Origin of the sequence: Streptomyces sp. NPDC048106, from assembly GCF_040706415.1 — a bacterium.
Lineage (GTDB): Bacteria > Actinomycetota > Actinomycetes > Streptomycetales > Streptomycetaceae > Streptomyces.
On the sequence record NZ_JBEZND010000041.1, the window covers coordinates 1 to 82,829 of the forward strand.

Below are 82,829 nucleotides of genomic sequence, written 5' to 3' on the forward strand. Positions count from 1 at the left end.
TCCGAAAGGGCGGCGGAGTCGTGCTGCTGGACGGCACGCTGATTCGCACCCGACGGCGCACGGGGATGGAGAACCGGAAGAACTACTCCGGCAAGTACAAGTGCCACGGCCTGCTCGTGATCGCACTCACCGACGACCGGGGACGACTGCTGTGGGTCTCGGCGGCCCGGCCCGGACGGACCTCGGAGATCACCGCCTGCCGACACGACCAGCTCACCGCCAAGCTGCGGGCGGCGGGTCTCGGCGCCATCGCCGACCTGGGGTTCGTCGGCCTCGAGGACAGCGGCCCCGACGCCGACCCGGCGGTGATCACCGGCTACAAGGCCAGCCGGAACCACCCACTGACGCGAGGTCAGAAGCTGTCCAACAAGGCCCTCTCCGCCGTTCGGGCGCCCGTCGAACACGGCTTCGCCCACCTGAAGAACTGGCGCGTCCTCGGCAAGGTCCGCACCGATCCGGGATGGGCGACTGCCCTGGTCAGGGCCCTTCTGGTCCTCACGAACCGCGAAGTAGCCCGGTGACCGACGATCTTCACCGAAGTCATCCGCCCTCAACCAGCACAAGCACCCCGAACCCCACGCACCCCAGACCCGTGACCAGCAACTTCACGATGCACACCGCTCACTGGTCGGAGAACCAGCCAAGTGCCAAGCTCGACGGTGACCCTGGCACCAGTCGCTGGCACCAACAGTGGCGTACGAGGCCGGACGAGGGCGGTGCCCAGCGGTCATCATGAGCCCGAGCCAGGATTCACCTGGCCACCAGGAAGGCCGTGATCGACCTGAGAGGGATGAGGCAGATCTCGAAGTCGGGATCCGGCACAGGCGCCGTCCTCCCTGATGGACGGCGCCCGCCAGCTTGCCTCGGTTACGGAGACTCCGCCGACCTTGGCGGGCACGGTGGCCAAACTCAGCCAGCATCCGTCGGGTCTGTTTCTGTTGCTGTGCCACGGCCTACGGTCAACGACCAATGCACGGCTGAGGACGCCTCGACGGACACTTCTCCACTGCGCTCCACCCCGGACAACGCCAGCTCGTTGGAGACGGTGCTGGGCTGGTCAGCACCACACTCCAGGGGGAAGGAGACGCCTGCGGGCCGCACCGTCACCTTGATCTTCCCCTCGCCCTGACAGCTCGCCGCGATGATGAGGGCGTCACCTTTCTCACCCTTGCTGTAGGGAAAGACGGCGTTCCCTGTGGTCACCTTCTGGCGGCCGGCGAGTGATGCCCCAGGAGCCAACTCCGGCGGCTTCAACAGTGAAGGCTGCGTGGTGCCGGGCACGCTGCCGTTCGTTGCCGGGCTCGGCGTCGCGGAGTCCTCAGGCCGCGTGGACCGCCTGGCGTCCGAATGATCCGTCGCGCACGCGGCGACGGACAGAAGTGCAGCAGCACACGCGATCCTCGCTACCACACGGATTCGGCAAGACATATCAGCTCTCCAAGACAGCCGAGCCGACGCGATGCGGCATGTGGATGATGACCCTGCGCTTGCCGTCCGGCCAGCACTTATCGAGATCATGCCAACACTCCTGGGGGAACAACTGCCTTCATGACCTTTCTGAGCAAAAGCTGAGCTCGTGCTGTGACCGCCCAGGTTCACCGGGTTGGAGCGGTGTCTCCCGTGCGCCGAGCGGGCACTCAGACGCTCAGGAACGCTCGCGCGAGGAACCGTCGCGGCGCGCTGATGGGTCGCCGGTGGTCAGATGAGCCTTGTCGTCGAGAGAGAACCAGCCTGCGTCGCTCCCGGTCGATCTCCGTGACGACGACCGTGACCTCGTCGCCGACTTGGACGGCATCTGACGGACTCTCCACGGGCGTCGATGTGAGCCCTCGTAGGTGGACCAGTTCCTCGATCCCGTCGGTGACCTCGACGAAGACGCCGAACGGGACCAGCTTGGTGACCCGTCCGTGCAGCTTCTGCCCCACCGCGGTGCGGTCGGCGAACGTTTGGAAAGGGTCTGGCTGTGTCGCCCGCAAGGACAGTCTGGCCTCCAGGTTTCATGGCCCCGGACTCCCAGCTCTGCTCTCAGGGGCAAAGTAGCTACGAGTGATTCTCAGGCCGTAGGCCGCCGAGGGTGTTGACGCGGTTCGCGTACTCGCGGCGGGCCTTGCGCTGTGCCGGGATCGCCGCGGTGTTGTCGAGCGGCTGGCAGCGGTCGAGGAGCTGGCGGTGGACCTCCGGTGTGGTGCTGACCCGCAGGGTGTAGCCCTGGCCGCGCCGTACGGTCACGCCCTGGTCGAGCGCGGCGCGCTCGGCGGACTCTGGGCCGGCCGTGCGGAGGAAGTCGGCGACCTTGCCCGGCATGTCGAGGACGACCGGCAGCTCCGGGGCCGGGATGTCCTCCTCGATGGCGGTGTGGTCGGGCATGAGGTCGGCGACGGCCGTGCGGATCGCGCCGCGGCTGACGCCATGGTCGCGTGCGAGGGCTGCGATGGAGCGGCCCTCCAAGTACGCGGTACGCACGGCGTCGGTCCTCTCGGCCGCCACGGCGGGGCGGCGTCCGCCCTTGTTGCCCTTCGCCTCGGCAGCCCGGAGACCGTCGTACGTCAGCTCGCGCTGGAGATCGCGCTGGAGTTCGCCGGCGGCTGCGAGGGTCTACACCATGAACTTCACGGTGGACAGCAGTTCGCCGGTGCGGGGGTGGCGGGCGGTGAGGTCCATGGCGGAGAACGAGCCGTCGTGGATGCGCAGGGCGAGGCGGTCGCGGTGGAGGACGTCGAGCACGTCGAGGATGTGTCCGGTGCCGCGTACGAGGCGGAACATCTCGGAGATGTGGACGGTGTCGCCCGGCCGCGCGTAGGTGAGCAGACGCCGCCCGTGCCGCACCCTCTATCGCCTGCCGGGGCCGGGGAAAGGCCAGGGGCGGAACCTGCTGGAGCAGCAGGGCATTGATGTGTACGAGGCTCGACTGAAGGAGGAGCAGGGCGAGCATCGAGGTTTCGGCGTGCTCCTTGTCCGGGCCGGTCAGAGCGCCGTCCTTGCCGTAGTGGAGCACGGTGTTCGCGCTGTTCCAGTTCTCCACGACGCCGCGCGGGGTGCGGTCCGAAAACCGTTCGCGATACCAGGGGCTTCGAGCCGAGACTGATGGGTCGATCACATCGAACAGGAAGAGTGGCCAGCGCTGACGTACAACCGTGACACCCTGCCCTTTTCCGACAACCGTGTGCCCCGCGTCACCTACGAGGACATTCGGAACTGGGATGAATTCGACCCTGCCCGCCACCCTTTCGCCTGGGACGAGGACGAGGAAGCCCGTCTCCGCTCGCTGGTCCGCGAGTGGGTGCCGCCCGTGCTCTCCGGCATAGCCGGCGGGTGGCAGAGTGAACGTTGGTGTGAGAGTCAGGTGGACGCGGTCCTCCGGGAGCGATACGGCACCTGGGCCTGGGGATGGAGCTGGTGCTACCGCAACGGTGGGCCCATCGGCAACTGGGTCAGCGGGCCAAGCTCGGTGACGACCCCGGATGAGACCACAGCACGCGTCGTAGCCGCGCTGTTGGAGTGGCGGGAGTGGCTGGAACGGACGGCCCAGCGCTTCGCCGCGCTGGCACCGCCGCCGGACACCTCGCCCGAGGATCGCAGCTGGCACCTCGAACGGGCCTGCGTCCGGCTCGTGACCCACGCGCTGGACTCGTGCGCGGACAACGCCTGGCGCGGCCAGACCTCGATCGTCCTGGGCTGGTTCCTCACCAGCACCGGCATGGACCGAGCCGAAGCCGCGCGAGCGGTGGAGAGCGCGATCGGTGGCCGGTTCAAGAGCTGGGTCTACCCGGAACGGACGCTGATCGAATCCGTCGGCGAGGACCTTGCCATCGGCCTCACCGGCCACGCCCCGTACCAGGACCACCGTGAGAGGGCGGCGCTGGAGGATCTCCATGACCGCTACTGACAGTCTTTCGGTCTGGCTGCGCGTGCGCCGCGAGGTCGACTGGCGATGTGCACCGGCTCTACGCCGGGTCCCGCCCGGCCGCGATGGGTTCCGGTCGTGGTGCGAAGGACCGGTGCGCCGGCGCGACCCGATTCGCGCCGAACGTCTGCTCGCTGCACATGCCCTGGCCAGAGAAGATGCCGCACGCCGCACCCCACTGGACTTCGCCCTGCTTGCCCGTTGGCAACGCGAAGTCCTCGCTGCGTCAGCGACACCGTTCCGGGTGAGCGACGCCTATGCGAAGGCCGGCCGCGAGCGCTACGGCCTGACCCCCCACACGCAGGCCAACTTCGATTCCTCCCTGCGCGAGACGACCGACCCGGACATCCCGCTGGCGGCCCGCGCATACCTCGATGTGGCGTTCTTTCACCCCTTCACCGATGGCAATGCCCGCGCCGCGCTGTTGACCTTGGTCCATGTTCTGGCCCGGGAAGATGTCGTTCTTCCTGAGGTCGGTCCCCTCCAGACCACCCGCTACGCGGATGACCCGGCCGGCGCCGCCGACCTTGCCGTTCTCATCGGAGTGCTCAACCGCCGTCGATGCTGAGGCGTTCGGGCTGAGAGCGCCGACAACATCCCTCAGCTTGAATGAAGTTGCACCATCTGAAGTAGCTGGTCAGGGAGCTGGTGTGGCGTCGAGGTTCGTCAGGACGAGCAGGACTCGCGTGAACTAGCCATGCCCGTGAAGGAATCAGCGTCATGTGGGCATCGTTCATGCCTGCATGACGACCTTCGTTCTAGTTCCCGGCGGCTGGCGCGGCGGCTGGTACTTCTCCGGCTTGGCCGACCGGCTGCGCACCGCCGGGCACCGGGCGCTGACCGTTACCCCTACCGGTGTTGGCGACCGCGCCCACCTGAACTCTGCCAACGTGAATCTCGACACCCACATCGACGACGTGCTCGCCGTGCTCGCTACCGAGGAGGTGAGCGACGCCGTTCTCGTCGGGCACAGCTACGGCGGCATGGTGATCACAGGTGCCGCCGACCGCGCCCCTTCCGGCGTGGTGCGCCGCCTGGTCTACTCCGACGCCTACGTACCCGAGGACGGGCAGTCCTGTTGGGACCTGACCACCGATGCCTACCGCAGCCTGTTCCTGGACGGCGTGGCGGCGGACGGATACGCGGTCCAGCCGCCGTCCGGCAGCGACCCGCGCGTGACCGCACATCCACTGGCCTCTTTCCTCCAGCGGATCCGGCTGGACGCGGCCGGCCTGCGTGACGTCAAGACCCGGGACTACGTGTACCTGTCCGGGTGGGAAGGTACCCCCTTCGCCGCCGTCCGAGACCGGCTGGCCAACGACTCAACCTGGCGCGTCCACACCCTGGACAGCGGCCACGAGGTCTGGAGGGACGCCCCGCAGGAGTTCTTGGAGATCCTTCTGCTGGGCGAATAGACGCGGCGCAGTGCCCGGACGTCCTTATCTGCCGGGTAGTTCATCTGGCAGCGGTGGCGTCAAGGTTCGCCAACCGAGGAGGGCGCACAGGAGGTGAGTGGCGCGGGCGGGCCGGTGCGGAGTTGGGTGGGAATCCTCCAGTTCTTCAGGTGGGCGAAGCCGTGCCCGACCGAGGCGCGTCCGGTGGTGAGGGCGTGGTCGGCGTCCTTCTCGACGGGGGTGAGCTTGCGGGCCCGGGTGGCCTTGAAGCCGGTGATGACCACGGGTGCATCCGCGTTGTCGTCCAGGCCGATGAAGCCTAGGTCGGCCAGGGCGCCGAGGCCGGTGGCACGCAGGTGGGCCAGGATGTGGTCGCGGCGGGCGGCGGTGATGTTGTGGGTGGGGCCGGGGCGGGCGGCCGAGATCCAGGTCATTCGGCCCCGCTCATCGGTCAGGGCGACGACGTGCAGGCCGTGGCGGTGGTCCGCCGTCCCCAGCGCGTCGTCCCGCGCGGCCTCCCAGTCCATCCCCGGACGCAGCCGCCGCAGATCGAACCAGGGTCAGGTGGCCTTCTGGCGCTGGTGGTGCGGCGCGGTCGCCGTGAGCCGCAGTCATGCGACATCCCGAGGGTCCGGTACCGGGCCGTAGTCTTCGCCGTGGTCTTTGGTGAGCGCGGCCAGCGGTTCGGGGTCGTAGTAGGCCTCGGCGGTGTGCTGCCAGGCGATGAGCAACTGGGCGACGGACGCGCTGTTGCCGAGTGAGTCGGCGGCACGCATGGTGTCGACCAGTTCGACGGCGAAGGCGTGGAGATCGGGCTCCGGCGCGGCACCCTGCTGACGCGGCGACGCACGCAGCCCGCACTCGTGGCTCTCGGGCACTCGACCTGGGAGCCACCTCGCTCGACCGCTCCCGTTCCGGCACCCGGGCTGGGACCCGGCGGGCACCACGTGTGAGACTCAGGGCATGATCCGTACCGCGACCCCCGCCGACATCCCCGTCATCCACCACCTGATTCGGGAGCTCGCCGAGTACGAAAAGGCACTCGACGAGGCCAGGGCGACGAAGGAACAGCTCACCGAGGCCCTGTTCGGCGAGCGCCCGGCCGCCTACGCACACGTGGCCGAGGACGCCGACGGCGAGGTCGTGGGCTTCGCGCTGTGGTTCCTCAACTTCTCCACCTGGCGGGGCGTACACGGCATCTACCTGGAGGACCTGTACGTCCGGCCCGAGGCCCGCGGTGGCGGCCACGGCAAGGCCCTGCTGACGGAACTCGCCCGCGTCTGTGTCGCACGCGGCTACGAGCGCCTGGAATGGTCGGTCCTGAACTGGAACCGCCCCGCGATCGACTTCTACGAGGCACTGGGCGCCCGCCCCCAGGACGAGTGGTCGGTGTACCGGCTCACGGACGAAGCGCTGAACGCACTGGGAGACCAGGGCGGCCGGCCGTAGCCGAGTCCCTTCGGCCGGAACTCGTGAGTAGGTGCCCACGCCCGTGCCAGTGACACGTCGAAGAGTGGCGTCCATCGAAAGAACAGTTGTGGCGTGCAGCCCGGATCACCGCCATACGTCTGTGGCACGATCTGGCAAAACCCAAACTTCAGGAGATGGGTACCCGACGCAAAAGAAGGTGGCCCGCCAGAAATCGGACCCGAATCACCTCTTGCTCCTGGATGAGCAGATCAGAAAAAGCCGGGGTTTCCATTATCATCAGCCGGAAGGGGAATCGCGGAGAGGCTACCGAGCTCCTGGATAAATTGAAGAAGGGGCCTGACATCCAGAGCAGTCAGCCCCTCATCCATAGCTACGAACCAGGAATTGGGGATGACGCGACGATCGGTATGTCGATCGCCAGCACCCAGGATATTCTGTCGGATAAGGAAATCTGGCCAATTTACCAACTGAACTTCCGGCGATATAACGTGGTGGTCGAACTCCGTCGGATTGAAAAGCCAGGCGAGTCGACCGGTGAATCGGACAGTATTCTGCGAGAGATGGCTTTCGTGATCGACAAACAACTCAAGAGTTGATCGACATTTCTACGTGGTCGCCGCGGGGCCCACTACACCATCCCGGGCAAGGCTGATCAGGCACGCAACCGCCAGAAGCTCGGCTCCCGTGGCGGCCGACCGCCACGCTTCTGCCCGCCCCGCTCCCGCGAACGCCACGCGATCGAAATGTGGCATCAACCGCCTCAAGAGAAACCCCGCTGCCCCCACGCGCCACGACAAGCTCGCTGTCCGCTACGAGGCGTCCGGGCCGGTCACGCCCGTCAGCGACTGGATGTGACCAGCACCGTCGCAACGGCCCTCAGACGACGTCGAACTCGTTGCCCTCGGGGTCTTGCATGGCCGCGGCGTAGAGCCCCATGTCCGGCTCGCCCTTGATCCTCAGCAGGGTGGCGCCGGCCTCGACTAGCTGGTCCACCGCGGCCCTGACCCGCCGCGCGCGGACGTCCAGCGGGACGTCACGGCCGCCACCGACCTTGAGGTCGAAGTGCCACCGGTTCTTGGCGGTCTTCGGTTCCGGAACCTGCTGGAACCACACGCGCGGTCCACGACCCACCGGATCGACGATCGACTCCGGAATGTCGCCGGCCCCGGTCGGCAACTCCTTCGCGGGCACCCCCATGGCCTCCCAGTAGGCACGCCACGTGGCATGCCCGTCCGGCGCGGGCTCGGGCACGTAGCCCAGGGCCTGGGCCCAGAACGCCACCATTCTCTGCGGATCGGAGCAATCGATCGTCAGCTGCACTGTCATCTCCACGCCCGGAGCTTCCCAGACAGGTCTGACAGACGATCCACTTTCGATGCATGGCCTGGGCGTCGCGGGGGTGTAGCGGCTGGCGGTCGGCACCCGCCGGTGCGCCTGATCATCGCCGATGAGCAGGCGCGTGCCTGCCACGAGTGCGGGGTGTTCGCCACGCGGGTGAACGGCTCCGCGACGACTCGGCCCCGCGATCTGCCCTACGGCGAGAGCGCACTGGAGTTCCGCTGGCGCAAGCGCCGTTGGAGGCCGGGAGCCCGGTCACGTCCAGCAAGGCCGTGAGGATGAGTCTGCTGCATGGCGATGTCCGGCAGGGCGGGAACCGATTGGCGGCCTGGCCTGTCGTTCCTGCTGCCGATCCGGCCTTTCACTCATAGCTCGGCCTGGTTCCAACGCATCATGTTTTGAAACAGCTCGGCCTGCTCGATCGCGTCGTCCAAAGCGTTGTGCGTATGAGGCCGCGAAGAGAGCAGATGCCGCGGCATCGAGCGCTTCGTTGATTCAATGATCGGCGATGCGGATTTGGCCGCGTAAAAAGTCTTGAGATCCAGACACCGGGAATGCCCAAACGGGGAACCATCAGCGGCGAACTGCATGAAGTACCAGTACATCCACATCCAGTCATAGCCCAGGGGGTAGGCTAGGAAAACTGGAGCGGCAGCCAGTTCATCGGAGACAGTTGCGAGCCAGGCAGCCACAGCATCCATGGCGAGGGTGGGCTCCTGCCCCTCTCGCGCCAGTCGATCCCGATCCAGACCACTGACTGCCAGGGCTTCCGGATCGTATGCGTCACTGATCGGTTTCAGCTCGGCATAGAACGTGCGGTCAACCGGGTCGAGCGTCTGGAACGCGGTGCCGTCGTGAACACCCGCGACTGCCAGACCGAAGCTTGACATCGAGAACGGGCCTGGCACAGGGCCGTCGGCCTCCACGTCAGCCGAAACGTAGAATTCCGCTTTGGTCATTTCCGCTGCTCACTGAAAAGTCTGTGTCGGGGACTGGGCGGTTACCGTCATGCCGGCTGCAGCAGCGGCATCCAGAATATTCCGGCGCAAGGCTTCAGCTTCATCCGAAGGTAGCGAATCCCGCTCGTAGGTGAGCGCAATCATCCAGTCATCGTCGGCGTAACGCCAGAGCGTCAGCTTCACATGACCCTCTTGTTTAGATCTCAACTCTCGCTCGCCGAATTCCTCATCCCAGTCATCATCAAGGCGACCACGCTGGCTCAGCCCCACCTGCTCCCGAAACCTCGAGAGCTGCCCCCCGAGGTGGCCTTTCATCCGGATCCGCAGCTGGTCATTCATTGTCATCGCCTCCCGGGCGGTTGATGATCCAATCGTTCTCACGGAAATGCGTGGAGATTCCACTACCTACGTTCGTCCTATCCAGAGGTCCGGCCGAAAGGAACAACGCTGGCGCGACTTCGCGGCCGAGTTCTCCCTCCCACTGAGTCTTCCAGTCCTGCAGTGCAGGGAATGCCTGTGCGGCAACCTCCTTGTTCACGAAATCGTATTTCGGGTGAATGAGGCTCGGGCTCCGCGTTCCAGGGTCAGTAGCGTCCCATATCTCCTTGGCCTTGTCGACCATGGCGTCAGAGGATAGCTGGACATCATAGTCACTCGGCGGCTCTGGCGTGCCGTTGCCGTCCACCACTCCGAGTATATGCTTGGCGTCGAAGGGAATTCGGGCGGGCCGTTCGGATTCCGCTCTATCACCCATCCATTGCTCCAGCCTGGCTCGCGCTTCAGGCTGTTCGGCCAGGCTCTGATCAGTGGGAAAGTCTTTGTGGGGTCCGGAAAAGAATTGCGCCGACGAGCCCTGCAGTCGAATATCTACCTGCTCTGGATCAATTCCGTCCGTCGCCAGCGCTTCCTTAAGGCTTCCTGTGAATTCCTTGAATTGTTCGGGCGTCATGCCCAGCGGCGCCTCGAACCGCCGCCAGGCTTCCACCTGATTGCCGGAAAGGCCCAGGAACCTCAGGTCTTCGTCCCGTATCTCATAGCCGGTGTCATCGCACGGCCAGCCCCGTAGGCGGTCGCCTGATTCGAGCTTTTCGATCGGAACGCGCCCTGTTTCATCGATAAGTCCGTCGACCTGCGCCTCGCGCATTCTGGCATCCATGGAGTCGACGGACTCTGCCCTCGCTCCCTGCGGAGCCGGTTCCTGGTCGACATCACCAGATTCTGAAGCGCCAGCGGGACTGTCCGGGCCGTGATCTCCTTCCATGGCTTGGCCGAGATCGTCGGCCCAGGAATCGAAGGCCGCGCCGGCGGCCGCCTCGTCCAGGGCATTCGCCGTTTGACCGACGATGTCTGCGCCGACCCCGACCACGGCGACGGCAAGCTCGCCCACACCTTTGGCCACTGCGGCCATGGCCTCTGCCGCTTCATCGGGCGGTGATGCCTGTTCGTCCGTTCCCTCGCCCACGGGCCCTTCGTCAGTGCCTTGGCGTAGTGCGTCGGACTGCTCGGGCATGTCCGACCGCTCGGGCGAAGCGGCTTCGTCCAGTGCCGCCTGCGCAGCGTCGTCCTTCTCTGGGCGCTCGGACTCGTCCGGCGCCTCGGACGGGTCTTCCGTCGGGTCGTCGGGCGGGCCGTCCCCCGGCGCCCGGGTGTCCCTTTCTGAACCTGGTTCGGGCTCCTGTTCGGGCTCTTCCTCGGCCCTTGGGTCAGGTTCGCGTTCGAATGCGTCTTCCGGTGCGGGTACGGGTGTGACTTCGGGTGCGGGTACGGGTATGACTTCCGGTTCCCGGTCGGCTTCAGGTTCCGGCTTGGCTTCCGTGTCCGGTTCGGCTTCCTCCTCGGGCTCGGGCTCCGGCTCCGGGTCCGGCTCCGGCTCCGGCTCCGGCTCCGGGTCCGGCTCCGGCTCCGGCTCCGGCTCCGGCTCCGGCTCCGGCTGAGGCTCGGGCTCGGGCTCGGGCTCGGGCTCGGGCTCGGGCTGAGGCTCCGGCTCCGGCTCCGGGTCTGATTCCGGCTCCGGCTCGGGCTCGGGCTCGGGCTGAGGCTCCGGCTCCGGCTCCGGGTCTGATTCCGGCTCCGGCTCCGGCTCCGGGTCTGATTCCGGCTCCGGCTCCGGCTCGGGCTCGGGCTGAGGCTCCGGGTCCGGGTCTGATTCCGGGTTTGGTTCGGGCTCAGGTTCGAAGGAGTCCGACACGGGTTCTTCGGGAGTGGTGTCCTCCTGGGTGGACGGAGTTTCGGAGGGGTCGTCGAACGCCGCGGCGGTGGGGCGGTCGGGGCCGTCCGGGGGGCCCTGTCCCTCCGACGACGTCTCGGTCTCGGGCTGTTCGGTCTGCGCCTGGGGCTCCTGCATGCCGACGTTGCCGTCCGTCGGCTGCTCGGAGGTGGGGGTGGGGATGCCGCCTGCTTCCGGTTCAGGTTCAGCTTCGGGTTGGGGTTCGGGTTCGGGTTGGGGTTCGGGTTCGGGTTCCGGGTTCTCGGCGTCCGGGTCCTCTTGGAAAGTGTCCTGGGACCCGGTGTCTTCGGCCCCCGCCTCGTCCGGTTCGTCCCCGTCCCGGTACGCGTCGGTCGGCGGCGGTGGGGGCGGTGGAGGGGGCGGAGCGTCGAACGTGCCGCTGAGCTCGCTCATGAACGGGTCTCCCTCCCATCGGCGCACACCATGGCGACACGCACCGCCGTCTCGGCGACCACCGCGCTCAACAGCGGACCGTCCGCACAAGCCAGTTCGAAGGCCCGTGTGACGTGCTCTCTCGTCACGCCACCCGTCACCGCCGCCACCGCGTCGCGCAGGCCACTGCGGTCCACGTCGCCGACCCGGGCGTGAAGCTTCTCCGGTCCGTAGCCGGGGAGGGCGTGGACCTGGAGGCGGTGATCCTCGCCCGAGGTCCCGGTCAGGACCAGACCTCGGGCCGCCCATTGAGCCGCGTGTTCGGGGTAGCTGTGCGGGCCGTCCGGATTCGCCTTGCGCGCTCGCGCGATGGCCGCGATCACGTCCCGGAAGCGGTAGTTGGCGTACGTGTAGCGGCGCCGGTCCCCGGTCGGCGGGTCCGTACCGCGCAGGGCGCAGGACAGCACCGCGTGCAGCCGCTCCGCGAAGTCCGCCGGGTCGACCTCGCCCCGCATCAGGGACTCGCGTGCGCCGACGGCCCGTTCGACCGCGTACACCAGGGTGCACTCCAGGTCACGTTCGGACAGGGCGCTCAGCGAGGAACGGACCACCTCGCTCCGGGGGCGGCCATGCCCATCGCCTGGGCCATCGCGGCCACTTCGGCCCAGATCAGGTGGAGCGGCACCACGGAGCGGTGGTGGGAGTCGTTCATCGTGCGCAAGGTGCACGGCTCGCGACGGCAGGAGGCCCCGCAGAGCGGGCTGCGACTGGTGAGCAGGGGTGGCGCCGTCGACGTGCCCTGCGTGCTCTCGTCGTGTTCACCGTGCGGGATCGCCGTCAGCACCGGCCGGTCCATACCGTCGGCGGCCACCGCGGCGCGTCCCGGCTGCAGGGCGACGACGTTCTCGCTCTGCTCCGGCTGGAGGTTCATGGTGGCGCCCACGGACCGGCGGTCGTCCTCCGCGGGAAGCCTGTGCATGATCTTCAGCGCGCTGTTCTTGATCACGTCGGGCAGGATCTTGCTGGGTATCTGTTCCACGATGACGACGCCCTCGCCGTACGCGCGGATCTCGGCGAGGAGGGAGGCGAAGAGTTCGACGGCCGCGGCCGCGGGACCGTCCTCGACGTTCTTGAGCAGCCGGTGCGCCTCCTCCACCACCAGGACGTGGCGCAGGGGTACGCCTCCCGACCCGTGATGGACCCTCAGGTGCTCAACGAGTCGGATCAGTACGGAGCCGATGAGGAAGGCCTTGTCCTGGTCGTTCGTGATCGATTCCAGTTCGAGGACCACGTTGCCGGCCAACAGGCCCGCGATGTCCAGCGGATGGCCGCCCTCGAAGAACCGGCCCGGCGCGCCCTCCCGCAGCGAACCCATGCGGACGTCGACGAATCCTCGGACGTCCGCGGTGACTTCCCTGCCGTATCCGATCATCTCCACGACCTGCTGGGCGGTCGATTGGAGATCGCCCAGAGTGGGGTAGACCGCCGCACGAGGCTTGTCCGGCTCGTCGAGCAGGTATTTCGGCTTGTGGGCCGGGCGCGGCTCGCCGGTGACCAGGTCCCACCCTGCTGCCGTATAACACTGGGACAGGGCCCGGGCCAACACCTGCGGGAACGGCTCGTGACCCTCGAACGCCGCCAGGAAGAGGGCCCGTACGAGGTCCACGTGGCTCTGGAGCGGGAATCCGGGTTCCGGCTCCAGCGGGTTGAGCGAAGCAGGCGGGACGTCCACGTCCCCGGGCCGGATCACGGTGACCCGGCGCGCCGCCTCTGTTCCGCCCGCCGAGGCGAGGCGTCCGGCCATGCGCGCGTACTCGGCCTTCGCCGGCTCGACCGCCAGCCAGGGGACCGGCCGCTCGTGCGTGGCCAGAGCGGTGAGCAGGCTCCGCACTGTCTGGGACTTGCCCGACCCGGTGGCCCCGCAGACGAAGGCGTGCCGGTTCAGGGTCGAGCGCGACACGTGCAGCCGGCCCGCGGCGGACAGTGATTCGTCCAGGATGTCACCGATCAGGAAACCATCGGCGGCCGCGGCCTCGCCAGGGTCGTCGGCGGTGACGTCGAAGCGGTTCGGGGCGACCGTACGGATGCCGGGCAGTTCGCGCTCCGGCGGCCTGGCGAGCGCCGCGACCAGTTCCGCGGTGGCGATGAAAGGAGTGGCTCCCGGCAGTCCGGGTCCGGTGGTGGCGGGAGTGGACACGGCCAGCGCGTCCGCCAGGGACAAGGGACGCCGGGCGGGTACGAGAACGTACGGCAGTTCGTCCAGGTCACCCGCACCGCACAGCAGCGCCGCCGAGGCGAATGCGGACTCGGGCCGCTCGGCCCCGACCAGTACGCGCACGTTCCACACCCCGGTGGTGAGCGCCCGCGTCAGCTCACGATAACGGTCCTCGACCCGTTCTGCCGCCACACGGTCGGCCTCGGAGTTCTCCCGCTGGCGCAGCCGGGGCAGCTGCACGGCCAGCGCGGCACGCTCCCGCTCCAGCCGCTCGTACGGGACGGGCTCGGCCAGCACCAGCCAGGCGAAGGCTTCCGGGAGGTGGGCCACGGCGTCGTCGAAGGAGCCGCGGCGCTCCGTCGGCAGGGCGCGCCCGTCCTCGCCCATCCGCAAGGCGTCGTGGGATCCGAGGCAGGGCAGCCAGCACGGCATCCGCTCCAGCAGCGTGGCAGCCTCACCCGCCGGGATGCCGCGGGCGGTCGCCCCCGGCGGATAGCTCAGGGGATGCTCGCCTTCCGCGCGCGGCTTCTGCCCGGCGGGCGGGAAGTACGGGGCTCCGCCCACGAGGAAGTGCATCGGCTGGTGGGGGGCCGGGCGGACCCACGCCGCGGCGAACCCCACCGGGGACCCTTCGTGCGGGTTCTCTGCCCTGAGGTGGCCGAGTACGGCGTGGGCCGCCGTCACGGCGGCGGTGAGCTGCGCGGCGGTACGGTCCTCGGCGCGCGGGTCCTCCGGGCGACGGGGCACGGTGAGCAGTCGGTGGAATCGGTACGCGGCGAGCCCCGCGGATCGGGGCGGGGCGCCGAGCTCCTCGGTCACGTCAGGCTCGAGCGCGGTCGGGTCGCCACCCGGGGCAGGAAGTTGATCCCCGGATTGCAGTCCCCGAACACGACACGGCGGCCGCCCGGGCCGGCCTCGACGAGAACCAGTCCGGTCACCGGAAGGGCCTGGAGCTGTGTGGGCTCGATGGTGAACTCGTAGACGCGGGTCAGGTTTTCGCCGGTCGTCGTCGAGCGGGCGGTCGAGGTGTTCGTCGAGTCCTGCCAGCTCCGGGACAGCGAGGTGGAATAGGAGCGCGAACTTCCCCAGCTGCTACCGGACGTCCAGCCCCCGCCCCGGTTGAAGCCCTCGGTGTCCGACATGCCTCGCTGGTAGCCGTAGCTGGTGCCGCTCCCCTCGGTGAGGGTCTCCCCGACCTGCCGGGTCATCTGGTTCACGAGGAACTTGTGTTCCTGCCCGATGAATTGAGCGGCCGCCTTGGCCTCCTCGCCGTTACCCATGCGCATGAAAACCGTCGCGCTGTCGGATCCGCCGGCGACCTGGACGGCAGCCTCCCGCAGGTGTTCCAGGAGGAAGACCAGCCGCACTCCCGCGGCACGTGCCTGGCGCGCCATGGTTTCGAGGGCTTCCCGACCCAGGTGGTCCGCCCCGGCGACGACGAGCATGCCCGAGCCGGGGGTGACGGCGCGCTTGCGCAGGGTGTGGAGCAGTTGGAAGAAGACGAAGCGGTCCGTCAGGTCCTTGCGGCGCTGGACCAGGTCCTCGGTGGTGATGACGGTCATGCCGCCGGGCCGCCACCAGCCCGACGCGAGGGCGCCAGGGCTGGCCGCCGCCTCCGCCTTCGTGAGCAGCTCCGTCTGGGCCCGCACGTAGCGGAGCTCGTTCTGGACGCGTTCTCCCTGGCCCAGCAAGTCGACCGCCTGGGTGATCGAGTCCACCTCGGACAGGCTGAGCGCGCCCGGCCCCTTGGTGTCCACGTCGTACACGCGGAGCAGGACGCGCAGTCCGGCGGCGAGGCGGGCGAAGGTCACCGGGCCTTCCAACAGATCCGCCACGGTCTGGACCACGTCCACGTCGATGGTGTGGAGGTCGATGTCCGCGCCGGGCGGGCGCATGGACCCCAGCGCTTCGGCCAAGGCCTCAGCCAGTTCCTCGGAGGTGAACTCCTCGCGCAGGTCCTGACCGAGCAGGGCCCCCGGCATGGGTACGTGAGTTACGGCGATCCCGCGCCGGGCGGCGAGGCTGGCCAGTTCCAGGGCCACCGCCTGCTGACTGAGGTCGAAGACCACCACCGACTGGCCGCCGCCGAGGAGCGGACCGCCGAGCGTGGCGAGCAGACTCGCCCAGCCGTTGCCCGTGCCGCCGAAGACGTCGATCCTGCTGGGCTTGGAGGTGAGCGAGATCGGGAACCAGATGTCCAGCGTCTCGTTGTGCCGAAGGTGCTCAGCGTTGTGGGCGGCGAGCCCGCGCTGCCAGGCGTTCGTGCGCGCCTCGTAATCACTCCGGGCCTTCTCCCTCGCGGAGGCCAGCCTGCGTTCGGCGGCCCGCAGCCTGGCCTGGGGCGAGGTCATGGCAAAGGCGACGATGACGAGTATGACGACGAGGATCGCGACCTGCGCCCCGCCGACCGCGAGCGCCACGACGCCCACAACCAGCGTCGCGCAGCCGGAGCCAGCGGTCTTCTTGCCGTCCATGGCCCGCTCCTGGGCGGAGCGCACCTCGGCGTCGGAAGGGTCCGTGTACACGGGCGGGTTGCCGGCATCGCGGTGTGCCGGGGGCGCGGGAGGCTGGACGAACTCCCAGCCCCAGCGCTCATCCCCGGAGAAGACGCGCAGCGCCAACTCCGCGCCTGCTGCGTCCTCCTCCCTGCCTCCCGGCCCGCCCTCTTCCCCGAGCTCAATTCCACCTTCGGCAGCGCTCATCACAACCCCCGTTGAATGTCGGAGTATCGTGCCCGCCGCGGGGGTGCCTGTCAGCGCTCGGATCCGGGGTCGAGCGCTGTTTGACTCAAACCGAGCCGCAAATGGCGGCCCAACCTGAGGTCGAGGCCGGTGCGGCCCTGGCTGATCAGGTAGTCGGACAGGCGCATGGGGAAGACGAAGCAGCATCGCCCTGCGCGCCGATACTCTCCGTCCCGCCCACCGGGTCACCCGGCAGCTCACCCTCGACGCCGACGACGACGAACCCCTTGCGATCCTCACCGAGCAGCGGCTGTCCCAAGCCGGTACACCGGCCTCGCCCTTTACCAGATCCTCGACACCATCCAGGACCTGCTGAACTGCTGGGCCGGCACCTGCACCACCTGCCATCGGCCGTTGCCCCCGCTGTGGACCAGACACCAACCAACGAGATCCCCAACGACCTAACGGAGTACTACTAGAAGATGCCCTTGTAGCCCTGCCAGCCGGTGGCGATCTTCACGCGCGCCCCGAACGATCCCTTGCCGTCGCCGCTGTTGCGGTACAGATTGCCCGTCGTGTCCCGCTCGACGAGGTCGCTCTTCCCGTCGCCGTTGATGTCTCCGACGCCGACGATGACGTTGTACGACGCGCCCCAGTTCGAGAAGACCCTCACGCGGTCCTTCAACAGGCCCGTCCCCGTGCCGTTGTAGCGGTACAGGGTGCCGGCCTTGTCCCGGGCCAGCACATCGCCGTAGCCGTCGCCGTCGAGGTCTCCTGCGCCCACGATCTTCGTGTAGCCGGTCCAGGCCGTACGGATCTTCTTGCCCGCCGCGAGCGAGCCGTCGCTCCGCGCGGCGAACAGGTAGATGTCACCGGTGGACTTCTTGCGGGCGAGCAGGTCGGGGCGGCTGTCGCCGGTCAGGTCACCCGGTGCGGTGAGATTGTCATAAGCGTTCCAGCCGGTGCCGAGCGAGGTGTAGGGCGTGCTCGTCTTGAGGGCGCCGCACCCCGGGCGGTAGCCGCGCAGTTCCCCGCTGCCGAGCCGGACCAGCACGTTGTTGCACTGGTCGTCGCCGGTCCCGAACGGCACCGCTACGGCGGAGGTCGGCCAACCGCCGGCGGAGGTCTTGCCGGAGAAGGTGCCCGTGCCCGTGCTCTGCTGGAATGTGAAGGCGCCGGCGGAGTTGAGGGTGAGCAGATCGCCGCCGCGGTCGCGGGCCACGAAGTCGTGGTACGCCGCCTGGCCGCCGGTGATCTTCACCGAACCGGACTTCGTCACCTCCGGTCCCTGCCCGTCCGTGGGCCAGGCGGTGAGGGTCCAGGCGTAGGTGGCGTCCGGGGCGCCGACGCCCGTCACGCCGGTCCAGCCGTCCCAGCTTGGCGTGATCTGCCCGCGCGCCTCGCCGCCCGTGAGCGTACGCACCGTCTTCCCGGTCGTCCGGTTCTTGATCGTGAGCTGCCAGGAACCGACGGGCTTGGAGATCCACCAGCGGGGCTTCCACGCGGGTCCGTCCAACGCGACGTATGCGCTCGCCGGCACCGACGAGTCCGTCACGCCGAGCGCCCCGGTGGCGATGCCCGTGGGGACGACGTGCACGTTCTCGTCCGCGTCGACGTACGCGACGTGACCGCCGTACGCGTCGACCGTCCAATCCATACCGGCAGTCGTACCGCGCGCCGTGCCCAGTACGTGGGTCACCGGCGTCGTGGACGTGACGTCCGTGAGGGTGACCTGCCGGTCGGCGCCGACCCGTACGACGAAGCCGTCGCCGAGCAGCCCCGGCGCCGAGCCGGTGGGCAGAGCGCGCACCTTCCCGTCGGCCAGGCTCACCAGGATGGCGGTGTCCCCGCCGGCGCCGCACTCCACGTACACGTACCGGCCCGTGGCCTGCACGGACGACGGGGTGCACGAGGTGCCCACGGACAGCGTCCGGCTCACCGTGCCGGTACGTACGTCGGTGGCCGTGATCTTGCCCGCCCCCGCCGACTGCCACAGGGTGGCGCCCCACAGCACCCCCGGCGCGGCCGAGACGGTGCGCACCACGGCACCCGAGTCGAGGTCGCGCACCACGGTCGCGGTGGCGGTGCGATAGGCGACGTAACGTCCGGAGACACTCTCGATGGTCAGGTCGGTCAGGCCCGTGGCGATCGTTGTGCCCGGGGTCGGATGCGTCTCGTCGACGAGACGCAGGACGGCCTTCCCCTCGACCACGGCCGGATAGAGCACGCGACCGTCGCCGGTCGGATACAGAGGACAGCCGCTCGCGCCGCACAAGTCGGCGGTGCCGAGGTTCTCCTTCTTCACGACCGCGGGTGTGCCGGACGCCACCAGCTGCCGCTCGTGATAGGCCGTCAGGTTGTCGGTGTAGGTGTCCGCGGTGTCGAGGCGGCCCTGGAAGAGGGCGAGCGAGCTGGTGCGCGAGGGTACCCAGGGGATGTCCAGCACCGCGCTGCGCCGCAGGTCGCCGTCAGGGGATTCGGAGAAGCGGTGCACCCCGTGTTCGCCGTTCAGTTCACCGCTCACGAGGAGATCGCCGTCCGGGCCGGGGACGAAGTTGGCGGAGGCCTCCCCGCCGTGGTCCAAGGGCTTGGTCACGGCCCCGTCGGACGACACGACGGAGACGGTCAGGTTCGCGTCCGTGGTCATTCGTAGGACCCGGGAGCCGACAAGACGAAACACGCTGCTGTTCGGTGCGGACGGGTTCGGCACGCTCCACGGCGTGGCCTGCGGGTCGTCGCGCGACACGATCCGCTCGGCGCCGGCCGAGGAGTCGTACCAGGCGACGGCCTGAGGGGTGATCTGCAGGCTCATCATGTAGCTCTGGGGCACGGGCAGCACGCTCATCCGGGCTGTCGACAGGTCCACCAGGCCGACGCCGTCACCGGTGGCCGACCGGTAGCGCACGACGACACCGTTTCCGTCACCGGCGTCCGGGAGATAAGACACTCCGCAGATCGCGCCACTGGGCACGTCCGTCACCGGGCGGTCGTTGAGCGAGCCGTCCGACGTGAGACGGAAGAGATGGCACTCGCCGTTCGCGACGCCGAGGACGGTGTCGCCCTGCACGGAACGGAGGCTGAAGCCCTCCGGCAGCTGGAGGGTGCGCCTCGCGCCGTCGGCCGGGTCGATCAGCACGACGCCGTTCGTGCCGGTCTGATAGGCGATCGTGTCGGCGTGGGTGTCGAAGATCCGTCCCGCACTGCCGTCCGCCGGGATATCCGGTGTCATCGACTCGCCGGTCGCGTAGTCGGTCCACCGCCATCCCCGGCCGTATGTGTGGTGCAGGAATCCGGTCTGCCCCGCGGAGTAGAGGTACTCGGGCAGGACCGACTTGCCGTACGGCGCCATCACCACCTCGTCGGCCGCCGGCACCGGCTCGGCCGACGCCGCAGGACTCATCGTCCCCACGACAGCCGCGGTCGCCACGACGGCGAACCCCACGCGGCGCGATATCGGATGGGAACATGACAAATCTTGACCGGTCAAAACGGCCCCTCCCCGAGAGTGTGAAAGGGAAGCGCACCCGTCCGACTCCCCAGCCCCGGTGCCGCGATCCCCTGAGTCGGCTGATCTTACAGCCCCATCTCAGGGCGAGCGGCAAAGCGCCGACGCCAACAGGGCCGCTCCCGGCCGAGGGGAAGGCCGGCGATCTCCGCCGGCCGGCGTTCGTCCGCCGGTACCGGCTCGACCGGGCCGTCCCGGGACTGACGCCGAACTGACCGACCAGACCGTGGCCGCCTACGTCGCCAAGTACGCAACCAAGTCAGCCGATGCCTCCGACACCTTGCCCGCACCCTGTTCTGCCGCCCCTGCCAGGGGACGCGGCACCACCCTCCTGGCCCGCGGCACCCCGCTCCCCTGCGCCACGTGCGACGGAACCGGACAGGCCCGGCCCCTGCCCCCGTCTCGGCGTCTCCCGGCACGCGCGGCGGATGATCCGCGCCTGCTGGGAGCTGGGCAGGCTGCCGGATTTCGCCGCCCTCAAGCTCTGGGAGTGGGCACACATGCCCGGCTTCCGGGGCCACTTCTCCACCAAGTCCCGCTCCTGCTCGACCACCCTCGGTGTGCTGCGCGGAGCACGCCGCGCCTGGCGCACCGCACGCTGGTCTGCCCAAGCCCGACCCGGACACCGCCCTCGTCACCGGGCACTGGGCCCACCCCGGCACCGGCTACAGCCCCGGCGCCGCACTCCTCCCCGCCGCCGTCTGGCACCGCAGAGAACTCGCATGGCAGTTCATCGCAGAAGAGGGCTGCGGATGACCACGCATGCCCCCGCCGCGCCCCACCAGAGACCGAGCACACCTTCATCCGCACCCACCTCGAACAGGAAGCTGCCTGACGCCCACGCCTCGCGACACTCCCGCCCCCGCCACGGCGGCGATCTGCCCAAGGCCGTCGACGCGGCCCTGGCGAAGGTCAGCGGCACCGCGACCTCCGCCGACCTCGAACACAACCACGGCACCCCTGCCTGGCACATCGACGTGACGGACTCCAAGGGCAAGAACCACGAGGTCACGGTCGACGCGACCACCGGCAAGGTCACCGCCACGAAGACCGACCAGAACAACGACCACGACTCCAACCACTAGCCGGATGCCGTCCGGCGTCCGTCAGCGGCGCCCTCACGAACGCGCCGCCCGGACAGCCACCTCCTCACGCTCCTCGCATGCACCAGCAGGCCGTATATGAGGCCGGCGGTGACGAAGGCGAGGGCGGCGGCGCCGAGCGCTGAAGAGCAGGGCAGTGGCCACGGTGGTGTGACGGGAGAGAACAGAGAAGCCCGTCTCCTGGACGACGGCGGTGGCCAACAGCACCGACAGCGCCCCGGCCCCGCCGGTCACGACCACCGGCCGCCACGTACCGGGGAGGTTTGGCTGAGAGCGACATATTTGTGCGCCTCTGGGACTGGCTCGCCGCTACCCTCGGGCCCTCGTACGGCACGCAGGTGGAGGAGAGCCGTGAGGTATTCGGTCAACGTGGACGTGGCACTACGCCGTGGCGAGCAGTGGCTGCTGATCGTACGCGGACTGGGCGAGGAGCACGCGGCGGGGGCGCTGTCCCTGGTTGGCGGGACGGTTGACGCGGAGACACCCGGCGGGGACGTGCTCATCGACACCGCCCGCCGGGAGGTCCTGGAGGAGATCGGCGTGGAGCTGGACGGCGTCCGGCTCTCCTACGCGGAGAGCACCTTCTTCTCCGCGGAAACCGGCAGCCCGGTCATCAATGTGGTGCTCGCCGGTGAACTCCCCGACGGAGCGGAGCCAGTGATCGCATCTCCGGAGGAGGTGGCGGACATCCGCTGGGAGTCGCTGCCCGCCCTGGAGCTGGACGCCGAGTGTCCGCCGTGGACGCTGCGCAGCGTGCAGCAGGCCAAGGCGGCACTCGACGGGGTGAACGCGGCCGCTTAGGGCACGCAGTCCACCCCGTTCACGCGGGGCAGGATCTGAAGGTCGACACCGACCTCCACCAGCTCCGGGTGCTACGAGGGTGACGCGCAGATGCTCGAACCAGTTGCTTCGACCGATCCGAATCGCCAGCTCATCCGTCCGAACGGTGATCGATGGTTACGCGACAGCGTTGAAAGGCATCGAAACCAGCGATCCGGAAGAGACACGCATAGCCATGCCGAAGTGTGGTGATGAAACCTTCGCGACCAGCTACACCATCACCGACCAACCACTCGACGGCTGGAACGGCGATCACGTCGAGATCCGGGCCCGGGTGGGAGCGGTCTACATCGACATGGACTACGGCCCGATCGGCGACGGCCCCTACAGGCTCGCCTTCCTGCAGCGGGCCCAGGAACTCATGTAACTCGTCTGTGATCGGGCTGCCGCTTCCCAGAGCCTGCCCTGAACGCCTCCAGTACCTCGCATGGGCCAAGAACCGGTTCGGGGCGTTGCCGGGCCGGCGCGGTGCTCGCTCCGGGGGTCCGATGGCCCTCTGCCGCCTCATCACGAAGCGGCGGCCGATGGTCTGGTGAAGCAGCAGAGCGGGCGGCGCGCGTGGCAGATGGTCGCCGCGTCGACATGAGGAAGTGAAGATCACCGACGGTGCTCCGTGACAACAAGCCTGCCTATGTGACACCTATCGTGCTTCGGCTCAGGGGATTCGGGCTCGCGGGCTGTTCGGGGCACGGCTCTCCCATGCGTCTCCGAGCCGCCGGAGTCATCGTCCTCCTTTACGCACAGCCCGTGAGCCGTATCGTCCGGCTCAGCGTCGACGACGTGATCCGCGACGGCGACCCCGTGCTTCTACGGCTCGACGAGCCAGCCTCGCCCGTTCCTGCACCGGTCGCCGCGCTGCTGCTGGAGCACATCGCAAACCGCGAAGACCGGGCGGGCAAGCCGTTTCGCCCCGACCACCTGTCTGCGTTCTTGAACGATGTCGGGGGCCCGGCCGCCGCTGCCTCCGCCGTGCTGCCATCCGACAGCGACTCCTCGAACTGCCGGGCCCCGTCGTTGAGGACGCCCTCGGCTACCACTACAAGACCACCAGCCGCCTCATCAGAGAGACAGGCGGGTTATGGAGCCAATACTCCCCAGGAGATCACGCAAGGTCACCAACAGGCTGGCTTCCTCGATGACCGGCGACAGCCGATCAGAGCCTGTGAACAAACCTCGTCGGCAAGCAGCGGCGCCAGGGGCAGAACACCGGCCCGACCAGGCTCGACGATCACTACAGTCCAGGCTCATGACGACGGTTACAACGCGCACGATCGAATACGCGGCCGACGGCCTGACGATGATCGGGCACCTCGCGCTCCCGGCCGGTGTCGACCGCCGGCCCGCGGTCCTGGTCGGGCCGGAGGGGATGGGGCTCAGCGACGTCGAGCGCCGCCGGGCCGATGCACTCGCCGAACTGGGATACGTGGCCCTGGCCTTCGATCTCCACGGCGGACGCTACTTGGGCAACCCTGAGGAGATGCTGGCCCGTTGCATGCCGCTGCTCGCCGACCCCGACCGGATGCGAGGCATCGGCCACGCGGCGCTCGACGTGCTCCGCGCAGAGCCGCGGACCGACCCCGACCGGATCGCCGCCGTCGGCTACGGCACCGGAGGCGTGATCGCGCTGGAACTCGGGCGCGACGGCGTCAACCTGCGTGCGATCGCGACAATCAACGGACTGGCCACGGGCCGACCAGACGAGACGGCGCGCATTCACTGCCCGGTGTGGGCCGGGGTCGGGTCGGAAGACCCGATCATGCCGCCCGCGCAACGGGACGCATTCACCGCCGAGATGCAGGCTGCGGGCGTTGACTGGCGCCTCGTGGTCTACGGCGGTGCCTTGCACGCCTTCCATCACCCACCGGTCGACCACGTCGTGCTCCCCGGCGTCGGCTACCACCCGCAGCACGCGCAGCGAGCTTGGCGGGACGTCGTCGACCTGCTCGCCGAGCGCCTGCCCATAACGGAGTGATCTGGTCGGCAACCACTATCCCGGACCGCAGACCAATCCGGTCGACCGGGGATTTTCGGCAACCCGCGAGCGTGCGTGCCGGACGCCGCTGCGCGCGCAGATGATCGACGCGTCGCCGGGGCGCGGTGAAGTCGTAGCCGGCGAAGACAGGCTGTTCACGGCAGCCAGGACAGATGCGCTTCCGGATCGGCCACGCACTGCCTTGGAAAGAGAGCCGGCACGCGACGCACACGTGGTGTTGGAGGGCGCCGTTGAACGCGTGGTGGCACATGGCCCGACGGGGTCCGCATCGTCCGCGGGGGCCCCAACCGGACTCCTGGTCCTCGATCGTCCCCCGGTTTCAGGCGACCTCCATCGGACGACCTGCTGGTACCGCTCATGTGCCCAGACGCGCGGACACTTCTGATGCCAGATGCCCCGGAGTTCTCCGGGGCATCTGCTGGTGGACTCGACGGTACGTTGTGCGGTCAGCCCACGGTGTTGACTGTGTAGTCGCCGAGGAGATCAGTGTCGACGTCGATGGCGGTGGAACCGGCGTTGTACAGGTCGATCTCACCGTCCGTGCCCACCTTGACCAGCGCGGCGCCGGCGGCGGGGTGTCCGCTGGTGTAGTCGGCCGTGTGCACGTCCGGTCGGGTGGTGCCGTCGGCGTAGGCGACCAGGTAGCCGCTGCCGGTCGGCGAGGGCACCGTGAGATTGACGTCGACCGCGCTCACTCCGTTCGCCGGTACCCCGTGGGCGCCGGTGACTTTGAGTTTGAGCGTGGCGTGAGCGCCGAGCTTGGCGATCTTCCCGCCGGTCCCCGTACGGGTGTTGAGGATCCGTACCGGGCTGACCGGCTGGAACGTCGTCCCGGTCGCGGTGGGGCCGTACCAGCCGACCACGTCCGCGATGAGGTGCGCCGAGGACTTGCTGTTGTTGCGCAGTATGACCTTGCCGTTGATCAGCGAGGCCATGGGGACGACGATTTGGGCGGAGGCGGTCTGTCCCGTGACCCAGTACGGGCCGCTCACACCGGAGTTGACGGTGCTGTCGGGGGATACGGTGAGGCTGCCGGAGCCCTTGGTGGTGGTCGCCACCACGTCGAGTACCACGGCGTCGGCGCCGGCCGGGACGCCGTGGGCGCCTGAGACGGTCAGGGTGACCGAGCGACCGCCGGCGACTACACCGGTGTGGCCGCCGGTGCCGCTGCGGGTGTCGAGCAGGCGGACCGGTGTGGCGGGATGGTAGGTACGGCCGAACTGCGCGTGCGACTGGAGGCCGAGCGTGGCGACGTTGACGGTCACCGGGCCGGAGCTGCTGTTGTAGAGGTCGATCGCACCGGTGGGAGCAACCTTCACCGTCGCCTCGTTGCTGACTGTCCGGCCGGCTCCGAAACTGACGGTCGAGGTGCCCGGCCGGGTGGTGCCGTCGGTGTAGAGAGTGAGGGTGCCGCTCGCCTTGGCACCGCTGGTGACGATCCGCAGGCGCGCCGCGTCGACGCCGTCGGAGTCGGCGTGCACGGTGGCCGCGGAGAGCTTCAGCACCCCGTGGGCGGGGATCGTCCTCTCGGCGTCGTATTGAGCAGCGACGGGCAGGAAGGCGTCTGCGGCGTGCACGGTCACCCTGGCGGTGGTGGTGCGGCCGAGCAGGTCGGTCTGCGTCAGTGTGGCGGTGTACGAGCCCGCTGCCGGATACTGGTGCTCGATCTTCTGGGGGCCGTCGGCCAGGTTCTCCTGGTCGCCGTCACCGAACGTCAGGACCCGGTAGGCGACTTCCCAGGCGTTCGCCGGTTGCGGAACGGTGAACAGCGCGTCCCCGGCGTCGACCTCCCCGTCGGCAGTGGTGACCAGGGAGCCGGACAGCGAGGTGGCCGGCGCCGCGGTCGTACCCGCGTCGACGGCCGGGGACCGGACGGTGCGGCTCGACCCGTCGACGTCGGTCACCGTGACGGCCGGGCCATACACGCCCGGCGTGGTGTAGGTGTGCGTGATCGGCGCGCCCGGTGCCTGGGTGACCGGAGCGCTGCCGTCACCGAAGTCGACCGAGTACGTCGCGATGGGCTTGCCCCACGAAGTGGTGGCGTCGTCGGTCTTCACCGAGGTGACGAACGGCGCGACGCCCCTCGACGGCGACGGCATGTCGTCGCTGGGGACGGTGATGGAGTCTTGCCGTTCGATGGCGCCTCGGTCGGGGCGGGCCGTCGGGCTGGTGCCGCTGTCGGCGACGAGCGGATCGTCCACGAGCGGGGCGCCATCGACGTCGGTGGTCAGCTCGCCCGGTGCGTGGGCATCGGCGGAGTCGATGAGCGCCGAGTGCTCGGGCGGCGCAGTGGTGGAGGGCAGGTTGAGCCCGTCGATGTCGTGCGCGCCCTGGCCGGTCGCGTCGTGCAGCGACACGGCGGTGGTGTAGGGGGCGTCGGCCCACGCGTACTCGGGGCGCGGCCGGACGGAGGTACCGGAACCGTTCGCCGCCGCGTTGTAGTCGCTGGTGACCTGGTCCGCGGATTCGGCGGACACGAAGTAGAGCGGAGCCGTGGGTGCCGGGCAGCTGTCGGTCTGCTTCGCCGGGGCGGAGGCGACCACGTTGTTCTCCACGGTCCCGGAGCTCGCGCCGTCCAGCGAGATTCCGGTGGCGCAGGGAGCGGTGACCGTGTTGCTGGTCACGGCCGCGCCGGAGGTCCCCGTCATCACGATCCCACCTTGCCGCGGGGTGGTCACCACGTTGGTGGTCACGGTGACCTGCGAGGCTCCCGGCTGCGCTCGCACGCCGTATGCGTACCCGTCCGGGATCCAGTTGCGCGACACGGTCACGCCCGAGGAGGCGCCGTCCACGCCGATCGCGGTGCCGGTGCCGCCGGTCGACGGCGCCGGGCGACGGAAGGCCAACCGCTCGAGCGTGATGCCCGTGGAGCCAGTCACCGCTACCGCGTCCGCGCCCGGGTATCCGATCCCCAGCGACTGGATGCGTACGTCGTGCACCGCCTTGAGCGTCAGCGCGGGAGCGGAACCCTTCGGCGTGAGGACCGGCGGCGAGCCGCTGGGGGCGAGGGCGGCGCCGGTGAACGTGATCGGGGCGTCCTCGGTGCCGGATCGGGTCAGGGTCACGGACTCGACGTAGGGCAGATCGTCGGGCGACTCGAGACGAACCGTCTGCCCGGGCAACACCACGTCCGCCGCCGCCTGCACCGTGCAGAAGGGCATGCTCGCCGAGCCCGTTCCCGTGTCGCTGCAGGCTCCGTCGTGATTCACATACAGCGTCCCGGCCGGGCTCGGGTCCGCCGCCGCCTCACCGGTTCCCCAGCAGCTCACCACCCCGGCCACCACGAGAACGGCCACGGACACACTGGATGCGGGGCGAGGTCTTCGCATATGAGCTCCAAGGAGGATCGGCGGTGCGGATGACGGCGCCGGGGGCCTGGTGCGCGGGTCATCGACCCACAACCCGTGTGGCGATGATGTGGTGGGGGCGAGCACCCAGTCGCAAGCACGCTGCAGGTCCCGGACGGTTCCGCTCAGCAGCTACACGTACCCTTCATGATCTCAGCCCCACCCCAAAGGAACAGCCACGATCCGACCTGGCCTTCCCCAAGTCGCCAGCCTTTCCTGGGCAATTGCACGGGCAGCCGAAGACGCGACCGAGCAGCTGGGGCCGTGCACCTCCCGCATGCTGCCGTCCGCTCCCGCCTGCTCACCACCGGGGCGGGGCAGTTCGAGGCCCAAGACCTGAACGTCTTCGAGTCCGAAGCGCACGAGGTGCCGGCGCACGTGTCGCAGAGCGGCTCGGTCCCGCCGTGCTCGCCGGTCGCCACGATGGCCCGGATTCCCATGTTCGTGCCCAGGGCGAACAGGGCCAGGAGTAGGCGTCGTTGCAGGACGGCGCGGTCGATGTTGGGAACCCGAGGGTCCGGCGTCCCGATTCCCGGGTGCGGCCCCTTGGGTTGGTTGTGAACCCGCGCCAGGGGTGCGTCCCGTCCGGAATCGGTCTCACGCTTCGTCGCGGTGCATGAGGTGGCCGTCGGCCAGCCGCCAGTAGCGTTGGTGGTCAGTCAGTTGCCAGGTCTCGTCGGCAGCGATCGCCTGCCTGATCCATTCGTGGAGTTGTGGGAGGGCCTGCGCTCGTAGAACAGCGCGGGTGGCCGCACGTTCAGTGGCGTCGACGGGGTGGATGTCTATGCGGAAGCCGACCATGTCCGGATGGATGCCGCGGCCGTAGTTGCGGCGGTTCGGAGCGGTCCATGCTGCTCCCAGGACGATGGTCCCGCTGTCATGTCCGGTGAGGAACGCCAGGTCCGTGACTCGGGTCATGTAGGGGCCGAGGCATTCGTTGATGTCGGTGGCGGTCAGTGGCCAGGCACGGTGCCGGGGCAGTCTTCGATTTCGTGCGGACATGGCAAGCAGAATGGCAGAACGTCACTGTCGAATCTCAAGCATTTGATCGGCGACCCGCTCCAGCAATGGCCGCGCGGAGTCCGCGTAGGCTCGTGGTATTGGCGGTCTGGTTGTTGATCAGCAGGTGGAGGTTCGCGGTGGTCGGCCACCGGCGGCACCGGTGCTCCAGTCAGTCCAGCAGCAGCTGCAAGGTAGATCGTCTAGGAGCTGTCCGGCCGATCACGGTCGTAGGCGGTCCGGCATGATGCCCGGGTGAGCATCATCGTCGAGTTCTTCGCGGCTCCGGATGACGCGTCAGCGGCTCTGGTTCTTCAGACCGGGCCGCGACGCGCATTTGAGTCGCTCTCCTTCGGCAACTTCGATCCTGAAGAAGCTGTGGTCGAGTGGGAGTGCCTTCTTGCCGGCGGCAGCTTTGAGGACCTTGTCGAAGCCGGTAAGCCTCGTCTCGTTGCTGGTCATGATGATGACGGGTGCGTCGTCTTGGCGGTCTCGCCTCGCCTGTCCGCAGCGCTCGCCGAGGCCGAGTGGTCCGAGTTGAAGGACGTCGCGGTCTCATGGACCGCGCAGCGTGCGGAGGACGGCGAGGTCATCGACACGGAGAACGCCTCCGTGATCCTGGGTGAGCTGGCTGCTCTCGTAAGAAGCGCCCGGCACCAGGGCCAAGGCGTCTACTGCTGGGTCGCGTAGGAATTCACGTTCGGAGCCAGATCGCCACGGACGCTGCGGTGGCGGTGCCGAGGAAGACGTAGCCGCGCTTGTCGTAGCGAGTCGCGACCGCCCGGGACTGTTTCAGACGGTTGATCGCCCGTTCGGCGGTGTTGCGCTTCTTGTGGCGGTCCTCGTCGAACCCAGGTGGCCGTCCGCCGCGTGACCCTTTCCGCAGGCGGGCGGTTTGGCTGTCGGTCTTCTCCGGGATCGCGTGGCGGATCCCCCGCCGTCTCAGGTACTTGCGAACAGGGCCGTTGCTGTATGCCTTGTCGGCAGCGAGGCTGTCCGGTATCTCCGCATCGGCTGCGCGCACTCCGTCGAGTCCTTCATTGCCATCTGACCGGCCGGTGAAGACATCGCCGATATCCTCACCCGCAAAGCTTCGCCGGAACCACCATCGCTCTACCTCCGCCATGTGCCGGATCAAGCCCAGGAGGGTGAGGTTCGACGGCTCTACGGTCGTCCGCGCCAATTGGGTCGGCTCAAGCCCGGCGCATTTGGCCAGCAACGTCTCCCGGTGCCAGTTCAGCCAACCCTCCAACATCTGACGCTCAGTTACGGTACCCAGGTCGCCTAGCTGCTTGGTGCGCTCGACTTGTGGTGCTGTCCATGCCATGGATACACCCTGCACTGCCCTACGGGAGGGATCAAACACACGCTATGGCAGTGCGGTCGGGCTGTCTTTCGTGATTACTGAGCGTAGAGAAATCCGTGATCACATAGCCCCTGGCCGCTCGGATGCCCTCCACCTCCGGGTCACCCTATTGCCGGTCGATCTAAAGGATGTTACACAGGGCCCTGATCAAGCAGCCTGAAGCGGGAGCGGGGCTTGGTGGTCATGCGGCGAGGGCGAGGTTACCCTTAGTACATAGTTGAGTTGGCGGCCGAGACCGACGAGCGAGGGCACCGCCTGGTAGGCCGCAACGACCGCCACTGCCCCGCACCGTGACCACCGCCGCCGGGCTGGTCGAGCTCACCGCGCCGCGGGTGAACGACCGCCGCGTCGACGAGGTCACCGGCGAATGCAAGCGGTTCTCCTCGCTGGAGCACCAGTAGCACCTAACACACTGAGAAGAGGCGCTCCGGCTTCTTGTCAGCCGATGCGGCCGGAGCGTCTCGTGTCCGATCTTCAGTGGCCCATAGGCACTATCGGTTATCGAGGTGCTGGTGGGACGTTCAATGCTGCTTGCGGGCCTGGTAGCGGTTCGCCAGGGCGTGGAAGGACTCCTTGGGTTCCCAGGGCATGTCCGGGTACGTACGCGCGTCCGCGGGGTAGCCGCTGTGCTCGTCGAGGATCTTGACGATGCCGTAGGAGGCGAGGTCGGGGTCCGGTCCGGACAGGCGGTGGGGAGTGCCGTAGCCGGCGAAGCTGAACCAGAAGACGGAGTCGACTCCCTCGTCTTCGAAGACGGACATGAGGTCGTCGAGATAGCGGACCTGCTCGCTCTCGTCACGCACCAGGTGCGGCTTGGGGGTGACACCGTCCGGCTCCATGGCCACGTACCAGCCCGAGCCGCCGTAGTCGCCCGCCCCGTGGAAGGTGCAGCAGCCGACTTCCATGACGGCCACCGGCTTGCCATGGGTGAACTCTTTGCGCAGGTCGTCGCGGTATGTGGCGGCGTTGCGCAGACTCCGGAAGGCATCCAGGCCGACGATGTCGAACGGGCTCCAGTCCACGCCGTCCAGGGGGCACGAGGCGTAGCTGACCGGGCCGGCGAAGAGAGGGCGCACGGTGCGGACGACGTCGCCGAGGAAGGCGTTGACCTTGTCGGGGATGGGCCGGAGTGCGGCCTCGCGATCAGGGCCGGCCAGGACCGGGATGCGCTCGTTGAAGGTTTCGCCGGGCAGGTACCCGCGGGCGAACAGGCTCAGTTCGCAGCCGGTGACAAGGACGACGTCGGCGCCATCAAGGCGGAGGCGTTCGGCCCGCTCGGCGCAGTCGGCGAAGTACGGCAGCATCTGTTCGTTGGTCATCTCGCAGGGGAAAGGCGAGAACCAGACCTCCAGCCCGGCGGCGGCCGCATGCCGCGCGGTGGTCTCGATCCGGTCCGGGTCGCCGCCCGTGATGCGAATCGCGGTGCAGTGCAGATCTTCGGCGATGATCCGCATGTCCCGCGCGACGACATCGGCGTCGAAGACGGGGCGGGAGGTATCGCCGTTGGGAAAGGTGCCGGTGTCGTAGTGGATGCCTTTGCCTCGCATGCCTTGCGCCTCCATAAGAATCCGCGTGTCGCCTACAGCCCGATCGTCAAGCCTCCAGCAGCGTCAGAGTCAAGCCCGGGCGGGTCAGGACCAGCACTTGGCGGTATGTGATGAGACAGCATGCGAGTCACAGGAAGGCTTCGTGGATGTCAGCCCTGCGTTCCCAGCGGATGCGCAAGCGTCGGAAGCCATGGAGCCAGGCGAAGGTGTGCTCGTCCACCGTGAGCGGAGTACCCCGCCAAACAGCACCGGCAGGAATGGCCGCTCCAGGAACGGCCCGGCGTGGCTCTCCTGCCAGTGCGAGCGTGGGGCGCGGGCAGCGTTCCCACGCCCGGAGGCCGGGGCGTCGCGGTAGGCGTCGTAGCGCTCCGACTTCGCGACCAGGCGGACGTACGGCATGGTGCGGTCGAACTCCACGAACGCGCTTCCGCCGTCGGACGGGAGCCCGTCGCGCTTGTGGACGAGTTGGTCGTCCGGGACGGCGACGTACTCGGCGTGGCTGGAGCGTTCCCAGGACCGGCCGAGGACCGGGTCCCCGGGTGCCCAGCCGGTCACCGCCGGCCCGTTCGCGGTGATGGTGCCGGCCAGGTCGCTGTCCTGGCCGGAGGGGAAGGCCGCGGGGAACGCTCCTGGAGGGCCCCATGCGGATCTTGGCCTCGCCCGGGTTGATCCCGGCGCGCCGTACCCGGACCAGGACGTCCCGCGGGCCGAGTGGACGCGCCTCGACGTCCTCCACGCCGAGCACGTCGATGTCTCCGTACCGCTGGAAACGTACGGCTTTCACTCGTGTTCCTCTTCCTCCGGCCGGAAATGGCTGTCGATGAAGGCGGCGACTTGGTCGAGGGCCTGCGCGGCCTCGTCGACGACCGGGGCGAAGCCCTGGAAGACGTGCGGTGCTCCGGGGAAGGTCCGCAGGGTGACCGGGACGTCGGCGTGGGCGGCCCGCGCGGCCAGCCGCAGGGCATCGTCGAGCAGGATCTCCCGGCCTCCGGCCTGGATCAGCAGTGGCGGCAGTCCGTGCAGGTCGGCGTGCAGCGGACTGGCCAGCGGGGTGCGTGGATCCGCCCCGGCGAGGTAGTCGGCGGCCCGGGCCTGAAGGGCCCGCCGGGTGAGCGCCGGATCCGCGTCGGCTCGGGTCGCCATGCTGCCGCCGGACTGGGTGAGGTCCGTCCACGGAGACAGGACGGTGGCGGACGAGGGCTGCGGCAGCCCCGCGTCCCGGATCGCCAGCAGCAGAGCCAGGGCGAGGCCACCGCCGGCCGACTCGCCGACGACCGCGACCGACCCTGCCGGGGTGCCCTCGTCGAGTAGTGCCCGGTAGGCGGCGAGGACATCGTCCACGGCGGCCGGGAAGGGATGTTCGGGGGCGAGTCGGTAGTCGACGGAGAGGGCGGTGGCCACGGTGCGTCTGGCGATCTCGGAGGCCAGGCCGACGCCGGCGGCGGCGGAGCCGAGCGCGTAGGCGCCGCCGTGGAAGTACAGCAGGGTGCCGGCTGTCGGCGCGGTGGCGCCGGCGCGCACCTCGACGGCGGGCACCCCGCCCAGCTCGGTGGTCCGGGTGCGGACGTCGTCGGGCAGCGGCGCGGAGCCGAGCATCTCGTCGAAGATGCGGCGCATCTTCGCCACGTCGCCGCCCAGGTCCAGCGGAGAGTTCAGCAACAGGTCGGAGACGGAGTCCAGCTGACTGCGGGTCATGTCGTCGTTTCCTTTCAGGGAGGAAGGAGAGGAGATGTGGTCGGTCCGGGAACGGGTGCGGGGGCGGTACCGCGCCGCTCATGGCTGCTCCCGCGCTTGGAGAGTTCGCGGGCGGTCGCCCGGCGACGGGATCAACCCTCCGTCGCCTGCGCTTATTTGTCTAATGAATCATTGAAATCTAGATTATGCCGATGGTGCATATTGAACGAGTGGACCTCAACCTGCTGGCCCCACTGGCGGCGCTGCTGGAGGAGCGACATGTCTCGCGCGCCGCTGAAGTCGCCGGGATGAGCCAGCCGGCGATGAGCCGGGCCCTGCAGCGGCTGCGGGACACCCTCGACGACGAACTGCTGGTGCGCACCCCGCGCGGGTACCGGCTCACCCCTCGGGCCGAGCGCGTCCAACGCCAACTGCGGGCGGTCCTGCCGCGACTGGAGAGCCTGTTCGCCCCGGAAGGGTTCGACTCCGCCGAGGCCGCCGAGGTCTTCCGGGTCGCGGGGACCGACTTCACCCAGGTCTTCGCGCCCGCGGTATTCCAGCGTGTCTTCCGCGAGTCGCCGCGCTCCACACTGCACTTCCGCACCTGGCACGACACCATCTACGAAGACCTCGAACGGGGCATCGTCGACCTCGTCTTCTTCGCCTGGTCGGCTCCGGCCCCAGCACTGCGCACCGAACATCTTCTCGACGACCGGTTCGTGTGCGTGCTCTCCGCGGACCACCCGCTGGCCGAGCAGCCGGGAATCGCCCTGCAGGAGTACCTGGGCGGCACCCATGTGATCGTCGGCACCATCGGCGAGCGTCAGACCGCGATCGAGCAACGCCTGGAAGACCTCGGAGAGCACCGCCGGGCCGGACTGACCGTGCCCTACCACTCGCTGGCCCTGCGCTCGGTCCCGGGCACCCGGCTGATCCTCACACTGCCCGCGCGGCTACTCGCGGAGCAGCGCCCGGATCCCGGGATCCGGATCCTGCCCGCTCCTCAGGAGATCCGCCCGCTGGACTACCAGATGGCCTGGCACCCCCGGCTCGACGGTGATCTAGGACAGCGCTGGCTCCGGGACGTCATCCGCGCCGTCACCGCCGAACTGCCGGAGGCGCCCTGGGAGTTGTCCTGAAGACCGGCGGCCAACTCCCCGCGCGCCGTACGGCGAGAATGTCATGGAGGAACTGGTCGAGGCAGGGCCCCTCCCGGCCGCCTCCACCGGCCGCTACCAACTCCGCGACCTGCTCCACCGCGCGGGACTACTCCTCGTACCGGATGCCGTGGCGGGCGGCGATGGCGTTGAGTCTCACCGGGTCGACGCTGCCGTCGGCGCGCTGTACGGCCGGTCCGGCCTCGGCCATGTCCTCCATGTAGCACTCCCAGCCCCCCGGCGAGGACATCTGCAGCAACCGGGGCGGGACTTCGGCGGCGCGGCTCAGTGCGTGCGGCACACCGTGCGGCAGCAGGACGAATGAGCCAGCCGGAACGGTGAAGTCCTGACCGTCGAAATGCACGCCGAGCTCGCCCTCCAGCACATAGATCATCTCGTCGGAGGCGTGGTGGGTGTGGCGGGGGATGTCGCGGACGAGGGTGACCTCCAGCAGGGAGAGGCGGCCCTCGGTGTCCTGGGTATTCGCTTTGACCCGCAAGGTCGGGGGCAGGGTGACACGGCCCGGCCGATGCTCCCCGGGCAACAGCTTGATGAACCGCTCCATCGGCATACTGGTCTTACCCCTTCTGTCCTGGTCGGCGGAAGATGGAGGTCGTGCCGGTCACGCCGCTTTCACCGCAGGGCGTCGTGGATCAGGTGGGCGGCCTGGGCCTGGGTGTCGAAGATCATGGTCGTCTCGGCCACTCGTCCTTCGCGGACGACATGCCATTCGTGCAGCAGCATCGAGGCATGCCCCGCGGGGGTGCGGACGTCGATCTCGTACACGCAGGACACCTCGTCGCCGTCCTCCCACAGGCGCAGGATCCGGAAGTCCTGGATCAACTCCGTCTTGCGCTCGGCTCCGGCGAAGAACTCCGCTTCGGTTCCACCGGTGGTCATCAGGGGCGCGCGGAAGGAGAAGTCCTCGCTCACCGCGGTGCGCGCCCTGGCGATGTCACCGGAGAAGAACGCGGCGAGGAAGTCGGCCACCACCGTTGCGGGGGGCGGCGTCGGTGCGGTTTCCGGGGTTAAGGGCATGGCTCATCTCCATTCGGAGGGCTGGTCAGGCCAGCATCCATCTCTTACAGTGCTGTCAGATATAGTGCGTATCTCTTACACGACTGTCAAGACTGGAGGTCAGGTGACGGGCACGTCGCGTGGTTCGGCGGCAGCAGGCGGGCAGCCGCGCTCACGACGCAGGGCGGACGCCCAGCGCAGCATCGCCGCGGTCCTGGACGCGGCGGAGCGGGTGCTGGTGCAGCGCCCCGAGGCGAGCATGGACGAGATCGCCAGGGCCGCCGGAGTGACGCGGCAAACCGTCTACGCCCACTTCCGCTCCCGCGACGCGCTGCTGAGGGCGCTTCTCGAGCGGTTCACGCAACGCGTCGCGGCCGTTCTTGACGCCGCGGACCTGGAGTGCGGGCCGGCCGCCGACGCGATTGTTCGCTTTCTCGACTGCGCCTGGCAGGCGTCCGCGGCCGAACCCCTGCTGCTGCACATCTCCCAGCAATCCCGAACCGCGCAGGAGGACGACAGCCTGCACCAGCCGATCATCGGCCGGCTGTACGCACTGATCCGGCGCGGACAGGATCACGGGGAATTCGATCCGGAGCTCCCCGCCGCCTGGCTCGCGACCACGACGATCACCCTGGCCCACACCGCGGCGGAGGAAGCACGGGCGGGCCGGATGACCGACGACGAGGCCATCACGGCGCTGCGCCGCACGGTCCCCCGCATGCTCGCCGGTTCCCTGCCGCGAACAGGGTGACCTGCCGCGAACGGAGCGACCTGCCGCGAGGACCGCTTCACGCCCGGATCGCACCGCCTCCGGAAGAAGGCCCGCTCGGGCCCGGGTGCGCCGTACGGTCGTTCCACGGATGGCGACCAGGCAGTGACGCCGGGTCAGGATGAGCAAGAACCTCCCCAAGGAAGTCGAACGGTGGCTGTGCCCGGCTCGTCCGGCCACGCCGGTGCCCTGCCGTCCGTAGTCCGGCCGGGCCGGTACTACTGCTTGTCCGCGGCCTTGAGGTGGGTGTCGAACCAGTCGATGGCGACCGAGGAGGACAGCTCGAACTGCTGGACGTAAGGGGAGAAGTGGTTGCCGTCCATGAAGACGAGCTTCTTCGGCTCCCGGGCGCGCGCGAAGCCGTCGAGGGCGATGTCGGTCGGAGCGACCTCGTCGTCCTTGGCCACGAGCATCAGCAGCGGGGTGGGGGCGATGCGGGAGATCCACTGGCCGGGCTCGTAGGCGCGGGCACGGCGGTTGGACTGGAGGGTGACCTCGTTGGTCCACTTGTCCTCGGGGGCCCAGTTCAAGTAGAAGTCGACCGCGCCCTGCTGGCGGTAGGCAGCCTGGTTGTCGGGGTTTGTGTCCACCAACCTCCGTTAGGACAACCCTCAGCATAGACGCGTACCTGCCTGCGTGACTTCACATCCCGTCACCCCGACAGCCAGAACAACAGATGAGGCACCTAGTGCCGTATCAGTCAACGTTTGCCCCTGTAGTCGGTGGCGCGTTGGCCGGAATCGCTGCGCCGCCGGCGTGACCATGGCAGCCTGGCGGGCGTGGCCGATCGTGCCCGGGCGACGGGAGATCAACCGGCACCGGGCATCATCGTCTCCGGCCCGGCCGCCCGAATTTAACTCGCCGCGTCAGCGGGAGTGCCGATTTAATCCCGCCATGCGCATCACCTCAGAAACCGTCGCTGACGGCATCCGCGAACAGCTCTTCACTATCGGGGACATCCCCGGGGTGCTCTGGACGCCCGCCGAGGGCTCCGGTCCCCGTCCGCTGGTCTTGATCGGGCACGGCGGCGGCCAGCACAAGAAGGGATGGGAGGTCGTCTCCCGAGCCTTCCCCTACGTCACCTCCTGCGGCTTCGCGGTCGCCGCGATCGACGCGCCCGGTACCGGCGACAGGCCGGAGCACCCGGAGATCCGGCGGCTGGTCGCGGTCATCGACGAACGAAAGGCGGCGGGCGAGCCCTTCGGCCCAGAATGGCCCGCCCTCTGCGAAGTCGTGGCGTCACAACTCATACCCGACTGGCAGACCACCCTGGACGCACTCCAGAAACTGGACTCCGTCGGCGAGGGCCAGCCCGTCGGGTATTACGGCCTGTCCGCTGCGGGTGAGACGGGCATCCGCCTCGTCGCGGCCGAACCTCGGATCACGGCTGCGGTCCTCGGTCTCATCGCAAGCGACTGGCTCACCGACACCGCGGCGCGGATCACCGTCCCGGTCGAGTTCGTGCTGCAGTGGGACGATGAAGGGCATCCGCGGGACTCCGTCATGAAGCTGTTCGACGCACTCGGCTCCGCCGAGAAGACCCTGCACGCCAACCCCGGCGGCCACTTTCGAATCCCGTCCTTCGAAATCGACAGCTCGACCCGGTTCTTCGCCCGGCACTTGGGCAGCCCTGGAACCGCGAGCAGCTCCTGACACCACCAGCGCCACGCCGACGTGCGGTCTGCCGCCCAGCGCCGTGCCACTCCCGCCGCGGTCACGCCTACGGCGCGCGATTCCGGCCGACGCGCCGCCGACTACAGGGCAAACGTTGCCTGATACGGCACTAGGAAGCGCGACTTCTCTTGCGAGGGCGGCAAGGGGTGCACCCCGGACCAGCGCCCAGCTCTCCCCCCAATGAGCTACGACGTGGAGTGCGAGATGAGCGACGGGAAAAAGATGGTGGCCGTCTCTGTGGTGGTCGGGGTGTTCCCGGTGGTGATCTACGTCGCGTGGCAACGCGTCGCTGACCAGCGCACACAGCGGCCATGGACAAACCGTCGGCGTCGTTGCACGCTCGTGCCGGTCGTCGAAGACCGCCCGGACAGACCGAAGTGAGGGAGCGTCTCAGGCCCGCAGCCGGGCCACCGCCTCCTCCAGGACCGAGGCCTGCTTGCAGAAGGCGAACCGCACCTGCGTGCGGCCGGTGTCGGGGTCGTCGTAGAAGGCCTGGTTCGGGATTCCCACGACGCCGCGCCGCTGGGCGAGTTCGCGGCAGAAGGCCATCCCGTCCACGACTCCGAGGCGGGCCACGTCGGTGGTGACGAAGTAGGTGCCCTCGGGCCGGAACACGTCGAAGCCGGTGGCGGAGAGGCCGTCGCACAGCAGGTCGCGTCTCCGGCGGTGGTCGTCTTGGAGCGTCGTGTAGTAGTCGTCGGGGAGGGCGAGTGCTTCGGCCACCGCGAACTGGAAGGGACCGCCGCCGGCGAAGGTCAGGTACTGCTTGGCCGTCAGGACAGCGGTGACGTGCTCCGGCGGCGCGGTGACCCAGCCGATCTTCCAGCCGGTGAAGGAGAAGGTCTTGCCCGCCGAGGAGATCGAGACCGTCCGCTCCCGCATGCCGGGGAACGAGGCGAGGGGCAGGTGCTCGGCGTCCAGGGCCAGGTGCTCGTAGACCTCGTCGGTGACGACCAGGAGGTCGCGTTCGACGGCCAGTTCCGCGATCGCGGCGAGTTCCTCCCGGTTCAGCACCATGCCGGTCGGGTTGTGCGGCGAGTTCAGCAGCAGGAGCCGCGTCCTCGGGGTGATGGCGGCACGCAGGGCCGTGAGGTCCGGCCGGAAGGCCGGTGCGCGGAGCATGAGGGGGACGCGGACGGCTCCGGCCATCGCGATGCACGCCGCGTAGGAGTCGTAGAAGGGCTCGAAGGTGATCACTTCGTCGCCGGGTTCCAGCAGGGCGAGCGTCGTGGCCGCGATGGCCTCGGTCGCGCCGGCGGTGATCAGGACCTCGGTGTCCGGATCGCAGGAGAGCCCGTAGAAGCGCTTCTGGTGGTCGGAGACCGCCAGCCGCAGCTCCGGGACGCCCCGGCCGGGCGGGTACTGGTTGCCCCGCCCGTCGCGGATCGCCCGGACCGCCGCCTCGGCGATCGAGTCCGGACCGTCGGTGTCGGGGAAGCCCTGGCCGAGGTTGATCGCCCCGGTGGCGGCGGCCAGGGCCGACATCTCCGCGAAGATCGACGTGCCGGTGCCCTGGAGCCTGCTGTTCAGTAACGGGCGGGGGGGGCGGGCCGGGCGGTCATCGAGCCGCTCACGCGTCGGTCTCGCGGTCCGCCGTGGCGCAGACGGCCCAGGTCCGATGCGGGATCCGGAGTACCTCGCCGGGGAAGGAGTCGCGCAGGACCGTGGTGAGCCGCTCGGTGAACTCCGCGACCTTCTCCGGCGTGAGGCTGGCCCCGACGCCGGCGCTGGCGCGGATCCGGCCGGTCCAGTCCTCGGGCGTGTAAGGGATGTTCAGGTCGAAAGAGAAGGTCTCGATGTCGGTGAAGCCGGCCGAGGCCAGGTCGGTCAGCCAGCGGGGGTAGAGGCCGGTTCCACCGCCCATGGTCCAGGCGGGGTTGAAGGCGGTGATGAGGTCCTCGGTCGCGGCCACCACGTTCCCGGGGAGGGGCAGCCAGTCGAAGTGCGCGATGGTGACCAGACCGCCGGGGCGCAGCAGGCGCCGGATCTCGGCGGTCGCCCTGGGGGCGTCGAACCAGTGCCAGCACTGGCCCGCCGAGACGACGTCGAAGGTGCCGGCCGGCAGACCGGTCGACTCGGCGCTGCCGACGTGGTAGTCGATCTCGACGCCGGCGGCCCGGTCGAGCCGCGCGGCCTGTTCGAGGAGCGGCGCCGCGGGGTCGAGCCCGGTGACCCGGGCTCCGGCGAGGGCGAACAGCCGGGCCAGGCTGCCGGTGCCGGTGCCGAGGTCGAGGATCGTCTGGTCGGGCAGTCCGATGCCGTAGGGCTTCAGCCGGGTGATCAGCTCGGGCGGGAAACCGGCCCGGTGGCGGCTGTAGTCCTCGGCGGTCCGCCCGAAGTCCGGATTGAACCCACGGGTCATGCGTTTCTCCCTGAGAGGTGTGATGGTGTGGCGGGCACGGATCGGCTCAGGCGGGTTGGGGTTCCGATGTCGGTTCCTCCACCTGCCGGGTGCGTTCCGCCCATCGGGCCACCACGGGGGTGGCGAGACCGGCGGCGGCGAGCAGGGCGGCCAAGGCCGCCCAGCCGAGCCAGCCATGACTGACAATCATAAAGGTGGTCACAGCGGGGGTGATCGCGGTCCCGAGCTGCGAGGTCAGGCCGAACAGCCCTTGGTACTGGCCATGGGCGTGCTCCGGCGCGAGCTCGTACGAGAGCGCCCAGGAGCCCGCACTGTAGAGGAGTTCGCCGACGGTGTGCGCCACCACGCCGAGAGCGAGAACGGCCACGGCGGTCACAGGGGACTGTCCGGCGGCGAGTGTGAAGATCACGCAGCAGGCGGCGAGCCAAAGCCCGGAACGCCGCATGGCCCGGGCGCCGCCCCGGACGTCCTCGGCACCCCGGCTGACGGGGATCTGACAGATCACCACCAGCACGGTGTTGATGAGGAGCAGGCCGGCGTAGACCGAGGTGGGAGCCTCGGTGCGCTCCGCGATCCAGATCGGCAGCGCCACGTTGAGGATGCCGGTGTTGGTGATCAGGACGGCGTTGAGGACCCCGATCGCGGCGTAGGGACGGTCGCGCAGCACCGGCCAGCGGGAGCCCGTCGGCGTTCCGGCGACCACCGGCGGGGCGGAGAGCGCGAGCAGGATCAGGCCGGCGGCCACGAACGCGGCGCCGGCGCCCAGGAGTTCGGCGGTGTACGCGGCCTGGGTGTCGCTGCCGAGGGCGGCGCCTCCCGCCAGGGTGCCGACGGAGAAGCCCACGTTGGTCACCGACCGCAGGTAGGCGCGGGTGCGCACCCGGTCGGGGCCGGAGACCACGCCGGCCACCAGGGCCCCGCGCGCGGCGGTGGACCCGGACTCCGCCACGGCGACCAGGCCGGTCGCGATCAGAAAGCCGGTGAAGCCGCCGACCATCGGGTAGGTCCAGAGCGCCGCCCCCTGGAGCACGACGTACCAGGTCGAGGTGGTCCGGGCGCCGATCACGTCCGCGAGGCGGCCCGCGGGGATGCTGGCCACCATGCCCGCCACCGCGGCGACCGTCAGCCCGAGGCCGACCCGGGCGGCCGGGATGCCGACCGAGCGGGTGAAGTAAATGACGGAGACGGTCACCACGATGCCCTGGCCGATGCTCCTGGCCAGCGTGCTCAGGGCCAGTGCCCAGACCGGCCGGGACCACGGCAGCAGCATGTGCAGAATCCGCGCCGATTCTCTCCGAACTTCCATGACGTCCTATTCATCCCGTTCATCAGAAAGGCTGCCGGCATCGGCCGGCAGGGCAGCAGTTGCATGTATGGACTCTGAATATAGAGGCCGCTACGATTTTGCTTCACGGGTGTTTCCGGGGTTTCCGGCGCGCGCTTACGGGGTAGTTATTCTGAGGTTTTCGGAGCCTTTCGCATGTCACTTTCTCTTCCTGTTCTCCACATCGGCTGGATGAGTCGCGCGGTGGCGGCGCTGGTCAGGGCCGAGGTGCCGGTCGCCTGCGCTGTGGCGCCCGGTGACGCCGCCGCGGCGCGTGCGGCGGGCGCCACGGCGGTCGTGGTCCCCGATCCGGCCAGCACCACCGGAGTCCTGGCCGGGCTGGCCCGAAGCGGCCTCGCCGTCAGCGACTTCGCGGCGGTCTGCAGTGGTCTGGAGTTCTGCGTCGAGAACGCGGCGGCCATCTCCGACTTCGGCGGTCTCGGCGCCCCCTCGCTCCAGAGGGTCCTCGGGATGCGGGACAAGTTCGTTCAGAAGCAGGCCGTCCGGCGGGCTGACGTGCGGGCCGCGCACTGCAGCCTGGTGGAGAAGCTCGATGAGCTGGAAACGGCGTCGCTGGAATTCCCGAAGGTGCTCAAGCCGCTGGACGGCGGCGGCGCCCGGCATACATTCTTGATAAGCGACAGGGAAAGCCTCCGGGAGGCCGTCGAAAAGGCACGCCAGGGCGGAAGCGGACCGTGGCTGATCGAAGAGTTCATCCCCGGTACCGAATTCCAGGTGGACGGGCTCGTGCGCGCCGGGGAGATCCGCCTGCTGTCGGTATCCCGCTACATGCAGAACCTGATCGAGGTGCACCGGGGCGGGATCGTGGCACACGTCGTCCTGCCCCCGTCCGGCTTCCCCGACCTCTACGCGGGGATCCGGGATGTGACGGAGCGGGCTCTCAAGGCGCTCGACTACCACGATGGCGTCTTCCACCTTGAGGTCTTCCGGCACGCGGAGGACGGGGGGATCGTGTTCGGTGAGTGCGGGGCACGCGTCGGCGGCGGCAGGACCGACGAGGTGGTCGAGCGCGCCTTCGGCGTCAACCTGCACGACGAGTGGGCGCGCGCGGCACTCGGCCGGCCCTCCTCGGTCTCCGGTGAGCCCGACCACGCACTCGATGCCGTCTTCGGCGGGGTGAACCTGCCGGCCCGCTCCGGTGTCCTCCGGACGGTTCCCTCCGCCGAGGAGGTGCTGGCCCGGCCGGGGGTGGAGTACGTGGAGGTCAGCGCGGCCCCGGGAACCGTGGTGCCGGACGCGACCGCGGCGTCGCACATCCGGGCCGGGGTGGCCGTGGTCTCGGGCGCGGATGTCCGGGAAGTGGAACTGCGCGTGAGCGACCTGACCTCGTGGTTCGCCGGTGCGACCACGGCTGAGCCGAGCGGGCCGGACGCGCGCGGGTGAGTACGGCGCCCACCCCCGGTGCCGGGGTGCCTGGCCGGGAGCCGCGCAGCGGGGCCGCTCACCGTGCCGACTCCTGGACCAGGCGGCCCATGATGGAGGGCAGGACCCCGCCCACCCGCAGGTACTCCACCTCGCGCGCCGTCTCCACCGCTGCGATCGCCTCGAAGACGGTCACCGAGCCGTCCCGGCGGCGCAGCCGGACGGTGACCGGGCCGTGCGGCCGGAGCGCGGACAGTGAGCCGAGGTCCACCTCCTCGGAGCCGTCGAGGCCGTAGCCCTCGCGGCCGCCGCCGTCGGGGAAGAGGAGCGGCAGGACACCCATGCCGACGAGGTTGCTCCGGTGGATCCGCTCGAAGCCCTCCGCCAGCACCGCCCGTACGCCGAGCAGGGCGGTGCCCTTGGCGGCCCAGTCGCGGGCACTGCCGCAGCCGTACTCCCGCCCGGCGACGACCACCGCGGGGATTCCGGCGGCTCGGTACCGTTCGGCCGCCTCGTGGATCGGCACCAGTTCCCCGGTGGGCTGGTGCCTGGTCCAGGGGCCTTCGCGGCCGTCCGCCATGGCGTTGCGCAACCGGGGGTTGCCGAAGGTGCCCCTGAGCATCACGTGGTGGTTGCCCCGGCGGGCGCCGAAGCTGTTGAACTCGGCCTCGGGCACGCCGAGTCCGGCCAGGTAGCGGCCCGCCTCCCCGTCGGGTGCGATCGCACCGACCGGCGAGATGTGGTCGGTCGAGATGCTGTCGCCCAGCACCGCGAGCACCCGGGCGCCGACCAGTTCGTCCGCCGGAAGGCTGGTGCCCTGCCGGTCGATGTACGGCGGTTCGAGGATGTAGCCGGAGTCCTCGGGCCACTCGTAGAGCTCGCCCGTGGGCGCCTCCAGCGCCTGCCAGCGCCCGTCACCGCGGAAGAGGTCCGCGTACACGGTCTCGAAGAGCTCGGGCCCCGAGGCCGCCTGTACGACCGTGGCGACCTCGGTCGGCTCCGGCCAGAGGTCACGCAGATAGACCTGGCGGCCGTCCGGCGCCAGGGCGACCGGCTCCCGGGTCAGATCGCGGTCGACCGTGCCGGCCAGCGCGTAGGCGACCACCAGCCCCGGTGAGGCCAGGTAGGCGGCCCGGACCTGCGGGTGGACACGGCCCTCGAAGTTCCGGTTGCCGCTCAGCACGGCGACACCCGTGATGCCCTCCTCGGTGACGGCGCGCGCGGCCTGCGCGGTGAGCGGTCCGCTCATCCCGTGACAGGTGGTGCAGCCGAACGCCACCACGCCGAAGCCCAACCGCTCCAGCGGTTCGAGCACCCCGGCCCGGTCGAGATAGGCCGGGACGGTGCGACTGCCCGGGGCGAGACTGGTCTTGACCCAGGAGGGCACCGTCAGGCCCAGTTCCACGGCGCGCTTGGCGATCAGACCCGCGGAGATCATCGATCCGGGGTGGGAAGTGTTGGTGCAGCTGGTCAAGGCGGCGATCACCACGGCACCGTCCACCGGCCCCGGTTCGCCCCGCTCCGGGCCCGGGCTCCGCACCCGATCCGCGGGCCGTCGGAAGGTGCGCAGGCTCTCCGGGACGGCGGTCAGCGGCAGCCGCTGGTCGGGCCGGCTCGGCCCGGCCACGCAGGGTTCGGCGGCGGAGAGATCGATCACCAGCTCCTCGGCGTACCGTACGGCCGCCGCGTCGGAGCCGGTGTGGAACAGCCGCTGGGCGCGGCAGTAGCGTTCCACCAGCGCGACCTGCTCCGTGCTGCGCCCGGTGGCCCGCAGGAAGCGCAGGGTCTCCTCGTCCACCGGGAAGAACGCGGTGGTGGCGCCGTAGTCGGGCGCCATGTTGGCCACGGTGGCGCGGTCGGGGACGGACAGGCCGGCCACGCCCTCCCCGGTGAACTCGACGATGGCGCCCACCACGCCGTGGGCGCGCAGCAGTTGGGTGATCGTCAGGACGAGGTCGGTGGCGCTGGTCCCGGGGCGGGGACGGCCGGTCAGCCGGACGCCGATGACCCGGGGCGGGGCCATCAGGACCGGCTCGCCGAGCAGGACGGAGGTCGCCTCGATGCCGCCGACGCCCCACCCGAACACGCCGACGCCGCCCACCATGGGGGTGTGGGAGTCGGTGCCGAGGACGGTGTCGGGCCGGGCCAGGGGCCGGCCGTCGGAGCCGGGGGTGACCTGGACGACCTCGGAGAGCCGCTCCAGGTTGATCTGATGGATGATGCCCTTCCCCGGCGGTACGACCCGCAGCCCGGGGAACGTCTGCTCGGCCCAACGCAGCATCGCGTAGCGCTCGCCGTTGCGGGCGTACTCCAGGTCCGTGTTGACGCGCAGCGCGTCGCGGGTGCCGGCCGCGTCCACCCGGACGGTGTGGTCCACCACGAGGTGCGCAGGCACCACGGGGCTGATCCGCTCCGCGGGCAGGCCGCGCCGGGCCGCCGCCGTGCGCAGCGCCGCGAGGTCGAGCACCACGGGCACGCCGGAGAAGTCCTGGAGGACCACGCGTGAGGGCCGGAACGGCAGGTCACCGGTCGGACTTCCGCCGGCGCCCCACCGGGCGACCGCGGCGACCAGGGCCGCATCGGCCTGCCCGGTGGCGGCCAGGTGGGCCGTGTTCTCCAGCAGGATCCGGGCCGTGTACGGCAGGGCGGCGAGGTCCACGCCGGCCGAGGCGGCGAGTCCGGGCAGCCCGTAGTGGGTCGCGTCGGGTCCGGCACCCGGCAGGGGGCTGCACAGTGGGCTGGAGGGCGGGTTATTCATGGCTGCTGGCTCACGTCTTCTCTCGCTGACGGGCGTGCGGGGGTTGCGAAGCGGTCGTCAGGTGCCGGCCGCGAACCGGTCGGTGGCCGGTTGGGGCTGGTCGGGGGCTGGGGCGGGCGGCTGCGTGAGCGAGTCGAGCAGCGCCGCCTGGTCGAGCTTTCCGTTCGCGGTCCGCGGGAGGGAGTCGAGCCGGCGCACGGTGGGCGGCACCATGTAGTGCGGCAGCACCTCGGCGAGACTCCGCCGGAGCCCGGCCGGCTCGGGGGCCCGCGGGACGCCCCGGTAGAACAGCGCCAGCCGGTCCCAGCCGCCGTCCGGGCCCGGGACGGGGACGACCGCGCACTCCCGCACGCCGGGCAGGCCGAGGGTGACCTGCTCGATCTCGGCGGGCTCCACGCGGTAGCCGGAGATCTTGATCTGCCGGTCCGCGCGGCCGAGGTAGTGCAGTACCCCGTCCGCGTCCCGCCGGCCGAGGTCGCCGGTCCGGTAGAGCACAGTGGCGGCGCCGTCGATGTCCGCGGTGAGGAACTTCTCCGCGGTCGCCTCCGGATTGCCGAGATAGCCGAGGGCCAGGCCCTCGCCGGCGACGCAGATCTCGCCAGGGGCGCCGTCCGGGACGGGATCGCCGCCGTCGAGCAGCAGCACCGAGGTGCCGGGCACCGGGCGGCCGATCGGGATGCCGTCCGCCGCCGTCCAGTCGGCCGGGCGCACCGAGCGGGTGGTGACGAACACGCAGCTCTCCACCGGCCCGTAGCCGTTGACCAGCAGGATCTGCGGGTGCCGTTGCTGGAAGGCGCGCACATGCGGCACGGACAGCCGTTCCCCGCCGGTGAGGACCTGCCGGAGACCCTCGAAGCAGTCGACCTCCTCGTCGACGAGGAGGTTGAACATCGACGCCGTGAGCCACACCGTGTCCATTCGGGAGGACTTGACCAGCTCGCGCAGTTCCCCCGAGAAGAGGTAGTCGTCCTCGACGATCACGCTGGTGCCACCCGTGGTGAGCATGCCCCACAGTTCCAGCGCGAAGGCGTCCCAGGGCACCGGGGCGGCCTGGGCCATCACCCGGCCCCGGCCGAAGTCCGCGAAGGTGCGCCCGTCGAAGAGGCGGGTGGTGGCCCGGTGCGGGGACAGGACCCCCTTGGGCGCGCCCGTCGTCCCCGAGGTGAAGAACACCATGGCGATGTCCTCCGCGCTCACCGTGACGGGGTCCGGCACGGCGCCGGACTCCGCCGCGGCCGACAGCCCTGGTTCCGGCGTCCACAGCGGGACGTCCACCGATGGCTGGGCGCGGTCGGTGACCAGCAGCGGGGCGTCCAGGGCGCGTACCACGGCGCGGACCCGTTCGGACGGCCAGCGGTGGTCCAGGGCGGAGTACCCGGCGCCGCACTTGAGTACGGCCAGCAGCACGGCGACCAGCTTCGGCGAGCGGGGCAAAAGGACGGGCACGAGCTGGCCCGGACCCACCCCGCGTGCCTGGAGGGCCGCCGCGTAGGCGTCAGCCGCCGCATCCAGCTCGGCGTAGCCGAACTGCTGCCCCTTGAACACCAGCGCGACGGCGTCCGGCCGCTGCCACGCCTGCCTGGTGACCGCCTGGTGGATCGTCCGCCGCGCAGGGCCGGGACGGGACACGGCGTCGGCGCGGCCGCTGGAGGGATCGGACATGGTGCCCACTTTCGGAGGAGTCGGATCGGTTCGTCGGCCGGATGTCAGATGGCCAGCCATTCCAGCCAGGCGCCCAGGGTGAGCAGCGGGAACGCGAGCCCGTTGGCGGTGGCGTCGCCCGCGGCGATGCCGTCCAGCAGGCCGCCGAGGGCGTCCGGGCGCAGGCCCGAGGCCTCCAGCCGGTCGAGGTGCCCCGCCAGGTCGGCCCGGACCCGGGCCGCGCGGGGGCCGGTCAGCCAGTCGTCGACGGGGGCCCGGAACGGCTTCTTCACCTCGTTCAGGAAGTGCGGCAGTTCCGCGGCGTACGCCTGCCGCAGAGGCACCTTGGTCTGGCCGTCGCGGACCAGTGCCTCGAACGGCAGGGACGCCGCGAGGGCGGGCAGCCCGCCGTGCAGGAAGGGCGTGCGTCCCTCCACGCCCTGGGCCATCAGCAGGTGGTCGGCCCGTCGCAGCAGCGGTTCGAGGCTGTGCTCGTACTCAAACTCCCGCACGACATCGCCGACGGGGCGGTCCGCGGCGGTCGGCAGCGCGTCGAGCAGGGCGTCGCGGGCCGCATCGTAGGCCGGTGCACCGACCAGCCCGCGGAGCAGTCCGGAACGCTCCCCGGGCAGGTAGAAGTCGGCGGCGCCGGCCGTCGCGGCCAGACCCAGGTAGCTGCGGTATCCGCCGAACACCTCGTCGGCGCCCTCGCCGACCAGCAGGACCACGATCCCGCTCTCCCGGGCCAGCCGGGCCAGCGCCGCGTACATGGGTACGCTGGTGAGCGCGGTCGGCTCGCCCAGTGACCGAACGGCGTCGGGGATGCCGTCGAGCAGGTCGTCCGGCCCGAAGTCGACCGACCGGTGCCGCCAGCTCTGCCAGGAAGTGCCGGGAAGCCGCAGGTCGGCCGGCTCCCGGACGCCGTCGCCGTTGCCACGCGGCAGCACGCTCACCGTGGACAGGTCGCGCACACCGCGCCGGGCCAGCTCGGTCGCGAGCACTGTCGAGTCCAGCCCGCCGCTCAGCGCCAGGCCGAGCGGTCGGTCGGACACCAGGACGCGGTCCACCGCGCGGGCGACGGCGGCGCGGATCCGTTCCGGTCCGGCCGGGGTGTCCGGGCGGGTCGGCGGCGGGCCCTCGGAGCCGGTCGGCAACTGCTGCACCCGGCCCTCCTTGAGCAGCAACCGCGCACCGGGCGCGACCGGTTCGATGCCCTCGAAGAAGGTGCCGCCGTCCACCACCCGGCCGAACAGCAGGAACTGGGTGACGGCCTCCGGCCGGACCGGGGAGGGGCCGAATAGCTCCAGCAGCGCCGGGATCTCCGAGGCCACGGCGGCCCCGTCCCGGTGCCGGCGCAGGTAGAGCGGCTTGATGCCCAGAGGGTCCCGGGTGACCTCGATCGCGCCGTCCTGCGTGCGCCGGAGAAGCGCGTACATCCCGTCCAGGTCGGCGGGCCCGTGCCCGTCCACCCCCTCGGCCTCGTCGAGGCCGCCTGCCGGGACGTCCACCAGGCCCTCGCCCGCCCTGGCGCCCGAACCGACCGCGTACACCTCGCCGTTGAAGGCGAACGCGGTCGCGCCCGCGGGCGTGGTGAACGGCACGGTGGCGGACGGACGGCTGCGCACGCGCAGCCGGCACATGGCGACCGCCGAGCCGCCGTCACCGATGACCCCGTAACCGTCCGGGCCGCGGTGCAGCAGCTTCTCGATGGCCGCGGTGGCGAGGCGGTCGGCGGGCGTGCGACCGGCCCCCGCGGCAGCGGGGGCCAGGCACACACCGACAACTCCGCACACGGTCAGACGCCCAGTCGCGCGGGGCCGGCCTCGGCGGTGTACATCCGGGTCGCCGGGGCCTGGCCGAAGTCGGTCACGGAGACCAGGCGCAGTGCCCGCTCGCCGACCGCCGCGCTCGCCAGCAGGGCCGTGATGTCCTCATGGTCGAAGCGCTGCTCTTTGCCGCGGCCGCGGTACCACCGCAGCAGCAGCTCGGAGTCGATCTCGCCGTGCGGCAGCAGGGAGTCGGTCAGCACGTCCCCGGCCGCGGAGAAGTCGATGACCTTCTTGTCGGCGTCGTAGAAGCGTTCCAGCGAGCCGCGCTCCCGGCCGGTGGCGATCATGCGCTCGTCCATCGGGTAGAGCCCGAGCTTGATCGAGGCACGGATCTGGCCGCCATCGGCGAGCAGGTCGAGCATGCCCTCGATGCCCTTGCGGGCCTCGGTCTCGCTGAACCGGTTCACCAGGCGGTCGTTCAGGACGAAGTCCTGGGTGCCGCGCAGCCGCTCCGGCGCCGGCCGGGTGATGTCGTGCCGCAGTACCTCACAGGAGTCGGCCGGCAGGGCCTCACGCAGGTCGCGGCACATGCGCTCGGAGAAGTCGAGGACGGTGACCACGGCACCGAGCGCGATCAGGGCCTCGACCAGATCCTTGGTGGAGGCGCCCACGACGGTACAGCGCGAGCCGGGCCGGACGCCGGTCGTGAAGAGCGCGATCTCCTCGTCGCTCGGCTTGGCCGTGGTCCGGCCGGACTCCCAGAAGAGGGAACCGATCAGGTCCCACGCGGTCGACTTCTCGTTGACGGTCTGGCTGGTCATGCGTTGCTCCCGAGGGGGTCGAGCAGGCTGGAGTTGTAATCGCCGGCGAGGACGTGGTTGAGGTAGGTCCCGGCGCCACCGACGACGCGGTAGCCGTGGGACACACCGGAGGGGATGAAGACGGAGGCCGGGCTCTGTACCGCGAACACCTTGTTGCCCAGGGTGACTTCGACGGACAGGCCCTCGTAGCCGTCCTCCTCCCCGAGGAAGACGAAGAGGCTGTCGCAGTGGTGGACGTGGGTGTCGACGTGGCCGGGGCCGTAGTCGTCGAGCGTCGGGATGCGCCGCGCGATGCAGTACTGCTCCGCGCCCGGCACGAAGCGGTTGTCGACGAGGACGAAGCGGTCGCCTGGGCCCTTGCGGTGGTAGCGGAGCTCGGTGGCGGAGATGACCTTCGGGTCGACGATCCAGTCGGCCGCGTTGCCCGACACACCCGTCGGCCGGGTGGTGCTGGTGCGCCCGAGCAGCGCGGGCTCCAGCCACTCGTACGATCCGGGCTCGCGCTCGACGGCGGCGACGTGGAGCTTGGCGACGTGGTGGAAGATGTCGCGGCCGACCACGGGCCGGCGGTGGTCAGGCATCGAGCGCGAGTAGGCGCCGACCCGGTGGCTGAGTTCGTTCAGCAGTGTCGCGTCGGCCAGTTGGCGCGTGCCGCGGTACTGCAGGTTGACGGCGAGGGCCGCGTAGTCGGTGATCCCGGCCCGCTCACCCAGGCCGTTGACCGACGTCGAGACCCACGTCGCGCCGGCGTCGACGGCCGCCAGCGCGTTGGCGAGCGCCAGGCCTCGGTCGTCGTGCAGGTGCACCTCGATGTCGGTGCCGGGACAGAGCCGTTGCAGGTTGCCGATCCGCTCGGTGATCTGGTGCGGTTCCATGAGGCCAAGGGTGTCGGCGAAGCAGATCCGTTCGGCCCCGGCCTCGGCGGCGATGAGGTAGGCCTCGACGAGTTCGCCGGAGTCGGTGCGGCTGCTGTCCTCGACCGTGAACCGGACCCGCAGGCCGAGCTTGCGGGCGTGGGAGACGGACTCCTCCACCCGGTCGAAGAGTTCCTTCAGGGTGCGTCCGGGGAGTCGGGAGCGCCGGGTCACCTCGTTCACGCCGAGGAAGATGCCCACCCAGGCGGCGCCGGTCTTGGCGACGGCCTCGATGTCGGTTATGTCCGCACGGGCGTGCGCCAGCACCGGGACGTCGCCGGCCGCCTCCACCACCGCGGAGACCCGCAGCAGTTCGTCGGGGCCGATGGCCGGGTGGCCGCACTCGATGGCGTTGACGCCGGAACGCACCAGCAGCGAGGCGACTTCGACGCTCTGCTCCACGGTGAAACGGCCGTGCGCCGACTGCATGCCCTCACGCAGGGTGCTGTCGATGATGTACGTCACAAGGTCTCCTGCAGATCGTCGGTGTGCCCGGGTCAGGCGGTGCCGAGAGCGGCCAGGTCGCTGAGCGGGAAACTGTCCTTGGCGCGGAACTCCGGGTCCGAGGCGTCTGCGAAGACGACCACCATGCCGCGGCGGTCGTTCGGGGAGGTGTTGGCAGCGCTGCCATGGGCGAAGAAGCGGTCCCACATGACGGCGTCCCCGGGGGACAGCTCGAACTGGACCGGCTCGCGCAGGCCGTCCTCGGCGACGTCGAGGCTGGCGTGCCAGCGGTAGTGCGGCCGGTCGCGGTGCGGGATGTGCCCGTCGGCGTGCGACTCGGGACAGCCGAACAGGCCTCCGTTGGCGGGCAGGACGGGCGTCAGCGCGAACCAGACGCTGAACGCCTTGGGGTAGGTGTACGTCCACAGCGCCTGGTCCTGGTGCAGCGCCACCTCGGTGCCGACCAGGGCGGGCTTGAGGAAGGCGGCGTGGAAGACGACGGCGGCCTGGTCACCGATGACCTGCCGGGCGATCGCGGTGGCACCGGTGCGGTTGAGGACGGGGCCCCAGATCTCCGGGTCGTTCCAGAGCAGGCGGCGGAGCTTGCGCAGTCGGCGGACGCCGTCCGCCTCGTCGTACTCCGCCTCGTACTCGGGCGCCACGTCTTTTGCCGCGTCGAGGGTGTCGAAGAACTCGACGGCCCGGCGGTGGTCGTCGGCGCCGAGCAGGCCAGGTAGCAGATGGTAGCCGTCCCGGCGGTAGGAGGCCATGTCGATGGTGGGCATGTCGATCAGGTTCCTGTCTGCTGGAAGGGTCAGGAGCCGCCGGACCGGAGGACCTCGCGCATGGGCTGGTCCGGGCGGCGTGCGAGTGCCGCGACGGCGGCGAGAAATGCCCTGGCGAACTCGTGGACGTACCTGTCCGGGTACTCGGACCGGTAGTACAGCGCGGTGAACTGCAGGGTGGTGCCGTCCCGGAGGAGCCACATGTGCAGGCCGGGGGAATCGGCGGTCTCCGGCAGGGCCACTGGCTCGACCGTGAGGTCGCCGAGCCGCAGCGACCCGCCCCACAGCTCGTTGAACATGAAATAGATGCCGGGGTCCTTGCGGAATCCGCTGGGCACCTGGGGCCACATCGCGCGGCGGACGTACCAGGCCGGCAGGTCGCCGTGCGCGGTGGCCGCGAGCGCCGTCTCGGTGACGCGGGCGACGAACCGGTCGAAGGGCAGGCCGAGGTCGACGTCGGTGGTCGGGAAGACACCGTTGGCGAACCAGCCGACGGTGTCCTGGAATTCCGGCTCCAGCCGGTTGGCGGAGCTGGTGAGCAGGGTGACCTGGGACCGGCCGGTCTGATGGGCGACGAGGGCCTTCAGCGCCGCGATGGTGACACAGTACGGAGTCGCCCGGAGCTTGCGGCAGACGGCGTCCAGCGCCTCGCCGACCTCACCCGGCACCGCCAGATGCAGGGCGGCCGGATCCGACAGCCCCTGGTTGGGACGGTATCCGGGCAGCCGGATGGCGATCGAGGAAGGATCGTCGCCCAGTTGGGATTTCCAGTATTCCGCGACTTCGTCGATGCGGCCGTGCTCGAAACGGTCCCACTGCCGCGCGGACCAGTCCGCGTAGCTGCCGGAGTCGGTGAGTTCGGCACGGCCGCCGTCGAGCCGGGCCCGGTAGGCGGCGTCGAGGTCCGCGGTGAGGACGTCCAGGGACCAGCCGTCCGCGCCCATGTGGTCGAAGACCAGGGCCAGGTAGGCCTCGTCGGGCGCGGAACGCACCAGGTGCGCCCGGATCAGCGGCCCGGCGTACCGGTCGAAGGGCCGGCGGACCTCGGCGTCGAGGATCCGCAGTGCCTCCCCGGTGCGTTCGCCCTCGGGCAGCCTGCGGACGTCCTCCACGAACAGCTCGGGGAGCGCCTCGGGCATCACGTGCTGGCGTACGGTGCCGTCCTGCACCCGGAACACCGTGCGCAGGGAAGGGTGTTGTGCGGTCAGCGTCTGGAGAGCGCCGTGCAGCGCCGCCAGGTCGAGCGGGCCGCGTAACCGGTAGGCGACGTGGAACTGCAGCGCCGGCGCGTCCGGGTCGTTCAGGCTGGACAGCAGGGCCCACTCCTGGGCCATCGAGGCCCGGCCCTGGTGGGCCGCCGCGGCGGTGGAGCCGCCGCTCGGCGTCCGACCGGCTCTGCGCGCCTCCTCGACGCGGTCCGCGAGCTGGCGGATGGAGTCCGCGGTGAAGACCGATCTGGCTGACACCCGGACCCCGAGTCGCTCGGCGGTCCGCTTGATCACCCGGAAGGCCAGCAGGCTGTTGCCGCCGAGGTCGAAGAAGTTGTCGGTGGCGCCGACGTCCTGGGACTCCAGCACCTCACGGTGGATGCGGAGCAGGACATCGAGGGTGGTGCCGACGGCGGCGGAAGGTTGATGCACAGTCACGTTCAGGTCTCCAGCCCCGGGTCATCCGAATGTGGCCTGATAGAAGTCCGCGAGAATTTCAACCGCGGAATCCCGCAGGAATGACGTGTGACTGCCCTCGGTCAGTACGCAGGAGAATGTCCTGGTCGTTCGACGGGAGAGCATCCTGGTGCGCTCGCCCTCCGGGACGACGGGACTGTCGCGGGCGATCACCGAGAGGACAGGTGTTCCGAGAGAGCTGATGGCATCGATCAGATGGCTGTAATCGTAATGCCATTTAAGGAAACTCCCCTCTGCCCATTCATCGGCCTCGTAGCGCTCCATGCACGGCTCGAAAGCCTGGTCGAGAAGGGCGACACTGGCAATTAAGGAAGGACCCAGGGAAACGGCGAGAACCGCAGCGACCAACGCGCCGTAGGAATGTCCGACCACATGCACCGGGCGGGGCAGGGGGTCGGCGATCCGCTGGACATCGGCGGCGAAGTCCAGCGGTGAATATCCCCAGGCCGGGGCCGGACTGGCGCCGTGTGCACGAAGCGACGGATACACAGCGACCGCACCCGTCGGGCACAGCGCGTCCCCGATGGGCCGCAGTACGGTCTTGTCGTCCCCGAAGCCGTGCAGCAGCAGCATGGAGCCCGGGGCCCCGCGCTCGTCGGCAGTACCGGGCACACGATCGAAGTCGAGTAACCGGACGGATCCGACGGCCGCCAGTTCGGGTGGCGTGGCGGTCGGTGGCGGGTCTTTCCCGGGAAGCCGTGCGTCCGGCGTCATCCGAACTGGGAGACGGGTCGACCGAGGTCGGCGGGGACCGTTCCGGTCGGCCACACGCCGCCGCGGTAGGAGCCGGCCGCGGTCGCTCCGTACAGTGACGCGTATCCCTCGGGCAGGACGGGGCTGCCGGAGAAGGCGAGCCAGAGGCGGAGCAGCAGGCGGCCCTGTCCCCCGCCACCGGTGAACGCGGTCCGGGCGTGCAGGACGCTGAAGTTGTTGATCAGCTGGAGATCGCCCGCCCGTAGTTCCATGTCGAGTGCGACACCGGGGCGCTGGAGGATCTCGTCGACGGCGTCCATCGCGGCCAGCTGGCTCTCGGTGAGCCGGGGCGCACCGGCATGCCGCTGGGAACCGGTGATGAAGCGGCGGACGTAGCGCATCGCGAAGTGGCCGTCCGTCCGGCTGAACACCGGGATGCCGGACCACGGCTGCTCGCCGGGCTGTTCCTCGCCACGCCGGTCGTTCGGGAAGGGCTGGTAGAGCTCGGCGAGCAGTTCCGGACGCTCGGCGAGCAGCAGGTCGTGCACCGTCCTGGAGGACGCGATGCGGCTCAGACCGCCCGCGACGGCGGGGCGGATGCACAGCAGTCCGATCACATCGGTGCGGTCGACGTGGAAGGGGAGTTCGGCCGAGCTCTCGTAGCCGCGTTGGACGGGGCTGGAGATGTCGGCTCCGCGGTCCTCGACCCGGCCCAGGAGGTCGCCCTTGCGGCTCTGCGAGACCGGTCTTCCGAGGAGGAGTCCGAGCAGCCAGTAGGCCATCTCGGTCTCGCGAGGGTCGTCGCCCGCCACCGGGAATCCGGTGACCACCACGCACCCGAGGCCGCCCTCCAGCCGGGAGTGGAGCTCGGCGGCGAACGCGGTGCTGTGCGGCAGATCGGCCGGGCGCGGTGCGCCCAGGTCGGGCCGGCGGTTCGCGGTCACTTCGGCGCGGGCCGCAGCGATCAGTTCGGCCGCTGCTTCGGGAGGGATCGGGACCCGCCAGAGTCCCTCATCCTTCGCGAGATTTTCCCCCAGCCACCCATCGCCCATTGAATGGAGTTTGTCCACTTCTACCTCATTCACTGACGAAAATTATTCATCGCCGGATTTGCATGGTGATTCCGGGTTGGATAATCGACTCAGCTCGTGGCGCCAACGGGGAACGATAGGTCGACCCAATTGAAGCGTCCATATGACGTACATCACTCGCCAGGATGTTTAGCGGTGGGGTGCCACCCCGCGTCGACTCTGTCTTGACCTCGTCAAGTCCGAGATCTAGCGTGGTGGCGGCAAAAAGCGCCTCCCGAGTCCTGGAGAAGTTCCGGCAGGAGCTTTCGCGAGGGTACCGGGGGGTGTCATGCGCTTTGTTCGAGATCCGGGCCGTGGGTGCCCGGCGAACCACTTGCTCTGGATCCGCCCGCCGACTGTCGTCGTATTCAGCCGGCGTTGGGCCCGCGCTGGGCGGTGCCGAAGCGGTGCTCCCGGGCGGCAGGCGACACCTCCGCTCCGTGTCCGTCCCCGGAGCCGTCGTCATGGACGCTGTTCGGCCTCGCCCCGCTCCGTCGGCCAGCGACGCCCGGCCGCCGATACCCCAGGAGGGGCATGTCTCGCCGCTTGTTCACCTCGGAGTCCGTGACCGAGGGACACCCCGACAAGATCGCCGACCAGATCAGCGACGCCATCCTCGACGCACTCCTGCGGGAGGACCCGACGTCCCGGGTCGCCGTGGAGACGCTCATCACCACCGGCCAGGTGCACGTGGTCGGCGAGGTGACCACCAAGGCGTACGTGCCGATAGCCCAGCTCGTCCGTGACAGGATTCTGGAGATCGGCTACGACAGCTCCGAGAAGGGCTTCGACGGCGCCTCCTGCGGCGTCTCGGTTTCCATCGGCTCCCAGTCACCCGACATCGCGCAGGGCGTGGACGGAACCCTGGCCGTCGGTGCGGAGGCGTTGGACAGGCAGGGCGCGGGCGACCAGGGCCTGATGTTCGGTCACGCGACCGAGGAGACACCTGAGTTGATGCCGCTGCCGATCACTCTGGCGCACCGGCTCTCACAGCGGCTCTCCGCGGTGCGTAAGGACGGGACCGTCTCCTGCCTGCGGCCCGACGGGAAGACCCAGGTCACCATCGAGTACGACGGCGACAAGGCCGTCCGCCTGGACACCGTGGTCGTTTCCACCCAGCACGCCGCCGGCATCGACCTGGAGTCGCTGCTCACCCCGGACATCCGCGCCCACGTGGTCGGGCCGGAGCTGAAGCGCCTGGCCGAGGACGGCATCGCCCTGGAGACCGACGGCTACCGCCTGCTGGTCAACCCGACCGGCCGCTTCGAGACCGGCGGCCCGATGGGCGACGCCGGCCTCACCGGCCGCAAGATCATCGTCGACACCTACGGCGGCATGGCCCGCCACGGCGGCGGCGCCTTCTCCGGCAAGGACCCGTCCAAGGTGGACCGCTCGGCCGCGTACGCGATGCGCTGGGTCGCCAAGAACATCGTCGCCGCCGGCCTGGCCCGCCGGGTCGAGGTGCAGGTCGCGTACGCGATCGGCAAAGCCGAGCCGGTCGGCCTGTTCGTCGAGACCTTCGGCACCGAGACCGTCTCCGTCCCGCGCATCCAGAAGGCCGTCACCGAGGTCTTCGACCTGCGCCCGGCCGCCATCATCCGCGATCTGGACCTGCTGCGCCCCATCTACGCTCAGACCGCCGCGTACGGACACTTCGGCCGCGAGCTGCCGGACTTCACCTGGGAACGCACCGACAGGGTCGGGGAGCTGAAGGCGGCCGTCGCGTGAACCGGCCGGAGAACACCCCCGAGGGCCCGTTCCGGTCGTCCATCACCTGGGACGACGGTGCCGTGCTCGCCGTGGACCAGCGCGCGCTGCCCCACGAGTACCGGGTGCTGCGGCTGGAGACGGTCGACCAGCTGATCGACGCCATCCGCTCCCTGTCCGTGCGCGGTGCCCCTGCCATCGGACTGGCCGGGGCGCTCGGTGTGGCCCTGTCGGCCCACCTGAACCGGACGCGGCCCGACGGAGCGGTGGACGAGGCGGCGGTGCGCGCCGACAGCGCCCGGATCGTCGCCGCCCGGCCCACCGCCGTCAACCTCGCCTGGGCTGTGGAACGGGCGCTTCAGCGGCTCGCCGACGGGCCCGAGGCCGTCCTGGCGCAGGCCGTGTCGATGCTGGCCGAGGACGCCGCCGTGAACCGGGCCGCCGTACGGAACGCCGCGGACCTGGTGGCGACCCTCACCCCGGACCGGCCGCTGCGCATCCTCACCCACTGCAACACCGGTCGGCTGGCGACCGCCGCGGTCGGCACCGCCCTCGGCACGATTCTGGAACTCGCCGCCCGCGGACAGGTCGCCAACGTGCTGGTGGATGAGACCCGCCCGCTGTTGCAGGGCGCACGCCTGACCGCGTGGGAACTCGGCGAGGCAGGAGTGCCGTACCAGGTGTGCGTGGACTCGGCCGCAGCCGCCGCGATGTCCCGCGGACTGGTGGACTGTGTGCTGGTGGGCGCGGACCGGATCGCCGCCAACGGCGACACCGCCAACAAGATCGGTACGTACGGCCTGGCCGTGGCGGCCGCCCGGCACGGTATCCCGTTCGTGGTGGTCGCCCCCGAGTCGACCTGGGACCGTCGACTGGCCGCCGGCAGCGGGATCCTGATCGAGGAGAGGGCGGCCGCGGAGGTCACCACCATCGCGGGTTCGCCGACCGCCCCGGCCGGAGCGGCCGTCTTCAACCCGGCCTTCGACGTCACCCCGGCCGAACTGATCACCGCCGTCGTCTCGGAGCGGCAGGTCTTCCGGCCGACGGCCGCGGCCGGCCCGCCGGGGGACGAACTCGGGGAGCGTGTCACCGAGTTGCTCACCTGCTTCCCCGACCACCCGCAGCCGGGGATCCTCTTCTGGGACCTGGCCGGTGTCTACGCGGAACCGGGCCTGCTCGGTCGGATCGCGGACCGGATCGCCGACACCTTCGCCGGGCGGTTCGACCGGATCCTCGGCGTCGAGTCCCGCGGCTTCGTGCTCGGTGCGGCCCTCGCCGTCCGGACCGGCACGCCGCTCGTCCTGGCCCGCAAGCCGGGCAAGCTTCCCGGCCCCGTCCACCAGGCGTCCTACAGCCTTGAGTACGGCGACGACCTGCTGGAACTCCACAAGGGCGCTGTCCTGCCCGGCGAGCGGGTGCTCTGCGTGGACGACGTGCTCGCCACCGGAGGCACTCTCGCGGCCACGGGCCGCCTCGTCACCGACGCGGGCGCCGAGGTGGCAGGGATGGCCGCGGTGGTCGAACTGCTCGGCCTCGGCGGAGCACAGCGGTTGTCCGCCCACAGTCTCTCGACCCTGAGCAAGGTGTCCGCATGACCGTCGACCCCACCGGAACCACGCCCTCGTCCGACGCCGACCGCCGACGCGTGGGCGGCAGCCTCGCCGATCTCTCCCGCGACCTCTACCGACGCGGCTGGATGCCCGGCACCTCCGGGAACATCTCCGCCCGGCTCCCGCACGAACGCCATGCCCTGATCACCGCCAGCGGGCGGGACAAGGGCGAACTGACGGCCGGGGACACGGTCGTGGTGGACGCGGACAGCGGGCGGGACGTCGCCCCGGGAGCGCTGCGGCCGTCCGCCGAGACCTCGATCCACGCCGCCGTCTACCGGACCACCGGCGCCGGAGCCGTCATCCACGTCCACGCGCCGTACGCGACGGCGACGGCCAGTGGTGTCCGGACCGATCGGGTGCGCCCGCTGCGGCTCGAACACTTCGAGTTGCTGAAGGGACTCGCCCTGGCCGACCCCTCCCGGACCGACCTGCCGGTGTTCCCCAACTGGCCGGATGTGGACCGCATCGCCGACGACGTCGCGAGCTACCTGGAACGGACTCCCCAGGCCCCGCCCGGACTGCTCATCGCCCACCACGGAATCACCACCTGGGGGCGTGACCTCGCCGAGGCCCGCAACCGCCTCGAGTGCCTGGAGGCGATCTGCCAGCTCCTGGTCCTCGGTGTCGGGCCGGCCGACCCCATCACCACCAACCAAGCCGAGGTGAAACGATCATGACCCTGCTTCAGGTCATGCCGGAGCACGCGCCGGACGAGGTGCTGCTGCGCACGGGCGACGAACACCGGATCGCGGAGGCGCTGCGGGACCGCGGTGTCGAGTTCCGCCGGTGGGGCCTGCGGGGCGCGCTCACCGGGACGGAGTCCTCCGAGGACGTCCTCGCGCTCTACCGGGCCGAGGTCGACGACCTGTGCGCCCGGGAGGGGCTGCGGGTCGTGGACGTGGCCCAGCTCCTGCCCGAGCCGGGGCCGGAGTGGGAGGAAAAGGCGCGTCAGGCCCGTTCGACCTTCCTGGCGGAGCACCGGCACGCCGAGGACGAGGTGCGCTTCTTCATCCACGGCGCGGGTTGCTTCTACCTCCACGTGGACGGCAAGGTGTACGCGGTCGTCTGCACGGCGGGTGACCTGCTGTCGGTTCCGGCGGGCACCCGTCACTGGTTCGACATGGGCAGCCGCCCGCAGTTCGCCGCCATCCGCTTCTTCAAGGAGAAGGACGGCTGGGTGGGGGACTTCACCGGCGACACCATCGCCACCCGGTTCCCGGACCTCGACGCGCTGCTGTCGGCGGACGCGTGATCACGGCGACCGTACGGGCGGCCGTCCTCGACATCGAGGGCACCACCGGATCCGCCGCGCACGTGTACGACGTGCTGTTCCCGTACGCTCGGGCCCGGTTGGCGGACTGGTTCGCGGGCCACCGCGACGACCCCTGCCATGCCGAACTCCTCGCGGAGATATCGGAGTCGGCGGGAAAGACGGTGGACGAGGCCCAGGCCGTGGCGGCGCTCACGGCATGGGCCGACGCCGACGTCAAGGCCGCCCCGCTCAAGCGGGTCCAAGGGCTGATCTGGGCCGAGGGCTTCAGCGACGGCACCCTCACCGGCCACGTCTACCCGGACGTACCGCCGGCCCTGCGCGCCTGGCACGCGGCCGGTATCGCCTGTTACGTCTATTCCTCGGGTTCGGTGACCGCCCAGCGCAACTGGTTCGGCCGGAGCAACGAGGGCGACCTGTCCGCCCTGCTGCGCGGCCACTTCGACCTGCGCAACGCTGGCTCCAAGACCGAGGCCGCCTCGTACCGGAGCATCAGCCGGGCCATCGGGGTGGAACCCCGCTTCACCGTGTTCCTCAGCGACCGCGTCGGAGAACTCGACGCGGCCGCCGCCGCGGGCTGGCGCACGGTGGCCGTGCGCCGCCCCGAGGATCCGAGCGCGCCGACGGGTGAACACCCGCTGGTGACCGCCCTGGACCAGATCGAGCTGACCGGCCCCCGGCCGACCGGCCCGGGCTCACCCACTCCCGGAGGCGAGGACCCAACATGACCCCAGCACCTGACCGGGTCGCCGAGATCGCGGTGATCGGCGGCAGCGGGTTCTACCAACTGCTCGAAGACGCCGAGGAGATGGCGGTGACCACGCCGTACGGGGAACCCTCGGAGACCGTCTCCGTCGGCACCGTGGCCGGCCGCAGCGTCGCCTTCCTGCCCCGCCACGGCCGCGGCCACTCGCTGCCCCCGCACCGTATCAACTACCGCGCCAACCTCTGGGCCCTGCGCTCGCTAGGCGTCCGTCAGGTGCTCGCCCCCTGCGCGGTCGGCTCGCTGCTGCGCGATCTGGGACCGGGCAGCATCGTGGTGCCGGACCAGTTGGTGGACCGTACTTCCGGGCGCGTCCAGACCTTCTACGAGGAGGGCGCGGTCCACGTCTCCTTCGCCGACCCGTACTGCGTCGATGGCCGGGCCGCGGTGGTCAAGGCGGCCGCCACGACGGGCGACGCCGTCACGGACGGCGGCACCATGGTGGTGATCGAGGGCCCTCGCTTCTCCACCCGCGCGGAGTCCCGGTGGTACACCTCGGCCGGCTGGTCGCTGGTCAACATGACTGGCCATCCCGAAGCGGTGCTGGCGCGCGAACTAGGCCTCTGCTACACCTCGGTGGCCCTGGTGACCGACTTCGACGCCGGGATCGACGCCACCGAGAGCGTCGCCCAGGAAGAGGTGTTCGAGGTCTTCGCCCGGCACACCGAACGCCTGCGCAAACTGGTGCTGGAAGCGGTGGCCGGACTCCCCGCGCAGCGCCGGTGCGCCTGTGCGGGAGCCCTTGCCGGTGTGACACTGCCTTTCGACCTCCCGTAGCCGCTTCGGCCCACCGGGAGACCCCCAACACGCGTGCCCGGCACGCACAGAACGACAGGGAGACAGATGCCGAACTTGAGGACAGCGGAGCTCTGGCGGTCGGTGATACCGGAACCGGGGCCGGTCCGCGGGCTGGCGGTCGCCGCCCTCACCAGCAGGGTCGGCCGCGGCCTCTTCGCCACCGTGCTGCCGCTCTACCTGACCCGGGAGGTCGGCCTGCCGGCCGGGCAGGTCGGCATCGGACTGACACTCGCCTCGCTGGTGGGCCTCACCGTCGGAGTCCCGGCGGGCTACCTGTCCGACGTCTTCGGGCCGCGCGGGCTGCGGGCCGCCGCACGGACCGCCGAGGCGCTGCTGCTCTGCGGCTACGTGCTGCTCGACAGTTTCGCCGCGTTCCTGGTGGTGGCCTGCGCGGTGACGCTCTTCGAATCGGCGGGACTCGCCGCCGAGGGCGCGCTGATCGCCGGATCCGCGGCGCCCGATCAGCGGGTGCGCACCCGCGCCTACCTCCGGTCGGTCAACAACGCCGGCTGGACGCTGGGCGCCGTCATCGCGGGTGGCGCCCTGCTGGCCGACACCGGCCGGGCCTACCAGGTGGTAGTGCTGATCGCCGCCGGGTGCTACCTGGTCTCGGCGGCGGCGACGATGAGGGTGCCGGCTGTCCCCCCGGTGCCCAGGACGAAGGACGGTCCGCGCTGGGTCGTCCTGCGCGACCGCCCCTTTGTCCTGCTCACCATGCTGAACGCCGTCCTCGGCATGAACCTCGGCCTGTTCACGGTGGCCCTGCCGCTGTTCATCACCACCCACACGAAGGTGCCGGTGGCGCTGTACTCGGTGATCGTGCTGATCAACTCGATCGCGGCCACGGTCTTCCAGGTGCGCGCCAGCAAGGGCTCCGACACCGTGCGCGGAGCCGCCACCGCCCAACTGCGCTCCGGAATCCTGTTCGCCGGGTGCTGCGCGCTGTGGGCCCTGGCCGACGGGCAGTCGGTGTGGCTGGCCGCGGCTTTCCTGCTGGCCGGTGCCGGAGTGCACGTGGCGGGGGAGCTGTTCCAGTCGGCCGGCGCCTGGGGCCTGTCCTTCGAACTCGCCCCCGAGCACGCCGTGGGCCAGTACCAGGGGATGTTCGGGGTCGGACGCGACCTCGGTCAGATCCTCACGCCGGTGGTCGCCACCACCGCCATGGTCAGCGGGGGCTGGGTCGGCTGCCTGCTCCTGGGTGCGATGTTCCTGATCGCGGGAGTCGCGGTGCCGCCCGCCGCCCGCTGGGCCGAGAACCGGATGGTGGGCATCACCGGCCCCCAGGAGGCAGCGGTCTGATCGTCCGCCCCCGTGGCCGTACCCCTTCGGCGAAGTGAGAGATGATGGCTGTCGTCCTGTCCGTTTCGGGAAGTCCCTCTTTGCACTCCCGTACCACCGGTCTGCTGCGCCACGTCGACGCGATGCTGTCCGCCCGGGGGCACACCGTCCTCTCGCTGGACGTCCGGACCCTGTCCGCCGACGCGCTGCTCGGCACCGATCCGGCCCACCCCGAACTGACCCGCGTCGCAGAGCTGTTCGAGCTGGCGGAGGGCGTGGTCATCGCCTCGCCGGTCTACAAGGCGGCGTACGCGGGACTGCTGAAGTGCTTGCTGGACCGGCTCCCGCAGCACGCCCTCGCAGGGAAGACCGTGCTGCCGCTGGCCACCGGGGGATCGACGGCGCACGTCCTCGCCATCGACTACGCGCTGCGGCCGGTGCTGTCCTCGATGGGGGCGTTCCACGTCGTCCAGGGGTGGTTCGTCCTGGACCGCTGCGTCACCTTCGATGAGCGGGCAGGCGTGACCGTCGAGCCTGCGGCCGAGGCCGGCCTGCGGAAGGTGGTCGAACGCTTCTCCGTGGCGCTCGGCCACCGCTTGCTGCCGGCCGCCCCGGCCGAGGCCGGCTGAGCGCCGTGGGCCCGGAAGCCTTCCGGCCGGAGGCCCGTGCCGTGGCTGTCACGGCCTCCGGCCGGGCCCCGCGCGGCACACGCCGGCGATTGCGTCGGTCAGTCGGCCGAAGCCACCGGCAGGAGGCCGGCCTCCCGTTCCGTCACGACGTTCGCCGAGAACCAGTCGACCAGGTCCTGCAGACGGCGGGCCAGCTCGTCCTCGTCCGCTGCCGAGACCACCGCATGCCCGGCCCTGGGCAGATAAGCGGCGGCGGTGTTGTTGAGCAGGCTCTCGTCGACGGTGCAGAACACCACACCGGGACGGGCCATGACCTCGTCGTGGGTCGGCATCGCCCGGAGGACGTCGAGCGGAACCGGCAGGCACACCGCGCCGTACACGACGCCGTCCGGGTAGGAGGGCTCGGCGGTCAGGCCGCACGGCCTGCCGAGCACCACGCGCGCCCACTCGTCCCGCAGGTTCACGCGGAAGGCGTGCTGGAAGAGGTCGTCGATCCACAGGCCTCCCACCCGGGCCGCGCACTCGCCGAACACGGCGCGACCGTCGGAGTCCAGGAAGGCCTCAAGGTGGAACACGCCGTCCCGGTACTCCAGGGCGTTCAGCGCCGTCCCGGTGAGGGAGCGCATCGACCGGTAGAACTCCTCGTGCCGGTCGGGCCGAAGGGCAGTGCTCCCGATCAGTCCACCCGTGGACATTCCGATGACGTTCTGGTGGTACCGCGACACGCCCAGAACCCGCACCTCGCCGTCGCGCACGAGCCCGTCGACGTGGAACTCCGTGCCACGGACGTACTCCTCCAGGAGCCACGGCCCGCCACTCGACGCGGACGCCCGTTCCAGACATTCCCGGAGGTGATCCGGATGCCGTGCGACAAAAGTGTTCTGAGAACCCTTTCCATCGATGGGCTTGAGAACCCTCGGGAATTCTAGCGAATCACAGTCAAGCGTTGCGGGGGAATTCACGAGTTCGCATACGGCAGTTGCCACTCCCGCTCTGCGGACTTTCCCCTTCTGGACGAACTTGTCGCGCATGCCGAGCGCCTTCACCGCGGCTCCGTGACTGAAGCCGTAAAGGTCGGAGATGGTCGCTGCCGACACCACGCAGAACTCCAGGACGCTGCATACGGCGTCGAATTCGCTGACCCGGACATTGGCGCGGACCAGGCCGCCGAGGATCGACTCCACGTTCGTCGGATCGGTCACGGCTACTGTCGACACGCCGGCTGCCTGGGCTTTTGCGATGTCTTCGGGGGGAACCGCACAGGTGACCCGGGCCCCGGCGCGGGTCAGTGCGGCCACCGCGCGAGGCATCCAGCCTATGTGGAGAATATGAGGGAGCTGCTTCATCGATATGCTCCAGAGATCGGGCGAAACGACTTTTCGGCGAAATCTCGATTGCCCGGAGCATGCTAACAGTCGGTTTCCTTCTGTGTCATCGTAAACAATCCGAGAATTTTGCGTGACCCACGCCACATCCGTCGCGGTATTGCTCGGTGATGTTCTCGGGTAGCTTTACCGCCGCTGCCCTGGACAGACGTTCGACGGGTTACATGTCCGAGCTGTCCGGCCGCATTCTGGGGCCGGACAGCCATTGAAGCGTCCGACGCCGTGCCACTGCATCGACAGGAGGACTGCGTGACCAGGAAACAAGATCAGGACTCGGGTCCCACGCTCGGTGAGGTACTGGGCTCCTTCCGGCCGGCCGGTCCGCCGGGCGCCGAGGTCCGCGAGCGTCGCCGCCAGCTGGCGGAGTTCGTCAGGGCCGCCGAGCCGCGGGTCCACCGGGCGCCGTCCGCCGACCGGGAGCGGATGCGCCGGCTGCTGGGGTGGGACGACGAGTCGCTGCACCGGTTCATCGAATCGCCGATGGTCGTGCACACCTCGACCCACGCCAGCCTGAACGCCTACGCGCCCATGCTGGCGTTCCCCTGGTACGCGCTGCGGCTGATCACCCGGGCTACCGGGACCGCCGGCGGCGGCACGCACCTGCGCACCCTGCTGACGCACAACAACGTCACCGACAACCGCTGGAAGCCCAACGCCTGGTGGCGCCGCGACCGGCGCGGTCGGCTGGTGCGTACCCAACTGCTCAGTCAGCGACCCAAGTTCAGGCACCAGGTGCTGCTGACCCAGCCCGTCCCGGAGGTCACCGCGGACGACCTGGCCCCGACGGACGCCGAGGCTCTCGAACTCGCCCGCCACGCCACCAACTTCGCCTACTTCGCGATGATCTACCGGATCTCGCTGGAGCGGCAGGTGGGGCTGCACGTCCCCGGCGGCACTGTCGAGGTGCCCATCGACATGATGAACACCTTCTCGCTCACCCGCGGTGACTACGGCGGCTGGGTCGACGCCCTCTACACCGGTGGCTACGCGCTGCGGGGGATCGGCGAGGACAACAAGCTGACGGACCTGCCGCAGGAGACCGCGTCGGCGCTGCCTCCGCCCGACGCGCTGGACCTCCGCTCGACCCTCATCTGCCCCAACTACATGAACCTCGGCCATGCCTACCGGATGTCGGTGAGCGCGACCATCGGCGCGGACCGGATGACCTCGTACGAGGCCGAGATGGGCGAGGTGCTGTCGCGCTTCTTCCTGACGCTCGGTGAGGGATTCGACCGCCCGCAGTTCCTCGGGGTCTCCCGCACCGAGATCGACCTTCTCGCACCACTGCCGGACCAACTCGTGGCGGATCTCGCCGACCAGGGCGGTCAGCCGTCGTTCCCGCTGTACGCGGCGACCTACGGAGAGAGTCTCGTCCCCGCGCTCGACGCGGCCCTTGAGCACTCGGTGGGAACCGTCGCGACGATCAGCGCACGCGCCTCGGCCGCCCCGGCACTCGCGTGAACCGGAAGCCACCGTCTCCCACTCATCGAGAGGAAGTACCGCAGTGACCAGTTTCGACCAGCACGGCGTCGTCATCCGTCGCAGGGAGCTGAAGTTCACCGAGGAGGACGGCTGTCGGGTGAGCCGCCCGGTCGGTCCCCACGTGGGCGCCGAGTTCGTCTCCGTCGACATCGTGTGCATCCCGCACGGCGCGAGCTGGAAGCCCGACGTCTACCGGCAGGAGGAGACCACCGCCATCGTCTTCGAGGGCACAGGGACGGCGCAGGTGGGCGACGAGACCAGCCCGATGATCAAGGGCTCCACGGCCTACGCGCCGACGGACCAGCAGATCACCTTCACCGCCGACAGCGACGAGATGACGGTGTACTTCTGGCGGGCCGTCCTGCCCGAGGGCAGGCCCCGCAGTGCCGCCCCGAGGCTCTTCAACACCGTGTACGACACCTCGAAGGGCATCCACAAGTTCGCCGGCACCGGGGAGATCGCCCCGGTGGAAAGCGAGCGGCGGGCCTACATGAACTTCCCGCACTGGCCCGGTAACGGGTGCGCCTACCTGTGTATCAACAGCGGCATGGGCGCGCCGGGCAACACCTTCAACATCCACGCCCACCCGGGTGCCGAGGACGCGCTGTTCGCCATGGAGGGAAGCGGGCAGTTCTTCCTCGGCGACCAGTGGCTCGACATGGAGCCCGGCGACGGCGTCTTCGCCCGCTCAGGCACCCTCCACGGCACCCGCAACCCCGACCGTCCGGGTGCTCCCGAGCTGTTCGTCTCCGTCGGCGGGCCCGTTCCGTACGACGAGAGCCTCTACCGCGCGGCGGGCCTGTCGCCCGAGCTCGTCTAGGGCCTTTCCACGGGCCGGGGCGCGCCCGTCGCCCCGGCCCGCCCATCCGGCGGGCATCCGCCCCTCATGCGCAGAGAAGGTGTGTGTTCATGCCAGTGGTCACCGTGGACTGGTGGAGCGGGAGCGAGCACGAGAACCGACGCGAACTCGTCGAGGAGGTCACCGCGACCGTGTCCAGGATCGCCGGCTGCCCGCAGGACGCGGTCACCGTGATCATCCGCGACGTGGAGCAGACCCATTGGGGCAAGGGCGGCCGACTTGCCTCGGACAACTGACGGTTCGACATGACGCCCCGGCAGCGGCCGGGGCGTCAGGAAGGCACAGTGATGGCTGTTTCTGAACAGGTCGGCGCGATCGTCCGAGCGTCGGAGCTCACCTTCCGCCCGGTGGACGGGTGCTCGGTGGCGACCGCGGTCGGTCCGGAGCTGGGCGCCGACATCATCCGGCTCGACGTCGTCCGGGTTCCCCCGGGCGGACGGTGGGAGCCTGCGGGATCGGCGGACGAGGAGAACGTCGTCGTCGTGTTCGCCGGTTCCGGCGAGGCCGGTTCCGGCGCATCACGGGCGCGGGTGGCCAGGGCCGACGCGGTCTACGCCCCCACGGGCGACCGCTACTGTCTCGCCGCGGCGGACACCGAGGGCCTGACCGCCTACGTCTGGCGTACCCGACTGCTGCCCGGCCGTACCCACGGGGCAAGGCAGGCCCGCTTCAGCAACCTGTGGTGTACGGACACCCAGCTGCGTGGGTTCGGCGGGACGGGCCAGGTGGCCGCGTCCGAGCGGACCGCGACGATGAACTTCCTGTTCTGGCCGGGCACCGGAACCCCGCAACTGTGCCTCCACTGCGGCGTGATGCAGCCCGGCGAGTACTTCAATGTGCACGTCCACCCCGAGAGCGAGGAGGCGTTCATCGCCTTCGAAGGGACGGGGCAGATGTACCTGGCGGACCGCTGGATCGACGTCTCGCCCGGTGACGCGCTGTTCGCCCCGCCCGGCGTCCCGCACGGCACCCGCCACGACGACGAGGATCCGGCGGCCGCACGGTTCGCCACCTGCGGCGGCCCGACCCCCTTCGACCCGGTCCTCTACCAGCGCGCCGGCGTCTCGGCGCAGGTGAGGTGACGCTGCGGATGTGCCGAATATTCGGGCACTTCGACGCCCAGGTCACCGCGCACGAGATGCGGACCGTCTCCGCCGTCCAACGGCACGGCGGGCCGGACGCGCAGGCCCAGGCGATCGGCCGCGGCTGGGCGCTGGGCATCAACCGGCTGGCCGTCATGGACCTGGCCGGCGGCCGACAGCCGTACCGCCTGGGCAGCCACCTCACCGTGGTGTTCAACGGTGAGATCTACAACCACGCCGAGCTGCGCCGACGGTTGGTGGCTCGCGGCCACCGGATCGACGACGACTGCGACGGCTCGGTGCTGCCCGCGCTCTACGCCGAGTACGGCCCGGCCTTCACCGACCACCTCGACGGCATGTACGCCGTCGCCGTCATTGATCTGAGGGACGAGCCGACGCTCGTCCTGGCCACCGACGACATCGGCATGAAGCCCCTCTACTACCAGTGGGACGCGTTCCGCAGGCAGTTGTACTTCTCCTCCGAACTGCCGGCGCTGCTCGCCTTCCGCGGTGTGCGGGCGGCCGTCTGGGAACCCGGTCTGGACGAGTACCTGTCGACCAAGACCCCGTTCGGCGAGCAGACGATGTTCGACGGGATCCAGGTGCTGCCGCCGGCGGCCACCGCCCAGGTCAGCCGCTCGGGCGGGCTGCGGATCCACCGGCGGGTCGACCCCGCGCAACCGGAGCCGGACACCGACCCGGTGGCCGCCGCGGACCGCGTGCTCGCCCTGCTGCGCCAGGAGACGCACCGACTGATCCACGCCGACGTCCCGGTGGCCGCGATCACCAGCGGAGGCCTGGACTCCAGCTTGGTGTCGGCACTGGCCGCCGAGGCCGTCGACGGCCTGCACAGCTTCAACATCGCGTACACCGGGCGATGGCCGAGCGACGAGCGGGAGTTCGCCCGCGAGGTCGCGAAGCGCAACGGCACCCGCCACCACCAGGTGGAGATCGACCCGGAGAGCTTCCCCGAGCTGCTGCCCGACGTGGTCTGGCACCTCGGGCAGCCCAACGCCGACCCGATCACTCTCAGCACCCACGCGCTGTTCGGCGCGGTGCGCGACGCGGGTTTCACCGTGGCGCTCACCGGTGACGCGGCGGACGAGCTGTTCGGCGGGTACGACCGGATCCGCCAGGCCGTGGAGACCCCGCACGGAGAGGACTGGATCACCGGGTACGTCGAGGCTCTCGCGGCGGTTCCCGCCGCACTGCGCACCGAGCTGTACTCCTCGGAGTACCGCCACTACGTCGAGGTCCGGGGGTCGGCGTCCGAACGCATCGCCGGGGAACTGGCCGCATCGGAGCTGGGACGCATGGAGACCCTGACCGCCTTCGAGGCCGGTCAGCGGCTGCCCGCCTACCACCTGCGGCGGGTCGATCACCTCAGCATGTCCGCTTCTGTGGAGGTGCGCCTGCCGTTCTGCCAGCCGGCCGTCCAGCGGTACGCCCGCTCGCTCTCGTCGAGCCTGAAGATCGCCGGGGGCCGGGGCAAGGACGTGCTGTACCGCGCCGCCGGCGGACTGCTGCCCGATTCGGTGCTCGACCGGCCGAAGCAGCCCTTCACGCTGCCGATCACCGCCATGATCGCTCCCGGCGCGGCGCTCCACGGCTTCGTCCGGGACGTGCTCTCGCCGACTGCCCTGCGCCGGCACGGACTGGTCGAACCTGCCCGGGTGGAGCGCCTGTTCGAGGAACAGGCGGCCCGGCCGTCGCAACGGTCCGCGCTCGCGTTGTGGTCACTGATGGTGCATCAGTTGTGGATCGACCAGTTCTGTTCCGCCGCTGGCCTGAAGGCGGACGATACGGTCGATCCGCCCGGCGACGGGACGGCCGCGTGATCGCGTACATCGCCAAGGCCGACGGTGCGCCGTGCCCGACGCTGGTGCTCGATGCCGCCGAGCTGCCCTCGACCGAGGCCGACCTGCGTCCGGTGCTGGCTGATTTGAGAGGGTGGCTGGAGGAGAACGGGAACGGTGACGTACTCAAGATCGCCATCGTCGCGCCGTCCCCGCACCCGCTGTTCGACCTGGACTACCGCTTCGTGCAGTGCTTGCCGGACCGGCGCGACGCGTTCGACTTCCACGGGAGTTGCGGCCATTCGATCCTCTCCTGCCTGGTCGTCGCCCATGCCCGCCGATGGACACCGCGCCCGGCGCCGGGCGACCGGGTCCGGCTGCGGATCCTCAACAACGGGGACCAGATCGTCTGCGAGGTCGACGAGTCACGGCGGCACGGCGGCAGCTTCACCATGTACTTCGTCCAGCCGCCGGGGGAGAGTGTCTGCCGGGCCCTGATGACCGGCAATCCGGTCGACCGGCTGTCGACCCCCTCCGGCTCGTACGAGGCGTCGCTGGTGTCCCTCGGCAATCCCTATGTCTTCGTCGACGCCAAGGAACTGGGGATCGGATCGCAGCGCGAGCTGTTCGAGGCCGGGGACGACATCTTCGACGAGATGCTGCGGATCCGCCGCTCGGCCTCGGCCCTGCTGGGCGTGCCGGACACCAGCGTGTTCCCCAAGATCGCGGTGGTCGGCAGCTACCGCCCCGGCCGGCTGAGCGCCCGGGCGATCACGGTGCCCCGCTGGCACCCGACGCTCGCCCTGACCGGCATCACCTGTCTGGCCACCGCGGCGACGGCCGACGGCACGGTACCGGCGCGGCTGTTCGAGGAGACCGGGGGACGGCCTCCACAGGTCGAGATCGAGACACCGGGCGGCCTCGCCACCGCGACCGCCAAGGTTGAGGACTCCGCGCAGGGGAGGATCCTGCAGTGGGTGAGCGTGAGCCGGAAAGAGGCCCAGATCCGGTCCGGTCCGCTCGAGATCGCACCAGCCATGACCATGTTGCCGAGGAGGCTGAACGGTGCCCTTCACTGAAACCATAGCCCGAGTCGACAGCCGCGAGGCACTTGCCGAGCGGTACGCGCCGCTGTACCGGATCCTGGAGGCCGAGGCCGCCGCCGCGGACACCGCCGGCGAACTGCCGGACCGGGTGCTCGACGCGCTCCGCTCCTCGGGGATCCTGGGAGCGGCCGTTCCGCGCGAGTACGGCGGCCAAGGCGGCGACGCGGTCCTGACGAACCGCCTGATCGAGCAGGTGGCAGGTCTCGACCCCTCCGTCTCCATCATCCTGTTCCAGCACTTCGCGGTCTGCGCCCGGATCACCGAGTGGGGCACGTCGGCTCAGCGCGAGTACTACCTGCCCCGGCTCGCCGACGGCTCGTGGCTCGCCGCCTCCGCGTGGAGCGAGAGCGGCGCCGGGGCGGACAAGCGCAACATCGCGACCAAGGCCGTCCGGGCCGGGAACGGCTGGATCCTCGACGGCGCCAAGGCCTTCACCACCGGCGCGGGCCTGGCGCAGGTGTACCTGATCCTCGCCCAGTCCGCGGCGCCGGGCGGCGGGGATCTGGTGTACGGCAGTGACGGGCAGAGCTTCTACCTCGTTGAGGCCGACACTCCGGGACTAGTCGCGGACACCAGCCTGGACCTCGTCGGCATGCGTGCCTCCGCGACGGGCTTCGTCGAACTGCGCTCCTGCCAGGTGCCGGACAGCGCCCTGCTCGGCCCGGCTGGAAAGGCGGCGACGATCATCGCCGGCGTGCGTGGGTCCGGAGCCACCCTGGGGGCCGTCGCCGTCGGTATCGCCGACGCGGTCTACCGGATGGCGCTTGCCAAGGCCCGTAAACAGGGCCTGACAGACAACCAGTTGACCCGTGACCGGCTGTCCGACCTGTCCGCCCGGGTGGAGGGCGTCCGGGCGGTCGTCGAGGCGGCGGGTCGGCGCGAGGGGCCGAACCCCGGCCTCACCACACTGCGGAGCAAGGTGATGGCCTCGACCCTGGCCGAGGAGATCTGCCTGCAGGTGCAGCGCTACCTCGGCAGTGCCGGCTTCGTCGCGGGCCACCCCGTCAACCGGTTGGCCCGCGACGTCCGAGCCGTCTGTCTGATGGGTCCCACCAACGACCTCTGTCGTCAGTTGATCTCCGCGGAGCAGCCGTCATGACCGAATACGAAGGACCGTATGACCTGGTGATCCGAGGTGGCCGGGTGGTCACCCCCGAAGGGGTCCGGCCGGGCACGGTCGCGGTGCGCGACGGACGGATCGGCGCCCTGCTGCCATCGGACGCACAGGTTCCCGCCGCCGAGACCCTCGATGCGGCCGGTCTCCACGTGATGCCCGGGGTGATCGACTCCCACGTCCACTTCCGTACTCCCGGGCTCACCCACAAGGAGGACTGGGAACACGGCAGCAGGGCTGCGGCCGCGGGCGGTGTCACGACCGTGATCGACATGCCCAACACCCAGCCGCCGCTGCACGACCCGAAAGAAGCGTGGGCCAAGGCGGCGCTCATCGAGGGCAGGTCCCTGGTGGATTACCGCTTCCACATGGGCGTCGGCGCCGACACCGTGGACGTGCTCGCCGACCTGGACCCGCGGGTGGCAACCTCCGTCAAGGTGTTCATGGCCGGCCACCACACCGCCCCGCACGTCATCCACGACCAGAAGGTCCTCGGCAGGATCTTCGAGGTCGCGGCCGACCGCGGGCTGCGGGTGGTCCTGCACGCCGAGGACGGGGGACTGTTCGACCTCCTCGACGGCTACCTCCCGGCGCCCACCAGCTACGGCGCGTACGAGCCCGCCCGCCCGCGCACCGGGGGAATCGTCGCCGTCGCGCGGGTCATCGACCTGGTCCGGGAGCACGGAACCGCCGCCCACATCCTGCACACCTCCTCGGCGGAGGAGTGCGACCTGCTCCTCGCCGCCCGGGAGGCGGGCCTGCCCGTCACCTTCGAGGCCACGCCGCACCATCTGTCCTTCACCCGTCACGACATCACGCGCCTGGGCGCCCGCATCCGGCTCAGCCCCGCCATCCGCGAGGACCGTGACCGGGAGCGGCTGTGGGAGGCGCTCATCCACGACGGACTCGCGACCGTGGGCAGTGACCACGCCCCGCACACCGTCGAGGAGAAGACCAGGCCGGCCGCGGACGCGCCTCCGGGACTGCCCGGGGTGCAGGAGCTGCTGCCCGCCGTCTTTACGGGCATGCGGCAGCGCTGGCCGGAACGGTCCGTCGACGAACTGCTCGCCCAGCTGGCGCGGCTGTGCAGCGGGCGGCCGGCCGAACTGTTCGGTCTGGGGCGGAGCAAGGGCCGTATCGAGGCCGGGTTCGACGCCGATCTCGTCCTTTTCGACGCCGAAGCCACCTGGTTCATGACGGCCGAGGACGTACGGTCCAAGTGCGGATGGTCGGCGTACGAGGGGGCGACTCTGGTCGGGCGCCCGGAGACGACGGTGCGACGCGGCGAAGTCATCTGGGACCGGCGCAAGGGCACGTTCGGCAGCCCGAACGGCAAGTGGCTGACGGGCGACGCGTAGTCGATCGGGGGCCGGGAGGCGGTACGCCGAGGAGTGCGCTTCTGGGCGAACTCACCGCCGCCTGCCCCAGACAAACGAACCGACCGCAACCGCCCGGTAGTTCGCCGGTCGCCCCGCCCCGGCCGCAGGGAATGACATCAGGCTCACCGAAGGATCACCACAGTCCGGGCCGCGGACCTGCCCCACCTGCACGTCTTCGCCTCGGGAAACAGGATAAGCGTTTGCCGAACGAGGTGGGCGAGGAGATGGCTGCGCCGTCTCCGGACAGGACTCCGTGGCCCAGCTGACGGCCCATGCGAAGCCCGACGGCATGAGCCTGACCGGTGAGGGCGGTCTGCTGGGACGGCTGACGAAGCTGGTGCCGGAGGGCGAGCTCAACGACCGTCTGGGCCGGGAGAACGGAGGGCGGACGGAGGGGCCGTGATGGGAACTACCGGAACAGACACCGGTCGAAGACGGTGACGAGCGGGTCCGGGCCGTTGGAGACTGAGGATTCGCGGCACCGGAACCGCTCGTTCGAGCCGGAGTCGGTGGAGAAGCGGCAGCGGCGTGGTCCTCGTCTCGAAGCGTTCTTCAGGTGCGTGTACTTCGCGGCTATGGGGCCAGCCGAGGGGGCCGACTGAGCTCATCCGTCTTCGGATCGGTCAATGCCGGTGAGGTGCACTGGCCCAAGCGTCGCGCGAGATCTTGTAGCCCGTGTTCAGGCAGTCCACCACGTTGCGGCCGAGCCGGTCCACCGCTGCGGCCACCAGCCCGTCGTACGGGCCCCTCTCATCGCGAAGCCACGGGCCCGGTTTCGGCCGGGTCATCGGGTCGGTGGCGCCCGACACCTCCCAGTCGTCGGCCCAGCCGATGATGTGGCCCCCGACAGACGCGGCAGCTGTCAGCACGTCCTCGCGCTGCCGCTCCGGAGACGACGTGGCGAGCTTCATCCGCGACAGCCGCCGCACGCCGAGCAGGCACTTCCCGCATCCGTCGTAGGGGCGTTCGATCATGCTCAGGTCCGTACCGCGTAAGACTTCTCCGTTACGAACACGCAAGGTACGGAGACTCGGCGGCCGCACCCAGGACGATCTCGCTCAGCCCAGGAAGCTCAGTCGAACCTGACGGTTGGCGTTGTCCCGGTTGGTGTCCCACCAACCTCCGTTAAGACAACCCAGGCTATCCGGTTCTCACCGTGCGCCAGACCGCCGCCGTTGTCGATCTCTCCACGGGTGACCACGATAGATGGAGGGCTGTCACGGCGAACAGAGCCGACCATGGCTCGTTCACCGCGCTGGCGTCAGAGCCTCCTCGCCGGCCGCTCAGGAGTCGAAGCGCTTGGTCACCGCCAACGTCGTCCCTTCAAGTGCAGTTCCCACTGGTGTAGCCGCCCACTGAGTCAACAGCAGCGGCTTCTCATCCACGGCCTTCAGCAGGTGCGCGATCTCGTGAGCGTCCGGCGCAGCCGGAAGAGCACAGAGGATCACAGAGCTGCCCGTCGCACTGGTGTGTTCTCCGTACTCTTCGTCCGGGTCGTCCGGCTCCCAACGCCCGATCTCGACTTCCCACGAGCTGTCGTTGTCGCCAGGTTCTGGCGCTTGCACTGTCAGGTAGAAACCGTCTGAGTCGTACGGCTCCGCAAAGAGTTGGCAGCTGGGGTCGTCCAGGGAAGCCCACATGGCGTCACTCTGGGAGTGCGCCGTGACCAGAACCCGGAGGTAGGAGACGGCTTCCGCCCGCTCCTTCGCAGCGAGTCTATCCTCACGACGATCGAGCTGCTCGCGTGTCTCGTTGCTCAGCGTCTCCAGTCCGTCGTCCTGCTGCACGAAGGGATGACCGAACTCCCAGTGACGCTCGACCTCCGGCTCATCCTCCGAGGAAGTACCCGTGAAATCGGCGAGTCCGGCGCGCAAATCGCGTTCCTCCACCTCCAGTTCGAAACGGATCGCCCTGCTGACTGTGTCAGGCAAAGCCATCAAATGGCTTTCCAGGTCGGCGAGCGCCTGGTGAAGCCTCAAGCAGACGTACTCGTACCAGAGACTGTGGGCGCCACTCAGAAGATCGGCGCGAGCCGCAGCATCGGTCAGCGCCGCAACGTGCTTGCTTGGGTAGTAGTCCCCAGGCCGTTCCCGGCTGTCGTGGATGCTGACCGGGACTGTAGCGAAGGCGGAGATCCGATTGAGCGCGTCGACGATCGGGGCCGCTAGGCGGGCGTCAGCAAGACTGGTCACGGTCTTGGATACCAAGCCATCCGAACCTTGATAGGTCGCCAGGATTTGAGTCTTTCCACGGTTTGCGTGCTGAGAGTAGATGGTCACGGAAACGCCTTTCGCCTGTCCCACGTACGACAGCTGGACAGGAAAGTGTGCAAGAAGTGTGGAAGGAGGTGGTGGCGAGGGCGCTTTCCGACGCTCCGTACCTCAAGAAGACCGGGGGTGGCCCGGGTACCGTCCCAGGCTCCATTCCTGCCCGCAGGCTAGACGGATGCCCTGCGCACCGCAAGCGGGTTGTCGCCCTGCTTGAGTGGGAAGGACGCCGACGCACTGGAATTGAACTGCACGCCCACGGGATAGGGGCCCGCGGGTCTACCGAGCCGCGGCCTCGACGTCTCCCCGGTTCTCGGACAGCCCTGCGCCATCGGCGACGCCCGCGTTACGGTCTGCTTGAGATCATCACGGAAGCAGGGGACATGGCCGGTACGACGTACGAAAACGGCCCAAGCGGCATGTGGGCGCGCGAGCTACGGGACTACGCGCAGACCGTGCTCAAGGAGTGGCAGTCCACTCAGGTATGGCAACCCGCCCAGCAGTTGCGCGCGGCTTCGCACAGCAACGCGCGCGACTATGCCGGCCGCTTCCTCCTTGAACTGCTCCAGAACGGCCACGATGCCCACCGCGGAGGCCGCAACGACGGAAGCGTGCACGTCCTACTCGACGAGGACGAAGGGACGCACGGCACGCTCTACGTGGCAAACGGCGGAACGCCCTTCACCTGGGCCAGCATCCAGGCCGTCTGCAAGCTTGCCCGGAGCGAGAAGACCGTCGGCGAAGGCATCGGAAACAAAGGAGTCGGCTTCCGCAGCATCCTGGAAATCACGGATGCCCCGGAGGTCTACAGCGCCGACACGGCCGAAGAGGGCCCGGCCGCGCTGAACGGGTACTGCTTCCGATTCGCGGTAGGGGACGACCTACGGGTGCTGCTCGGTGACGAGGACCTCGTACGCAAAGCGGAGGAGGAACTCCCGCCCTTCCAGATCCCCTTCCCTCTCTCGGACGTACCCCCGGCCTGCAAGGAGCTGGCCGCCGACGGTCATGTGACGGTCATCAGGATGCCTCTGCGCAACGAGGCCTCTCGTCGCGCGGCCGTCCGCCGCCTCGACGAGCTCGGCGCCGCGAAAGCCCCAGTAATGCTGTTCCTGGACCGGCTGGACCGACTGGTCATCGAGCGGCGAGGCGGCGAAAGCCCCCGGCGTACGGAGCTCACCCGGCGCGAAGCGCCCTTGGGGCTCGCTGATGTGCAGCCCCAGGGACACGACGTAAATGCCGGTGTGGCGCGAACCGTCCCGACCGTCTCCCTTGCTCGTGTCGAACTCGGCTCCCTGGGCGCATACCTCGTAGCCAGGGGTCGTGTCCCTGTGGCGCGCCTGCGCGGCACGATCGAGGCGGCGACCGAGCTCGGACAGCTGGACGACTCGTGGAGTGACTGGAAGGAACCGGCTGTCGTCGAGGTGGCATTGCCCCTCGACGGCACCGAGTCGCTGCGCGGTGGCCGGATCTACACCTTCCTCCCACTGGGCGAGGACGCCGCCGCACCCCTGCGCGGGCACCTCAATGCCCCGTTCTTCACGAAGGTGGACCGTACCGCCCTCGACCGGGAGCACCCGCTGAACAGCATGCTGTTCGCGGCGGCGGCCGAGACCTCCCTGGCGGCAGCCGCCGCGTTGCGGGAGCGCGCCCGGCCCTCCGACCGCAGGCTGGCGGTCGATCTTGTGACCTGGGAGCACGAGCCGCGCTCCCACAGCCTGCTGCGCGAAGCGGCGCACCTGGTGCACGGGGCTGAGTTCGCGGATGTACCCGTCGTACCACTCCTGAACCGGGAGGCCCCACACGGTTCCTGGGGCACACCCCGCGACTCCGTGCTCTGGCCCGAGCTCGCGCTGTCGGTGCTCACGGCCGAGTCGGCCGGGGCGGTCGGCATCGCCGTGGCGGATCCGGGCGTCGGGGCCAAGCCCCTAAAACGTCTCGCGAGGTTGTGCGAGGCGCTCAAGTGCCCCTTGGAGCCCTCAGCACAGCAGCGGGCAGACTACGCCGAGCGGATCGTGGGGACCCTGCCGCTGCCCGCTCCTGATGCTCCCGTCGACGACTGGAACGGCGTTTACGCCGACCTCGCCCTGCTGTTCAAGGACGAGGGTGGGGTACTGCAGGGCAGGAAGCTGTTGCTGGCGGACGACGGGAAGCTCCGGCCTGCCAACGGTGGCTCTGCCACAGCCCCAAAGGACGGCTCGCGACGCAGGGCGGCCAGGCGGGAGGCCTTTTTCCAGCCGGCTCGCGGCGAAACAGCGGGCGACGAGGGCCTGGCCGTGCCAGACGCCTTGAAAAAGCGCATGTTCTACCTGCACCCGGGGCTGAACTGGGTGGAGGAGGAAGGCCACGTACGACGTCAGGAAGCCCGGTTGTTCCTGGAACGCTTCAGACTCGTCCGGCGTTTCGACGCCGCCGGCCTACTCGACCACGTCCGCCGCGCCCTCACCGAGAGCAACTCGGCGCGGCTCCGCGAGCAGGCCCTCCGCTTCGTGTTCCGCCTCTACCGGTCGAGGCAGTCCGCACAGTCTCTGCAACTGCGCCCGCTGGGGCTGTACGTTCCCTCGGCCGAGGGCCCCGCTATCAAAGCGGCCGGCGCCGCTTTCGGGGCCGGATGGACCGGGACCCACGGTGACGACCTCGCCTCCGTCGTGGCCGAGGGACGGGAGTCCTCGGCCGACCTCCGCTTCATGGCGGAGCGGCTCGTGGCGCCACCTGAGGACTTCCTAAGACGGGGCGAAACCCGGGAGGAGTGGCGGGAGTTCCTCAGCGATCTCGGCGTCACCGACGGACTGCTCCCCGTAATGTCATCCGGCGCGGAGAAGGAAGCCGAGGGTGGCGCGCTCACCACGAGCAACCTGATCAGCATGGCGAAGGTGTCCGACGAGGTCGCCGATCAGTGGCGGCCGTTCATCGACCGCGCGCAGAGCCGTGTCGCCCATCGGTACACGCCGTACGTCGGAACCCCCGCGTTCCGGCTGCCGGGCCAGGAGGTAGCCGGGCGGCTGAGCGAACCGGGGCGGATCGCCTATGCACGACTGGTCCTGCGCGGCCTGGCCCGGTGGAGCAACACTCACCTCACCAGTGTCTGGAACCGGGACCGGCCAGGCAACCAGGATCTGCAGCACGTCCCGACCCCCCTGTCCGCCTTCGTCCGCGGCCAGCCCTGGCTCCCGGTGCGAGGCCGTGGCGGCACCGTCCGCTTCGTCAGGCCGGACCAAGCGTGGCATGCCCCCGCGCCCCTTGAGCAGGAGCCGGTCTTCGCCCCGACCATCCTGCGGCAGCTCCGCCCCCTGCTGGACGACGATCAGGCCTTGCGTCGGCTGCGCGATGCCGGGTTGCCGACCTGGGGCGACCGCAGGGACAGCGCCCGGCTCATCGCCACCCTGGGCGAGCTGGTGAAGTCGGATGCCGTGGACGACGGGGACCGGCCCGCCCTTCAGCGGGCAAACGAGCGTGCCTGGCAGAACCTGGCCGCACAAGCGGCCTCAATCGAGCCACTCATCGGCTCGGCCCTGCTCGCAGAGCGGGGCAAGCAGCTCATCGCGGTCGACTTCGCTACGCTCCTCGACGGCTCGGTACGGCTGTACGTCACCGGGGACCGGGACAATCTGAAGGCACGCCTGGCCAGGGAGCTCAACCTTCCGCTGCTCGTGGTGCCGGGGGCGGCGGCCGAAGCCACCCGCATCCTCCGCCATCGCTGCCCGGACGCGATACGGCACGCCGACGACGCTGACCTGTCGGTCGAAATCGTCAGCACCTCAGGCACCACCGTCGTCGGAACCTCCGGCACCACCGAAGGGCTCGGAACGCCGCTCGTCGACGAGCTGCCGTGGCTTCCACTCGCGGTGGGCGTCCTGGCCGACCATCCGCCCCGGGGCGGCCGTCCCACCGACGCCGAACTCACCGATTTCGTCGCCGCCGTCCGCCGCGTCCGCATCCACCGCTACGTCTCGCTGAAGATCACCCTGGACGGGGCTGCCGTGGAACTCCCGGAACGGCAAGACGGCATGCTCCCCCTGCCCGACCCCTCCCACCCGCTGGTCCTCGTCCCGGACGTGCCCCTTTCCTGGGACTTCGTGGCCCGGATCGGCTACGCGGTCAGCCAGGCCCTGGACCGCCCTGACTACGCCGTCCCGCTCAAGCTCGCCGCCCGCGAACTGGAGCGCGAGCACGCACCCCTCGAAGAGCCGACCGAACGGCAGCTTGCGGCGGTGCTCGATCTCTCCGTCCACCAGGTCAGGGAGACCGCTCACCGCCTCGACGGGTCCCTCGCGGGAGTTTTGGAGCGCTGCTACCCCTTCCTCGTACACGCCCTCGGCGCCGACCGGGCCAGAGAGCTGACGGATCCTGCTCCGGCCGACGCCCGGGAGTTCCTCGCCCACCTCGAACGGCACGCCGACGCTCTTCCCTTGCCCCCCGCGCAGCTCATCGAGGCCGCGCGCGTCGCGCGGGACATAGACGGCCTCCGAGCCCTGGCCGAAGTCGACTTCGCGGACCTGAATCGCACGCTGGCAGGGCTTGCGCCCCGGTACCGCCCGATCAGCCACGCCGAGGCCCACGACGAGGCCGTACGCCGACACGTGGATCTCGGTCGCGACACACTCATCGACCGGCTGCGCTGGGCCCGTCGGGCAGAGTTCGATGCCCGTAGGCCCATCGCCGACTGGCCAGCCACCCGCTCCCTGAAATGGATCACGGCTCCGGAAGAGTGGGCGCTCACCGTCGACAGCGCCGACGACGGTCTGCTGCGGGCCGTCGTCGAGCAGGCACTCACCGCCCGTCTGGGGGCGCCCGCCCCGGCCAAGGGCGAACGGCTCGCCGCCATGGACAGGTTGCGCAGCCACAACCATGCGGTCATCACCAGGGCGACACCTGATCTGGTCGCCCTGGTCAAGGCCGCGAAACGGTCGCTGCCTGCGGCGCTGGCGAAGGCGGCCGCTGCAGAGGAGCTCACCGCCCTGCTGGACGAGGCGGGCGCGCTCGACTTCCGCGAGCTCTCGGCCGACGATGTAGTCGGCTGGCTCGCGGCCCTGGGGCAGTGGCCGGCGGACATGGCTGCCTCCGCGGAGCCCCAGGCACACGGGCTCACTCCTGCCGAGCTGGACCGAGAACGGAACGCCGCGGAGCAGGCCCGGATCGAACGGGCCAAGCGCAGGCGAATCATCTCCATCGGTGAACGGGACTTCGACATCGAGTCCGGCGACTTCACCGAGCTGGCCTCGGATCTGCGCCGCACTCTGGAATCCAGCCCGCCTATCGGCGGCAGTACCCGAAGGCGCTGGGCCGCGCTGAAGCCGATCCCGCCCCGGAGGGCGGCTCGCCCATCGGGTGGACGGTCAGGCGTGCGCGTCGACGGGGAACGCGGGCTGTCGTCGGCCCAGCGCATGGCGATCGGATTTGTGGGCGAGTGGTACGCGTACCAATGGCTTCGAGAGCAGGACCCGGCGACCGACGAGACCAGCTGGGTCTCCGGCAACCGGGCCCATATCTTCCCCGGGCCCGCCGGAGACGACAGCCTCGGCTACGACTTCAAGGTCGGCTCCGGCAGGAGCCCGCGGTTGTACGAGGTCAAGGCCACCCAGGGGTCGGGCGGGCAGATCGAGCTCGGCGAAACCGAGGTACGGGCGGCGCAGAAGTACCGTGGCAGTGACCGCTGGCGGATCCTGGTGGTCACCTTGGTACTGGACGCTGAGCACCGGCAGGTGCGCATGCTGCCGAATCCGTTCAGCGAGCGCGGCCGTGGGGTCTACCGCGAGGAGGGTGGCGCGCTCCGCTTCGCCTATCGGTTGTGAGGTGCAGCCGGTCCATCCGCCATAGCCAGCACGTGCCGGGGGCCACCATGCCCCGGCGTCAGGCAACACCGGCCCACCGGCCGGATCTGGCGCCGGCGGCTCTTAACGAACGGTCGCGTCAATCAGTCTTCGCCTGACGCGAATAGGCTGGGTGTCATCCGTCATGGTGAAGGGCCTCCTGAGCACGGCGGTGATCCCAGCCCGGCCGTAGCGATGCCCTGGGTGAACACGCCGGAAGAACGGTCATCAGCCTTGCCCACAATATGCCGCATGGTTTCCCAAGGACCCTGCAGAGTCGTTCATCGCCCTTCCGCCGCCAGGTCGACAAACCGGCGGCCGCAGGCCGCGACCGGGCCGTCGCGGATAGGGCCTCGGTCAAGCACAGGGCCAAGCGCCCGGAGTGGGAGGAGAACCTCACTGACCCAGCAACGAGAATGCGTTGACGAAAGCCAAAGGGGCACCTCCTCGCCAGTGAGCTGATCTTCACCGTTGTCGCCGCCGTGGCTCGAATGGAGCGAGACCTCATCGCCGAGCACACCCAGGCGGCGATGGAGGCCAAGCGTCGCCGTGGTGAGAAGATCGGTGGTCGCGAGCCCACCACCTTCCCGAGCAGGCCGCACGGGCCATGCAGGCGCTCGAGAAGGGAGACATAACCAGCCAGGAGGTCGCGCGAGCTGTCGGCATGAGTCGGTCGCGGAGGTGCACCCTCGCCGCGCGTGCTCGTGCAGAGCAGGAATAGGAACGGAAAGAACCGGGTGACCCCCGTGGTGGTACTTTCGCCGAACCATCGACCACGAGGACACCAGGGTGGGGAATCTCGGCGACTACCAGTGGATGACGACCGCCGCGAAGCGAGTCGGTGGCCCGAAGATGCTGCTCGCCGGCATTGGCGGGCTCGGCTACCTGACCGTGCGCGGTGTCGAGGCTGGTGGAACCGCGGCGTACAAGAAGCTGCGTAGCCTGTTCGAGAAGAAGATCGAGTCCGCGTCCGACCGGCTCTTCACCGTCACCGCCGACGGCGACGACGGCCTGACGGTCCGTGTGGGCAACGAAATCCTAGTACTCAAGGACGTCGGCGAGGCCGTCCTCATCGAGGTGATCGGCGGTCAGGACAACCCCTACATGGTCTCGCCGACCTTCCTGGCCTCGGTCTGCGACTTCCTGCCAGGGAATAGCAAGGAGGCTTGACGTCTGTAGGGCATAGCAACGACGGGGGTGGACACCTGGTGGTGTCCACCGGCAATGCTCCTGGCCGCCTAAGGGCTGTCCCGTAACTGCTGGTCACGGGTGAGATGATCTCGCTGTGTCTGGTGTGATCACGGCGTCGGAGCCCTCCTGGATAGCCCCGTTC

General features: G+C 69.8%; 74 protein-coding genes and 5 pseudogenes. 40 read left to right on the plus strand and 39 right to left on the minus strand.

What is annotated here, in order from left to right; translation table 11 throughout:
• The coding region (locus tag AB0927_RS31740; protein WP_366671231.1) for a transposase family protein at window positions 1-521 on the plus strand (521 nt) is incomplete at its 5' end.
• 388 nt (window positions 522-909) lie between these two features.
• Here AB0927_RS31740 and AB0927_RS31745 read toward each other — a convergent pair.
• The 4 genes from AB0927_RS31745 to AB0927_RS31760 all read right to left on the minus strand — a co-directional run bounded on the left by AB0927_RS31745 (window position 910) and on the right by AB0927_RS31760 (window position 2,826).
• The gene (locus AB0927_RS31745) at window positions 910-1,281 is read right to left on the minus strand and encodes a hypothetical protein (protein WP_366671232.1); all 372 of its coding nucleotides are present in this window, start codon (window positions 1,279-1,281) and stop codon (window positions 910-912) included.
• A gap of 356 nt (window positions 1,282-1,637) precedes the next feature.
• Window positions 1,638-1,925 (minus strand): S1 RNA-binding domain-containing protein, encoded by a 288-nt coding sequence (locus AB0927_RS31750; protein WP_366671233.1) that lies wholly within the window; start codon window positions 1,923-1,925, stop codon window positions 1,638-1,640.
• A 115-nt stretch (window positions 1,926-2,040) separates the two neighbouring features.
• Window positions 2,041-2,463, minus strand: coding sequence for a resolvase (locus AB0927_RS31755; protein ID WP_366671234.1), 423 nt, complete (start codon window positions 2,461-2,463; stop codon window positions 2,041-2,043).
• Window positions 2,464-2,595: 132 nt separating this feature from the next.
• The gene (locus AB0927_RS31760; protein WP_366671235.1) at window positions 2,596-2,826 is read right to left on the minus strand and encodes a hypothetical protein; all 231 of its coding nucleotides are present in this window, start codon (window positions 2,824-2,826) and stop codon (window positions 2,596-2,598) included.
• Between the two features lie 337 nt (window positions 2,827-3,163).
• On the opposite strand from AB0927_RS31760, the gene AB0927_RS31765 reads away from it, so the two are divergent.
• The 3 genes from AB0927_RS31765 (at window position 3,164) to AB0927_RS31775 (ending at window position 5,319) form a co-directional block, all read left to right on the plus strand.
• Window positions 3,164-3,886, plus strand: coding sequence for a hypothetical protein (locus tag AB0927_RS31765; protein ID WP_366671236.1), 723 nt, complete (start codon window positions 3,164-3,166; stop codon window positions 3,884-3,886).
• Complete coding sequence (locus AB0927_RS31770) at window positions 3,873-4,472, plus strand: Fic family protein (RefSeq protein WP_366671237.1); 600 nt, start codon at window positions 3,873-3,875, stop codon at window positions 4,470-4,472. The genes AB0927_RS31765 and AB0927_RS31770 overlap by 14 nt, the downstream gene beginning before the upstream one ends.
• 175 nt (window positions 4,473-4,647) lie before the next feature.
• Window positions 4,648-5,319, plus strand: a complete 672-nt coding sequence (locus AB0927_RS31775) for an alpha/beta hydrolase (protein ID WP_366671238.1) — start codon at window positions 4,648-4,650, stop codon at window positions 5,317-5,319.
• A 59-nt stretch (window positions 5,320-5,378) separates the two neighbouring features.
• Here AB0927_RS31775 and AB0927_RS31780 read toward each other — a convergent pair whose 3' ends face one another.
• Together AB0927_RS31780 and AB0927_RS31785 are read right to left on the minus strand one after the other, a co-directional pair.
• A complete protein-coding gene (locus AB0927_RS31780; protein WP_366671239.1) occupies window positions 5,379-5,825 on the minus strand; it encodes a transposase family protein in 447 nt (148 codons plus the stop codon).
• A gap of 84 nt (window positions 5,826-5,909) precedes the next feature.
• The gene (locus AB0927_RS31785; RefSeq protein WP_366671240.1) at window positions 5,910-6,176 is read right to left on the minus strand and encodes a hypothetical protein; all 267 of its coding nucleotides are present in this window, start codon (window positions 6,174-6,176) and stop codon (window positions 5,910-5,912) included.
• Between the two features lie 85 nt (window positions 6,177-6,261).
• Here AB0927_RS31785 and AB0927_RS31790 point away from each other — a divergent pair, with 85 nt between their 5' ends.
• Both AB0927_RS31790 and AB0927_RS31795 read left to right on the plus strand, forming a co-directional pair.
• Entirely contained in the window at window positions 6,262-6,747 is a 486-nt protein-coding gene (locus AB0927_RS31790) for a GNAT family N-acetyltransferase (protein ID WP_366671241.1), read from the plus strand.
• A 221-nt stretch (window positions 6,748-6,968) separates the two neighbouring features.
• On the plus strand, window positions 6,969-7,325 hold the full coding sequence (locus AB0927_RS31795) for a hypothetical protein (protein WP_366671242.1): 357 nt from the start codon (window positions 6,969-6,971) through the stop codon (window positions 7,323-7,325).
• 280 nt (window positions 7,326-7,605) lie between these two features.
• On the opposite strand, the gene AB0927_RS31800 is transcribed toward AB0927_RS31795, so the two are convergent.
• Window positions 7,606-8,061, minus strand: coding sequence for a VOC family protein (locus tag AB0927_RS31800; protein WP_366671243.1), 456 nt, complete (start codon window positions 8,059-8,061; stop codon window positions 7,606-7,608).
• On the opposite strand from AB0927_RS31800, the gene AB0927_RS31805 reads away from it, so the two are divergent.
• A complete protein-coding gene (locus AB0927_RS31805; RefSeq protein ID WP_366671244.1) occupies window positions 7,954-8,343 on the plus strand; it encodes a transposase family protein in 390 nt (129 codons plus the stop codon). The genes AB0927_RS31800 and AB0927_RS31805 overlap by 108 nt on opposite strands.
• Window positions 8,344-8,432: 89 nt before the next feature.
• Here the strand turns inward: AB0927_RS31805 and AB0927_RS31810 are convergent, their stop codons facing one another.
• The 7 genes from AB0927_RS31810 to AB0927_RS31840 all read right to left on the minus strand — a co-directional run bounded on the left by AB0927_RS31810 (window position 8,433) and on the right by AB0927_RS31840 (window position 19,921).
• Window positions 8,433-9,026, minus strand: coding sequence for an exonuclease (locus AB0927_RS31810; protein ID WP_366671245.1), 594 nt, complete (start codon window positions 9,024-9,026; stop codon window positions 8,433-8,435).
• A gap of 9 nt (window positions 9,027-9,035) precedes the next feature.
• The gene (locus tag AB0927_RS31815; protein WP_366671246.1) at window positions 9,036-9,365 is read right to left on the minus strand and encodes a hypothetical protein; all 330 of its coding nucleotides are present in this window, start codon (window positions 9,363-9,365) and stop codon (window positions 9,036-9,038) included.
• The gene (locus AB0927_RS31820) at window positions 9,358-11,646 is read right to left on the minus strand and encodes a hypothetical protein (RefSeq protein WP_366671247.1); all 2,289 of its coding nucleotides are present in this window, start codon (window positions 11,644-11,646) and stop codon (window positions 9,358-9,360) included. The genes AB0927_RS31815 and AB0927_RS31820 overlap by 8 nt, the downstream gene beginning before the upstream one ends.
• Window positions 11,643-12,236 carry a hypothetical protein gene (locus AB0927_RS31825; protein WP_366671248.1) on the minus strand — a complete coding sequence of 198 codons (594 nt, stop codon included), beginning with the start codon at window positions 12,234-12,236 and terminating at the stop codon, window positions 11,643-11,645. The genes AB0927_RS31820 and AB0927_RS31825 overlap by 4 nt, the downstream gene beginning before the upstream one ends.
• Window positions 12,218-14,659, minus strand: coding sequence for a DUF87 domain-containing protein (locus AB0927_RS31830; RefSeq protein WP_366671249.1), 2,442 nt, complete (start codon window positions 14,657-14,659; stop codon window positions 12,218-12,220). The genes AB0927_RS31825 and AB0927_RS31830 overlap by 19 nt, the downstream gene beginning before the upstream one ends.
• Window positions 14,656-16,542, minus strand: coding sequence for a hypothetical protein (locus AB0927_RS31835; protein ID WP_366671250.1), 1,887 nt, complete (start codon window positions 16,540-16,542; stop codon window positions 14,656-14,658). Before AB0927_RS31835 ends, AB0927_RS31830 begins: the two co-directional genes overlap by 4 nt.
• Before the next feature lie 454 nt (window positions 16,543-16,996).
• On the minus strand, window positions 16,997-19,921 hold the full coding sequence (locus AB0927_RS31840) for a VCBS repeat-containing protein (protein WP_366671251.1): 2,925 nt from the start codon (window positions 19,919-19,921) through the stop codon (window positions 16,997-16,999).
• 533 nt (window positions 19,922-20,454) lie between these two features.
• Here AB0927_RS31840 and AB0927_RS31845 point away from each other — a divergent pair.
• The 5 genes and pseudogenes from AB0927_RS31845 to AB0927_RS31865 all read left to right on the plus strand — a co-directional run.
• A pseudogene (locus AB0927_RS31845) lies at window positions 20,455-20,586 on the plus strand (replication initiator); the annotation flags it as partial.
• Between the two features lie 192 nt (window positions 20,587-20,778).
• Complete coding sequence (locus AB0927_RS31850; protein WP_366671302.1) at window positions 20,779-21,111, plus strand: PepSY domain-containing protein; 333 nt, start codon at window positions 20,779-20,781, stop codon at window positions 21,109-21,111.
• Window positions 21,112-21,480: 369 nt separating this feature from the next.
• Window positions 21,481-21,930 (plus strand): NUDIX domain-containing protein, encoded by a 450-nt coding sequence (locus AB0927_RS31855; protein WP_366671252.1) that lies wholly within the window; start codon window positions 21,481-21,483, stop codon window positions 21,928-21,930.
• 145 nt (window positions 21,931-22,075) lie between these two features.
• Entirely contained in the window at window positions 22,076-22,336 is a 261-nt protein-coding gene (locus AB0927_RS31860) for a hypothetical protein (RefSeq protein WP_366671253.1), read from the plus strand.
• An 879-nt stretch (window positions 22,337-23,215) separates the two neighbouring features.
• Window positions 23,216-23,941: a dienelactone hydrolase family protein gene (locus tag AB0927_RS31865; RefSeq protein ID WP_366671254.1), complete on the plus strand. Its 726-nt coding sequence runs from the start codon at window positions 23,216-23,218 to the stop codon at window positions 23,939-23,941.
• A 467-nt stretch (window positions 23,942-24,408) separates the two neighbouring features.
• On the opposite strand, the gene AB0927_RS31870 is transcribed toward AB0927_RS31865, so the two are convergent.
• Window positions 24,409-27,258 carry a PKD domain-containing protein gene (locus tag AB0927_RS31870; RefSeq protein WP_366671255.1) on the minus strand — a complete coding sequence of 950 codons (2,850 nt, stop codon included), beginning with the start codon at window positions 27,256-27,258 and terminating at the stop codon, window positions 24,409-24,411.
• Between the two features lie 648 nt (window positions 27,259-27,906).
• Window positions 27,907-28,311, minus strand: coding sequence for a hypothetical protein (locus AB0927_RS31875; RefSeq protein ID WP_366671256.1), 405 nt, complete (start codon window positions 28,309-28,311; stop codon window positions 27,907-27,909).
• A gap of 252 nt (window positions 28,312-28,563) precedes the next feature.
• Between AB0927_RS31875 and AB0927_RS31880 the strand changes: the two genes are divergently transcribed.
• Window positions 28,564-28,998: a hypothetical protein gene (locus AB0927_RS31880; RefSeq protein WP_366671257.1), complete on the plus strand. Its 435-nt coding sequence runs from the start codon at window positions 28,564-28,566 to the stop codon at window positions 28,996-28,998.
• Between the two features lie 4 nt (window positions 28,999-29,002).
• Here the strand turns inward: AB0927_RS31880 and AB0927_RS31885 are convergent.
• Together AB0927_RS31885 and AB0927_RS31890 are read right to left on the minus strand one after the other, a co-directional pair.
• Window positions 29,003-29,263, minus strand: a pseudogene (locus AB0927_RS31885) (IS5/IS1182 family transposase); the annotation flags it as partial.
• 45 nt (window positions 29,264-29,308) lie between these two features.
• Window positions 29,309-29,551, minus strand: a pseudogene (locus tag AB0927_RS31890) (DUF664 domain-containing protein); the annotation flags it as partial.
• Window positions 29,552-29,899: 348 nt separating this feature from the next.
• On the opposite strand from AB0927_RS31890, the pseudogene AB0927_RS31895 reads away from it, so the two are divergent.
• Window positions 29,900-30,060, plus strand: a pseudogene (locus AB0927_RS31895) (IS256 family transposase); the annotation flags it as partial.
• A gap of 135 nt (window positions 30,061-30,195) precedes the next feature.
• On the opposite strand, the gene AB0927_RS31900 reads toward AB0927_RS31895, so the two are convergent.
• The 3 genes and pseudogenes from AB0927_RS31900 to AB0927_RS31910 all read right to left on the minus strand — a co-directional run bounded on the left by AB0927_RS31900 (window position 30,196) and on the right by AB0927_RS31910 (window position 32,916).
• A complete protein-coding gene (locus tag AB0927_RS31900; protein WP_366671258.1) occupies window positions 30,196-31,221 on the minus strand; it encodes a hypothetical protein in 1,026 nt (341 codons plus the stop codon).
• 127 nt (window positions 31,222-31,348) lie between these two features.
• Window positions 31,349-31,458: pseudogene (locus AB0927_RS31905) on the minus strand (IS5/IS1182 family transposase); the annotation flags it as partial.
• Window positions 31,459-32,001: 543 nt separating this feature from the next.
• Complete coding sequence (locus AB0927_RS31910) at window positions 32,002-32,916, minus strand: alpha/beta hydrolase (RefSeq protein ID WP_366671259.1); 915 nt, start codon at window positions 32,914-32,916, stop codon at window positions 32,002-32,004.
• A gap of 191 nt (window positions 32,917-33,107) precedes the next feature.
• Between AB0927_RS31910 and AB0927_RS31915 the strand changes: the two genes are divergently transcribed.
• Entirely contained in the window at window positions 33,108-34,034 is a 927-nt protein-coding gene (locus tag AB0927_RS31915; RefSeq protein WP_366671260.1) for a LysR family transcriptional regulator, read from the plus strand.
• A 127-nt stretch (window positions 34,035-34,161) separates the two neighbouring features.
• Here the strand turns inward: AB0927_RS31915 and AB0927_RS31920 are convergent, their stop codons facing one another.
• The gene (locus tag AB0927_RS31920; RefSeq protein WP_366671261.1) at window positions 34,162-34,623 is read right to left on the minus strand and encodes a cupin domain-containing protein; all 462 of its coding nucleotides are present in this window, start codon (window positions 34,621-34,623) and stop codon (window positions 34,162-34,164) included.
• 62 nt (window positions 34,624-34,685) lie between these two features.
• Window positions 34,686-35,090, minus strand: coding sequence for a nuclear transport factor 2 family protein (locus AB0927_RS31925; RefSeq protein WP_366671262.1), 405 nt, complete (start codon window positions 35,088-35,090; stop codon window positions 34,686-34,688).
• Window positions 35,091-35,193: 103 nt separating this feature from the next.
• Here AB0927_RS31925 and AB0927_RS31930 point away from each other — a divergent pair, with 103 nt between their 5' ends.
• Entirely contained in the window at window positions 35,194-35,820 is a 627-nt protein-coding gene (locus AB0927_RS31930) for a TetR/AcrR family transcriptional regulator (RefSeq protein WP_366671263.1), read from the plus strand.
• A 236-nt stretch (window positions 35,821-36,056) separates the two neighbouring features.
• Here AB0927_RS31930 and AB0927_RS31935 read toward each other — a convergent pair whose 3' ends face one another.
• Window positions 36,057-36,428, minus strand: coding sequence for an alpha/beta hydrolase (locus AB0927_RS31935; protein WP_366671264.1), 372 nt, complete (start codon window positions 36,426-36,428; stop codon window positions 36,057-36,059).
• 304 nt (window positions 36,429-36,732) lie between these two features.
• Here AB0927_RS31935 and AB0927_RS31940 point away from each other — a divergent pair, with 304 nt between their 5' ends.
• Window positions 36,733-37,491: an alpha/beta hydrolase gene (locus AB0927_RS31940; protein WP_366671265.1), complete on the plus strand. Its 759-nt coding sequence runs from the start codon at window positions 36,733-36,735 to the stop codon at window positions 37,489-37,491.
• A gap of 201 nt (window positions 37,492-37,692) precedes the next feature.
• Window positions 37,693-37,893, plus strand: a complete 201-nt coding sequence (locus tag AB0927_RS31945) for a hypothetical protein (protein WP_366671266.1) — start codon at window positions 37,693-37,695, stop codon at window positions 37,891-37,893.
• 9 nt (window positions 37,894-37,902) lie between these two features.
• Here the strand turns inward: AB0927_RS31945 and AB0927_RS31950 are convergent, their stop codons facing one another.
• The 3 genes from AB0927_RS31950 to AB0927_RS31960 are packed head-to-tail and all read right to left on the minus strand — an operon-like array spanning window position 37,903 to window position 41,144.
• Window positions 37,903-39,042: a pyridoxal phosphate-dependent aminotransferase gene (locus AB0927_RS31950; RefSeq protein WP_366671303.1), complete on the minus strand. Its 1,140-nt coding sequence runs from the start codon at window positions 39,040-39,042 to the stop codon at window positions 37,903-37,905.
• 40 nt (window positions 39,043-39,082) lie between these two features.
• Window positions 39,083-39,874: a class I SAM-dependent methyltransferase gene (locus AB0927_RS31955; RefSeq protein WP_366671267.1), complete on the minus strand. Its 792-nt coding sequence runs from the start codon at window positions 39,872-39,874 to the stop codon at window positions 39,083-39,085.
• Between the two features lie 46 nt (window positions 39,875-39,920).
• On the minus strand, window positions 39,921-41,144 hold the full coding sequence (locus AB0927_RS31960; protein ID WP_366671268.1) for an MFS transporter: 1,224 nt from the start codon (window positions 41,142-41,144) through the stop codon (window positions 39,921-39,923).
• Window positions 41,145-41,390: 246 nt separating this feature from the next.
• Here AB0927_RS31960 and AB0927_RS31965 point away from each other — a divergent pair, with 246 nt between their 5' ends.
• The gene (locus AB0927_RS31965) at window positions 41,391-42,602 is read left to right on the plus strand and encodes an ATP-grasp domain-containing protein (RefSeq protein ID WP_366671269.1); all 1,212 of its coding nucleotides are present in this window, start codon (window positions 41,391-41,393) and stop codon (window positions 42,600-42,602) included.
• Window positions 42,603-42,660: 58 nt separating this feature from the next.
• On the opposite strand, the gene acnA is transcribed toward AB0927_RS31965, so the two are convergent.
• From acnA to AB0927_RS32010, 9 genes are all read right to left on the minus strand, one after another.
• The gene (gene acnA, locus AB0927_RS31970; protein WP_366671270.1) at window positions 42,661-45,339 is read right to left on the minus strand and encodes an aconitate hydratase AcnA; all 2,679 of its coding nucleotides are present in this window, start codon (window positions 45,337-45,339) and stop codon (window positions 42,661-42,663) included.
• 57 nt (window positions 45,340-45,396) lie between these two features.
• Entirely contained in the window at window positions 45,397-47,001 is a 1,605-nt protein-coding gene (locus AB0927_RS31975; protein ID WP_366671271.1) for an amino acid adenylation domain-containing protein, read from the minus strand.
• Between the two features lie 44 nt (window positions 47,002-47,045).
• Window positions 47,046-48,755 carry an asparagine synthase-related protein gene (locus AB0927_RS31980; RefSeq protein ID WP_366671272.1) on the minus strand — a complete coding sequence of 570 codons (1,710 nt, stop codon included), beginning with the start codon at window positions 48,753-48,755 and terminating at the stop codon, window positions 47,046-47,048.
• 20 nt (window positions 48,756-48,775) lie between these two features.
• Window positions 48,776-49,570, minus strand: a complete 795-nt coding sequence (locus tag AB0927_RS31985) for a hypothetical protein (protein ID WP_366671273.1) — start codon at window positions 49,568-49,570, stop codon at window positions 48,776-48,778.
• Window positions 49,567-50,949, minus strand: a complete 1,383-nt coding sequence (locus tag AB0927_RS31990) for a hypothetical protein (protein ID WP_366671274.1) — start codon at window positions 50,947-50,949, stop codon at window positions 49,567-49,569. Before AB0927_RS31990 ends, AB0927_RS31985 begins: the two co-directional genes overlap by 4 nt.
• 32 nt (window positions 50,950-50,981) lie before the next feature.
• The gene (locus tag AB0927_RS31995) at window positions 50,982-51,713 is read right to left on the minus strand and encodes a phytanoyl-CoA dioxygenase family protein (RefSeq protein WP_366671275.1); all 732 of its coding nucleotides are present in this window, start codon (window positions 51,711-51,713) and stop codon (window positions 50,982-50,984) included.
• 29 nt (window positions 51,714-51,742) lie between these two features.
• Window positions 51,743-53,359, minus strand: a complete 1,617-nt coding sequence (locus AB0927_RS32000) for a condensation domain-containing protein (protein WP_366671276.1) — start codon at window positions 53,357-53,359, stop codon at window positions 51,743-51,745.
• Between the two features lie 21 nt (window positions 53,360-53,380).
• A complete protein-coding gene (locus AB0927_RS32005) occupies window positions 53,381-53,971 on the minus strand; it encodes an alpha/beta fold hydrolase (protein WP_366671277.1) in 591 nt (196 codons plus the stop codon).
• A gap of 137 nt (window positions 53,972-54,108) precedes the next feature.
• Entirely contained in the window at window positions 54,109-55,035 is a 927-nt protein-coding gene (locus tag AB0927_RS32010; RefSeq protein ID WP_366671278.1) for a TauD/TfdA family dioxygenase, read from the minus strand.
• A 660-nt stretch (window positions 55,036-55,695) separates the two neighbouring features.
• Between AB0927_RS32010 and metK the strand changes: the two genes are divergently transcribed.
• The 8 genes from metK (at window position 55,696) to ssuE (ending at window position 63,219) form a co-directional block, all read left to right on the plus strand.
• Window positions 55,696-56,889, plus strand: a complete 1,194-nt coding sequence (gene metK, locus AB0927_RS32015) for a methionine adenosyltransferase (protein ID WP_366671279.1) — start codon at window positions 55,696-55,698, stop codon at window positions 56,887-56,889.
• Window positions 56,886-58,463 (plus strand): S-methyl-5-thioribose-1-phosphate isomerase, encoded by a 1,578-nt coding sequence (mtnA, locus tag AB0927_RS32020; RefSeq protein WP_366671280.1) that lies wholly within the window; start codon window positions 56,886-56,888, stop codon window positions 58,461-58,463. Before metK ends, mtnA begins: the two co-directional genes overlap by 4 nt.
• Window positions 58,460-59,158 (plus strand): methylthioribulose 1-phosphate dehydratase, encoded by a 699-nt coding sequence (mtnB, locus tag AB0927_RS32025; protein WP_366671281.1) that lies wholly within the window; start codon window positions 58,460-58,462, stop codon window positions 59,156-59,158. Before mtnA ends, mtnB begins: the two co-directional genes overlap by 4 nt.
• A complete protein-coding gene (locus AB0927_RS32030) occupies window positions 59,155-59,733 on the plus strand; it encodes a cupin domain-containing protein (RefSeq protein ID WP_366671282.1) in 579 nt (192 codons plus the stop codon). Before mtnB ends, AB0927_RS32030 begins: the two co-directional genes overlap by 4 nt.
• A complete protein-coding gene (gene mtnC, locus AB0927_RS32035) occupies window positions 59,730-60,479 on the plus strand; it encodes an acireductone synthase (RefSeq protein ID WP_366671283.1) in 750 nt (249 codons plus the stop codon). Before AB0927_RS32030 ends, mtnC begins: the two co-directional genes overlap by 4 nt.
• The gene (locus AB0927_RS32040; RefSeq protein ID WP_366671284.1) at window positions 60,476-61,291 is read left to right on the plus strand and encodes an S-methyl-5'-thioadenosine phosphorylase; all 816 of its coding nucleotides are present in this window, start codon (window positions 60,476-60,478) and stop codon (window positions 61,289-61,291) included. The genes mtnC and AB0927_RS32040 overlap by 4 nt, the downstream gene beginning before the upstream one ends.
• A gap of 66 nt (window positions 61,292-61,357) precedes the next feature.
• Entirely contained in the window at window positions 61,358-62,611 is a 1,254-nt protein-coding gene (locus tag AB0927_RS32045; RefSeq protein ID WP_366671285.1) for an MFS transporter, read from the plus strand.
• A gap of 44 nt (window positions 62,612-62,655) precedes the next feature.
• Window positions 62,656-63,219, plus strand: a complete 564-nt coding sequence (gene ssuE, locus AB0927_RS32050; protein ID WP_366671304.1) for an NADPH-dependent FMN reductase — start codon at window positions 62,656-62,658, stop codon at window positions 63,217-63,219.
• Between the two features lie 98 nt (window positions 63,220-63,317).
• Here ssuE and AB0927_RS32055 read toward each other — a convergent pair whose 3' ends face one another.
• Complete coding sequence (locus tag AB0927_RS32055) at window positions 63,318-64,517, minus strand: ATP-grasp domain-containing protein (protein WP_366671286.1); 1,200 nt, start codon at window positions 64,515-64,517, stop codon at window positions 63,318-63,320.
• A gap of 336 nt (window positions 64,518-64,853) precedes the next feature.
• Between AB0927_RS32055 and AB0927_RS32060 the strand changes: the two genes are divergently transcribed.
• From AB0927_RS32060 to AB0927_RS32105, 10 genes are all read left to right on the plus strand, one after another.
• Window positions 64,854-66,065, plus strand: coding sequence for a hypothetical protein (locus AB0927_RS32060; protein ID WP_366671288.1), 1,212 nt, complete (start codon window positions 64,854-64,856; stop codon window positions 66,063-66,065).
• A gap of 43 nt (window positions 66,066-66,108) precedes the next feature.
• Window positions 66,109-66,906: a cupin domain-containing protein gene (locus AB0927_RS32065; protein WP_366671289.1), complete on the plus strand. Its 798-nt coding sequence runs from the start codon at window positions 66,109-66,111 to the stop codon at window positions 66,904-66,906.
• An 89-nt stretch (window positions 66,907-66,995) separates the two neighbouring features.
• Window positions 66,996-67,181: a 4-oxalocrotonate tautomerase family protein gene (locus AB0927_RS32070; RefSeq protein WP_366671290.1), complete on the plus strand. Its 186-nt coding sequence runs from the start codon at window positions 66,996-66,998 to the stop codon at window positions 67,179-67,181.
• Window positions 67,182-67,232: 51 nt separating this feature from the next.
• On the plus strand, window positions 67,233-68,027 hold the full coding sequence (locus AB0927_RS32075; protein ID WP_366671291.1) for a cupin domain-containing protein: 795 nt from the start codon (window positions 67,233-67,235) through the stop codon (window positions 68,025-68,027).
• Window positions 68,028-68,035: 8 nt separating this feature from the next.
• Entirely contained in the window at window positions 68,036-69,865 is a 1,830-nt protein-coding gene (gene asnB / locus AB0927_RS32080; protein WP_366671292.1) for an asparagine synthase (glutamine-hydrolyzing), read from the plus strand.
• The gene (locus AB0927_RS32085; RefSeq protein ID WP_366671293.1) at window positions 69,862-70,902 is read left to right on the plus strand and encodes a PrpF domain-containing protein; all 1,041 of its coding nucleotides are present in this window, start codon (window positions 69,862-69,864) and stop codon (window positions 70,900-70,902) included. Before asnB ends, AB0927_RS32085 begins: the two co-directional genes overlap by 4 nt.
• On the plus strand, window positions 70,889-72,028 hold the full coding sequence (locus AB0927_RS32090) for an acyl-CoA dehydrogenase family protein (RefSeq protein WP_366671294.1): 1,140 nt from the start codon (window positions 70,889-70,891) through the stop codon (window positions 72,026-72,028). The genes AB0927_RS32085 and AB0927_RS32090 overlap by 14 nt, the downstream gene beginning before the upstream one ends.
• Window positions 72,025-73,401: a dihydroorotase family protein gene (locus AB0927_RS32095; protein WP_366671295.1), complete on the plus strand. Its 1,377-nt coding sequence runs from the start codon at window positions 72,025-72,027 to the stop codon at window positions 73,399-73,401. Before AB0927_RS32090 ends, AB0927_RS32095 begins: the two co-directional genes overlap by 4 nt.
• Window positions 73,402-73,675: 274 nt before the next feature.
• On the plus strand, window positions 73,676-73,825 hold the full coding sequence (locus AB0927_RS32100; RefSeq protein ID WP_366671296.1) for a hypothetical protein: 150 nt from the start codon (window positions 73,676-73,678) through the stop codon (window positions 73,823-73,825).
• A 34-nt stretch (window positions 73,826-73,859) separates the two neighbouring features.
• Window positions 73,860-74,024, plus strand: a complete 165-nt coding sequence (locus AB0927_RS32105; protein ID WP_366671297.1) for a hypothetical protein — start codon at window positions 73,860-73,862, stop codon at window positions 74,022-74,024.
• Between the two features lie 21 nt (window positions 74,025-74,045).
• On the opposite strand, the gene AB0927_RS32110 is transcribed toward AB0927_RS32105, so the two are convergent.
• Together AB0927_RS32110 and AB0927_RS32115 are read right to left on the minus strand one after the other, a co-directional pair.
• Window positions 74,046-74,396, minus strand: coding sequence for a recombinase family protein (locus AB0927_RS32110; protein ID WP_366671298.1), 351 nt, complete (start codon window positions 74,394-74,396; stop codon window positions 74,046-74,048).
• A gap of 309 nt (window positions 74,397-74,705) precedes the next feature.
• The gene (locus AB0927_RS32115; protein WP_366671299.1) at window positions 74,706-75,701 is read right to left on the minus strand and encodes a hypothetical protein; all 996 of its coding nucleotides are present in this window, start codon (window positions 75,699-75,701) and stop codon (window positions 74,706-74,708) included.
• A 371-nt stretch (window positions 75,702-76,072) separates the two neighbouring features.
• Here AB0927_RS32115 and AB0927_RS32120 point away from each other — a divergent pair, with 371 nt between their 5' ends.
• The 3 genes from AB0927_RS32120 (at window position 76,073) to AB0927_RS32130 (ending at window position 82,666) form a co-directional block, all read left to right on the plus strand.
• The gene (locus AB0927_RS32120; protein WP_366671300.1) at window positions 76,073-81,478 is read left to right on the plus strand and encodes a DUF3883 domain-containing protein; all 5,406 of its coding nucleotides are present in this window, start codon (window positions 76,073-76,075) and stop codon (window positions 81,476-81,478) included.
• 479 nt (window positions 81,479-81,957) lie between these two features.
• Window positions 81,958-82,131: a recombinase family protein gene (locus AB0927_RS32125; RefSeq protein ID WP_366671305.1), complete on the plus strand. Its 174-nt coding sequence runs from the start codon at window positions 81,958-81,960 to the stop codon at window positions 82,129-82,131.
• A 154-nt stretch (window positions 82,132-82,285) separates the two neighbouring features.
• Window positions 82,286-82,666, plus strand: coding sequence for a hypothetical protein (locus tag AB0927_RS32130; protein ID WP_366671301.1), 381 nt, complete (start codon window positions 82,286-82,288; stop codon window positions 82,664-82,666).
• Window positions 82,667-82,829: the final 163 nt, after the last annotated feature.

Coding starts and splice junctions, on each gene's coding strand:
- AB0927_RS31915 (WP_366671260.1), top strand. CDS start 33,108: ATGGTGCATATTGAACGAGTGGACCTCAACCTGCTGGCCCCACTGGCG.
- acnA (WP_366671270.1), bottom strand. CDS start 45,339: ATGAATAACCCGCCCTCCAGCCCACTGTGCAGCCCCCTGCCGGGTGCC.
- AB0927_RS32005 (WP_366671277.1), bottom strand. CDS start 53,971: ATGCTGCTGCTGCACGGCTTCGGGGACGACAAGACCGTACTGCGGCCC.
- AB0927_RS31975 (WP_366671271.1), bottom strand. CDS start 47,001: ATGTCCGATCCCTCCAGCGGCCGCGCCGACGCCGTGTCCCGTCCCGGC.
- AB0927_RS32110 (WP_366671298.1), bottom strand. CDS start 74,396: ATGATCGAACGCCCCTACGACGGATGCGGGAAGTGCCTGCTCGGCGTG.
- AB0927_RS31865 (WP_366671254.1), top strand. CDS start 23,216: ATGACGACGGTTACAACGCGCACGATCGAATACGCGGCCGACGGCCTG.
- mtnB (WP_366671281.1), top strand. CDS start 58,460: ATGACCGTCGACCCCACCGGAACCACGCCCTCGTCCGACGCCGACCGC.
- AB0927_RS31945 (WP_366671266.1), top strand. CDS start 37,693: ATGAGCTACGACGTGGAGTGCGAGATGAGCGACGGGAAAAAGATGGTG.
- AB0927_RS31810 (WP_366671245.1), bottom strand. CDS start 9,026: ATGACCAAAGCGGAATTCTACGTTTCGGCTGACGTGGAGGCCGACGGC.
- AB0927_RS31925 (WP_366671262.1), bottom strand. CDS start 35,090: ATGCCCTTAACCCCGGAAACCGCACCGACGCCGCCCCCCGCAACGGTG.
- AB0927_RS31875 (WP_366671256.1), bottom strand. CDS start 28,311: ATGTCCGCACGAAATCGAAGACTGCCCCGGCACCGTGCCTGGCCACTG.
- AB0927_RS31840 (WP_366671251.1), bottom strand. CDS start 19,921: ATGAGTCCTGCGGCGTCGGCCGAGCCGGTGCCGGCGGCCGACGAGGTG.
- AB0927_RS32040 (WP_366671284.1), top strand. CDS start 60,476: ATGACCCCAGCACCTGACCGGGTCGCCGAGATCGCGGTGATCGGCGGC.
- AB0927_RS31820 (WP_366671247.1), bottom strand. CDS start 11,646: ATGAGCGAGCTCAGCGGCACGTTCGACGCTCCGCCCCCTCCACCGCCC.
- AB0927_RS31780 (WP_366671239.1), bottom strand. CDS start 5,825: ATGGACTGGGAGGCCGCGCGGGACGACGCGCTGGGGACGGCGGACCAC.
- AB0927_RS31795 (WP_366671242.1), top strand. CDS start 6,969: ATGAGCAGATCAGAAAAAGCCGGGGTTTCCATTATCATCAGCCGGAAG.
- AB0927_RS31835 (WP_366671250.1), bottom strand. CDS start 16,542: ATGAGCGCTGCCGAAGGTGGAATTGAGCTCGGGGAAGAGGGCGGGCCG.
- asnB (WP_366671292.1), top strand. CDS start 68,036: ATGTGCCGAATATTCGGGCACTTCGACGCCCAGGTCACCGCGCACGAG.
- AB0927_RS32095 (WP_366671295.1), top strand. CDS start 72,025: ATGACCGAATACGAAGGACCGTATGACCTGGTGATCCGAGGTGGCCGG.
- AB0927_RS31815 (WP_366671246.1), bottom strand. CDS start 9,365: ATGAATGACCAGCTGCGGATCCGGATGAAAGGCCACCTCGGGGGGCAG.
- metK (WP_366671279.1), top strand. CDS start 55,696: ATGTCTCGCCGCTTGTTCACCTCGGAGTCCGTGACCGAGGGACACCCC.
- ssuE (WP_366671304.1), top strand. CDS start 62,656: ATGGCTGTCGTCCTGTCCGTTTCGGGAAGTCCCTCTTTGCACTCCCGT.
- AB0927_RS31955 (WP_366671267.1), bottom strand. CDS start 39,874: ATGACCCGTGGGTTCAATCCGGACTTCGGGCGGACCGCCGAGGACTAC.
- AB0927_RS31965 (WP_366671269.1), top strand. CDS start 41,391: ATGAGTCGCGCGGTGGCGGCGCTGGTCAGGGCCGAGGTGCCGGTCGCC.
- AB0927_RS31805 (WP_366671244.1), top strand. CDS start 7,954: ATGCCCGTCCGGCGCGGGCTCGGGCACGTAGCCCAGGGCCTGGGCCCA.
- AB0927_RS31940 (WP_366671265.1), top strand. CDS start 36,733: ATGCGCATCACCTCAGAAACCGTCGCTGACGGCATCCGCGAACAGCTC.
- AB0927_RS32075 (WP_366671291.1), top strand. CDS start 67,233: ATGGCTGTTTCTGAACAGGTCGGCGCGATCGTCCGAGCGTCGGAGCTC.
- AB0927_RS31790 (WP_366671241.1), top strand. CDS start 6,262: ATGATCCGTACCGCGACCCCCGCCGACATCCCCGTCATCCACCACCTG.
- AB0927_RS31910 (WP_366671259.1), bottom strand. CDS start 32,916: ATGACCCGCAGTCAGCTGGACTCCGTCTCCGACCTGTTGCTGAACTCT.
- AB0927_RS31985 (WP_366671273.1), bottom strand. CDS start 49,570: ATGACCAGCCAGACCGTCAACGAGAAGTCGACCGCGTGGGACCTGATC.
- AB0927_RS31900 (WP_366671258.1), bottom strand. CDS start 31,221: ATGCGAGGCAAAGGCATCCACTACGACACCGGCACCTTTCCCAACGGC.
- AB0927_RS31850 (WP_366671302.1), top strand. CDS start 20,779: ATGACCACGCATGCCCCCGCCGCGCCCCACCAGAGACCGAGCACACCT.
- AB0927_RS32070 (WP_366671290.1), top strand. CDS start 66,996: ATGCCAGTGGTCACCGTGGACTGGTGGAGCGGGAGCGAGCACGAGAAC.
- AB0927_RS31770 (WP_366671237.1), top strand. CDS start 3,873: ATGACCGCTACTGACAGTCTTTCGGTCTGGCTGCGCGTGCGCCGCGAG.
- AB0927_RS31995 (WP_366671275.1), bottom strand. CDS start 51,713: ATGCCCACCATCGACATGGCCTCCTACCGCCGGGACGGCTACCATCTG.
- AB0927_RS32120 (WP_366671300.1), top strand. CDS start 76,073: ATGGCCGGTACGACGTACGAAAACGGCCCAAGCGGCATGTGGGCGCGC.
- AB0927_RS31775 (WP_366671238.1), top strand. CDS start 4,648: ATGACGACCTTCGTTCTAGTTCCCGGCGGCTGGCGCGGCGGCTGGTAC.
- AB0927_RS31920 (WP_366671261.1), bottom strand. CDS start 34,623: ATGCCGATGGAGCGGTTCATCAAGCTGTTGCCCGGGGAGCATCGGCCG.
- AB0927_RS31960 (WP_366671268.1), bottom strand. CDS start 41,144: ATGCTGCTGCCGTGGTCCCGGCCGGTCTGGGCACTGGCCCTGAGCACG.
- AB0927_RS32045 (WP_366671285.1), top strand. CDS start 61,358: ATGCCGAACTTGAGGACAGCGGAGCTCTGGCGGTCGGTGATACCGGAA.
- AB0927_RS32030 (WP_366671282.1), top strand. CDS start 59,155: ATGACCCTGCTTCAGGTCATGCCGGAGCACGCGCCGGACGAGGTGCTG.